Annotated in this window: 108 protein-coding genes and 1 pseudogene (2 of these 109 only partly in view); 37 read left to right on the forward strand and 72 right to left on the reverse strand. The window is 70.7% G+C overall.

The genetic code is table 11. The annotated features are described in order from the left end of the window. Positions 1-441: the 3' portion of an ankyrin repeat domain-containing protein gene (locus tag AB0M67_RS03660; RefSeq protein WP_365742208.1), read on the forward strand. It extends 1,089 nt beyond the left edge of the window; the window shows 441 of its 1,530 coding nt (coding positions 1,090-1,530); the start codon falls outside the window, past its left edge; its stop codon occupies positions 439-441. A 27-nt stretch (positions 442-468) separates the two neighbouring features. Here the strand turns inward: AB0M67_RS03660 and AB0M67_RS03665 are convergent, their stop codons facing one another. From AB0M67_RS03665 to AB0M67_RS03695, 7 genes are all read right to left on the reverse strand, one after another. Continuing rightward, positions 469-855, reverse strand: a complete 387-nt coding sequence (locus AB0M67_RS03665; RefSeq protein ID WP_365742210.1) for a barstar family protein — start codon at positions 853-855, stop codon at positions 469-471. Positions 856-893: 38 nt separating this feature from the next. Further along, the gene (locus tag AB0M67_RS03670) at positions 894-1,283 is read right to left on the reverse strand and encodes a ribonuclease domain-containing protein (protein ID WP_365742212.1); all 390 of its coding nucleotides are present in this window, start codon (positions 1,281-1,283) and stop codon (positions 894-896) included. A 231-nt stretch (positions 1,284-1,514) separates the two neighbouring features. Continuing rightward, a complete protein-coding gene (locus AB0M67_RS03675) occupies positions 1,515-3,089 on the reverse strand; it encodes a DEAD/DEAH box helicase (protein WP_365742214.1) in 1,575 nt (524 codons plus the stop codon). Between the two features lie 92 nt (positions 3,090-3,181). Continuing rightward, the gene (locus AB0M67_RS03680; RefSeq protein ID WP_015607926.1) at positions 3,182-3,385 is read right to left on the reverse strand and encodes a cold-shock protein; all 204 of its coding nucleotides are present in this window, start codon (positions 3,383-3,385) and stop codon (positions 3,182-3,184) included. 196 nt (positions 3,386-3,581) lie between these two features. Beyond that, positions 3,582-4,085 carry a pyridoxamine 5'-phosphate oxidase family protein gene (locus AB0M67_RS03685; protein WP_365742215.1) on the reverse strand — a complete coding sequence of 168 codons (504 nt, stop codon included), beginning with the start codon at positions 4,083-4,085 and terminating at the stop codon, positions 3,582-3,584. A 51-nt stretch (positions 4,086-4,136) separates the two neighbouring features. Next, positions 4,137-4,562 carry a DUF4180 domain-containing protein gene (locus tag AB0M67_RS03690; protein WP_365742216.1) on the reverse strand — a complete coding sequence of 142 codons (426 nt, stop codon included), beginning with the start codon at positions 4,560-4,562 and terminating at the stop codon, positions 4,137-4,139. Between the two features lie 14 nt (positions 4,563-4,576). Next, positions 4,577-5,026: a helix-turn-helix domain-containing protein gene (locus tag AB0M67_RS03695; RefSeq protein WP_365742218.1), complete on the reverse strand. Its 450-nt coding sequence runs from the start codon at positions 5,024-5,026 to the stop codon at positions 4,577-4,579. A gap of 264 nt (positions 5,027-5,290) precedes the next feature. Between AB0M67_RS03695 and AB0M67_RS03700 the strand changes: the two genes are divergently transcribed. Further along, on the forward strand, positions 5,291-6,532 hold the full coding sequence (locus AB0M67_RS03700) for a Clp protease N-terminal domain-containing protein (RefSeq protein WP_365742220.1): 1,242 nt from the start codon (positions 5,291-5,293) through the stop codon (positions 6,530-6,532). A gap of 124 nt (positions 6,533-6,656) precedes the next feature. Then, the gene (locus tag AB0M67_RS03705; protein ID WP_365742222.1) at positions 6,657-8,132 is read left to right on the forward strand and encodes a histidine kinase; all 1,476 of its coding nucleotides are present in this window, start codon (positions 6,657-6,659) and stop codon (positions 8,130-8,132) included. Positions 8,133-8,197: 65 nt separating this feature from the next. On the opposite strand, the gene AB0M67_RS03710 is transcribed toward AB0M67_RS03705, so the two are convergent. Then, a complete protein-coding gene (locus AB0M67_RS03710; protein WP_365742223.1) occupies positions 8,198-8,791 on the reverse strand; it encodes a TetR/AcrR family transcriptional regulator in 594 nt (197 codons plus the stop codon). A gap of 174 nt (positions 8,792-8,965) precedes the next feature. On the opposite strand from AB0M67_RS03710, the gene AB0M67_RS03715 reads away from it, so the two are divergent. The 3 genes from AB0M67_RS03715 to AB0M67_RS03725 all read left to right on the forward strand — a co-directional run bounded on the left by AB0M67_RS03715 (position 8,966) and on the right by AB0M67_RS03725 (position 11,134). Continuing rightward, positions 8,966-9,487, forward strand: coding sequence for a cupin domain-containing protein (locus tag AB0M67_RS03715; RefSeq protein WP_365742225.1), 522 nt, complete (start codon positions 8,966-8,968; stop codon positions 9,485-9,487). A 61-nt stretch (positions 9,488-9,548) separates the two neighbouring features. Then, on the forward strand, positions 9,549-10,409 hold the full coding sequence (locus AB0M67_RS03720) for an alpha/beta hydrolase (protein WP_365742227.1): 861 nt from the start codon (positions 9,549-9,551) through the stop codon (positions 10,407-10,409). 71 nt (positions 10,410-10,480) lie between these two features. Then, entirely contained in the window at positions 10,481-11,134 is a 654-nt protein-coding gene (locus AB0M67_RS03725; protein WP_365742229.1) for a response regulator transcription factor, read from the forward strand. A 24-nt stretch (positions 11,135-11,158) separates the two neighbouring features. Here the strand turns inward: AB0M67_RS03725 and AB0M67_RS03730 are convergent, their stop codons facing one another. Further along, positions 11,159-11,647 (reverse strand): ATP-binding protein, encoded by a 489-nt coding sequence (locus AB0M67_RS03730; protein WP_365742231.1) that lies wholly within the window; start codon positions 11,645-11,647, stop codon positions 11,159-11,161. Positions 11,648-11,809: 162 nt separating this feature from the next. Here AB0M67_RS03730 and AB0M67_RS03735 point away from each other — a divergent pair, with 162 nt between their 5' ends. Next, complete coding sequence (locus AB0M67_RS03735) at positions 11,810-12,649, forward strand: DUF5753 domain-containing protein (RefSeq protein WP_365742234.1); 840 nt, start codon at positions 11,810-11,812, stop codon at positions 12,647-12,649. Next, a complete protein-coding gene (locus AB0M67_RS03740) occupies positions 12,627-12,848 on the forward strand; it encodes a DUF397 domain-containing protein (protein ID WP_365742236.1) in 222 nt (73 codons plus the stop codon). Before AB0M67_RS03735 ends, AB0M67_RS03740 begins: the two co-directional genes overlap by 23 nt. 24 nt (positions 12,849-12,872) lie before the next feature. On the opposite strand, the gene AB0M67_RS03745 is transcribed toward AB0M67_RS03740, so the two are convergent. Further along, positions 12,873-13,760: a helix-turn-helix transcriptional regulator gene (locus AB0M67_RS03745; RefSeq protein ID WP_365742238.1), complete on the reverse strand. Its 888-nt coding sequence runs from the start codon at positions 13,758-13,760 to the stop codon at positions 12,873-12,875. 78 nt (positions 13,761-13,838) lie between these two features. Between AB0M67_RS03745 and AB0M67_RS03750 the strand changes: the two genes are divergently transcribed. After that, positions 13,839-14,057: a hypothetical protein gene (locus tag AB0M67_RS03750; RefSeq protein ID WP_365742240.1), complete on the forward strand. Its 219-nt coding sequence runs from the start codon at positions 13,839-13,841 to the stop codon at positions 14,055-14,057. On the opposite strand, the gene AB0M67_RS03755 is transcribed toward AB0M67_RS03750, so the two are convergent. The 6 genes and pseudogenes from AB0M67_RS03755 to AB0M67_RS03780 form a co-directional block, all read right to left on the reverse strand. After that, entirely contained in the window at positions 14,009-14,695 is a 687-nt protein-coding gene (locus AB0M67_RS03755; protein ID WP_365742242.1) for a hypothetical protein, read from the reverse strand. The genes AB0M67_RS03750 and AB0M67_RS03755 overlap by 49 nt on opposite strands. Continuing rightward, a complete protein-coding gene (locus tag AB0M67_RS03760; protein ID WP_365742244.1) occupies positions 14,679-15,176 on the reverse strand; it encodes a hypothetical protein in 498 nt (165 codons plus the stop codon). The genes AB0M67_RS03755 and AB0M67_RS03760 overlap by 17 nt, the downstream gene beginning before the upstream one ends. A gap of 166 nt (positions 15,177-15,342) precedes the next feature. Beyond that, positions 15,343-15,882: pseudogene (locus tag AB0M67_RS03765) on the reverse strand (Scr1 family TA system antitoxin-like transcriptional regulator); the annotation flags it as partial. A gap of 12 nt (positions 15,883-15,894) precedes the next feature. Then, on the reverse strand, positions 15,895-16,413 hold the full coding sequence (locus AB0M67_RS03770; protein WP_365742246.1) for a DUF6879 family protein: 519 nt from the start codon (positions 16,411-16,413) through the stop codon (positions 15,895-15,897). A gap of 187 nt (positions 16,414-16,600) precedes the next feature. Then, a complete protein-coding gene (locus tag AB0M67_RS03775; protein WP_365742248.1) occupies positions 16,601-16,882 on the reverse strand; it encodes a hypothetical protein in 282 nt (93 codons plus the stop codon). A 108-nt stretch (positions 16,883-16,990) separates the two neighbouring features. After that, positions 16,991-17,557 (reverse strand): TetR/AcrR family transcriptional regulator, encoded by a 567-nt coding sequence (locus AB0M67_RS03780; RefSeq protein ID WP_365742250.1) that lies wholly within the window; start codon positions 17,555-17,557, stop codon positions 16,991-16,993. A gap of 82 nt (positions 17,558-17,639) precedes the next feature. Between AB0M67_RS03780 and AB0M67_RS03785 the strand changes: the two genes are divergently transcribed. Continuing rightward, positions 17,640-18,560: an SDR family NAD(P)-dependent oxidoreductase gene (locus AB0M67_RS03785; protein ID WP_365742252.1), complete on the forward strand. Its 921-nt coding sequence runs from the start codon at positions 17,640-17,642 to the stop codon at positions 18,558-18,560. A gap of 81 nt (positions 18,561-18,641) precedes the next feature. Here the strand turns inward: AB0M67_RS03785 and AB0M67_RS03790 are convergent, their stop codons facing one another. After that, the gene (locus tag AB0M67_RS03790; RefSeq protein WP_365742254.1) at positions 18,642-19,577 is read right to left on the reverse strand and encodes an SDR family NAD(P)-dependent oxidoreductase; all 936 of its coding nucleotides are present in this window, start codon (positions 19,575-19,577) and stop codon (positions 18,642-18,644) included. Between the two features lie 106 nt (positions 19,578-19,683). On the opposite strand from AB0M67_RS03790, the gene AB0M67_RS03795 reads away from it, so the two are divergent. Continuing rightward, the gene (locus tag AB0M67_RS03795) at positions 19,684-20,343 is read left to right on the forward strand and encodes a TetR/AcrR family transcriptional regulator C-terminal domain-containing protein (protein ID WP_365742256.1); all 660 of its coding nucleotides are present in this window, start codon (positions 19,684-19,686) and stop codon (positions 20,341-20,343) included. 29 nt (positions 20,344-20,372) lie between these two features. Here AB0M67_RS03795 and AB0M67_RS03800 read toward each other — a convergent pair whose 3' ends face one another. From AB0M67_RS03800 to AB0M67_RS03815, 4 genes are all read right to left on the reverse strand, one after another. Then, positions 20,373-21,116 (reverse strand): VWA domain-containing protein, encoded by a 744-nt coding sequence (locus AB0M67_RS03800; RefSeq protein ID WP_365742258.1) that lies wholly within the window; start codon positions 21,114-21,116, stop codon positions 20,373-20,375. Positions 21,117-21,324: 208 nt separating this feature from the next. Next, a complete protein-coding gene (locus tag AB0M67_RS03805; protein WP_365742260.1) occupies positions 21,325-22,785 on the reverse strand; it encodes a glutamate synthase subunit beta in 1,461 nt (486 codons plus the stop codon). Beyond that, positions 22,778-27,337 (reverse strand): glutamate synthase large subunit, encoded by a 4,560-nt coding sequence (gene gltB / locus AB0M67_RS03810; RefSeq protein WP_365742262.1) that lies wholly within the window; start codon positions 27,335-27,337, stop codon positions 22,778-22,780. Before gltB ends, AB0M67_RS03805 begins: the two co-directional genes overlap by 8 nt. Before the next feature lie 450 nt (positions 27,338-27,787). Further along, a complete protein-coding gene (locus AB0M67_RS03815; RefSeq protein ID WP_365742264.1) occupies positions 27,788-28,516 on the reverse strand; it encodes a VIT1/CCC1 transporter family protein in 729 nt (242 codons plus the stop codon). A 252-nt stretch (positions 28,517-28,768) separates the two neighbouring features. Between AB0M67_RS03815 and AB0M67_RS03820 the strand changes: the two genes are divergently transcribed. From AB0M67_RS03820 to AB0M67_RS03845, 6 genes are all read left to right on the forward strand, one after another. Next, entirely contained in the window at positions 28,769-29,851 is a 1,083-nt protein-coding gene (locus AB0M67_RS03820) for an ADP-ribosylglycohydrolase family protein (RefSeq protein ID WP_365742266.1), read from the forward strand. After that, a complete protein-coding gene (locus tag AB0M67_RS03825) occupies positions 29,848-31,101 on the forward strand; it encodes an ADP-ribosylglycohydrolase family protein (RefSeq protein ID WP_365742268.1) in 1,254 nt (417 codons plus the stop codon). The genes AB0M67_RS03820 and AB0M67_RS03825 overlap by 4 nt, the downstream gene beginning before the upstream one ends. Continuing rightward, positions 31,098-32,324, forward strand: coding sequence for an ADP-ribosylglycohydrolase family protein (locus tag AB0M67_RS03830; protein ID WP_365742270.1), 1,227 nt, complete (start codon positions 31,098-31,100; stop codon positions 32,322-32,324). Before AB0M67_RS03825 ends, AB0M67_RS03830 begins: the two co-directional genes overlap by 4 nt. 85 nt (positions 32,325-32,409) lie before the next feature. Next, the gene (gene rbsK / locus AB0M67_RS03835; RefSeq protein WP_365742273.1) at positions 32,410-33,294 is read left to right on the forward strand and encodes a ribokinase; all 885 of its coding nucleotides are present in this window, start codon (positions 32,410-32,412) and stop codon (positions 33,292-33,294) included. Continuing rightward, positions 33,291-34,526 carry a CoA transferase gene (locus AB0M67_RS03840; protein WP_365742275.1) on the forward strand — a complete coding sequence of 412 codons (1,236 nt, stop codon included), beginning with the start codon at positions 33,291-33,293 and terminating at the stop codon, positions 34,524-34,526. The genes rbsK and AB0M67_RS03840 overlap by 4 nt, the downstream gene beginning before the upstream one ends. 11 nt (positions 34,527-34,537) lie before the next feature. Further along, positions 34,538-35,335: an aldolase/citrate lyase family protein gene (locus tag AB0M67_RS03845; protein WP_365742849.1), complete on the forward strand. Its 798-nt coding sequence runs from the start codon at positions 34,538-34,540 to the stop codon at positions 35,333-35,335. A gap of 10 nt (positions 35,336-35,345) precedes the next feature. Here AB0M67_RS03845 and lgt read toward each other — a convergent pair whose 3' ends face one another. The 10 genes from lgt to hisI form a co-directional block, all read right to left on the reverse strand. After that, positions 35,346-36,326: a prolipoprotein diacylglyceryl transferase gene (gene lgt / locus AB0M67_RS03850; RefSeq protein WP_365742277.1), complete on the reverse strand. Its 981-nt coding sequence runs from the start codon at positions 36,324-36,326 to the stop codon at positions 35,346-35,348. A gap of 69 nt (positions 36,327-36,395) precedes the next feature. Beyond that, a complete protein-coding gene (locus AB0M67_RS03855) occupies positions 36,396-37,262 on the reverse strand; it encodes a thioredoxin domain-containing protein (RefSeq protein WP_365742279.1) in 867 nt (288 codons plus the stop codon). A gap of 76 nt (positions 37,263-37,338) precedes the next feature. Further along, complete coding sequence (gene trpA / locus AB0M67_RS03860; RefSeq protein ID WP_365742281.1) at positions 37,339-38,151, reverse strand: tryptophan synthase subunit alpha; 813 nt, start codon at positions 38,149-38,151, stop codon at positions 37,339-37,341. Further along, positions 38,148-39,383: a tryptophan synthase subunit beta gene (trpB, locus tag AB0M67_RS03865; protein ID WP_351407720.1), complete on the reverse strand. Its 1,236-nt coding sequence runs from the start codon at positions 39,381-39,383 to the stop codon at positions 38,148-38,150. The genes trpA and trpB overlap by 4 nt, the downstream gene beginning before the upstream one ends. A 525-nt stretch (positions 39,384-39,908) precedes the next feature. Beyond that, on the reverse strand, positions 39,909-40,718 hold the full coding sequence (trpC, locus tag AB0M67_RS03870; protein WP_030353557.1) for an indole-3-glycerol phosphate synthase TrpC: 810 nt from the start codon (positions 40,716-40,718) through the stop codon (positions 39,909-39,911). A 147-nt stretch (positions 40,719-40,865) separates the two neighbouring features. Beyond that, a complete protein-coding gene (locus tag AB0M67_RS03875) occupies positions 40,866-41,309 on the reverse strand; it encodes a DUF2752 domain-containing protein (RefSeq protein WP_365742284.1) in 444 nt (147 codons plus the stop codon). Positions 41,310-41,503: 194 nt separating this feature from the next. Then, positions 41,504-41,809, reverse strand: a complete 306-nt coding sequence (locus tag AB0M67_RS03880; RefSeq protein WP_365742286.1) for an HGxxPAAW family protein — start codon at positions 41,807-41,809, stop codon at positions 41,504-41,506. Between the two features lie 101 nt (positions 41,810-41,910). Continuing rightward, positions 41,911-42,591 (reverse strand): TIGR02234 family membrane protein, encoded by a 681-nt coding sequence (locus AB0M67_RS03885; RefSeq protein WP_365742288.1) that lies wholly within the window; start codon positions 42,589-42,591, stop codon positions 41,911-41,913. 106 nt (positions 42,592-42,697) lie between these two features. Beyond that, positions 42,698-44,185, reverse strand: coding sequence for an anthranilate synthase component I (locus AB0M67_RS03890; RefSeq protein ID WP_365742290.1), 1,488 nt, complete (start codon positions 44,183-44,185; stop codon positions 42,698-42,700). Positions 44,186-44,337: 152 nt separating this feature from the next. After that, positions 44,338-44,715: a phosphoribosyl-AMP cyclohydrolase gene (hisI, locus tag AB0M67_RS03895; RefSeq protein WP_365742292.1), complete on the reverse strand. Its 378-nt coding sequence runs from the start codon at positions 44,713-44,715 to the stop codon at positions 44,338-44,340. An 83-nt stretch (positions 44,716-44,798) separates the two neighbouring features. Here hisI and AB0M67_RS03900 point away from each other — a divergent pair, with 83 nt between their 5' ends. After that, positions 44,799-45,431, forward strand: coding sequence for a TIGR03085 family metal-binding protein (locus AB0M67_RS03900; RefSeq protein WP_365742294.1), 633 nt, complete (start codon positions 44,799-44,801; stop codon positions 45,429-45,431). A gap of 32 nt (positions 45,432-45,463) precedes the next feature. Here the strand turns inward: AB0M67_RS03900 and AB0M67_RS03905 are convergent, their stop codons facing one another. The 9 genes from AB0M67_RS03905 to hisD all read right to left on the reverse strand — a co-directional run bounded on the left by AB0M67_RS03905 (position 45,464) and on the right by hisD (position 52,558). Then, entirely contained in the window at positions 45,464-46,336 is an 873-nt protein-coding gene (locus tag AB0M67_RS03905) for an alpha/beta hydrolase (RefSeq protein WP_365742296.1), read from the reverse strand. 335 nt (positions 46,337-46,671) lie between these two features. Next, positions 46,672-47,427: an imidazole glycerol phosphate synthase subunit HisF gene (gene hisF, locus AB0M67_RS03910; RefSeq protein ID WP_365742298.1), complete on the reverse strand. Its 756-nt coding sequence runs from the start codon at positions 47,425-47,427 to the stop codon at positions 46,672-46,674. After that, positions 47,424-47,864 (reverse strand): RidA family protein, encoded by a 441-nt coding sequence (locus AB0M67_RS03915; RefSeq protein ID WP_365742300.1) that lies wholly within the window; start codon positions 47,862-47,864, stop codon positions 47,424-47,426. The genes hisF and AB0M67_RS03915 overlap by 4 nt, the downstream gene beginning before the upstream one ends. Then, complete coding sequence (gene priA, locus AB0M67_RS03920) at positions 47,861-48,586, reverse strand: bifunctional 1-(5-phosphoribosyl)-5-((5-phosphoribosylamino)methylideneamino)imidazole-4-carboxamide isomerase/phosphoribosylanthranilate isomerase PriA (protein WP_365742851.1); 726 nt, start codon at positions 48,584-48,586, stop codon at positions 47,861-47,863. The genes AB0M67_RS03915 and priA overlap by 4 nt, the downstream gene beginning before the upstream one ends. Positions 48,587-48,612: 26 nt before the next feature. After that, complete coding sequence (gene hisH / locus AB0M67_RS03925) at positions 48,613-49,248, reverse strand: imidazole glycerol phosphate synthase subunit HisH (protein WP_365742302.1); 636 nt, start codon at positions 49,246-49,248, stop codon at positions 48,613-48,615. Further along, complete coding sequence (locus AB0M67_RS03930; protein WP_351407622.1) at positions 49,245-49,412, reverse strand: hypothetical protein; 168 nt, start codon at positions 49,410-49,412, stop codon at positions 49,245-49,247. Before AB0M67_RS03930 ends, hisH begins: the two co-directional genes overlap by 4 nt. Positions 49,413-49,524: 112 nt before the next feature. After that, positions 49,525-50,118: an imidazoleglycerol-phosphate dehydratase HisB gene (gene hisB, locus AB0M67_RS03935; RefSeq protein WP_365742305.1), complete on the reverse strand. Its 594-nt coding sequence runs from the start codon at positions 50,116-50,118 to the stop codon at positions 49,525-49,527. Beyond that, positions 50,115-51,230 (reverse strand): histidinol-phosphate transaminase, encoded by a 1,116-nt coding sequence (locus AB0M67_RS03940; RefSeq protein WP_365742307.1) that lies wholly within the window; start codon positions 51,228-51,230, stop codon positions 50,115-50,117. Before AB0M67_RS03940 ends, hisB begins: the two co-directional genes overlap by 4 nt. Continuing rightward, positions 51,227-52,558, reverse strand: coding sequence for a histidinol dehydrogenase (gene hisD, locus AB0M67_RS03945; protein WP_365742310.1), 1,332 nt, complete (start codon positions 52,556-52,558; stop codon positions 51,227-51,229). The genes AB0M67_RS03940 and hisD overlap by 4 nt, the downstream gene beginning before the upstream one ends. 207 nt (positions 52,559-52,765) lie before the next feature. Here hisD and AB0M67_RS03950 point away from each other — a divergent pair, with 207 nt between their 5' ends. The 4 genes from AB0M67_RS03950 to ybaK all read left to right on the forward strand — a co-directional run bounded on the left by AB0M67_RS03950 (position 52,766) and on the right by ybaK (position 56,858). After that, positions 52,766-54,367 (forward strand): oxidoreductase, encoded by a 1,602-nt coding sequence (locus AB0M67_RS03950; protein ID WP_365742312.1) that lies wholly within the window; start codon positions 52,766-52,768, stop codon positions 54,365-54,367. A 187-nt stretch (positions 54,368-54,554) separates the two neighbouring features. Continuing rightward, on the forward strand, positions 54,555-55,583 hold the full coding sequence (locus AB0M67_RS03955) for a hypothetical protein (RefSeq protein WP_365742314.1): 1,029 nt from the start codon (positions 54,555-54,557) through the stop codon (positions 55,581-55,583). 5 nt (positions 55,584-55,588) lie between these two features. Then, on the forward strand, positions 55,589-56,326 hold the full coding sequence (locus AB0M67_RS03960; RefSeq protein ID WP_365742317.1) for an LON peptidase substrate-binding domain-containing protein: 738 nt from the start codon (positions 55,589-55,591) through the stop codon (positions 56,324-56,326). A gap of 31 nt (positions 56,327-56,357) precedes the next feature. Beyond that, the gene (gene ybaK / locus AB0M67_RS03965) at positions 56,358-56,858 is read left to right on the forward strand and encodes a Cys-tRNA(Pro) deacylase (RefSeq protein ID WP_365742319.1); all 501 of its coding nucleotides are present in this window, start codon (positions 56,358-56,360) and stop codon (positions 56,856-56,858) included. Positions 56,859-56,883: 25 nt separating this feature from the next. On the opposite strand, the gene AB0M67_RS03970 is transcribed toward ybaK, so the two are convergent. The 4 genes from AB0M67_RS03970 to AB0M67_RS03985 form a co-directional block, all read right to left on the reverse strand. After that, positions 56,884-57,552, reverse strand: a complete 669-nt coding sequence (locus tag AB0M67_RS03970; RefSeq protein WP_365742321.1) for a DUF2567 domain-containing protein — start codon at positions 57,550-57,552, stop codon at positions 56,884-56,886. 34 nt (positions 57,553-57,586) lie between these two features. After that, positions 57,587-58,393: an ABC transporter permease gene (locus AB0M67_RS03975; protein WP_365742852.1), complete on the reverse strand. Its 807-nt coding sequence runs from the start codon at positions 58,391-58,393 to the stop codon at positions 57,587-57,589. A gap of 79 nt (positions 58,394-58,472) precedes the next feature. Then, positions 58,473-59,459 carry an ABC transporter ATP-binding protein gene (locus tag AB0M67_RS03980; RefSeq protein ID WP_365742323.1) on the reverse strand — a complete coding sequence of 329 codons (987 nt, stop codon included), beginning with the start codon at positions 59,457-59,459 and terminating at the stop codon, positions 58,473-58,475. A 511-nt stretch (positions 59,460-59,970) separates the two neighbouring features. Next, positions 59,971-61,299 (reverse strand): NYN domain-containing protein, encoded by a 1,329-nt coding sequence (locus AB0M67_RS03985; RefSeq protein ID WP_365742325.1) that lies wholly within the window; start codon positions 61,297-61,299, stop codon positions 59,971-59,973. 244 nt (positions 61,300-61,543) lie between these two features. Here AB0M67_RS03985 and AB0M67_RS03990 point away from each other — a divergent pair, with 244 nt between their 5' ends. Then, the gene (locus tag AB0M67_RS03990) at positions 61,544-61,732 is read left to right on the forward strand and encodes a hypothetical protein (protein WP_365742327.1); all 189 of its coding nucleotides are present in this window, start codon (positions 61,544-61,546) and stop codon (positions 61,730-61,732) included. A gap of 102 nt (positions 61,733-61,834) precedes the next feature. Here the strand turns inward: AB0M67_RS03990 and dnaE are convergent, their stop codons facing one another. After that, positions 61,835-65,374: a DNA polymerase III subunit alpha gene (gene dnaE / locus AB0M67_RS03995; RefSeq protein ID WP_365742329.1), complete on the reverse strand. Its 3,540-nt coding sequence runs from the start codon at positions 65,372-65,374 to the stop codon at positions 61,835-61,837. A 233-nt stretch (positions 65,375-65,607) separates the two neighbouring features. Between dnaE and AB0M67_RS04000 the strand changes: the two genes are divergently transcribed. The 4 genes from AB0M67_RS04000 (at position 65,608) to AB0M67_RS04015 (ending at position 70,417) form a co-directional block, all read left to right on the forward strand. Continuing rightward, positions 65,608-66,948, forward strand: coding sequence for a DUF2252 domain-containing protein (locus AB0M67_RS04000; protein ID WP_365742331.1), 1,341 nt, complete (start codon positions 65,608-65,610; stop codon positions 66,946-66,948). A gap of 63 nt (positions 66,949-67,011) precedes the next feature. Then, a complete protein-coding gene (locus tag AB0M67_RS04005) occupies positions 67,012-67,695 on the forward strand; it encodes a hypothetical protein (protein ID WP_365742333.1) in 684 nt (227 codons plus the stop codon). Positions 67,696-67,748: 53 nt separating this feature from the next. Next, on the forward strand, positions 67,749-68,564 hold the full coding sequence (locus tag AB0M67_RS04010; protein ID WP_365742335.1) for a DsbA family protein: 816 nt from the start codon (positions 67,749-67,751) through the stop codon (positions 68,562-68,564). A gap of 197 nt (positions 68,565-68,761) precedes the next feature. Then, positions 68,762-70,417: an alkaline phosphatase D family protein gene (locus tag AB0M67_RS04015; protein ID WP_365742337.1), complete on the forward strand. Its 1,656-nt coding sequence runs from the start codon at positions 68,762-68,764 to the stop codon at positions 70,415-70,417. An 80-nt stretch (positions 70,418-70,497) separates the two neighbouring features. Here AB0M67_RS04015 and AB0M67_RS04020 read toward each other — a convergent pair whose 3' ends face one another. Beyond that, a complete protein-coding gene (locus AB0M67_RS04020; protein ID WP_365742339.1) occupies positions 70,498-71,067 on the reverse strand; it encodes a dienelactone hydrolase family protein in 570 nt (189 codons plus the stop codon). Between the two features lie 43 nt (positions 71,068-71,110). Between AB0M67_RS04020 and AB0M67_RS04025 the strand changes: the two genes are divergently transcribed. After that, positions 71,111-72,280, forward strand: coding sequence for a mechanosensitive ion channel domain-containing protein (locus tag AB0M67_RS04025; protein WP_365742854.1), 1,170 nt, complete (start codon positions 71,111-71,113; stop codon positions 72,278-72,280). 29 nt (positions 72,281-72,309) lie between these two features. Here the strand turns inward: AB0M67_RS04025 and AB0M67_RS04030 are convergent, their stop codons facing one another. The 5 genes from AB0M67_RS04030 to AB0M67_RS04050 all read right to left on the reverse strand — a co-directional run bounded on the left by AB0M67_RS04030 (position 72,310) and on the right by AB0M67_RS04050 (position 76,947). Continuing rightward, positions 72,310-73,896: a Na+/H+ antiporter gene (locus AB0M67_RS04030; protein WP_365742341.1), complete on the reverse strand. Its 1,587-nt coding sequence runs from the start codon at positions 73,894-73,896 to the stop codon at positions 72,310-72,312. Positions 73,897-74,022: 126 nt separating this feature from the next. Next, positions 74,023-74,508: a GNAT family N-acetyltransferase gene (locus tag AB0M67_RS04035; protein ID WP_365742343.1), complete on the reverse strand. Its 486-nt coding sequence runs from the start codon at positions 74,506-74,508 to the stop codon at positions 74,023-74,025. Beyond that, positions 74,505-75,446 (reverse strand): RluA family pseudouridine synthase, encoded by a 942-nt coding sequence (locus AB0M67_RS04040; RefSeq protein WP_351407446.1) that lies wholly within the window; start codon positions 75,444-75,446, stop codon positions 74,505-74,507. Before AB0M67_RS04040 ends, AB0M67_RS04035 begins: the two co-directional genes overlap by 4 nt. A 53-nt stretch (positions 75,447-75,499) precedes the next feature. Further along, positions 75,500-76,060: a signal peptidase II gene (lspA, locus tag AB0M67_RS04045; protein WP_365742345.1), complete on the reverse strand. Its 561-nt coding sequence runs from the start codon at positions 76,058-76,060 to the stop codon at positions 75,500-75,502. 62 nt (positions 76,061-76,122) lie between these two features. Next, on the reverse strand, positions 76,123-76,947 hold the full coding sequence (locus AB0M67_RS04050; RefSeq protein WP_365742347.1) for a TraR/DksA C4-type zinc finger protein: 825 nt from the start codon (positions 76,945-76,947) through the stop codon (positions 76,123-76,125). Between the two features lie 569 nt (positions 76,948-77,516). Here AB0M67_RS04050 and ileS point away from each other — a divergent pair. Continuing rightward, the gene (gene ileS, locus AB0M67_RS04055) at positions 77,517-80,666 is read left to right on the forward strand and encodes an isoleucine--tRNA ligase (protein WP_365742856.1); all 3,150 of its coding nucleotides are present in this window, start codon (positions 77,517-77,519) and stop codon (positions 80,664-80,666) included. A gap of 614 nt (positions 80,667-81,280) precedes the next feature. Here the strand turns inward: ileS and AB0M67_RS04060 are convergent. From AB0M67_RS04060 to AB0M67_RS04140, 17 genes are all read right to left on the reverse strand, one after another. Then, complete coding sequence (locus AB0M67_RS04060) at positions 81,281-82,486, reverse strand: DivIVA domain-containing protein (RefSeq protein ID WP_365742348.1); 1,206 nt, start codon at positions 82,484-82,486, stop codon at positions 81,281-81,283. A 49-nt stretch (positions 82,487-82,535) separates the two neighbouring features. Further along, positions 82,536-82,832, reverse strand: coding sequence for a YggT family protein (locus tag AB0M67_RS04065; protein ID WP_129766844.1), 297 nt, complete (start codon positions 82,830-82,832; stop codon positions 82,536-82,538). A gap of 91 nt (positions 82,833-82,923) precedes the next feature. Continuing rightward, positions 82,924-83,535: a cell division protein SepF gene (gene sepF / locus AB0M67_RS04070; RefSeq protein WP_365742350.1), complete on the reverse strand. Its 612-nt coding sequence runs from the start codon at positions 83,533-83,535 to the stop codon at positions 82,924-82,926. A gap of 123 nt (positions 83,536-83,658) precedes the next feature. Next, positions 83,659-84,378 (reverse strand): YggS family pyridoxal phosphate-dependent enzyme, encoded by a 720-nt coding sequence (locus AB0M67_RS04075; RefSeq protein WP_365742352.1) that lies wholly within the window; start codon positions 84,376-84,378, stop codon positions 83,659-83,661. A 7-nt stretch (positions 84,379-84,385) separates the two neighbouring features. Continuing rightward, positions 84,386-85,114: a peptidoglycan editing factor PgeF gene (pgeF, locus tag AB0M67_RS04080; RefSeq protein WP_365742355.1), complete on the reverse strand. Its 729-nt coding sequence runs from the start codon at positions 85,112-85,114 to the stop codon at positions 84,386-84,388. After that, entirely contained in the window at positions 85,111-86,322 is a 1,212-nt protein-coding gene (ftsZ, locus tag AB0M67_RS04085) for a cell division protein FtsZ (protein ID WP_365742356.1), read from the reverse strand. The genes pgeF and ftsZ overlap by 4 nt, the downstream gene beginning before the upstream one ends. A 276-nt stretch (positions 86,323-86,598) precedes the next feature. Beyond that, on the reverse strand, positions 86,599-87,402 hold the full coding sequence (locus tag AB0M67_RS04090; RefSeq protein WP_365742358.1) for an FtsQ-type POTRA domain-containing protein: 804 nt from the start codon (positions 87,400-87,402) through the stop codon (positions 86,599-86,601). Between the two features lie 22 nt (positions 87,403-87,424). Further along, the gene (gene murG, locus AB0M67_RS04095; RefSeq protein ID WP_030353511.1) at positions 87,425-88,519 is read right to left on the reverse strand and encodes an undecaprenyldiphospho-muramoylpentapeptide beta-N-acetylglucosaminyltransferase; all 1,095 of its coding nucleotides are present in this window, start codon (positions 88,517-88,519) and stop codon (positions 87,425-87,427) included. Positions 88,520-88,525: 6 nt separating this feature from the next. Continuing rightward, positions 88,526-90,037 carry a putative lipid II flippase FtsW gene (ftsW, locus tag AB0M67_RS04100; protein ID WP_365742360.1) on the reverse strand — a complete coding sequence of 504 codons (1,512 nt, stop codon included), beginning with the start codon at positions 90,035-90,037 and terminating at the stop codon, positions 88,526-88,528. Between the two features lie 80 nt (positions 90,038-90,117). Then, positions 90,118-91,542 carry a UDP-N-acetylmuramoyl-L-alanine--D-glutamate ligase gene (gene murD / locus AB0M67_RS04105; RefSeq protein WP_365742362.1) on the reverse strand — a complete coding sequence of 475 codons (1,425 nt, stop codon included), beginning with the start codon at positions 91,540-91,542 and terminating at the stop codon, positions 90,118-90,120. Further along, on the reverse strand, positions 91,524-92,594 hold the full coding sequence (gene mraY, locus AB0M67_RS04110; RefSeq protein ID WP_030353508.1) for a phospho-N-acetylmuramoyl-pentapeptide-transferase: 1,071 nt from the start codon (positions 92,592-92,594) through the stop codon (positions 91,524-91,526). The genes murD and mraY overlap by 19 nt, the downstream gene beginning before the upstream one ends. Further along, complete coding sequence (murF, locus tag AB0M67_RS04115; RefSeq protein WP_365742365.1) at positions 92,591-94,021, reverse strand: UDP-N-acetylmuramoyl-tripeptide--D-alanyl-D-alanine ligase; 1,431 nt, start codon at positions 94,019-94,021, stop codon at positions 92,591-92,593. Before murF ends, mraY begins: the two co-directional genes overlap by 4 nt. Before the next feature lie 4 nt (positions 94,022-94,025). Beyond that, the gene (locus tag AB0M67_RS04120) at positions 94,026-95,621 is read right to left on the reverse strand and encodes a UDP-N-acetylmuramoyl-L-alanyl-D-glutamate--2,6-diaminopimelate ligase (protein WP_365742858.1); all 1,596 of its coding nucleotides are present in this window, start codon (positions 95,619-95,621) and stop codon (positions 94,026-94,028) included. A gap of 164 nt (positions 95,622-95,785) precedes the next feature. Continuing rightward, positions 95,786-97,759, reverse strand: coding sequence for a penicillin-binding protein 2 (locus AB0M67_RS04125; protein WP_365742367.1), 1,974 nt, complete (start codon positions 97,757-97,759; stop codon positions 95,786-95,788). Between the two features lie 4 nt (positions 97,760-97,763). After that, complete coding sequence (locus tag AB0M67_RS04130) at positions 97,764-98,348, reverse strand: hypothetical protein (protein ID WP_365742369.1); 585 nt, start codon at positions 98,346-98,348, stop codon at positions 97,764-97,766. After that, positions 98,345-99,301 (reverse strand): 16S rRNA (cytosine(1402)-N(4))-methyltransferase RsmH, encoded by a 957-nt coding sequence (gene rsmH / locus AB0M67_RS04135; RefSeq protein WP_365742371.1) that lies wholly within the window; start codon positions 99,299-99,301, stop codon positions 98,345-98,347. Before rsmH ends, AB0M67_RS04130 begins: the two co-directional genes overlap by 4 nt. Further along, positions 99,298-99,423, reverse strand: a complete 126-nt coding sequence (locus AB0M67_RS04140) for a hypothetical protein (protein ID WP_365742373.1) — start codon at positions 99,421-99,423, stop codon at positions 99,298-99,300. Before AB0M67_RS04140 ends, rsmH begins: the two co-directional genes overlap by 4 nt. Before the next feature lie 401 nt (positions 99,424-99,824). Between AB0M67_RS04140 and AB0M67_RS04145 the strand changes: the two genes are divergently transcribed. From AB0M67_RS04145 to AB0M67_RS04160, 4 genes are all read left to right on the forward strand, one after another. Continuing rightward, positions 99,825-100,388, forward strand: coding sequence for a carbonic anhydrase (locus AB0M67_RS04145; protein ID WP_365742375.1), 564 nt, complete (start codon positions 99,825-99,827; stop codon positions 100,386-100,388). A 210-nt stretch (positions 100,389-100,598) separates the two neighbouring features. Then, positions 100,599-101,642 (forward strand): MoxR family ATPase, encoded by a 1,044-nt coding sequence (locus tag AB0M67_RS04150; protein ID WP_365742377.1) that lies wholly within the window; start codon positions 100,599-100,601, stop codon positions 101,640-101,642. After that, positions 101,642-103,000, forward strand: coding sequence for a DUF58 domain-containing protein (locus tag AB0M67_RS04155; protein ID WP_365742379.1), 1,359 nt, complete (start codon positions 101,642-101,644; stop codon positions 102,998-103,000). Before AB0M67_RS04150 ends, AB0M67_RS04155 begins: the two co-directional genes overlap by 1 nt. Next, positions 102,997-105,420, forward strand: coding sequence for a DUF3488 and transglutaminase-like domain-containing protein (locus AB0M67_RS04160; protein ID WP_365742381.1), 2,424 nt, complete (start codon positions 102,997-102,999; stop codon positions 105,418-105,420). Before AB0M67_RS04155 ends, AB0M67_RS04160 begins: the two co-directional genes overlap by 4 nt. Positions 105,421-105,625: 205 nt before the next feature. Here the strand turns inward: AB0M67_RS04160 and AB0M67_RS04165 are convergent, their stop codons facing one another. The 3 genes from AB0M67_RS04165 to AB0M67_RS04175 all read right to left on the reverse strand — a co-directional run bounded on the left by AB0M67_RS04165 (position 105,626) and on the right by AB0M67_RS04175 (position 107,876). Further along, the gene (locus AB0M67_RS04165) at positions 105,626-106,027 is read right to left on the reverse strand and encodes a DUF3040 domain-containing protein (protein ID WP_365742383.1); all 402 of its coding nucleotides are present in this window, start codon (positions 106,025-106,027) and stop codon (positions 105,626-105,628) included. 430 nt (positions 106,028-106,457) lie between these two features. Further along, complete coding sequence (locus tag AB0M67_RS04170) at positions 106,458-107,243, reverse strand: methyltransferase (RefSeq protein WP_365742385.1); 786 nt, start codon at positions 107,241-107,243, stop codon at positions 106,458-106,460. Positions 107,244-107,336: 93 nt separating this feature from the next. Continuing rightward, complete coding sequence (locus tag AB0M67_RS04175) at positions 107,337-107,876, reverse strand: SAV_6107 family HEPN domain-containing protein (RefSeq protein ID WP_365742387.1); 540 nt, start codon at positions 107,874-107,876, stop codon at positions 107,337-107,339. Between the two features lie 193 nt (positions 107,877-108,069). Here AB0M67_RS04175 and AB0M67_RS04180 point away from each other — a divergent pair, with 193 nt between their 5' ends. The 4 genes from AB0M67_RS04180 to AB0M67_RS04195 all read left to right on the forward strand — a co-directional run bounded on the left by AB0M67_RS04180 (position 108,070) and on the right by AB0M67_RS04195 (position 113,534). Continuing rightward, complete coding sequence (locus tag AB0M67_RS04180) at positions 108,070-108,882, forward strand: ATP-binding cassette domain-containing protein (RefSeq protein WP_365742389.1); 813 nt, start codon at positions 108,070-108,072, stop codon at positions 108,880-108,882. Next, positions 108,854-110,983 (forward strand): YhgE/Pip domain-containing protein, encoded by a 2,130-nt coding sequence (locus tag AB0M67_RS04185; RefSeq protein WP_365742391.1) that lies wholly within the window; start codon positions 108,854-108,856, stop codon positions 110,981-110,983. Before AB0M67_RS04180 ends, AB0M67_RS04185 begins: the two co-directional genes overlap by 29 nt. Positions 110,984-111,012: 29 nt before the next feature. Further along, positions 111,013-111,621, forward strand: a complete 609-nt coding sequence (locus AB0M67_RS04190) for a TetR/AcrR family transcriptional regulator (protein ID WP_365742393.1) — start codon at positions 111,013-111,015, stop codon at positions 111,619-111,621. A gap of 407 nt (positions 111,622-112,028) precedes the next feature. Then, entirely contained in the window at positions 112,029-113,534 is a 1,506-nt protein-coding gene (locus tag AB0M67_RS04195) for an NAD(P)/FAD-dependent oxidoreductase (protein WP_365742395.1), read from the forward strand. Positions 113,535-113,640: 106 nt separating this feature from the next. Here the strand turns inward: AB0M67_RS04195 and AB0M67_RS04200 are convergent, their stop codons facing one another. Then, a protein-coding gene (locus tag AB0M67_RS04200) for a hypothetical protein (protein WP_365742397.1) crosses the window boundary here: on the reverse strand, positions 113,641-114,042 show its 3' end. The gene runs 567 nt beyond the window's last position; the window shows 402 of its 969 coding nt (coding positions 568-969); the start codon falls outside the window, past its right edge; the stop codon is at positions 113,641-113,643.

A 114,042-nucleotide genomic window follows, 5' to 3' on the forward strand; every position in this document is an offset into this window, starting at 1 on the left:
CCGGCCGCGCTCCCGGAGATCCTGCGCCACACCGGCCACCCGGACCCCGGGGTACGACGCAAGGCCGCCCTCGCGCTGACCGGGCTCGTAGCGGGCGACGACCGCGACGCGGTATGGGCGCTGACGCTGCTGAGCAGGGACGCGGAGGCGTCGGTCAGGGACCGCGCGGTGGTGGCGCTGGCGGGCCTGGACGCGGACACACGCGAGCTGCGCGAGGCACTGGCGGCCCGGCTGAACGACCCGGAGGCGAATACGGCCGCCGAGGCGGCCAAGGGGCTGGCGGCCCGCCGCGATCCGCGCGCGGTCGACGCGCTGGCCCGGATCCTCGCCGACGAGGACCCGGAGGGATACGCGCGCAGGACAGCGCTGGAGGCCGTGCGGTACGTACCGCGGGGCCCGGAGCGACGGCGCCTGGAACGAACGCTCCCGCGCCGCCGCTAGGGCATGGCTTCCATGCAGGGGCGCTTTTCAGAGGAGCCGGAGCACCCCGGGCGCCTCTTCCTCGATCAATCGCACCAGTTCGTCGAAGACGGTCGGGCCGTCGCCGGCCCGGACGGCGTCCAACTGCCCTTGGACGGCAGCCCTGTTGGTGGGGTGCGCACGCTCCAGCCGCCGCTGGAGCGTACGCACGGTCTCTTCCCGGCCGAGTGCGCGGCGCGAGAGTTCGTGCCGGCGCCATTCGATGACGAAGTCGCCGTCGTCCGGCGTGCCGTATCCGCCGCGCAGACAGTCGGCGAGCGCGTCGAGATTGCTCCCGAAGTATCCGCCGGGCCCGTTCACGGCCGCGCCGATCACCTGCCAGAAGCGTTCGAGGCCGGTGACCTCCGCCCCGTCGATCACGTATGTCACCGTCATGGGACGGAGGTTACCTTCCGGTTCCGGTCGACGACCGGTCAGCAGCTGTAGTTGACGAGGGAGAACGACGCGTAGTGGTCGGCGGTGTAGTAGTCCTCGTTGTTCCGGTTGCCCGTGACGATGCGGCGCGCGCCACGGGTCGACGAGCCGGGCGTCTTGACGGTGTACTCGTGGTAGTAGCCGTTCGACTGGCTCGGCAGGATGCCTTCCCGGTTCTGGAAGACACCGCCGTCCTGCGGGTACGGGTACGGCCCGCCCCGGTCGATGAGGTCGAGGGTGTCATGGGCCTGGACCGGCAGCCTGGAGTAGCAGATGCTGCCGACCGCGGTGGGGGCGGCGGTGGCGGTGGCGGTGACTCCGCCGACGAGGAGGGTCGAGGCCAGAGCGGCGATGCCACCGAGGGTGGCGATCCGTGGGGGAATTCGCATGCCCCATGATGACGCGCGTAGACGCGTACACGTCAATGGCAACTGTGTGGAGTTTCCGGGAAGTTAACCAACCGGCCCGTCTCCGTAGCGCCCCGTACACCCCGAACTCGGCCCCCGGACGCGCCCCCTGGGCCCGGACACGCGGAAGCCCGGCGGCGCGCCGAGCGCGTCACCGGGCTTCCGTTGTTCCTCGTGCGTAGAACTACGTGCGTGGGACTACGTACGTCCGCGTCAGGCGGCGGTGCGGCGTCCGCCCTCGGCGCCGCGGTCCGGACGGCCGCGCCGGCCGCGGCTGCCGCGCGAGGCCCCACCGCTGCCGCGCGAGGCCCCGCCGAGACGGGCGGCGCCGCCCCCGGTGCCCGAGCTCCCGCCCGCGCCCCCGCCGGTGTTCTTCCTGGCCGGGCGTGACGTGCGCGTCTTCGGCTTCGCCTGGACCGGCTGCTGCTGCGGCACCTCGATGGTGACGGCCACCCCGGAGGGCACCCGTGCGCCGGTGAGCGTCGCCAGCTCCTCGTCCGTGGACTTGATCCGCGCGGAGCGGGGAGCGATACCCGCGTCCGACATCAGCCGGGTCATCTCGCGCCGCTGCTCGGGCAGGACCAGCGTCACGACACTGCCGGACTCCCCCGCCCTGGCGGTGCGTCCGCCGCGGTGCAGATAGTCCTTGTGGTCGACCGGCGGGTCCACGTTCACGACCAGGTCGAGATCGTCGACATGGATACCGCGGGCCGCGACATTCGTCGCGACGAGACAGGTGACCAGACCGGTCTTGAACTGCTCCAGCGTCCGGTTGCGCTGCGGCTGCGAACGGCCGCCGTGCAGCCCCGAGGCCCGTACGCCGCTCGCCAGCAGCCGCTTGACCAGCCGGTCCACCGACCGCTTGGTGTCCAGGAAGAGCAGCACCCGGCCGTCGCGCGCCGCGATCCGGGTGGTGACTTCCTTCTTGTCCGTCTCGTCCAGGACGTAGAGCACATGGTGCTCCATCGTCGTCACCGCGCCCTGCGAAGGGTCGACGGAGTGCACGACCGGATCCGTCAGATACTGCCGTACGAGCCGGTCGATGTTCTTGTCCAGCGTCGCCGAGAACAGCATCCGCTGCCCGTCCGGCTCGACCTGCTTGAGCAACGCGGTGACCTGCGGCATGAAGCCCATGTCGGCCATCTGGTCGGCCTCGTCCAGCACGGTGATCGACACCTGGTCGAGCCGGCAGTCGCCGCGCTCGATGAGGTCCTTCAGCCGCCCGGGGGTCGCGACGAGCACCTCGGCGCCGCGCCGCAGCGAACCCGCCTGCTTGCCGATCGAGAGCCCGCCGACGACCGTCGTCAGCTTCAGATTGACGGCGGTGGCGTACGGGGTGAGCGCGTCGGTCACCTGCTGCGCCAGCTCACGCGTGGGGACGAGCACCAGCGCGAGCGGGGCGCGCGGCTCGGCGCGCCGGCCGGCCGTACGGGCCAGCAGCGCCAGCCCGAAGGCGAGCGTCTTGCCGGAGCCGGTACGTCCACGGCCCAGGATGTCGCGGCCCGCGAGGGAGTTGGGGAGCGTCGCCCCCTGGATGGGGAACGGGGTGGTCACACCCTGGGCGGTGAGTGTCTTGAGCAGTCCTGCGGGCATGTCCAGCTCGTCGAACGCCTCGACGGCCGACAGCGCGGGGGTAAGGGTCTCCGGCAGCGTGAACTCCTGCGGGCGCGCGGCGGGGCGGCGGGCCGCCGGCCTCGCCGAGCCCTTCGCGGGCGCCTTCGCGCGGGAGTTCACCGGGCGCTTGCCGGCGGGGCGGGCAGCGCGAGCCGGGCGTTCGGATCGAGTCATTCGGAAAAAGCCTTCCTGGGCCTGAGAACAGCGCGAGCCGGGACCCGCACCTGCACGGTGCGGGCCCCGGCTGCGAGGTACACGTCCGGAAATTAGGCCGGGACGATGTTCTCCGCCTGCGGGCCCTTCTGGCCCTGCGTGACGTCGAACGAGACCTTCTGGCCCTCCTGGAGCTCACGGAAGCCCTGGGTGGCGATGTTCGAGTAGTGGGCGAAGACGTCGGCGCCGCCGCCGTCCTGCTCAATGAAGCCGAAGCCCTTTTCCGAGTTGAACCACTTCACGGTGCCAGTAGCCATGTCATTCTCCTAAAACAGGTGCAGAGCCGGAAATCCGCACTTTACGGATTCCTCGTCGCCGCATTGAGCCCCATCCGGAGAAGCCGGCAAAAACAATAATGCGCCTGAGGAACATTCCCGTCAGGCGCACATAAAGTTCATGGGTACCAAAACTGCAACGCAGTCAGCCTAGCACGCCCGCGCACCGGTGCGACGATCACCCGTGATCCTCACGCGGCGGGTCCTCGCCGGAACCGCGCCGTACCGTGCGCAGCGGCCGGTTCGGCCGCCAGACCTGTACGACCAGGTCTTCTCCATCGAGTCCGGTCCACACCACCTCGCCGAGATCCACTCGGAAGAGGTGAAACGGAAGCGGAGGCTCGACCTCCGCAGCGAACCGTACGAGCGTTTCCTGGTCCATGACCTCGACCGCCCGTCCGGCGACCCTGACGTCGCCGTCCGCCATCTCGGCGCCCTCGCCCGGATTCGCGTGCACGGCGAAGCGCGGGTCACGCTTCAGGTCCAGCGCCTTACGGGAATTCGGCATCATGCCGAGCCACAACTCCCCGAATCGGAAGGTGACTTCGAGCCCTGTCACGCGCGGTGAGCCGTCCTTGCGGAGGGTGGCCAGGACATGGTGGGTGTGCTTCTCGAAACGCCGCTGAACGGTCTCGGCGAAGCGCGGCTCCGCCGAGACGAAATCGGCCCAGGTGAATGTCATGCGTCCAGCCAACACGGGATACCGGACATCTTCTGTCGCCTTTTACGGCTCTTACGGCTGAGGGCCGAGACGGGTGCTCAGGGCCTCGGTGTCGGGGACGAACCAGAGCTGTGTGCCGCGGTTGCTCTCGCGGACGAAGTCCCGCAGCGCGGTACTCCCGGCGGTGTGCCGCGCGATGTCACCGACGACGGCGACGCGCAGCCGGTAGTTGACGAACTTCTGGACGATGTCACCGGCGACGCGGGTGCTCAGCTGGAAGAAGGCGTCCTCGAACCGGCCGGCCGGTATGACGACCCAGGCGGCGCCGAGGGAGAACGCGTCACCGATGAGGTCGAGCGCCTCACGCTCACCGCGCAGCGGCTCACCGTCGGAGGCACAGAAAAGAACGGGTACGCCATGGATGTGCTGGAGGCCCTGGGGGGCCTGAGGGGTCTGAGGGGTCTGATCGACCTGAGGCGTCTCGGTGGGTTCTCTCATCTCCGGCTTCCTGTTCATTCCGGTTGCCCGATCAGGGCGTTGACGATCTTGAGCAGTTCGGCGGTGCTCTCCAGGCCGCCCAGGATGATGACCTTCAGCACGGCCCGTTCCTCGTCGTAGACGGTCTCCACACGCAGGCGCTCCCCGCCGTCCTGGCCGTGCGCGATGGCGGCCATGACCGTATTCGTCAGACGCATGGCCGCCTCGGGGCCGATCACCTCGATCCGCACGATGACCGATGCCTCGGCATGGCGCCCGCCCCGGCCGACGGAGGAACCGGAGGAAGAGGAGGAAGAGGGCGCCGTACGGCCGGTGAACGCCGCCAGATCCTCGCGCGCGATCCGGTACTGCTTGCCGATACGGGTCGCCTTCAGCCGGCCGTCCCGTACGTAACCGCGCACCGTCCGCACATGGAGATCCAGCAGCTCCGCCACCTGGTCCACCGAGTAGTACTGCTGTGGCACCGCTTCCGCTTCCTTCCGGCTTCCGGATACATCCCTATCACTCCTCAAACTACCATCCAATGGGGAAGCTCAGGGAAGGATAGGGAGGGGCGGTTGAGTGTGTGAGTGTGACGGTGCCGATCGGCTCGCGAGTGTGGCCGGTCGGACGGCGAGCATGGCCGGTCGGCCGATGCACCGGTACGGGGCCGGTACCTAGCATCGTTCACGGATCAGACACCGCACCGGCGTCAGCGCCGGCCACCCGCACCCGAGGGGAACCGCCCGATGGAGAACGACACCGTGCACCCAACGCCCACCGATCCCGAGCGCACCGCCGCCGAAAGCGCTCGGTTCGACACGGAGTTCGGGTTCGACGTCATCGGACTCCTCGTGGAAGTGCTGGCCCGCGCGCTCAAGCACGAATCGCGGACTGTCGGCACGGAGGACCTCCTCTCCGCCCTGGTGATGGGTGACTCGGCGGCCGGCGAGGCGATCGCGCCCGGCATGCGGAACGCCGGCTCACTGAGCGGAATGGTCGCCGGCCGGGCGGGGAGCGGATGGGCGAGCGACGACCACGACGACGAGACGTCGGGCGAACCCGCCGATGAGCACGAGGTCGCCGCCGCCTGGCGGATCGCGCGATGGCAGACCGCACTGCGCCACCGTAAGACGGTCGCGAAGGACGGCCTGGAGTGGCCCGAGCCGTCCGGGGCGCTGAGCGCCTGCCTGTTCCTCGCGCTCGGGCTCGCCCGGCTGGAGGCCGCTCCTGAGGTGTACGCGCGGCATGTGGCCCGTGCCTTGCTGGACCTGCCCGACAGCAGGGCACGGGAAGCGTACGCACTGAGGCGGCTGGACCGGGCCGCCGCGTACACCGCGCTGGACGCACTCGACGCCCGCGACACACCGGCCGCGCCCGAGGCCGACCGGCCACGTACCCCCGCCGTCACCGTCCTGGCCAGGACCGGGCTGCTGGGGGACCGGAGCAACTGGCTGGCGCGCAAGATCATGTCGTGGCCGTCCCAGCAACTCGGCGACGGCTCGCCCGTCCTCTTCGCGGTGTCCGTCGAGTCCCAACGCCAGGCCGTACGGTGGGGACGGAGCACGGCGGAGCCGATCGATCTGCTGCTGGCCATCCTGGGTCTGGACCGCGCGCTGTCCCTCGCCGGACGGTCACTGCCGGAGAAGGTCGCCGCCCCCAACGAGGCCGCGAATCTGCTGCGTTCGCACGGAGTACGACCGGACGCGTCGGCCCTGTCGGCCGAGGCGGCCGAAGCGGCCCTCGCCGTCGACCCGGCCCCCGTATCCGATGAGATACGGTTCTCCGCCGCCGCCGAGCGGACCTTGGCCTCGGCGCGGCTCCTCGCGGCCGAGCACCACGCGTCCTCGGCCGGAACGGTGCACCTCCTGGCCGCCCTCCTCGACAACGCGACGGACGGCGAGGAGACACCGGTCCGCCAGTGGCTGCGCGCCCGGAGCGTGGACATCGTCGCGCTGAAGGCGGATCTGGGTCCGCGACTGACCGCGTGAGGGTCCGCCCCCACGAGGCACCGTGCGGGCCGCCGACGCTACCGTGGCGACGCGGAGATCCGCCGGTCAGGGGCTTGGGCGAAGACCCCGACGAGGGGCGAGGGTACGAGGAGCGAGGGCGGGGATGGACGTGAGGCGGCTGCCGCCCGAGCGCACGCGAGGGGCCTGGGCACGCGCGGGGATCGCGACGGCGCACGCCGCGCGGTCGGTACGGCGCGAGGTGACGGAAGGCTGGGCCGCCGCGCGCCGGGCACCGCGCCGTACCGTCGCCACCGGAACACTGGCGGTGGTGTCGGCGGCGGCCCTCGGGCTGATCCCCTTGCTGCTGTTGCCGCCGGAGCGGCCGGTACTGGCCGTGCTGGAGGCGCTGTTCGCGGGGTGCCTGATACCGCTGCGGCGATACCGGCCGGTGGTGGCGGTCCTGGGCACGGGACCGTTGCTGGTGGGCCCCAACGTCTGGGTGCTGGCGCTGGTACCGCTGATCGTGGTGTCCGCCACCCGCCGGATCACGCCGCCCCGCCGGGCCTGGCTCGCGGCCGGGACCGCCTGCGCGGTAACCCTCGTACTGACGACCGCCGGAAGCCTGATCGTGCCCGGTCCCTGGCTGACGGACGCGGTCGGGAACGCCGTCTCGGCCGTTCTCCTCGTACTGCTCCCCGCGCTCGCCGGGACACTGCTGGGGCGGCGCCGTCCCCTGGTCAGTCTGCTGCGGGAACGCAACGCCTATCTGGAGCAGGCCCGTTCACTGACCGCGGCGGCGGCGCGGATGGAGGAACGTACCCGTATCGCCGGTGAGATGCACGATCTCCTCGGCCACCGGCTGAGCCTGATCTCGGTGCACGCCGGGGCGCTGGAAATGGCCGCCGCGCGCCAGGCGCCACCGCTGGCGGGCCAGGCCGAACTGCTGCGTACCACCGCCGGTACGGCGATGGAGGAACTGCGCGACATCCTGGGCCTGTTGCGGCGCGAGGAGGTGGCATCGGAGCCTGAAGCGGGCCGGGGGACGCGCGAGGACATCAGCGCCCTGGTGGCGGAGTCCCGGCGGGCGGGCGTCGGCGTCGAGCTGGTCTGGTCGGTCCCCGACACGGCTGATCCGAACCCGCGCACCCGTCAGTCGCTGCACCGCGTGGTCCGCGAGGGACTGACGAACGTACTCAAGCACGCGTCCGGGGCGCCCACGCGCGTGGAGGTCATGGAGGTCTCGGGCACAGCCGGCGAGATCGAGGTCTCCGTCACCAACGCGGCGCCGGGCTCGGATCGTCACCCACAGCCGGGAAACCGCAGCGGGCTGGTCGGCCTGGAGGAGCGGATCACCCTGCTCGGGGGTTCGTTCATGGCGGGCCCGCTGCGGGACGGCGGGTTCCGGGTGGCCGCCCGGCTGCCGTCGCGTCCGAACGGAATGCCCCCGCTCGCCGTCCCCCCACCGCCCACGAACGAACCCGCCGACGGCCGGACGGCCCGCACGGGCACCCGCCCTCCCCTGTCGACGGAAGTCCTCACCTGGCCAAGGGTGCTGGGCGCGGGCTGCGCAGCCTCACTCGTCATCCTGCCCACCGCGGCGTTCCTGGTCGTTCTCCTGGCAACGGCCGTCCTGAGATGACGGAGAACCGTCCTGAGATGACGGAGAAGTCGTGTCGTCACGGCTCAGCCGCGCCATCGGAGCTCTCAGACCGCTCCGGTGGGGAAGCACGCCATCATCTGGTCGGCGACACGCCGTAGTTCCTCCCGCGGTGCTCCCGAGGCCGCCTGGACGGCCAGCCCTTGGATGACGGTCATCAGGAGCCCTGCCAGCGCGGAGGGGTCGCAATCCGACGGAAGATCGCCGCTGTCACGGAAAGCTCGCAGCCGGTGGCTCAGTAGATCGAGTTTGTTCCCGCTGACCCGGGCCAGGACCTGCTGGGCGGACCGCGAGCCAGGACCCACGAGAGCACCATGGACGGTCAGACAGCCGTGCGGGGTGTGGTCGCCGGCGACCGTGTCGATGGCGGCGTCCAGGAGGGCGCGTACGAGCGCCGAGGCCGTCGGCTGTTCCAGGGCGGCTTCCACGTACGCGCCGGGCCCGGCGAGGTAGCGCTCCAGGACTCGTCTGAACAGAGTTTCCTTGTCGCCGAAGGCTGCGTAGATGCTGGGGGCGCTCATCCCCATGGCCGCCGTGAGGCCGGACACGGAGGTGCCCTCGTAGCCATGGGTCCAGAACATCAGCATGGCTGCGTCCAAGGCGGCATCGGGGTCGTAGCTGCGCGGACGGCCACCCGGCATGGGGATTCATCACCTTTCAAGAGGTTTCCCAACGACGCTAACACGCCGGCGCGAACCCCAACTGACGTACGTCTCCTGGCGATCCGCTCATCCGCGGGATTGACACGGCAGTGGCCCGTCGATAGTTTCCTAGCGATCGATACAAAACTATCGATCCGCTGAGAAGGAGCATGAGTGAGCCTGATACAGCCCTCCGCCAGTGACCCCCGGTACACCAAGAGAAACGCCGTCTTCGTGCCGCCCGCGGCGGGGAAGAACATCTGGGCCGCCGGTGACACCTACACCGTCAAGGTCGGAGCCGAGGAGACCAACGGATCCCTCACCTTCCTGGAGGCGACCGTGCCGCCCGGCGGAGGACCCGATCCGCATGTGCACAACGACCACGACGAAGCCTTCTACCTCATCTCCGGCGAGCTGGAGTTCCTCAACGGGGACGAGTGGGTCAAGGCGGGCGCCGGAGGGTTCTTCTTCGTTCCGCGCGGCACCAGGCACCGCTTCATCAACCGCGGATACCACGCCGCCCGGATGATCTTCTTCTTCACCCCCGGTGGCATAGAGGAACTCATGGTCGGCTCCTCGGCCCCCGCCAGGCCCGGTGTGAGCCCCTCCGTCGAGGAGGTCAGCATGCCGCCTCTCATTCCCGAGCTCATGGAGCGCTACGGCACCGAGCAACTGCCGGATCTCGGTACGTCCTGAGCGGACCGTCCGCACTCCGGAACCCACACGGACCGCACCGGCAACGAAAGGAAGCAGCGACGTGCCGACCGGAATCAATGGTTTCGAACACGCCTACGCCCATGTCAACGGGGTGACACTGCACTATGTGAGCGGCGGCTCGGGAGATCCGCTGGTGCTGCTGCCGGGCTGGCCCCGCACCTGGTGGCAGTACCGGAAGATGATGCCGGCTCTTTCCGAGCACTTCCGGGTCATCGTCTGCGAATACCGCGGCATGGGCGACTCGGAGAAGCCCGAGACGGGTTACGACAAGGCCACCATGGGCCAGGATGTCTACGAACTCGTCCGGCGTCTCGGCTATGACCAGGTCAACATCGCGGGCGAGGACGTCGGTTCCTGGATCGCCTATTTCTTCGCCGCCAGGCATCCGGACGCCACAGCGAAGCTCGCGCTCTGGGACCCGGGAGCCCCCGACCGGCTTCTGGCCAGTGTTCCGGCCCTGCCCGCGGCGGAAGAGGTCAACGCGTGGCACTTCGGGTTCAACCAGCTCGACGGCCTCCCCGAGCGCCTGCTCACCGGCCGGTACCGCATCATGATCGACTGGTACGCCGACAAGATCTCCGGTGATCCTGAGGCGATCGACGAGGAAAGCCGCGCCATCTACGCCAGGGCGTACGACTCCCCCGAAGCGATCCGAGCGGTCGCCGGCTGGTACCGGACACTCCACCAGGACATCCAGGAAGCGGCCGACTACCCGAAACTCACCATGCCTGTGCTGGTACCGGGCGGACGTTTCATGGAGATGTCCCGCGCATCGAACGAACACCGGGCGAGCGATATCAGGTTCGTCGAGTTTCCCGGAGCGGGACACTACCTGGCGGAGGAGCGTCCGGAGCAGTTGAGCCTGGAACTGATCAACTTCTTCGGCAGGCCGACGGCATGACAGAGGTCGCCCGGGCGTCCGGTGACCGGCCCGGAGCAGGCGGTGGCCCGCTCCCGACCTAAGATGAAGCCGTGATCCGAGTCCTCATAGCCGACGACGAGACGCTGATGCGCGCCGGCATCCGGCTGATCCTGGAGAACGCCGAGGACATCGAGGTCGTGGCCGAGGCGGCGGACGGCCGCGAGGCCGTGGCGGCCTGCCGCGAGCGAAGTATCGACGTGGCGCTCCTCGACGTCCAGATGCCCGGCACGGACGGGATCGCCGCCGCCGAGGAGATCGCCCGTATCTCGCCCGCCACGTACGTGGTGATGCTCACGGCCTTCGGCGAGGAGCAGAGCGTGACGCGCTCCCTGCGGGTCGGCGCGAGCGGCTTCCTGCTCAAGGACACCGGCCCCACGGAGCTGATCCGCTCGGTACGGCTCGCCGCGAACGGCGAACCGGTGCTGGCGCCCCGGATCACCCGGCGGTTGATGGAACAGCACGTACGGTCCACCAAGGACACCCAGGCCGCCCTGCGCCGAACGGAGAATCTGACCGCCGCCGAGAGGGAGGTCCTGCGGTTGGTCGGGACGGGCCTGTCCAACGCGGAGATCGCCGATCAGCTCTATCTGAGCGCCGGTACGGTCAAGGCGCACATCAGCCGCATCCTGACGGCCACGGGCTGCGCCAACCGCGTACAGGCGGCGGTCCTGGCCCACGACGCGGACCTGCTCGCCGACCGCTGAGCCGGGCGGGGCCGGGGGGAGGGTCTACGAGGCCCCCGGCGGGAGCGAGAGATGCGCCCAGACCGTCTTCCCGGGCCCGTGCCGCTCACTGACACCCCAGACATCGGCCAACGCCTCCACGAGGACGAGCCCCCGCCCGTCAGTGGCATCGGGCGCGGGCACCCGTGGCCTCGGCCGCTCGTCCGACGCGTCATGCACCTCGATACGGAGCCCGCCGGGACGCGGCACATACCGGGTCTCGATCTCGCGCCCGGGAGAAACGCGGGCGTGCCGGGCGGCGTTGGTCAGTAACTCGGAAAGAATCAGCACGGCGGAATCCTCCAGCGCGGAAAGCCCCCATCCGGCCAGCGCTTTGCGCAACTCCAGTCGGGCGAGCCCGACACAACTCGGATGACGGGTCCAGCGCAGTACGACGGAGCCGTAGTAGGGGGAGTTGGGATGGCTGGTGTCCGGCCGGCCTTCCATCACCATGGTGAGCACCTTTCCGTTCTGGCCATGCGAAATAGACCCCACGGCATCTATTGAATTCCCAACGGAATAGCCACACTTCGGCGGTTTGAATGTCGGGAAGGGGTGGCCATTACGATCCCCTATAGGGCACACTGGAGACGTATCCGGGCTGTCACCAAATCGCTTCTGTGGACGGCGACTTAGGCGAAAGAAGGTTCGATCGAAGTGGAGTTCAGCAACGAATCAGGCAAGCTCACACCGCGGTTGAGGCTGGGAAGGCGGGTCCGTCGCCTGCGAGAACGGAGAGGCCTGTCGATCCGTCAGCTCTCCGAACAGGTGGGTGGTTACTCGCACAGCTATCTCGGCCGGGTCGAGTTGGGGGATCAGCTACCATCCGAGGCGTTGGTGAACTCGCTGGACGCGTTCTTTGACGCCGATGGGGTGTTGGCCGATCTGTTGGAATTGGCCCACGACAGCTCAATTCCCGACTACGGGAGGGTGGTTGTGAGCAAGGAGGTCGAGGCCGAACGGATCCAGGTTTTCACGAGCAGCCTCATTCCAGGGCTTCTCCAGACCGAAGAGTACGCGCGCGAGTTGTTCCGCACGTCTCTTCCAGGCTCCTCCGAAGAAAGGGTGAACGACCTCGTAGCCGTTCGTATCGGCCGGAAGGGCATCTTCGACCGCGCTGATCCGCTCCTCTATTGGGCGATCATCGATGAAGCGGCCCTGAAGCGCCCAATGAAAGACGCGAAGCTGATGTCGAGGCAGCTCAATCACCTGCTGAAGGCCGCCGAACGCTTCCACTCCACGATTCAAGTGCTCCCGTTCAGCGAGGGGGCGCACCCCATGCTTGGCGGTTGCCTGACCCTGCTCACGCTGCGCGACGGCGGGATGATGGCTTTCGTCGAGAGCTTCAAGACCGGTGAAACAGTAGAGTTGCCGAAGAGAGTAATCGAGCTGACACAGTGCTTCGATGTCGCCCGATCTCTGGCTCTTCCAGAGGACAAGTCCCTCAACCTGATCCGCAGATACCTGAGAGAGTATGAAGATGAAGACGATTCCTGACGCGTCCGCGCTGTCCGCATGGCGCAAGTCGAGCTACAGCAACAACGGTGACGGCGCGTGCGTTGAGGTCTCCGACGGCCACCCCGCCACCGTCCCCGTACGCGACAGCAAGAACCCCCACGGCCCCGCCATCCTCATCCCCACCCACCACTGGTCCACCTTCATCACCGCCGTCAAGCAGGACGAGTTCCCCGCCTGACCAGCGTCACCCGGGGCCGTATCGTCACTCCGGTTCGGAGCGGTGGGTCGGGGCGCGGCGGGACTCTCCGGACCACTGGAGGAGGAAGCCCAGCGCGTCGTGGGACTTCGCGTCGTGCGCGGTGTAGGCGGCCAGAAGTTGATCGGCCTGGGTGTCGACGGAGAGCTGCTGGACGTCCAAGGTCAGGTCGCCGACCGTCGGGTGGTGGAGGAGCTTGGTCAGTTGCCGGGCTCCGGCGACGTGGTAGTCGGCCCACCAGGTACGGAAGTCCGTGGATTTCTCGTTCAGTTCGGCGATCAGGGCGTTGAGGTCCGGGTCGTCGGGGTGCCGGCCGGACTCGTTGCGCAGGACCGCGACGCACTCGCGGGCGACCTTCGGCCATTCGACGTACAGCGACCGGAACGCGTCGTCGAGGAAGGTCAGGCGGATGATGTTGCGCCGGGCCGGGGGCAGCGCGTCGAAGTCGACGAGCAGGGCGACCGCTCCGCGGTTCCAGGCCAGGATGTCCATGCGCCGGTGGATGATCATCGCCGGGACGTCGTGCATGTCGTCCAGGAGCTGCTGGAGGCGCGGTGCCACGTCCGGGAGTCCCGGCGCGCGGGCGGGCTTGGGCGGGGAGATGTCGGCGAGGCCGAAGAGATAGGCGCGCTCGTCCGGCGTCATCTGGAGGGCGTCCGCCAGAGCGTCCAGGACGGCGCGGGAGACCTTGCGGGTACGCCCCTGTTCGAGCCGGACGACATAGTCGAAGCTCACATGGGCGAGTTGCGCCAGCTCCTCCCGGCGCAGGCCCGGCACCCGGCGCAGCCCGCCGTAGTCGGGCAGCCCGGCCCGGCGGGGATCGAGGCCGGCGCGGCGGGTACGCAGGAATTCGCCCAGTTCGTTCGCGTCTCCGGGTTCACCGCGCTGGTTCATACCGCCAGTTTCCTCCGGGACGCGGCGGGGTGCCTGGTACCGGACTCCACAGGGACACTCCACCGGGGCGTCATCCGCGTGGACGGCATCGGCCGGCCGGTCGCCTTCGACGTCCCCGCGCCGGACGACGCGCGGCTGACGCGGGCGATCGACGACGCGTACGGCCACAAGTACGGGGCTCTCGGCGCGATGAGCGACCGGATGCGGGAGGCCACCGTCCGTATCGCGCCGCTGGAGAGCGGGCCGGGTCACGGGACAGGCGTGTCCGGGGAGTCCAACCACACCCGCTCCTCATAGGCGTCCACGGTCAGCCCGAAGCGGTCGAACCCGGGGCGGTCCCGCTCCTCCCACCACCGGAACGCGGTCTCGACCTCGTCCCAGAGCTTCCTGGGGCCGGACTGGTAGACCTCGTACTCGTACCGCCCCTTCTCGTGGTCGGCCGTGGCCCAGCTCGTACCGGCCGTGTCCCGTAGCCACAGGGTGTACGAGCCGTCACCGTACGGCTCCATCCACGGGTACGCGCCGGGCACCCGCGTGCCGATCGCGAACATGACAGGCCACTCGCCCACCTCCTCCGGGGAGAGCGCTGTCATACTTCTGCTGCCGTCCGCCGGCCAGTCGCGGCCCTTGAGGTACGCGCGGACGTGCCTACGGTCGGTTCGCTGGGCCCGCAGGCGCATGAACGCCGACGAGCCGACGAACGGTCCTGACGCGGTCCCGTCGTCGGCCACCCTGAGACGGGCAATCGCTTCCCCTCCGTACGTCGGACCCCAGGGCGTGACGATGATGCCGCCCGGCTCGGTCTGGGCGGTCCATGCGCGCGGGACGCTGCCGACGGAGCAGGTGGCGATGACGCGGTCGTAGGGCGCGGCGTCGGGGAAGCCCCGGGCGCCGTCGCCGATGACTGTCGTCGGGTGGTTACCCGGCCGCCTCAAGGCGCTCGCGCGCGTCGCGCGCGCTCGCTTCGTCGACCTCGACGGTCACCACGTTCTCATCGCCCAGCCGATGGGACAGCAGCGCCGCGTTCCAGCCGGTGCCGGTGCCGATTTCGAGCACGCGGTGACCGGGGGCAACGTCCAGCTCGCGCAGCATGGAGCACACCATGGTGGGCATGGAACTGGAGCTGGAGGGGATCTTGCCCCTGCCGGGGCCGGTGTACGTACCGTCGTCCCACTGCGTAGTGATGGGCGCGTCCCGGTAGACGGCGGTCCACCACGTGCCGGGGTCCTCGGCGCGGATGACGCGGTCGCTCTGCCTGTTCATTCCCGCGCGGCCGGGCCAGATCATGTCCGGTACGAACAGGTGGCACGGTACCCCCTCGAAGGCGGGCAGCCAGTCGCGGCTCAGCGCCCCGTTCTCCGTCAGCGCGGAGGCGAGCCCCTGGGGGCCCGCCTCCTCCTTCTCGTCGGCGCTCACTCAGCTGCCGTCCGCCGGACGCTGACCGTCATTGGTGTTTCCGCCCTCGTCCGAGCCGCCCCCGCCGTGCTTGTTGCCGCTGTCGCTGTCGTCCTGGGGGTTGCCGTCATCTGCCCTCATCAGCCAGCACGTGCGCATGTCGATACCTCCGGAATGTGCGTGTCACGACGTTCGTCAGGTGACACAGCTGCCCGGACATGACTTCCGCGCCACCGATACCCGAGCGCAAGACTGATTCCTCCACGAGGAACGCGAAGCGACGGCCTCCCTTACTGAGCACGCGCTGACGCTCCATACGCGCCGCCGTTGTGTAGGCACGTGTCTGGATCACGCCTGGTACGAGCCAGGAGGAGTAGGACCGGAACCGGCGTGTGCGTTCGTACAGTGGCAAGCGGGCTTCCTGCGCCTGGCGCAGGCCCGCACGTTCCATCCGCCGCCACTCCACGAACATGCCCTCGACAGCCCGCAGGGTGGCAATCAGATCACCGGATCGCCCCTCTGCCCCGCAAGCCCGGCACCACGCTCGGATGTCGTCGGCCGACGGGGGGGTCCGGGCGTTCTCAATGCGGGAGGACTTGGATGCGTGCCATCCGCAGCGCCGGGCGAGCTCACGCCCGGTGAGCCCGGCGTCCCGGCGCAGTTCCGCAAGACGGTCGGCGAGAAGCTGCCGAGCCTGCTGGACACTTGAGGACGCGGATGTGGCCATGGCTGAGGCTCGTCAGACGGGCCGGTACTCCGTGTGGGGAATCGCCCGCTCCCACGCTGCCTCGTACGCCGTCGCGTACTGCTTGGCCAATGCGGGGTCCGGACAGACCTCCATCCCTGGGCCAGTCCACTGCCCCTCACCGCTGAAGTGGTGCAGGATCAAAGTCCGTTCGTCCATGACCCAGCCGTCCAAGGCCGGAAGCAGCAGGTCACGAGCTCGCGGGCGCGGGAGCCAGCGCACGATCTCACCCGCCGCGACGTTGGTGAACGTCCCGTCGTACTCGTACCGCAGATAGTCACTCAGCGGCTCGGAGACGACCCGCAAACGACGCATGACAACGCCTCGGCCGGTCGCCTCCGTCACCACGTCCAACCACGGTCTCCACCAGGACGCTCTGTCGTCCGGATTCTCCCGGTACCCCTCCTGCCAGCGGATGAACGCGGGGTCGTCGAGCATGTAACTGTCCCGCATCTCAAGATGTATCGCTGAGCGCTGAGCTTGTGCCAACGCCTCACGTACCACGGTTGCCACTGCTGACCTCGCTGTCCGGGCGCGGGATGAACTGAAGCATGTTGGCGGGCGGCCGAATCACGGTCTCCTCTGCCGAGCGGACTGCACCACTGCGCACGACTGTCGGCCCTACGTCACAAACCGTCAAGAATGCCTCGGTTGCCGCGCGACCAAAGAGCCCGGACCGTCCGCCGGATAAACACCCGGACTACCTCCCGCCGAGGCCGACGGCACCGCGCCGGCCGCTGTCGGCCCGTACTTCCGTCACGGACACCACGATCGCGGCCAGGATCAAGGGGAACGCGACAGCGTTCGCGACTTGGGGGATGTCGGCGGCGCGCAGCAGGCTGGCCGCGGTGGACAGCAGCACGAGGCCGAGGGGAAGGAATCTGCGCCACGTGGGCAGGTCGCGCAGTCTGGTCACGCGCCACGAGGACCACAGGGCGAATCCCAGTATGGAGATTCCGATGAGGGCGACGACGAACAGCATGAGGTGTCTCCGATGCGGGGCGGTGAGGGGAACTCGGGGGGGTGAGGGGGACTCGGGGGGTGAGGGGAACTCGGGTCTCAGCTGACGCTGCCGACTCCCGTGCCCGGCTCAGTCACGGGAGCCGCGCAGGAGGAGTTGGACGAGGTCGGCGGCGAGGATGTCGGGGTGGTGCGCGGGCGGGAGCGCGTCGCTCGCGGCGAGTGAGGCGATGCCGTGGAGGCCGGCGAGGAGGATGACCGCGAAGCGTTCCGGGTCGGCCACGGGCGTGTCGGTGCCGGCGAAGAGGCCGAGCAGGATCGCCGCGCACGACTCCGAGGCCGCGCGCACCTTGTCCTCCGGGTCGCGGTACTTGCGTGCGTACATCACCTCCAGCAGCGCCGGGTGCCGGGTGGCGAACCCGACGTACGTCAGGGCCACCCTCGTCAGCCGGTCCTCGAACCCGCCGTCGCCCGACGCCGCCTTCTCCAGTTCCGCGCCGAGCCGTTCGAAGCCTTCGACGGCGAGCGCGTCGAGCAGTGCCTGACGGTCGGGGAAGTGCCGGGAGGGTGCCGCGTGCGAGACCCCGAGGTCCCGCGCCAATGAGCGCAGCGAGAGCGCCCCGACGCCGTCCTCGGCGAGGACGGTCTCGGCGCGGGCCAGCATCTCGGCACGCAGGTTTCCGTGGTGATACGCCATGGCGCCCATCCTACAAGGCATGTAGCCGATGCCACCATTGTTGTCATTGACAGCTTTGTTGCCGCCGTCTACATTGGGTTGCATGAACACCCCCAAGTGGACCCTCGCCGACATTCCCGACCAGACCGGACGGACCGCCGTCATTACGGGCGCCAACACCGGCCTCGGCTTCGAGACCGCCGCCGCACTGGCCGCACGCGGCGCGCATGTCGTGCTCGCCGTGCGCAACCTCGACAAGGGCAAGGAGGCCGCCGCCCGGATCACCGCCCGCACCCCGGGCGCGGCCCTCACCCTCCAGCGGCTGGACCTCAGCTCGCTCGACTCCGTCCGCACCGCGGCCGGTGAACTGCGTGCCGGCCATGAGCGCATCGATCTGCTGATCAACAACGCGGGCGTGATGTGGACGCCGAAGGCGGTGACCAAGGACGGGTTCGAGCTCCAGCTCGGCACGAACCACCTCGGCCACTTCGCCCTCACCGGCCTGCTCCTCGATCGCATGCTGCCGGTCCCGGGCTCGCGGATCGTCACCGTCAGCAGCCAGGCCCACCGCCTCAACGCGACGATCGACTTCGACGACCTCCAGTCCGAGCGCCGCTACAGCAGGACCGGCGCGTACGGGCAGTCCAAGCTCGCCAACGTCCTGTTCACCCACGAACTCCAGCGCCGCCTGGCCGGCACGTACGGCACCATCGCGCTGACGGCCCACCCCGGCGGCGCCGCCACCGACCTGGCGCGCGATGCCTACCCGCCCGTACGTCTGCTGTTCGACAAGCTCATCGTCCCCCTCGTGGCCCAGGGCCCCGACATGGGCGCCCTGCCGTCCCTGCGCGCCGCGACGGACCCGGGGGCCACGGGCGGTCAGTTCTACGGGCCCGACGGCCTCTTCACGATGCGCGGCCACCCGAAGGCCGCGAAGTCGAACGCGAAGTCGTACGACCTGACCACGCAGCGCCGGCTCTGGACCGTCTCCGAGGAACTGACCGGCGTCAACTACCCCGTCTGATGTCCGCGCCCGCTCGGTGAGGGCGCCCGCTCGGTGAGCGCGCCGGGCCGCCGCGCCGCCGGACCGCTCAAGCGGCCGGGCTCAGCGCGGATCCGCGGCGGGGGCCGGGTCCGTACCGGTCAGTGCGACGCTCGCCGTCCACAGGCGTCGCGCGGTGTCGATGTCCGCGAATCGCTCGCGCACCGGCTCGAACCGTGGCCTGCCGCGCAGACCGAACACGCGGGGGCCGACCAGCTGCCCCCCGCGCACGGCCGGGTCGAGGACGGCCCGGACCGCCGGCCACGCGCCCGCTTCCTTGCCCTGGAGCAGGAGTCCCAGCGGCAGACCGCGCAGCCGCCGGCCCATGGTGCGCACGTGCAGTGGGGCGCGGGACGGCGTCAGGGTGTCCAGGGCGCCGCCGGGGTGGGACACCACGCTGATGGTCGTGCTGTGCGCCGCGCGCAGCCGGCGGTCGAGTTCGAGGCCGAACAGCGTCTGCGCCAGTTTCGAGCGCCCGTAGGTGCGTTTGGGGCGGTAGTCGCGCGCGCTCTGGAGGTCGTCGAGGTCCAGGCGTTCGCTTCTGGCGGCGAAGCTGCCCGTGGTGACGACCCGCGCGGCGGGGGCGGCGTGGAGCAGTGGGGCGAGACGCGCGGTCAGGGCGAAGTGCCCCAGATGGTTGGTGGCGAACATCAGCTCATGCCCGGCGGCGGTCTCGCGGCGCGGTGGATCGTCCAGCATGACACCGGCGTTCAGGACCACCGCGTCGAGGGCTTCGGTGTCGAGCGCGCACACGCTCCGCTCGATCGAGGCGGGGTCGGCGAGGTCCAGCGGGATATGGCGCACGCGCCCGTCCGGCACGCGCGAGCGGATCGAGGCCGTCGCCGCTTCCGCTTTCGACGCGTCGCGGCCCGCGATGACGACCGTGGCGCCCGTCGTGGCGAGCTGCTCGGCGACGAAGTAACCGATCCCCGCGTTCCCGCCTGTGATCAGGAAGGTCTTGCCCTCGGCACGCGGCAGGCGGTGTACGTCCCAGGTCATGACGAGTCTCCTTCGGAGGGTACGGGCGATACCGGAGTGAACGAACAGTGTTCGTCAACGACAGAGTGCACTTAGCGAACGGTGTTCGTCAAGCTAGGATGAGGTCATGCCCGCCCGCCCCCGGACCCGGTCCGCGAAAACCACCCTGAGCCTCGACGCGATCGTGGCCGCCACCCTCGCCCTGGTGGACGAGCTGGGATGCGAGGCGGTGAGCATGCGGCGGGTCTCCCAGGCCGTACAGACAGGACCCGCCTCGCTGTACGTGTACGTGCCCGACCGGGACGCGTTGATGGCCCTCGCCCACGACCTGGCCGTGGCGGACGTCCAACTGCCCACCGACGCCGACGGGGACTGGCGCGCCCGGCTCGAACTGCTCGTGGACCGTGCGGTGGCCGCGCTGGCCGCCCACAACGACATCGCGAGCGTCGGTATGACGGGCGCCCTGCCCGGCCCGCACACGCTGCGTATCACCGAGGAGTTGCTGCGGCTGCTGCGGACCGGCGGGATCGGTGACGCCGCCTGTGCCTGGGCCGCGGACCTGATCGGCCAGTACATCGCCTCGTCCGCGCTGGAGGAGGGGGAGAAGGCGGAGGAGGCGTTCGCCGCCCGGCTCGACACCCTCTACCGGTCACTGCCCGCCGGGCGCTACCCCACGATCCACGCGCTGGCCCCGCTGCTCACCAGCGGTGACGGGGCGACGCGCGCCGCGTGGAAGATACGCGTGCTCATCGACGGGCTGCTCGCCCCGTCCAGGAGCGGCCCGTAGTCAGAGAGGGCTCAGCGGGAGCCGGGGCCTCAGGTCACGATGCCCAGCTCCCGCGCCCGGCCCAGCCACTGCGGGAACTCGCCGACCAGCCGGTCGTACAGGACCGCGTCCTCGACCCCGCGCGGGTCCTTGCCCGCGTGGAAGAACCCGGCGTTGTCCACGCGCCGTTTCGCCGGGACGGCGAGGTCGTCGAGCTTGCGGAGGAAGTCGAACTGCCGGCTCTCCGGGTCGCCGAAGCCGATGAACTGCCAGAACAGCGGCAGTTCGGCCGCCTTGCAGAGATACCGCTCGGCGGCCGGTTTGCTGATCGGGCCGCCGTCCGTCTGGAAGACCACCAGCGCCGGAGCGGTCGACCCGCTGTCCAGATAGTGGTCGATGACGGCGTCCATGGCCAGGTGGTAGCTGGTCCTGCCCATATGGCCGAGCCCGGCGACGATCGCGTCGATCCGGCCGTGGTGGTCGGCCAGGGAGATGTCCGACTCCGCGTCGATGTCCGTGGAGAAGAGGACGACGGGCACGATGCCGTCGTCGTCCAGATGCGCGGAGAGCCCCAACACCCGGTCGGCCAGGGCCTGGACGCTGCCGTCCTTGTAGTACTCCCGCATCGAGCCCGAATAGTCCAGCACCAGATAGACGGCCGCGCGCTGTCCGCTCAGGCCGTTCTTCGTCAGCGAGACCGCCGCGCTCTTGTAGAGGCTGACCAGCGCCGGGGCCGTCTCCTCCACCTTCCGGAGACTGATGGCGGGTCCGGACACGGCGGGGGCGGTGACCATGCTGGGTCCTCTGTGGTCGACGGGCGGCGAGTCACGCGATTATGCCAGCCGTCACGCACCACGGCGCCTGCCATCGTCCGGTCGGGGACTGGGGCAGGCGCCGCGTCCTGCGGGACGGCCCGGGAGACGCTCCCCGGGCCGACACCGCCCGTACGCCGTTGTACGGGAGTCTTGTTGAGGTGGAGGTTGAGGTGGAGGCGGTGACGTATCAGACCGTCAGCGCACGGTCCGTCGGACGGATCGGGGCCGGCAGATCGCTCGCGCCGGTCAGCATCCGGTCCACACCTCGCGCCGCCGAGCGGCCCTCGGCGATCGCCCACACGATCAGGGACTGGCCGCGGCCCGCGTCCCCGGCGACATACACGCCGGGCACATTGGTCGCGAAGTCCGCGTCACGCGCGATGTTGCCGCGCTCGTCCAGCTCCAGGCCGAACTGCTCGACCAGGCCGTTCTCCTGATCGGTGCCGGTGAAGCCCATGGCGAGCGTGACCAGCTGGGCCGGGATCTTCCGCTCCGTGCCCGGCTTCTGCTCCAGCTTGCCGCCCTTGAACTCCACCTCGATCAGGTTCAGGCTCTGGACGTTGCCGTCCTCGTCGCCCTCGAAGTGGGTGGTGGAGACGGAGTAGACCCGCTCGCCGCCCTCCTCGTGCGCGGAGGTGACCTTGTAGAGCATCGGGAAGGTCGGCCACGGCTGGTGCGCGGCGCGCTCCTCGCCCGGCTTCGGCATGATCTCCAGCTGGGTGACGGAGAGCGCGCCCTGGCGGTGCGCCGTACCGACGCAGTCAGCGCCGGTGTCGCCGCCGCCGATGACCACGACGTGCTTGCCCTCGGCGGAGATCGGGGAGACCGTCAGGTCGCCCTCCTGCACCTTGTTGGAGAGGGGCAGATACTCCATCGCGAAGTGGATGCCGTTCAGCTCACGCCCCGGGACGGGCAGATCGCGCGAGACGGTGGCGCCCGCGGCGATCACGACGGCGTCGTACCGCTTGCGCAGCTTCGCCGCGTCGATGTCCCGGCCGATCTCGATCTCGGTACGGAACTTGGTGCCCTCCGCGCGCATCTGCTCGATACGGCGGTTGATGTGCGACTTCTCCATCTTGAACTCGGGGATGCCGTACCGCAGCAGTCCACCGATCCGGTCGGCACGCTCGTACACCGCGACCGTATGACCGGCCCGGGTCAGCTGCTGGGCGGCGGCCAGTCCGGCCGGTCCCGAGCCGATGACGGCGACGGTCTTGCCGGAGAGCCGCTCCGGCGGCTGCGGGGTGACATCGCCGCTGTCCCACGCCTTGTCGATGATCGAGACCTCGACGTTCTTGATGGTGACGGCGGGCTGGTTGATCGCGAGGACACACGCCGACTCACAGGGGGCCGGGCAGAGCCGCCCGGTGAACTCCGGGAAGTTGTTGGTGGCGTGCAGCCGCTCGCTCGCGGCCGTCCAGTCCTCGCGGTACGCGTAGTCGTTCCACTCGGGGATCAGATTCCCCAGCGGACAGCCGTTGTGGCAGAACGGGATGCCGCAGTCCATGCAGCGTCCGGCCTGCTTGCTGATGATCGGGAGCAGCGAGCCCGGAACGTAGACCTCGTTCCAGTCCTTGACGCGCTCCTCGGCGGGGCGGGTCCTGGCGACTTCGCGCCCGGTGGTGAGAAAGCCCTTCGGGTCAGCCATTGGTCGCCGCCTCCATCATCTTCTCGGTGGTCTCGGTCTCCGAGAGACCGGCCAGCTCGGCGGCGTCCTTGGCGGCGAGCACTGCCTTGTACGTGGTCGGGATGATCTTGCTGAAGCGGTCCACGGCGGTGTCCCACTCGGCGAGCAGCTTCTCCGCGACGGTGGAGCCCGTCTCCTCCTGGTGGCGGCGCACCACATCGTGCAGCCACTGCTTGTCGGTGTCGTCGAGCTGTTCGACGGCGCCCAGGTTTCCGGCGTTGACGTTGTCGGCGTCCAGGTCGATGACGTACGCGACGCCGCCCGACATACCGGCCGCGAAGTTGCGGCCCGTCTCACCGAGGACGACGGCGTGGCCGCCGGTCATGTACTCGCAGCCGTGGTCGCCGACGCCCTCGGAGACGACGGTGGCGCCTGAGTTGCGGACGCAGAAGCGCTCGCCGGTACGGCCGCGCAGGAAGAGTTCGCCGCCGGTGGCGCCGTAGGCGATGGTGTTGCCCGCGATGGTGGAGTACTCCGCGAGGTGGTCGGCGCCCCGGTCGGGCCGTACGACGACCCGGCCGCCGGAGAGGCCCTTGCCGACGTAGTCGTTGGCGTCGCCCTCCAGGCGCAGCGTGACACCGCGCGGCAGGAACGCGCCGAAGGACTGGCCGGCGGAGCCGGTGAAGGTGATGTCGATGGTGTCGTCGGGCAGGCCCGCGCCACCGAACTTCTTGGTCACCTGGTTGCCGAGCATGGTGCCCACGGTCCGGTTGATGTTCCGGATGCCGATCTGGGCGCGTACGGGCTGCGCGGCCTCGGCGCTCTCGGCACCCAGGGCGTCGGCGGCGAGCTTGATCAGCTCGTTGTCGAGCGCCTTCTCCAGGCCGTGGTCCTGGCCGATGGCCTGGTGGCGTACGGCGTTCTCGGGCAGCGCGGGCACATGGAAGAGCGGCTTCAGGTCGAGGCCCTGCGCCTTCCAGTGGTTCACGGCCCGCTCGGTGTCGAGCAGTTCGGCGTGGCCGACGGCCTCTTCGAGCGTACGGAAGCCCAGTTCGGCCAGGAGCTCGCGGACCTCTTCGGCGATGAACTGGAAGAAGTTGACGATGTACTCGGCCTTGCCGGAGAACCGCTCGCGCAGCACCGGGTTCTGGGTGGCGATACCCACCGGGCAGGTGTCCAGATGGCAGACGCGCATCATGACGCAGCCGGAGACGACGAGCGGCGCGGTCGCGAAACCGAACTCCTCGGCACCCAGCAGCGCGGCGATGACGACATCGCGGCCGGTCTTCAGCTGGCCGTCGGTCTGGACGACGATACGGTCGCGCAGGCCGTTGAGCAGCAGGGTCTGCTGGGTCTCGGCGAGACCCAGCTCCCAGGGGCCGCCCGCGTGCTTGAGCGAGGTGAGCGGCGAGGCGCCCGTACCGCCGTCGTGTCCTGAGATCAGTACGACATCGGCGTGCGCCTTGGAGACACCCGCGGCGACGGTGCCGACGCCGACCTCGGAGACCAGCTTCACATGGATGCGCGCCTGCGGGTTGGCGTTCTTGAGGTCGTGGATCAGCTGGGCGAGATCCTCGATGGAGTAGATGTCGTGGTGCGGGGGCGGGGAGATCAGACCGACGCCCGGGGTGGAGTGCCGGGTCTTGGCGACCCACGGGTAGACCTTGTGGCCGGGCAGCTGGCCGCCCTCGCCCGGCTTGGCGCCCTGCGCCATCTTGATCTGGATGTCGTCGGCGTTGACCAGGTACTCGCTGGTGACACCGAAGCGGCCGGAGGCGACCTGCTTGATGGAGGAGCGGCGGGCCGGGTCGTAGAGCCGGTCCGCGTCCTCGCCGCCCTCACCGGTGTTGGACTTGCCGCCGAGCTGGTTCATGGCGATGGCGAGGGTTTCGTGCGCCTCGCGGGAGATCGAGCCGTACGACATGGCGCCGGTGGAGAAGCGCTTGACGATCTCGGAGGCGGGCTCGACCTCGTCCAGCGGGACCGGCGTACGGCCGGCGGCGAAGTTGAACAGGCCGCGCAGCGTCATCAGCCGCTCGGACTGCTCGTTCACCCGGCTGGTGTACTGCTTGAAGATGTCGTAGCTGCGCGAGCGCGTGGCGTGCTGGAGCCGGAAGACGGTCTCCGGGTCGAAGAGATGCGGCTCGCCCTCGCGGCGCCACTGGTACTCGCCGCCGATCTCCAGCTTGCGGTGGCTCGCGGAGATGCCGGAGGCCGGGTAGCCCTTGGCGTGCCGGGCGGCGACCTCCTCGGCGACGACATCGAGACCGGCGCCGCCGATCTTGGTGGCGGTGCCGTTGAAGTACTTGTCGACGAAGGACTGGTCCAGGCCGACGGCCTCGAAGACCTGCGCGCCCCGGTAGGAGGCGACGGTGGAGATGCCCATCTTGGACATCACCTTCAGGACGCCCTTGCCGAGCGCGTGGATCAGGTTCCTGAGCGCCTGCTCGGGCGCCAGGCCCTCGATGAACGTACCGGCGCGGACCAGGTCCTCGACGGACTCCATGGCGAGGTACGGGTTGACGGCTGCGGCGCCGTAGCCGATGAGCAGCGCGACATGGTGCACCTCGCGGACATCGCCGGCCTCGACCAGCAGCCCGACCTGGGTGCGCTGCTTGGTGCGGATGAGGTGGTGGTGGACGGCGGCGGTCAGCAGCAGCGAGGGGATCGGGGCGTGCTCGGCGTCGGAGTGCCGGTCGGAGAGCACGATGATCCGGGCGCCGCTCTCGATCGCGGCGTCGGTCTCGGCGCAGATCTCGTCGATGCGGGTGGCGAGGGCGTCACCGCCGCCACCGACCCGGTAGAGACCGGAGAGCGTGGCGGCCTTCATGCCGGGCATGTCGCCGTCAGCGTTTATATGGACGAGCTTGGCCAGCTCGTCGTTGTCGATCACCGGGAAGGGCAGGGTGACACTGCGGCAGGACGCGGCGGCCGGCTCCAGCAGATTGCCCTGGGGGCCGAGCGAGGAGCGCAGCGAGGTGACCAGCTCCTCGCGGATCGCGTCCAACGGCGGGTTGGTGACCTGCGCGAAGAGCTGGGTGAAGTAGTCGAAGAGGAGCCGCGGCCGGGCGGAGAGCGCGGCGATCGGCGAGTCCGTACCCATGGAGCCGATCGGCTCGGCGCCGGCCCGTGCCATGGGTGCGAGCAGGACGCGCAGCTCCTCCTCGGTGTAGCCGAAGGTCTGCTGGCGGCGGGTGACGGAGGCGTGCGTGTGCACGATGTGCTCGCGCTCGGGCAGGTCCGACAGCTCGATCTCGCCGCTCTCCAGCCACTCCTGGTAGGGCTGCTCGGCGGCGAGGGACGCCTTGATCTCGTCGTCCTCGATGATGCGGTGCTCGGCGGTGTCGACGAGGAACATCCGGCCGGGCTGGAGGCGGCCCTTGCGGACGACCTTGGCCGGGTCGATGTCGAGGACGCCGACCTCGGAGGAGAGCACGACGAGCCCCTCGTCGGTCACCCAGTAACGGCCCGGACGCAGCCCGTTGCGGTCGAGGACCGCGCCGACCTGCGTGCCGTCGGTGAAGGTGACACAGGCGGGGCCGTCCCAGGGCTCCATCATCGTGGCGTGGAACTGGTAGAAGGCGCGCCGGGCCGGGTCCATGGAGTCATGGTTCTCCCATGCCTCGGGGACCATCATCAGCACGGAGTGCGGCAGCGACCGGCCGCCGAGGTGGATCAGCTCAAGGACCTCGTCGAAGGACGCGGAGTCGGAGGCGTCGGGCGTACAGACGGGGAAGATCCGCTCCAGCGCCTCGTCGCCGAAGAGGCCGGACGCGAGCTGGGACTCACGGGCGCGCATCCAGTTGCGGTTGCCCATGACCGTGTTGATCTCGCCGTTGTGCGCGACGAAGCGGTACGGGTGGGCGAGCGGCCAGCTCGGGAAGGTGTTGGTGGAGAACCGCGAGTGGACCAGCGAGATCGCGGTCGCGAAACGGCGGTCGGAGAGGTCCGGGAAGAACGGCTCCAGCTGCCCGGTGGTGAGCATGCCCTTGTAGACGATGGTCCGGGCGGAGAGCGACGGGAAGTAGACCCCGGCCTCGCGCTCGGCGCGCTTGCGCAGCAGGAACGCCTTGCGGTCCAGCGCGATGCCCGAGCTCGTCCCGTCCGCGACGAACAGCTGGCGGAAGGCCGGCATCGTCGAGCGGGCGGTGGCGCCCAGCAGCTCGGGGGCCACGGGGACCTCGCGCCAGCCGAGGACGTTCAGGCCCTCCTCGGCGGCGATCGTCTCGATGCGTGAGACGGCGTCCGTGGCGTCGTCGGCGGGCAGGAACGCGATGCCGACGGCGTACGAGCCGGCCTCGGGCAGTTCGAAACCGGTGACCTCGCGCAGGAAGGCGTCCGGGACCTGGAGGAGGATTCCCGCGCCGTCGCCGGAGTCGGGCTCCGAGCCGGTGGCGCCGCGATGTTCGAGATTGCGCAGTACGGTCAGCGCCTGCTCCACCAGCGCGTGGCTGGCTACACCGGTGAGGGTGGCCACGAACCCGACGCCACAGGCGTCGTGCTCGTTACGGGGGTCGTACATCCCCTGGGGGGCGGGGCGACCATCCATGGGCGACCAGGCGTCGAAACGCATCGGCTCTCCCGTCGTCGTCGTGGCATATGCGAGTACCGAGGGACGACGTTGGCCCTCCAAGAAATTTCGTGCAGGTTACATGATGGGCAGCTTCTCGGGAAGCGGATAGCTTGTTCCAACATGTGGACACCGCTCATAGCGGTGAAGGGGGGCGCAGACGGACAGATCGTCGTCCGGTCGGCTGAGACGGAGCAGGCTTCGTTGCCCGCGGCGCCTACGGCTCATGCCCGGTGATTACCGACTCGAAACCGCTGGGTAACGGCTGCAGGTATGGCGCTGGCAAAGTGTCGCATCCCGGAGGCCGGAACGCGCGGCGACGTACGTTACAGGGCGGGCGTTTCCGCCCGCCCGCCCTCGGGGGCCCTCCCCAGGTTAGAGCCTCGCTCCCGAATTCGGGATATCCCGGACCAGAGGAAAAATCCCCCGAAAGTGCACCCGCTCGGACACGCCCTAGATTGCCGCGCCGAACAGGGCCCCCAGCCCGTACGTGAGCGCCGCCGCCGTTCCACCGAGGACCAGCTGCCGCAGTCCGCTGTACCACCAGTTGCGCGCCGTCACCCGCGCCACCAGCGCGCCGCAGGCGAAGAGCCCGGTCAGCGCGAGCAGCACGGCGGGCCAGAGCGCGGTGGCGCCGAGCAGATACGGCAGTACGGGCAGCAGCGCGCCCAGGGCGAACGAGCCGAACGACGACACGGCGGCGACCAGCGGCGACGGCAGATCGTCCGGGTCGATCCCCAGCTCCTCGCGCGCGTGGATCTCCAGCGCCAGCTCGGGGTCCTTCGAGAGCTGCCGGGCCACCTCGCGGGCCAGCTCCGGCTCCACGCCGCGTGACACATAGAGCGCGGCCAGCTCCTCCATCTCGTCGGCGGGGTGCTTCCTCAGCTCCCGGCGCTCCACCTCCAGTTCGGCCTGGACCAGCTCGCGCTGGGAGGCGACCGAGGTGTACTCGCCCGCGGCCATCGAGAAAGCACCGGCCGCCAGGCCCGCGAGCCCGGTGATCACTATCGTCTGCTGAGAGAGCGCGCCGCCCGCGACACCGGTCATCAGCGCCAGGTTGGAGACCAGCCCGTCCATCGCGCCGAACACCGCGGGACGCAGCCAGCCGCCATTGACATCGCGATGCGTGTGATTGTCGCGGTGGGCCTCGTGGAGCGTTGCCTCGGTCTCGATGATGGACATGCTTCTCCTCTTCTCACGGGGGCGGAACCCGGTCCGCCGGAGACCGGCGCCACCCCTCTCAACACTTCGAAAATACGCACGAAAAATGGCTCCCGCCAGCAAGGAAGGCCGTACTTACCGGCCTTGGGCCGGGCCGCGACGGAGATGTCACCCGGGTGACAGCGGGGTTTCCCGGACTCCCACGGCCCTCCGTGTGGCACAGATGCGGAGACACCGACGCGGTGGCACAGGCTCGCGCGAAAGGGCCACACCATGGAGTCAGTCCGTCGCGACCCCGAGGTTGACGCGGTCGCGGTACAGCCCGAGGCCGACACGGCCCGGGCGCACCCCGAGGCCGACCCGGTCGCGGTGCTCCGGGACCGGGCGCGCGGTGCCCTGCTCGGGCTCGCCGTGGGCGACGCGATCGGCGCCCCGGCGGAGAACATGCGGCCCTCCGAGATCCGCCGCCGGTGGGGCCGTATCGAAGGGTTCGTGGCCGACAGCCCGGCGGGCACCGACGACACCGAGTACACGATCTTCTCCGGGCTGCTGCTCGCCCGGCACGGCTCGGCCCTGACCGTCGCCCATGTCGAGAACGCCTGGCACCACTGGCTCGCGGACCATGACGAGGGCCCCTTCCGCGGGGCCGGTTTCAGCGAACGCGGCACGCTGGAGAATCTGCGGCGCGGGCTCGCCGCGCCCATCACCGCCCAGCACCGGCACGCCTGGAGCGACGGGCTCGCGATGCGCGCGGCGCCCTTCGGCGTCTTCGCCGCGGGCCGCCCCGAGGAGGCCGCGCGGCTGGTCGCCGTCGACGGACGGGTCAGCCACGACGGCGAGGGCATCTACGGCGGCCGGGCGGTGGCGGCCGGGGTCGCCGCCGCGATGGGCGGCGCCGGGGTCATGTCGGTGATCGCCGCCGCGCTCTCCGTGGTTCCGATGGACTCCTGGACGGCCCGCACCCTGCGCCGCGGAGTCGTCGCCGCGCGGCGGGCGTACCCCGACACGCTCACGATGGAGCGCGCCGTCCGCTCCTCGGTGGTCATCGGCGGCTATCCGTGGACCGATCTGGCCCCCGAGGCGGTGGGCCTGGCCTTCGGCGCCTTCGCGGCGGCGCGCGGGGACTTCCGTACGTCGGTCCTGACCGCGGTCAACATGGGCCGGGACGCCGATACCACCGGGGCGGTCGCGGGCGCCCTGGCGGGGGCGATGTCGGGGGCGGCGGCGATTCCCGAGGAGTGGTCCTCCGCCATCGGCCCCGTCCGGGGCAGCTGTCTGCCCTCGATGCGCGGCTACCACGTACTGGACATCGCGGACCTGCTCATGCCGGACTACGACGAAAGGGTGGCGTCATGACAGCGATCGAGGGGGACCGGGCGTACGGCGAGGGGGCGTGGGCCGGCGCACCGCACGCGGCGGCGCCCCCCGGCGACCGGGCCTGGCCGGCCGGACACGGCTCCCCCGCCGCTCCCCTCCGCCGGATCGAGGGGCTGCTCCTCGGGCTCGCCGCCGGGGACGCCGCAGGGTGGCCCGCCGCCCGGCACCGGGCCGCGCGGATGCCGGAGTGGACGCGCCGGCTCACCCGGGAACTGGACACCTTCGCCGAGCAGAACGCGACCACCACCCTCCCCGTGCCCATCGCGCTCAACCAACCCCCGGAACCGCTCAAGCTCGGCCCCTCCGACGACGCCGAGTGGGCCGCCTTCGCCGCCGAGTCCGTGCTCACCGCCGCCGGCGATCACTTCCCCTCCCTCGGCGCCGACCGCCGGACGCGGGGCGCCGTCGATCTCGCGTGGAACTCCCTCGCCGCCGAGATCGCCGCCGCCGCGGCCCGCGCGCCCGAGGTGGAGTCGGCCGTACCGCCCCTGCGTGCGCGGATCTCCGTACGCGCGGGGCTCGGGAATCTCGCCACCGGGCTGCGCCCGCCCGCCACCGGCCATGACAACCCGCACTACTTCGACGACGCCGCGTGCGTACGGGCGTCCGTTCTCGCCGTCGTCCACCCCGGCGATCCGTCCGCCGCCGCCGAACTCGCCGAGTTCGACGCCCGGTACACCCAGGACGGCGACGGGGTGCACGGCGCCCGCGCCATGGCGGCGGCCGTCGCGACCGCGCTCGGCGGCGGGGACACCGAGGCCGCCGTCGAGGCCGCTCTCGACCAGCTGCCCGAGTCCACGGAGATCGGCCGCAACGCCCGCCACGCCGTCAAGCTGGCCCGCGACTTCGCCGACGAACCGGCCGGCGCCTTCGCGCTCGTACCGCTGCTGGAGCATCAGATCGTCGACCACGTCTACAGCTACGGCATCGCCGCGGCCGAGACCGTCCCCGTCGCCCTCGCCCTGACCCTCGCCGCCGGTGGCCGGGTCGCCGGAGCGGTGCCCGCCGCCGCCTGTCTCTCCAGGGTCGCCGACTCCGCGCCCGCCCTGGCCGGCGCGCTGACGGGCGCGCTCGGCGGGGGCGACGCCGTACCGGCCACCTGGCGGGATGCCTGCCGGACCCTGGCGGGGTGTGCGCTCCCCCGGCTCGCGGGGACCGATCTCGTCGAACTCGCCGGACTGCTCGCAGCCACGGAACTGACCACTCCGGGTGGACAATTCCGGACATGACCCCACAGAACGCAGCCCCGACGACCCTCCCCCTCACGGACCGGATCACCGGCTGTCTGATCGGCGCGGCCGTCGGTGACGCGCTCGGCGGTCCGGTCGAGGGGTACTCCCCCGAGCAGATCGTGGAACGCCACGGCGGCCGGGTGTCCGGCATCGTCGGCCCCTGGAACGAGGACTGGCGCACCGCCCGGCCGCTCGCCCCGTACCACAAGGGCGACGGGCACATCACCGACGACACCCTGATGACACACGCGCTGATCCGGGTGTACGAGAAGGTCCGCGACCATCTCGACGCGTACGCGGTCGCCGACCATCTCGTCCCGGACCTGATCTCCAATCCGCGCTGGATCCCGGAGCTGGAGACCGAGGCGCTGCCGCTCCAGCGGATCTTCCTCGCCGAGAAGTGGCTGGTCACCCGGTTGCACTACGGGCATATCGATCCGCGCGAGGCGGGCACCGGAAATATCGTCAACTGCGGTGCGGCGATGTACATGGCGCCCATCGGCCTGGTCAACGCGGCACATCCGGCCGCCGCCTACGCCGAGGCGATCGAGGTGGCGGGCGCGCACCAGTCCTCGTACGGGCGGGAGGCCGCCGGGGTGTTCGCCGCCGCCGTGGCCGCCGCGTGTCTGCCGGACGCCACGCCCGCTTCGGTCGTGGCGACCTGTCTGGACCTGGCGAAGGACGGCACACGCGCGGCGATCGAGGCGGTGTGCGCGGTGGCCGCCCGGCATCGCGACACGGAGTCCTCGTTGCGTGGGCTGCGCGAGGCGGTCGCGCCGTTCGACACGGTGGGCCCGCACTACCGTGCCCCGTCGCTCGGCGCCCGCCGCCCCTCCCGGCTGCACGCCATCGAGGAACTGCCCATCGCGCTCGGCATGTTGCTGATCGGCGCGGGCGACTACCGCCGTACGGTCCTCGGCTCGGTCAACTACGGCCGGGACTGCGACTCGATCGCCACCATGAGCGGCGCGCTCGCCGGGGCGCTGGGCGGCGAGGCGGCCGTTCCCGCCGAGTGGGCGCGGGACGTGGCCGAGGCGAGCCGTCTCGATCTGCACACGCCCGCGCTGGCGCTGACGAAGGTGGCGTACGAGGTGTTCGCCCGCGACACGGAACGCCGCCGCGCGCACGAGGCGGCCTTCATCGAGCTGACGCCGTCCCGGGTGACCGGTCCCGGCGCCCCGCACCTCGCCCCGGCTCAGCAGTCGGCGGGAGCCCGATGACGGATCCGCGTCACCGGGGCTTCGAGACCGTGAAGAAGCCTCCGGGGAAGCCGCAGAAGGAGCCGCGGCGGAAGGCGCGTCGCACATGAGCGGCATCGTGGTGCTCGGCAGCAGCAATATGGATCTCGTCGTGTACGTCGCGCACGCCCCGAAGCACGGGGAGACCGTGACCGGACGGGATTTCCGTACGATCCCCGGTGGCAAGGGCGCCAACCAGGCCGTCGCCGCCGCCCGCGCGGGCGGCGAGGTCGCGATGATCGGCGCGGTCGGCGCGGACGAGTACGGAGAGCTGCTGCGGCACACCCTCGAAGCCTCCGGCGTCGACACGGATCTCCTGCGCACCGACGAGGGCGCCTCGGGCACCGCCCATATCGTCGTCGACGACGAGGGCGGCAACGCGATCGTCGTCATCCCGGGGGCGAACGGTACGGTCAGCGGGCTCGGCCCCGGCGACGAGACCGTGATCGCCGCCGCCGACGCCCTGCTCCTCCAGCTCGAACTTCCGCTGAGCGCCGTGCTGGAGGGCGCGGAGGCGGCGCGCCGGCACTCCGTACGCACCATCCTCACCCCGGCGCCCGCCCAGCCCCTGCCGCCGGAACTCCTCGCCGCCGTCGATCTGCTGGTCCCCAACGAGCACGAGGCGGCCACCCTCACCGGGATCGCCGCCCCGCACGCGGCGGCCGACGCCCTGCTCCTGCGGGTCCCCGAGGTCGTGATCACCATGGGAGCCGCGGGGAGTCTGTACGCGGCCAGGGACACGGCGTCCCTCATGGTGCCCGCGCCCCGGGTGACCGCCGTGGACACGACCGGCGCCGGTGACACCTACGTGGGCGCTCTCGCCGTCGCACTGTGCGAGGGCCGCCCCATGCCCGAGGCGATGCACTGGGCGTCGGCCGCCGCCGCGCTCTGTGTGCAGCGCCCCGGGGCGTCCACCTCCATGCCGTACCGCACCGAGATCGAGGCCCGATGACCGCGCCCGCCCCCAGCAGCCCCGCCCCTCAGCAGCCCGGACCCGGCAGAGGGCCCCTCGCCGGGCTGCGCGTCCTCGACCTCGCGACGCTCTTCGCGGGCCCGCTCGCCGCCACCATGCTCGGTGACTTCGGCGCCGACGTGATCAAGGTCGAGCACCCCCGCCGCCCAGACCCGTCGCGCGGGCACGGTCCCGCGAAGGACGGCGTGGGTCTGTGGTGGAAGCTCCTCGGCCGCAACAAGCGCGCCATCACCCTCGATCTCTCCTCCCCCGGCGGCCGTGATCTGTTGCTCAGGCTCGCCGCCGGAGCGGATGTGATCATCGAGAACTTCCGGCCGGGCACCCTGGAGAAATGGGGGCTCGGCTGGGACGAGCTGTCCACCGCCAACCCCCGGCTCGTCCTCACGCGGGTGACGGGCTTCGGGCAGTTCGGCCCGTACTCCCACCGCCCGGGGTTCGGCACGCTCGCCGAGGCGATGAGCGGGTTCGCCGCCGTCACGGGCGAGCCGGACGGGCCGCCCACGCTGCCGCCGTTCGGCCTGGCCGACTCGATCGCCGCGCTGGCCACGGCGTACGCGGTGATGACGGCGCTCAACGGCCGGGCCGTCACGGGCCGGGGTCAGGTGGTGGATCTGGCGATCATCGAGCCGATCCTCACCGTCCTCGGCCCGGGGCCCCTCTGGTACGACCAGCTCGGCTACGTACAGCCGCGCACTGGCAACCGCTCCCGCAACAACGCCCCGCGCAACACCTACCGCACGGCCGACGGCTCCTGGCTGGCGGTCTCCACATCCGCGCAGTCCATCGCCGAACGCGTGATGTGCCTGGTGGGGCGCCCGGAGCTGATCGAGGAGCCATGGTTCACCACCGGCAGCGGGCGCGCGGACCACGCGGACCTGCTGGACGCCGCCGTCGGCGACTGGATGGCCCGGCACACCCGCGAGGAGGCCATGGCCGCGTTCGAGAAGGCCGAGGCGGCGGTCGCGCCCGTCTACGACATCCGCGACGTCATGGCGGACCCCCAGTACCAGGCGCTGGACACCGTCACGGAGGTCCCCGACCCGGAGCTGGGGCCCCTCAGGATGCAGAACGTCCTCTTCCGGCTCTCCGAGACCCCCGGCTCCATCCGCTGGGCGGGCCGTCCGCACGGCGCGGACACCGACACCGTCCTGGCCGAGCTCGGCCTGTCCCGGCCCGAGATCGCCGCGCTCCGCTCGGCGGGCGCGCTGTGAGCCCGCCGCTCATCCAGCCGGCCCCTCTCACCTGGCTGTATGTGCCCGGGGACCGTCCGGAGACGATGGCGAAGGCGCTGTCCTGCGGCGCGGACGTCGTGATCGTCGACCTGGAGGACGCGGTGGCGCCGGAGCGCAAGGAGTACGCACGCGCCGCCACGACCGAGTTTCTGTCCTCCCCCCACGAGACCCCGGTCCATGTCCGGATCGCCGACGAACGGGATCTGCCGTCGCTGGCGGGTCTGCCGGGGCTCGCCGGGCTGCGCGTCCCGAAGGTCGGCCATGCCTCGGACATCCACCGCGTCGCCTCGCGCGCCCCCGATGTCGGGCTCTACGCGCTGCTCGAATCGGCCCTCGCCGTGGAACACGCCCACGCCATCGCCGCCGCCCACCCGGCGGTCCGTGGCATCGCCCTGGGCGAGGCCGATCTCCGCGCCGATCTGGGGGTACGGGACGACGCGGGCCTCGACTGGTCCCGCAGCCGGGCCGTGGTCGCGGCCCGCGCGGCGGGCCTGCCACCGCCCGCCCAGTCGGTCTACCCCGACGTACACGACCTGGACGGTCTCGCGTCGTCCTGCCGCCGCGGCCGGGCGCTGGGGCTCGTCGGCAGGGCGGCGATCCACCCGCGCCAGCTGCCGGTCATCGAGCGGGCGTATCTGCCGACCGCCCGGGAGATCGTCGAGGCCGAGGAGATCATCGAGGCGGCGGCGGCCGACGCGGGCGCGCACGCGCTGCCCGACGGCCGTTTCGTGGACGCGGCGATCGTGGCGGCGGCCCGCAGAACACTGTCGCTGGCGAGCCGCCGGTGAGCCGGAAGGCTCAGCTTCCGTCCTTGGCCGCCCCGGACACCGGATCCTCCGCCTTCGCGGTGGTCACCGCGACCGGACCTGACTCCTTCTCCGCGGCTTCCCCGGCGTCGGCGTCCTTCGCCGGGACGACGGCGTCCTTGTCGGGCTCCACGGCGTCCTTGTCGGGCTCCACGGCGTCCTTGTCGGGCTCCACGATCTCCTCGCGGCCGGGCCGCAGCTTGCTGGAGACCACGAGATAGACAACGGCGAGCAGGAAGATGATCATCGAGGTCCACAGATTGAGCCGCAGGCCCAGGATGTGGTGCGCCTCGTCGACCCGCATGTACTCGATCCAGCCGCGGCCCGCGCAGTACGCCGCGACATAGAGCGCGAAGACGCGTCCGTGTCCGAGCTTGAAGCGGCGTTCGGCCCAGATGACCAGCGCCGCGACCCCGAGACACCACAGCGACTCGTACAGGAACGTCGGGTGGTAGAGCCCGGCCTCCCGGTTGGGCCCCTCGCTGATCTTCAGCGCCCACGGCAGATCGGTCGACCTGCCGTACAGCTCCTGGTTGAACCAGTTCCCCCAGCGTCCGATGGCCTGGGCCACGGCGAGGGCCGGGGCCAGCGCGTCGGCGTACGGCGGAAGCGCGATCCCCCGGCGGCGGCAGCCGATCCACGCGCCCACGGCGCCCAGCATCACCGCGCCCCAGATGCCGAGGCCGCCTTCCCAGATCTTGAAGGCGTCGACCCAGTCGCGCCCCTCACCGAAGTACAGCTGGTAGTCGGTGATGACGTGGTACAGGCGGCCACCGAGCAGACCGAACGGTACGGCCCAGACGGCGATGTCCGTGGTCGTTCCCGGCTTGCCGCCACGGGCGACCCAACGCCGGTTGACGATCCAGAGGGCGACGAACAGCCCGACGAGAATGGCGAAGGCATAGCCGCGCAACGGGAGCGGTCCGATGTGGAGCACTCCGGTCGACGGGCTGGGAATGTATGCAAGGTCCATGGCAGAACCGACGCTACCGTGCCGGGCGGGATCTACGACAACCCGCCCGGCAACTTCTGCATAACGAGCTCAGGCCGACGGGGTCCCCGCGGGCGTCGATTCGACCGGGATCGAGGAGGGCGCGGACGGCGTGGTCGTACCCGCCTTCTTGCCCTTGTTGGCCTGGGTGACCCACTTCTTCAGATTGTCCGGGGTGATGTTCTCGGCGCCCTTCTTCGGGAACACCGACTCACCGTTGAGCAGCACCGTCGGCGTCCCGGAGAAACCACCCGTCCGGAACGCCTCCGCGGACTTGTTCACCCAGTCGTCGTGCGTGCCGCCGTCCACACACTCCCGGAAGCCGGGCGCGGACTCCAGCCCGTCGACCTTGCCCGCCAGCTCCAGCAGATAGCTGTTCTTGGCGAAGGCGTCGTCCGTCTCCGCCGGCTGGTTCTGGTACAGCACATCGTGGTACGGGGCGAACTTGCCGACGTCCTGCGCGCACGCCGCCGCGTTGGCCGCGCGCAGCGAGCCCGTACCACCCATATTGCCGTCGATGAGCGTGGCGAGGTGGTACTCGACCTTGAGCTCCCCCGCCTTCTCCAGCTGCTGGATCGTGCTCCTGAAGCCGTTCTCGAACTGGGCGCAGGCCGGGCAGCGGAAGTCCTCCCACACCGTGAGCGTGGACGGCGCGTCCGTCGCTCCCACGGGGATCGCCAGATCGTCCTTGCCCGTCAGCCCCGACGGCGCGCTGACCGGGCCCCCCGCGCTGTCGGCCTTGTCCTTGCCGACATTCGCGACGACCAGCCCGACCACCGCGACCAGGCCGAGAACCCCGACCACCGCCGCGGAGACGACCAGGGTCCGCCGGCGCTTCTCCCGCGTCCTGTCCGCCGCACGTTCCTGCTGGAGCCGCTCTCTCGCGCTCCGGTTTGCCTCACGGTTCTTCTCGCTCACGCCCACAGCAACGAACCGGGGAGGCGCCTACGCACCTCCCCGGTCCCAGGTCCACCCGTACGGGTGAGGTCAACCGTCAGCGCTTGCGAACGCCCTCGGCCAGCTCAGCCGCGAGCGCGCGGACCGCGGCCAGCCCCGCCACCTCGTCCTCGGCGTCCAGCATCCGCTTGACGAAGGCGGACCCGACGATCACACCGTCCGCGAATCCGGCGACCTCCGCCGCCTGCTCCGCGTTGGACACCCCGAGCCCGACACAGACCGGCAGCGCGGTCGTGGCGCGCGTACGCCCCACCAGGTTCCTGGCCTCCAGGCCCACCGAGGCACGCGTACCGGTGACACCCATCAGTGACGCCGCGTACACGAAGCCGGTACCGACAGCCGTGATCTTCGCCAGTCGCTCGTCCTTGCTGCTCGGAGCCACCACGAACACGGTCGCCAGCCCGTGCTTCTCGGCGTGCTCACGCCACAGCGCGGACTCCTGCACGGGCAGATCCGGCAGAATGCACCCGGCGCCGCCCGCCTCGGCCAGCTCGGCCGTGAACCGCTCGATGCCGTACCGGTCGATCGGGTTCCAGTACGTCATCACGAGCACCGGCTTCCCGGTCGCCTCGTACGCCTCGCGGACCGTACGCATGACATCCGCGATCTTCACACCGCCCCGCAGCGCGATGTCGTCGGCGGTCTGGATGACGGGTCCGTCGAGCACCGGGTCGCTGTGCGGCAGCCCCACCTCGACCACGTCCGCGCCACCGTCGAAGACGGCCTTCACGGCCTCGATCCCGCCGTCCACCGTCGGGAACCCGGCGGGAAGGTAGGCGATCAGCGCGGCGCGGTTCTCGGCCTTCGCCGCCGCGAGCGTGTCACTCAGCAGCTGGATGTTCCCGCTCACTTGGTGCCCTCCCCGTCGTACAGCCCGAAGTAGCGGGCAGCCGTGTCCATGTCCTTGTCGCCGCGCCCTGACAGATTGACGACGATCAGCCCGTCCTCACCCAGCTCCCGCCCGACCTCCAGCGCGCCGGCCAGCGCGTGCGCGCTCTCAATCGCCGGAATGATGCCCTCCGTACGCGACAGCAGCAGCAGCGCCCGCATCGCGTCGTCATCGGTCACCGCCCGGTACTCCCCGCGCCCGCTGTCCTTGAGATACGCGTGCTCGGGGCCGATGCCGGGGTAGTCGAGACCGGCCGAGATCGAGTACGGCTCGGTGATCTGGCCCTCCTCGTCCTGAAGAACGTACGACCGCGACCCGTGCAGGATGCCGGGCTCGCCCGCGGTCAGGGTGGCGGCGTGCTCCCCCGTCCCGATCCCGTGCCCGGCCGGCTCACAGCCCACCAGCCGTACGCCCGCGTCGGGGATGAACGCGTGGAAGAGCCCGATCGCGTTGGACCCGCCCCCCACACAGGCCACGGCGGCATCGGGCAGCCGCCCGGCCCGCTCCAGGATCTGCCGCCGGGCCTCGACGCCGATGACCCGGTGGAAGTCCCGCACCATCGCGGGGAAGGGATGCGGCCCCGCGACCGTCCCGAACAGATAGTGGGTACGGTCCACATTGGCGACCCAGTCGCGGAACGCCTCGTTGATGGCGTCCTTCAGGGTCCGGCTCCCGGACTTCACGGGCACGACCTCGGCACCGAGCATCCGCATCCGGGCCACGTTCAGGGCCTGGCGCTCGGTGTCGATCTCGCCCATATAGATGGTGCACTCAAGCCCGAACAGCGCACAGGCGGTCGCGGTCGCGACCCCGTGCTGCCCGGCCCCGGTCTCGGCGATGACCCGGGTCTTGCCCATCCGCTTCGTCAGCAATGCCTGCCCCAGAACATTGTTGATCTTGTGGGAGCCGGTGTGATTCAGATCCTCCCGCTTGAGGAACACCCGGGCACCACCGGCGTGCTCGGCGAACCGCGGGACATCGGTCAGCGCGCTGGGGCGCCCGGTGTAGTGGACCAGGAGGTCATCGAGCTCGGCGGCGAAGGCGGGGTCGCCCTTGGCCTTCTCGTACTCGACGGCGACCTCGTCGACGGCGGCGACGAGCGCCTCGGGGATGAACTTGCCGCCGAAGGCACCGAAGTACCCTTCGGCGCTGGGGACATGACCGTCAGGGTCAGGAACAAAGAACTCGGACACGCGAGAACTCCTCAGAAGCAACGGAGACGGAGAGAGAGCACCGTGTTGCGCCAAGGCGAGACGGCCCCGCACCCGGCAAGGGACGCGAGGGGACGGGCCGCAGTGGCCGGTTTCTGGACGTAAAGCGTCGCAACTCGCGCGAAGCGCGGTGACCACGCGGCGGAGCCGCATATGGACACCGCGCAGTCCAGGAACCGGTCACGGAGGCACGGCACCGCACGCACAACGCACAGACACCGCACCCCCGGGCACGGCACCGCACAGCCACCGCACCCACAACGCACCCGCACACGGCGACGGCACCGCACACACAACCCACGGACACCGCACCGCGAAGGCCACGCCTAACGCGCGGCCCCGCGCCATCGCATCCCGTTGACCTGACCCGGCTCATCGCCGATCACGTACCGCACCCGCCGCCCGTGCACCCGCCGCGCCGGCGCACGGCACCCACGCGGCCGGCACCCACGCGCCAGCGGCGCGTGCGGCACTCGCACGGCAACGAAAGTCGTGGACACGGGGAACTCAGTCCCTCCCGTGCCGCAGCGCCGGATGCGCACCCGCCGCCACCAGATCGGCCACCGCCGACTTCGGGTCCCGCCCCGTCACCAACGACTCACCGACCAGCACCGCGTCGGCCCCGGCGTTCGCGTACGCGATCAGGTCGTGCGGCCCGCGCACCCCCGACTCGGCGATCTTCACGATGCCGGCCGGAATCTCGGGGGCGACCCGCTCGAACGTGCTCCGGTCGACCTTCAGCGTCTTCAGATCGCGCGCGTTGACACCGATGATCTTCGCCCCGGCGTCCACGGCCCGCTCGACCTCGTCCTCGTCGTGCACCTCGACGAGCGGGGTGAGCCCGATCGACTCGGCGCGCTCGATGAGGGAGACCAGGGCCGGCTGCTCCAGCGCCGAGACGATCAGCAGCACCAGATCGGCGCCGTACGCCCGCGCCTCCCACAGCTGGTACGAGGTGACGATGAAGTCCTTGCGCAGGACCGGGATGTCGACCCTGGCGCGCACCGCCTCCAGGTCGGCCAGCGAGCCGCCGAAGCGCCGCTGCTCGGTCAGTACGGAGATGACGGCCGCGCCGCCCGCCTCGTAGTCGGCGGCCAGGGCAGCGGGGTCGGCGATCGCGGCGAGCGCGCCCTTCGACGGGCTGGAGCGCTTGACCTCGCAGATCACATGGACGCCCTCACCGCGCAGGGCGGCGACACCGTCCTTGGCCTGGGGCGCCTTCGCCGCACGCTCCTTGAGCTCGTCAAGGCCCACGCGCGCCTGCCGCTCTGCGAGGTCGGCGCGTACGCCTTCGATGATCTCGTCGAGCACACTCACGCGAGCGGCCCCCTTCCGGGACTGGTTCGAATCAAGCTCGGTCGCCGATCAGATCGGCCATTGGATCAGGATCAGCCATATCGATGCTAGCCGGAACTGGCCGGAGGACCCGCATCCGGTGGGCCGAGCATGACACCGCCTGGACCATCATGGCGCGAGCGACGAGCCGAAGGGCAAGTTTCTGACGACGCTGAAGGCCAGGATCACCCCGCCGAGGGCCCACCACCAGACGGGCCGGAGGTCGATCGTCACGGGGAGCGCCTTCCGGGCACGTACGAGCCATACGACCCACAGGACGGCGAAGACCGGGTAGCCGATGGTGGCGAGGGCGTTGTCACCGAGGGCGGCGATCCAGTCGCCGTGCGCGACGGCGTGGGCGCTGCGCAGCCCGCCGCAGCCGAAGCAGAGGACGCCGGTCAGGGCGTACAGCGGGCAGACCGGATAGTGGCCGGTTTCGTTCGGGTCGACCAGCCCGACGTAGGTGAAGGCGGCGGCCACCCCGGCGAGGGTGACGAGCGGCGGCAGCAGCCGCCGCGCCGTCGACGGACGGGCCGACCGGTCGGGCGCGGGCACAGGCAGGGCGTCATCCACTCGGTGATTGTCCCCGCTCATACGGAAAGACGCAGCCCGGCCTCGCCGGACTGCGTCTCGGTGCGTCTCAGTGCGTGTGAAGTCAGTGCGTGTGAAGTCGGTGCGCGTGAAGTCGGCGCCCGCGGAACCCGTGCCCGCGGCACACGCGGAATCCGTGCCCGCGGAGAAGCCACGCGGCGCGCGGACCCGGTCCGTCAGACGGCCTGCGTCTGCGGCGCCTGCGCCTCGGCCCGGACCTGCGTCCCCGCGGTGTTCTCGATCTGCTGCTGCACCGCGGCGGCCCTCGCCTCCGCCATCGCGGCCGACTCCTTCGGCATGCCCAGACCCGCGGCCTTCATCGCGAGGCCGACGACACCACCGAGGAGGACCACGCCGATACCGGCCCAGAACCCGGGCTGATTCGCCGCCACCATGAAGACTCCCGCGATGCAGAAGCCGATGAAGGCGATAGTGACGCCGGTCCAGGCGGCCGGGGTGTGTCCGTGGCTGGTGCCCGCCATGAGTTGCTCCTCGTTGCTGTTGCGCTGGGTGAGTCGGACGCTCAATCCACATTGTCCCGCATGCGGGACCCGTACAGGCCCGTGGGGTCCCCGGGTGTGAGTCAGCTCTCGCGCGTGGGGTCCTCGCCCCGGTCCAGGGCCTTCCACAGGTCCTCGGGACGGTCGGGGTCCACCACGGGAGCCCGGCGGGCCCCGCGTCCGCGCACGGCGGGATCTCCGCCCGGCCGCTCGTAGCGGCCCGACATCCCCGGCCAGCGCCGCCCGTACAGCAGGGCCAGAGCGCCCGCGAGCAGGATCAGCACACCACCGGCCGCGGTCACATAGGGCCACGCGGTATGGGTCAGGGCGTCGACGGTGGCGGAGCTGTCGCCGGTGGTCTTCGCGGCCAGTTCGTCGAGGGCCGTACTGTCCGACGCGCCGAGGAACGCGGCGACGGCCGCCCCCGCGCCGCTCAGCGCGAGCAGCGCCGCGACGAGGACGCGGCCCGCTCCGCGTACGGCGAAGACGGCGACGAGCGCCGCGAGTCCGACGATGCCGAGCGCGGCCGGAACGCCGGTGACATCCCGGCCGTCGGCGTCGAGCGGCACGGAACCGCCGCCGACGGCCGCCGTGCCCTCGGCCCAGATCTGGCCGGAGGCGATCAGCGCGACGGCGGCACCGGCGGCACCGAGCAGCAGCGCCGCGGCGAGGGCGCGACGGCCCCCGCCGCCGCCGCTCCTGGCGGTGGCCGCGGGTCCTGCGGTACGGGGCTGGGGTACGGGTACGGCGCTCACGCACCCCACTATCCCCTACGGCTCCAACCGCCCGGCCGCCCGGGGGTTGAAGGCCGCGCGGGTAGGTGGGGCGGCGCCCAACCCCGGGCGGCTTCCGACCCCCGCACGGCCTCTCTTACCCGGCGTTCAGCCGGTTCGCCGTGTGGACGGCGCGGAGCACGGCGGCGGCCTTGTTCCGGCACTCCGTGTCCTCCGAGACCGGATCGGAGTCGGCGACCACACCCGCTCCGGCCTGCACATACGCCGTGCCCTCGCGCAGCAGGGCGGTACGGATGGCGATGGCGGTGTCGGAGTCCCCGGCGAAGTCGAGATAGCCGACGCACCCGCCGTACAGTCCGCGCCGGGTGGGCTCCAGCTCGTCGATGATCTGCATGGCGCGCGGCTTGGGGGCCCCGGAGAGGGTGCCCGCGGGGAAGCAGGCGGTCAGTACGTCGAAGGCGGTGCGCCCCTCGGCGACCCGTCCGGTCACGGTGGACACGATGTGCATGACGTGCGAGTAGCGCTCGACGGACATGAAGTCGACCACTTCGACGGTGCCGGGCTCACAGACCCGGCCGAGATCGTTGCGCCCGAGGTCCACGAGCATCAGATGCTCGGCGCGCTCCTTGGGGTCGGCGAGCAGCTCGTCGGCGAGTGCCTGGTCCTCCCGCGGCGTGGCGCCGCGCGGCCGGGTGCCGGCGATGGGGTGGACCATCGCCCTGCCGTCCTCGACCTTGACCAGCGCCTCCGGGCTGGAGCCCACGACATCGAAGCCGTCGAAGCGGAAGAGGTACATGTACGGCGACGGATTGGTGGCCCGCAGGACCCGGTAGACATCCAGCGCGCTCGCGGTCACGGGGGTCTCGAAGCGCTGGGAAGGGACGACCTGGAAGGCCTCGCCCGCCCTGATGCGCTCCTTGATGTCCTCGACCGCGTCCTGATAGTCGGGGCCGCCCCAGAGCGCGGTGTAGTCGGGCAGTTCCGAGGCGGGCAGCGCGGTGGGCGCGGACCGTACCGGCGCGGTGAGATCCGCGGCCATGGCGTCGAGCCGGGCGATGGCGTCCGCGTACGCCTCGGCCACCCCGGTGTCGCGGTCGTTGTGGTTGATGGCGTTGGCGATCAGCAGGACCGTGCCGTCCCAGTGGTCGAGTACGGCGAGATCCGAGGTGAGCAGCATGGTCAGCTCGGGGATGCGCAGATCGTCGCGGCCGTGCTCGCCGATCCGCTCCAGCCGCCGGACGATGTCGTAGCCGAGGTAGCCGACCATGCCGCCGGTGAAGGGCGGCATGCCGGAGGAGAGATCGCGGGGGGTGTGCAGCGCCTCCACGGTGGCGCGCAGGGCCGCCAGCGGATCGCCGTCGACGGGGACGCCGACGGGCGGGGTGCCGAGCCAGTGGGTGACGCCGTCGCGCTCGGTGAGGGTGGCGGCGGACCGTACCCCGATGAAGGAGTAGCGGGACCAGGAGCGGCCGTTCTCCGCGGACTCCAGCAGGAAGGTGCCGGGGCGCTCGGCGGCGAGCTTGCGGTACAGGCCGACCGGGGTGTCGCCGTCCGCGAGGAGGCGCCTGCTGACGGGGATGACGCGGCGGTCCACCGCCAGCTTGCGGAAGGTCTCAAGGTCCATGGCCGCTGACCCTACTCGTTGGACGGGAGGCGTTGGGCGCGGAGGGTGGAACGCCCGCTCCGTACGGTCACCACGTGGAGGTCACCCCCGCGGGATCACCCCGTACGGTCGTCGCCGGGACACCCGGACGCCCGTGCGGTGTCGCCCGGACGTCAGCGGCCGAGCGGCAGTACGTCGGCGTCGAAGCAGGTCCGCGCGCCGGTGTGACAGGCGGCGCCCACCTGGTCGACCTGGACCAGAACGGTGTCGGCGTCGCAGTCCAGGGCGACGGACTTGACGTGCTGGACATGGCCCGAGGTGTCGCCCTTGACCCAGTACTCCCGCCGGCTGCGCGACCAGTAGGTGCAACGGCCGGTGGTCAGGGTGCGGTGCAGGGCCTCGTCGTCCATCCACCCGAGCATCAGCACCTCGCCGGTGTCGTACTGCTGGGCGATGGCCGGGACGAGGCCGTCGGCGCTGCGCTTGAGCCGGTCGGCGATGGCGGGGTCGAGTCCGCCTGCCGGACCCGAGGGTGGGGGCGTGCTGGTCATACGGCCATTGTGCCGCGCCCCCGGGGCGGGCGGATGGGGACGTCCACTGGGCGGACGGGACCGGGCCACCGTAGGCTTACGGTATGTCGACCCATGCGAAGCGTGAACGACTTCTGCTCGCCGACCTGTTGGAGGCGGCGGGCCCCGATGCGCCGACGCTCTGCGAAGGCTGGCTGACCCGCGATCTCGCGGCCCATGTCGTGGTCCGCGAGCGCCGCCCCGACGCGGCGGGCGGGACGGTACTGGCCGTGCTCAAGAACCGGCTCGAACGGGTACAGGCGGAGTATCTCGCCAAGCCGTACGAGGAGCTGATCCAGCTGATCCGTACGGGCCCGCCCCGGATGTCCCCGTTCGGCGTCAAGCAGATCGACGAGGCCGCGAACACCGTCGAGTTCTATGTCCATACCGAGGACGTACGACGGGCGCAGCCCGACTGGACGCCCAGGGAGCTGGACAGCGTCTTCGCGAACACGCTGTGGTCGCGGCTGGAGAAGGGCGGCCGGATGATGGGCCGGAAGTCCCCGGTCGGGCTGGTGCTGCGCCGCCCGGACGGCCAGACAGCCGTGGCCCACCGCGGCACACCGGTGGTGACGGTCACCGGCGAGCCGGGTGAGCTGCTGCTCTTCGCGTTCGGCCGGCAGGCGGCGGCGAAGGTGGAGCTGGACGGCGACAAGGACGCGATCGCGCGGCTCCAGGAAGCGAAGCTCGGTATCTGATCGCGGTACCGGGGCGCGTCCGGCAGGAGTCGTCAGGAGTGGTGCGGGCAGTTCCCGCGGTACTCCACGATGGCCGGGCCCGGCTGGGGCAGTGGGCAGAGGAACCGCTCGTAGCGGGTGTCCTCGTCGATGAACCGCTTCAGCCAGGAGACGCTGTACTTCGCGATGGTGGTGTTGGAGACGTTGGGCGCGTTGTGGCCGGCTCCCCTCAGCTCCAGATACGCCTTGTCCAGCGAGTCCGGCAGTGAGGTGTAGAACGGCTCGGAGTGCGACGCGACGGGCGCGACGGTGTCTCCGTCGGCCCCGACCACCAGGGTGGGGGTACGCACCTCGGGCCAGGTCTTGTCCAGGTTCCAGGCCGTCAGCGGGATGGCCGCCTTCAGTGAGGTGCGGCTCTTGGCGGCCTCCAGGGCGCCGCCACCGCCCATCGAGTGCCCCATGACGCCCAGCCGCGCACTGTCGATCCGGTCGCTGACGGCCGAACTTCCCGTCAGATGGTCCAGCGCGGCGAGGAGTTGACGGCCCCGGCTCGCGGGCTGGTCGAGGACGGTGAGGGTGTCGATGGTGAAGACGACGAAGCCCTGGGAGGCGAGCCGGGGTCCGAGCCAGGCGAGGCTCGACTGCGTGCCGGTGAAGCCGGGCGCGACGGCCACGGCGCCGAAGGTGCCGTCCGCGGTGGAGGTCGGGTAGTAGATGGTGCCGCCGCCGAATCCGCTGACGGCGCCCGGAGGGACCGGGGTCTGTGAGACGGCGTACGGGCCGCGGTCGGCCTCGATCGTGGCCACGGTCGGGGCCGGTCCGCGCTCGTACGGATTGTCCGCGGCCTCGGCGGGGCCGGCGGCCCGCGCGCCGGACGCGCCGGGGATCAGCGCGGCGGCCAGGGCGGCGGTCGCGAGCGCGCCCATCCATAACCGCGGGGAGTGGGAGGTGACGGGACGTGGTGGGGGATACGGGTGCACGGCGGGTGCCTCTCGGTCGTGACGGAGCCACACCGAAGCCGCCCGTAGCCGCCCGTAGCCGCTGCGAACCATCGGAGGCCGCGGCGCCGGGGCGCACCGGAGTGGAACCGCGATGATGACTGGCGATTCCACTGTCGCCGCGCGACCGCCGGACAAGCACCGGCGAGTTCACCAGTCTTCACCAGTTCCGGCCGGTTCTCACCGGACCTGACCGGCCTTCACGAACGGAGGCCGGCCCACCGGATCCGCACCGCGTCAACGCGCCGGATCCGCACCGCGCGTCAGCGCACCGGATGCCCCGCCTCGCGCAGCGCGCCCTTGACCTCCGAGATCCGCAGATCACCGAAGTGGAAGACGGAGGCGGCCAGCACGGCGTCGGCGCCCGCCTCGATGGCCGGCGCGAAGTCGGCGAGCCTGCCCGCGCCCCCGGAGGCGATGACGGGCACGGTGACATGCTCGCGTACGGCCGCGATCATCTCCGTGTCGTAGCCGTCCTTCGTACCGTCGGCGTCCATCGAGTTGAGCAGGATCTCCCCCGCGCCCAACTCGGCCGCGCGATGCGCCCATTCGACGGCGTCGATACCGGTGCCCTTGCGTCCGCCGTGCGTCGTCACCTCGAAGGACCCCGACGGCGTGCGCCGCGCGTCGACCGACAGCACCAGCACCTGCCGCCCGAAGCGTTCGGCGATCTCCCGTATGAGGTCGGGGCGCGCGATGGCCGCGGTGTTGACGCCGACCTTGTCCGCGCCCGCCCGCAGCAGCTTGTCGACGTCCTCGGGGGTGCGTACGCCACCGCCGACCGTGAGCGGGATGAAGACCTGCTCGGCGGTGCGGCGCACCACGTCGTACGTTGTCTCGCGGTCGCCGGAGGAGGCGGTGATGTCGAGGAACGTCAGCTCGTCGGCGCCCTCGGCGTCGTACAGCTTGGCCATCTCGACCGGGTCGCCCGCGTCCCGCAGGTTCTGGAAGTTGACCCCCTTCACCACCCGGCCGTTGTCCACGTCCAGGCAGGGAATGACGCGTACGGCGAGGGTCATCCGGCACCTCCCCGGTGCGCCTCGGGCCGGTACGCCTCGACCTCGACCTCGACGACCAGACTCGGGTCGATGAAGCCGGAGACGACGATCATCGACGCGGCGGGGCGTACGGCGTCGAACAGTTCCTTGTGGGCGCGGCCCACGTCGTCGGAGTCCCGTACGTGAGTGATGTACATACGTGTGCGCACCACATGCTCCGCGCCGAGCCCCAGCTCCTCCAGCGCCTTGACGGCGACCCCGAAGGCGACCCTGGCCTGTTCGTAGGGGCCGCCCGCCGAGATCCTGCCGTCGACCATCGCCGTGCACCCGGCCACCAGCACAAGGCCGTTGGGGAGCTCGACCGCGCGGGAGTAGCCGATGGACTCCTCCCACGGACCGCCGGACGAGATCTTCCGTACCTCTCCGGCGCGTGCGCCGTCGCGTACGTCGTCGCTCATCCGGACACCGCCGCCAGCGCCTCTTCCAGGGTGAACGCCTTGGCGTACAGCGCCTTGCCGACGATCGCGCCCTCGACGCCCGCGGGCACCAGCGTGGCGATCGCGCGCAGATCGTCCAGCGAGGAGACCCCGCCGGAGGCGACGACCGGCTTGTCGGTGACGGCGCAGACGTTCTTGAGCAGCTCCAGGTTGGGGCCCTGAAGGGTGCCGTCCTTGGCGATGTCGGTGACGACGTACCGGGCGCAGCCCTCGGAGTCCAGCCGGGCCAGTGTCTCGTAGAGATCACCGCCGTCACGGGTCCAGCCGCGCCCGCGCAGCGTCGTACCGCGTACGTCGAGGCCGACCGCGATCCGGTCGCCGTGCTCAGCGATGATCTTGGCGACCCACTCGGGGGTCTCCAGCGCGGCCGTACCGAGGTTGACTCGCGTACAGCCGGTGGCGAGGGCCGCGGCCAGTGAGGCGTCGTCGCGGATCCCGCCGGACAGTTCGACCTTGATGTCCATGGCTTCGGTGACCTCGGCGATCAGCGCGCGGTTGTCGCCGGTGCCGAACGCCGCGTCGAGGTCGACCAGATGCAGCCATTCGGCGCCCGAACGCTGCCAGGCGAGGGCCGCTTCGAGCGGGGAGCCGTACGACGTCTCCGTACCGGACTCGCCGTGGACCAGCCGGACGGCCTGGCCGTCGCGGACATCGACGGCGGGCAGGAGTTCGAGCTTCGGCACAGAGGGCCCCGTGGGCACAGATGACATCAGAGGGTTCCGATCCAGTTGGTCAGCAGCTGGGCGCCGGCGTCGCCGGACTTCTCGGGGTGGAACTGGGTGGCCCACAGGGCGCCGTTCTCCACGGCGGCGACGAACGGCTCGCCGTGGGTGGCCCAGGTGACCTTGGGGGCGCGGATCTTGGGGTTGGTGACCTCAAGGCCCCACTCGTGCACGGCGTAGGAGTGCACGAAGTAGAAGCGGGCCTCCGGGCCGAGCCCGGCGAACAGTTGGCTGCCCTCGGGCGCCTCGACGGTGTTCCACCCCATGTGCGGCACGATCGGAGCCTTGAGCGGCGAGACCGTACCGGGCCACTCGTCGAGGCCCTCGGTCTCCACGCCGTGCTCGATACCGCGCTCGAAGAGGATCTGCATCCCGACGCAGATCCCCATGACGGGCCGGCCACCGGCGAGCCTGCGGCCGATGATCCACTCGCCGCGGGCGGCGGTGAGCCCCTTCATACACGCGGAGAACGCCCCGACACCGGGGACCAGCAGGCCGTCGGCGTTCATGGCGCGGTCGAAGTCGCGGGTGATCTCGACATCGGCGCCGGCCCTGGCGAGGGCGCGCTCGGCGGAGCGGACATTGCCGAATCCGTAGTCGAAGACGACGACGTTCTTGCTCATCCCCAGATCCCCTGGATACGCAGGACTCCGGCCACCAGGCACAGCACGGAACAGATGCCGAGCAGCACGATCACACCTATGGGCAGCTTCTGCTTGTGGAACGAGTACACACCGCCGGCGAGGAAGAGCCCCACGACGATCAGAATGGTCGACAGACCGGTCACAGCATCTCCTCGTTCGCCCCGCCGCGGCTGCGGCTGATGTCACCGTCGCCCACGCGGCGCAGAGGTGCCGCTATCGTGCCCGCCTGCGGCCCGGCGGCCGCGCGTGCGTCGCTCACAAAGCACCCTTGGTAGAAGGAAGAATCCCAACAGCCCTCGGGTCGCGCTCGGAGGCGTACCGCAGGGCGCGGGCGAGCGCCTTGAACTGGCACTCCACGATGTGGTGCGCGTTGCGACCGTACGGAACGTGTACGTGCAGCGCGATCTGCGCCTGCGCGACGAACGACTCCAGGATGTGCCGGGTCATGGTCGTGTCGTACTCGCCGATCATCGGCGCCATGTTCTCGGGCTCGGTGTGCACGAGATACGGCCGCCCCGACAGGTCCACCGTCACCTGGGCGAGCGACTCGTCCAGCGGGACGGTGCAGTTGCCGAAGCGGTAGATGCCGACCTTGTCGCCGAGGGCCTGCTTGAAGGCGGCGCCGAGGGCCAGCGCGGTGTCCTCGATGGTGTGGTGCGAGTCGATGTGCAGATCGCCCTCGGTCTTCACCGTGAGGTCGAACAGGCCGTGCCTGCCGAGCTGGTCGAGCATGTGGTCGTAGAAGCCGACCCCGGTCGACACATCAACCCTGCCGCTGCCGTCGAGATCGATCTCGACGACGACGGAGGTCTCCTTCGTACTGCGTTCGACACGGCCGATGCGGCTCATGCGCGCTCCTTCTTCAGTTCACGTACCGCGTCGAGGAACGCGTCGTTCTCGGACGGGGTGCCCGCGGTGACCCGCAGCCAGCCCGGTACGCCGTTGTCACGGATGAGGACACCCCGGTCGAGGATCCGCTGCCAGGCCGTGTGGGAGTCCTCGAAACGGCCGAACTGGACGAAGTTCGCGTCCGACTCGGTGACCTCGTAACCGATCGCCCGCAACTCCCCTACCAGCCGGTCCCGCTCGGCCTTGAGCGTCTCGACGTACCCGAGCAGCGTATCCGTGTGCTCCAGCGCGGCGAGGGCGGTGGCCTGCGTGACGGCGGAGAGGTGGTACGGCAGGCGCACCAGCTGTACGGCGTCGACCACGGCGGGGTGCGCGGCGAGATAGCCCAGACGCAGCCCGGCCGCCCCGAACGCCTTGGACATCGTGCGCGACACGACGAGCCGCGACCGGCCCTCGATGAGCGGCAGCAGGGAGTCCCGGTGACTGAATTCGACGTACGCCTCGTCGACCACGACCAGGGACGGCCTGGCGGCCTGGGCGGCCTCGTAGAGCGCGCGGACGGTCCCGGCGTCGACCGCCGTGCCCGTGGGGTTGTTGGGCGAGGTGATGAAGACGACGTCGGGGCGGTGCTCGGCGATGGCCTTCCGCGCCGCCTCGACATCGATGGTGAAGTCCTCGTTGCGCGGCCCCGAGAGCCAGCCGGTGCCGGTGCCGCGGGCGATCAGTCCGTGCATCGAGTACGAGGGTTCGAAGCCGATCGCCGTACGGCCGGGACCGCCGAAGGTCTGCAGCAGCTGCTGGATGACCTCGTTGGAGCCATTGGCGGCCCAGACGTTCGCCGCGGTCAGCGGGTGCTTTCCGGTGCGGGTGAGATACCGGGCCAGCTCGGTGCGCAGCTCGATCGCGTCCCGGTCGGGGTAGCGGTTGAGGCCCCGGGCGGCCTCGCGGACGCGCTCGGTGATCCGCTCGACCAGCGGCTCGGGCAGCGGGTACGGGTTCTCGTTGGTGTTCAGCTGTACGGGGACGTCCAGCTGGGGCGCGCCGTAGGGGGACTTGCCGCGCAGCTCGTCCCGTACGGGCAGCTCATCGAACTCAGGACTACCGAATGTCACTTTCCGGGCACCTTCCACGCGAACCGCGCCTTGATCGCCGCGCCGTGCGCGGGCAGGTCCTCGGCCTCGGCGAGCGTCACCACATGGTGGGCGACCTCGGCGAGCGCCTCCTCGCTGTAGTCCACGATGTGGATACCGCGCAGGAAGGACTGGACGGAGAGTCCCGAGGAGTGGCAGGCGCAGCCGCCGGTCGGCAGGACGTGGTTGGAGCCCGCGCAGTAGTCGCCGAGCGAAACCGGGGCGTATGGACCGACGAAGATCGCGCCGGCGTTGCGCACCCGCGCGGCCACCGCGGCGGCGTCGGCGGTGTGGATCTCCAGGTGTTCGGCGCCGTACGCGTCGACGACCAGCAGGCCGTCCTCGACGGAGTCGACCAGCACGATCGCGGACTGCCGGCCGGAGAGCGCGGGGACCACCCGGTCGTCGATGTGCTTGGTCGCCGCGACCTGTGGCTCCAGCTCCTTCTCGACCGCGTCGGCCAGCTCGGCGGAGTCGGTGACCAGGACGGCGGCGGCGAGCGGGTCGTGCTCGGCCTGGCTGATCAGGTCGGCCGCGACATGCACCGGGTCGGCGGTCGCGTCCGCGAGGATCGCGATCTCGGTCGGGCCCGCCTCGGCGTCGATACCGATCCGGCCGGTGAAGTAGCGCTTGGCGGCGGCGACCCAGACATTGCCGGGGCCCGTGACCATGTTGGCGGGCGCGCAGCCGTCGGGGCCCGGGACGCCGTACGCGAACATCGCGACGGCCGAGGCGCCACCGGCCGCGTACACCTCGTCGATCCCGAGCAGCGCGCACGCGGCCAGGATCGTCGGGTGCGGCAGCCCCCCGAACTCCTTCTGCGCGGGCGAGGCCAGGGCGATCGACTCGACGCCCGCCTCCTGGGCCGGCACCACGTTCATGATCACGGACGACGGGTAGACGGACCGGCCGCCGGGCGCGTAGAGCCCCACCCGTCCGACCGGCACCCACTTCTCGGTGACCGTTCCGCCGGGCACGACCTGAGTGGTGTGGGAGGAGCGCCGCTGTGCGCGGTGGACCAGCCTGGCGCGCCGGATCGACTCCTCCAGCGCGGCCCGTACGGCCGGATCAAGCGCTTCCAAGGCGTCAACAAGGGCCTTTTCCGGCACCCGGACCCGCTCCAGCGTCACTCCGTCGAACTTCTCCGCGGACTCGATCAGTGCCGCCGTGCCCCTATGGCGTACGTCCTCGCAGAGCGGACGCACCTTCTCCAGGGCGGCTTCCACGTCGAACTCGGCTCGGGGCAGCAGGTCACGCAGGTCTCCACCCTCGGGGAGGGTGTCGCCGCGCAGATCGATTCGTGAGATCACGGGGTCAATTCTCTCAGACCGGCTCAGGCCGTCGGTCGCGCGTATCACTGGCTGATACACGCCATGTTCACTACGGGTCACCATTAGCGTTCAGTACGTCACTCAGCGGGAACAACGCATGTACGACCAGCTTTCATCAGTCGCACAGACCATCCGTCATCAGTTGTACGGACTATCCGTACGCACAGGGGAAGCGGAGGCGCGGCCGTGACCGAGCCGCAGAACGACGAATCTCCGGACTGGCTCAGCGCGGCGGAACTCGGCATGTGGCAGTCGTTCCGCAACGGCAGCACGTACGACCTGAGCACTCCGGACGCACTACTGAACGACCCCTTCGCGCCGCGCCCCTGGAGCACGGACCGCAGCGTCCGCGCCAGGGTCATCGCGCTGCTGCTGCTCAACGGCCCCGCGGCACTGCCCGGCCGGGTCGCCGCGCTCAAGCTCCGCGGGGTGCAGATCACCGGCACGCTCAATCTCGCGGGCGGCACCATCTCCCCGTACGTCGAGCTGAACCACTGCCGCTTCGAGAACGAGGTGGTGCTGCCCGAGTCGCGCTTCACCACCCTGCGGATGGTGGGCTGCGCCATTCCCCGGCTGGAGGCCGCCCGGCTGCACACCGAGGGGGATCTCCATCTGCCGCGCTGCCGGGTCGAGCGGGGCATCCGGCTGACCGACGCGCAGATCGGTACGGATCTGCTGATCAGCCAGATCGATGTACGTCCCGACCGGCTGGGCCGGGCGATCACCGCGGACGGAATGTCCGTCGCCCAGGACCTCCAGGCCGATCAGATCGAGACATATGGCGAGGTCAGTCTGCGCGGCGCCAAGATCGGGGTGTCGCTGAGCCTGCGCGGCAGCAGGCTGCGCGCCGCGGAGGAACGGCGCGCGTTCAACGCCCCGCAGCTGACGGTGGAGCGCTCGCTCTATATGACGGGCGCGTGGGTGAGCACGGAGACCGGCGACCCCGGCATGACGCCCCCGCACGGCGTCGGCAGCGTCGCCACGCCGCTTCTGGGCACGCGGTTGCAGCGCTTCGAGTGCCGGGGCGGGGTCCGGCTCGACGACGGCCGCTTCGGCGACGCGGTCGACATGGACCAGGCGCGGTTCTATCTCGCGCCCACGGAGGAGCTGTCGCTGCGCCGGATCAGCACCCCCGAGCTGCGGTTCAAGTGCGAGCGGCTGGAGGACGGCAGGGTCGTCCTGAACGGCGCGAAGATCGTCACGCTGGTCGACATGTCGACCAGCTGGCCGGGCCCAGGCGGGCTCGCCATGGGCGGCTTCGTCTACGAGAACCTCGTCCCGTTCGGCCACTTCCCGCTGCTCAGGCGGCTGGAGTGGGTGGCGGCGGCGACCCCGGAGTACTCCCCCGAGCCGTACGAGAGGCTGGCCCAGGTCCTGCGCAACACCGGCGAGGACGCGGACGCGCGCGAGGTCCTCCTCGCCAAACAGCGCCGGCGCCGGGAAACGCTGCCGCTCGCGGCGAAGCTCTGGGGCTATCTCCAGGACTGGACGGTGGCCTACGGCTACCGGCCCGGCCGGGCCGCGCTGTGGATGGCGGTGCTGTGGGGAGCGAGTACGGTCGCCTTCGCCCGGCACGCCCCGCCGCCGATCAAGGGCGACGGACACCCGGCGTGGAACCCGGCGCTGTTCGCCCTGGATCTGCTGATCCCGGTGATCGACCTGGGCCAGGACGGCCACTGGCTGCTGACGGGCGGCTGGCAGTGGGCGGGGGCGGTGCTGATCATGCTGGGCTGGATCCTGGCGACGACGGTGGCGGCGGGAGCGTCCCGGCTGCTGCGGCGAGGCTGAAAGACGGCAGCCGGAGCGTAGGCGCACCCGAGATGTGCACCTGAGATGTGCACCTGGGATGTGCACCTGGGATGTAACGACATCCAGGGTTTCTTTACCTTGCCTTGACTTTGGGCGCTACAACCTTTTCGCCCGATACGAAAGCTTCACAGCTGCCCCCTGGCGCGTCCGCGACCTGCGGTTTTCAATGGTCCGCACCATGTCATTGCTCCGCGCCCTGATCAGCACCGCGCGTATGGTCCGGCACACCCCGCAGCTCGCCGCCGGGCTGCCGCCGGACGACGCGGTGCTGCTCGACGCTCCCGACGAGCGGCTCGCTCCCGCGCTCGTCGCCGCCGCTCTCGGCGAGTACGAGCCCGCGGCGAAGCTGCTCGCGACAACACGCGAGGCCGCCGAGTGGGAGAACCGCGACCGGTATGTGATGCGGCTGGCCGCGTTCGCGCACGGCCGGGACGGCTGGCTCACGGCCTGGCTGCGCGCGGCGCCCCGCGATCCCGACGCGCTGCTCGTCCGGGCCGAGCTGGTCATCCGCAGGGCCTGGGAGTCACCGGCCCGCGCCGAGCGGCTGCGCGAGACGGGCCCGATGATCGACGCGGCGGCCGACGGCGATCCACGCGATCCGGTGCCCTGGCGGGTCGCGCTCGACCACGCACGCGGTACGCACGCCACCCACACCGCGTTCGAGGCGCTGTGGGAGCAGGCCGTGCGCCGCTCCTCGCACCACTACGGCTGCCATGTCGCGGCCCTGCAGTACCTCTCGGCCGAGTGGTACGGCTCGCACCGCGAGTGCTTCGACTTCGCCGAACAGGCGGCGTACGACGCCCTGCCCGGCTCCCTCGTACGCGCGCTGCCCGTGCGCGCCGCCTTCACCCTGCTGCTGAGCGGCGAGCCCACCTCCGTACAGGCGGACCGGATCGACGCGGCGGCCGATCTCGCCATCGCGGTCTCCGCCGAGTACGCGGCGGGCGACCCATGGCCCGCCGAGGTGCGCAATCTGCTGGTGTACGTACTGGTGGAGCGGGGACGCTGGAGGGAGGCGCTGGAGCAGTTCCGGCTGATCGGGCCGCACGCGACCTCCTTCCCCTGGACCTCGTTCACCGACGATCCACTCGGTCAGTTCCTCGAATCGCGGCACGCGGTACGGATCCAAGTGGCCTCGGCGATGCCTTTGCGGAGCAGGACAGAACGGAGAGGGCCCCGCGGCCACTACGCTTGACCGTTGTGACCACCGCACGCCTCCCTCTCTTCCCGCTGAACGCGGTGCTGTTCCCGGGCCTCGTCCTGCCTCTGAACGTGTTCGAGGAGCGCTACCGCGCGATGATGCGTGAGCTGCTCAAGACCGATGAGTCCGAGCCGCGCCGCTTCGCCGTGGTCGCCATCCGCGACGGACACGAAGTCGCGCCGACGGCGCCCGGGATGCCGGACGGCACCGCCCTGACCCACCGCGGGCCCGCCGCCGGCTTCGACCCCGACCCGATGAAATCCTTCCACCCGGTGGGCTGTGTCGCGGACGCGGCGACGATACGCGAGCGCCCCGACGGGAGCTTCGAGGTGGTGGCCACCGGCACCACCCGGGTCCGGCTGCTCTCGGTCGACGCGAGCGGCCCGTATCTGGCGGCCGAGCTGGAAGAGCTGCCCGAGGAGACGGGCGACGGCGCGGGCGCGCTCGCCGAGGGCGTGCTGCGCGCGTTCCGGAGCTACCAGAAGCGGCTGGCCGGGGCGCGTGAGCGCTCACTCTCCGGCGACGAACTGCCCGACGAGCCCTCGGTGGTGTCCTATCTGGTCGCCGCGGCGGCCGTACTCGACATCCCGTCCAAGCAGCGGCTGCTTGAGGCCCCGGACATCGCGGCCCGGCTGCGTGAGGAGCTGAAGCTCCTGCGGGCCGAGACGGCGGTGATCCGCCATCTCCCCTCGCTGCCCGCCGTGACGCTGACGCACACGCCGTCCAGCCCCAACTGACACAGCTCAACTCACCGGGGGAAGAACCGCCTTGGCGAAGAAGTCCAAGAAGCAGCAGTCCGGTGGCACGCCGGCGACGGTCGCCCTGACGACCGCCGGCACGCCGTACACCCTGCACGCGTACGCGCACGACCCGGCGTCGCCCTCGTACGGCGAGGAGGCGGCCGAGGCCCTTGGTGTCTCTCCCGACCGGGTCTTCAAGACCCTGGTCGCGGACGTCGACGGCGAACTGACCGTGGCCGTCGTGCCGGTCGCCGGATCACTCGATCTGAAGGCTCTCGCGGCGGCGGTCGGCGGCAAACGTGCCTCGATGGCGGACCCGGTGACCGCGGAACGTACGACAGGTTATGTACGCGGTGGGATCTCGCCCCTGGGACAGCGCAAGCGGCTACGCACCGTAGTGGATGCGTCCGCCGAGGCCCATGCGACGATCTGTGTCTCGGCGGGCCGCCGGGGCCTGGAGGTCGAGCTGTCCCCGGCGGATCTGACGTCGCTCACCTCGGCGGTCATGGCACCCATCGGCCGGAGCTGACAGCCAGGTCCTGTCCGGACAGGACCTAGGGCCTGTCCGTCGGGGCATCGTCCGGCGCCGGGCCGTACGCCGCCGGACCCCAGCCGTCCCAGCGCGGCTCCGGATCGCGTGGACCGAACAGCGCCGTCAGGGCCAGATGGACCACCATCGCCGCGATCGGCCACGCCAGCAGCGCGCCCTTCGCGTTCAGTTCGAGCGGCGCGTCGAAGGTGACGCCCTTGCCGACCGCCCTGGCGTGCGCCACCACGTCCGACGTGGGGCCGAACCAGACACCGATCCGCCAGGCGAGCACCGCGCCCAGCAGCCCGCCCAGCGCCAGGCCCACCACCAGCGCGATACCGCCGCGCCTGCGGAAGACGAAGACCAGCACCGCGCTGACCACCCCGAAGGCGAGCGCCAGCAGCAGGAACGTACCGTCCACCGCGATCGCCTCCTCGCCCTCGGTGTCCTTGAGGAAGACCGCCGTCTCGTCCGAGACCAACGGGATACGCGGCGAGAGCCACAGCCACAGCAGTCCGAGCGCCAGACCCGAGACGGCGACCGCCACCGTCACCACGACGGCCTGGCGCAGTTCGGTCGCCATATCGGGCCCCTTCTCCGCTTCGGCCCCGGAATAGGGCGATCCCCCGGCCGGCGGTGTCTGCCAGGGATCGTCGTGCGGCGGTTGGTGGGGCGGCGTCAAAGGTGCGGTCACTGTGCCATCGTGCCAGTCCTGGCCAGGGGGTGCCTCATCGGACCGCCGCCCGCCGGTACGCCCAGGTCGCCACGGCCAGCGAGCAGACACCCACCGCCGCGCACACCGCGAGGTCGAAAGCCACCACCAGCCAGTCGGGACGGGCATCGAACGTACGGGCGAGAGCCTCCACCCCGTACGTGGAAGGCAGCAGATCACGCGCGTACGCGATCGGTCCTGGCAGCCGGTCCGCGGGCAGCACACCCAGCAGCAGCGCCGCCGACATGCCCAGCTGGCCCAGCAGCGTCGCCAGCTCCTGCCGGGGCGCGAGCAGCCCGAGCGCCGCGCCCAGCCCTGCGAGTGCCGCACCCGACAGCGGAATCACGGCGACCAGCACCCAGAGATGGGTGAGCGGCAGTTGGAAGAGCACACTGCCGGTGACGGCCGTGACCGCCGTGCCCGGCACCGTGAACGAGGCATAGGCACCGGCCGCGCCGAGCACCACCGCCGCGGGCGGCACGGGCAGGGTGGCGTAGTGGTCGAGCCCCCCGCTCGCACGCAGCTGACCGAAGTACTGGGCGAGCAGATTGAGCGCCACGAACGCGACGACGAGCACACTCGACCCGGCGACCACCGCCCGCGCCTCGTCCCCGCCGTCCACCACGCCCCGCATCAGGATCATGATCCCGACCGACTGGAAGGTCGCGACGAAGAGCAGCGGGATCCGCGCGACCCGGGCCCGGGAGAGCTGGGCGCGGTACACGGCGGCGAGCGAGGGCAGCAGCCGCGCCCGAGGCGCGAGCGGCGCGGGCGCGCCGTCCGCCGGCTCGTTCACGGTCGCGGTCCTGACTCTCCCGGACACGGCCTCCGCGGGCACGATGCTCACGTGGTGCTGCTCCTGTTCGGTACGGGCGTACGTGCGTCGCTCGCGAAACGGCTGCTCACGCCTTGACCAGCCCCTTCGCCCGGCCGCCGAGCGCCAGATAGACATCTTCCAGACTCGGCGTCGCCAGCGTGAAATCGTCCAGCGCCGCGAAGGCGGCGCCGCCGGTCACCGCGGCGACCGCCGCGCGCGCCTCGTCCGGTGCGAGCCGCAGCACCCAGCGGCGCCCCGACTCCTGCGCCGAGTCCCGCAGCGCCGCGACCTCGGGAACATCGAGCGGCGCGCGCTCGCGCCACACCAGCTCCACCCGCACCTCACCGGCGACCTGTTCCTTGAGCCCGGACGGGGTGTCACAGGCGATGACCTTGCCCCGCTCCAGCACGGCGACGCGGTCCAGCACGGTCTCGGCCTCGATGACGTTGTGGGTGACGAGCAGTACGGTCACACCGTGCTCGGCCCGCCGCCGGTCCACGGCGGCCCACACCGCGCGCCGCGCGACCGGGTCCATTCCGGTGGTCGGCTCATCAAGAACCAGCACGGGCCGCTCCCCCACCAGCGCGGCGGCGAAACAGGCCAGCCGCCGCTGGCCCCCCGACAGCTTCTTCAGGGGCCGCCCGGCGATCTCGGTGAGTCCCAGCTCCGCCAGCACCTCGTCCCGCGCGGCCCGCGCGACCCGCAGCGACAGCCCACGCAGCCGGCCGGTGGTCTCCGCCGCGAGCGCGACGGTCAGTTCGTCCAGCGCGGTCGACTCCTGGCCGAGATAGCCGATGAGCCGGGAGGCACGCTCGGGATACCGCACCAGATCGTGCCCGAGGACCTCGACCTCACCGGAGTCGGGCCGCATCAAGCCCGTGAGCTGGCGTACGAGAGTGGACTTGCCCGCGCCGTTGGGCCCGAGCAGACCGAAGATCTCACCGCGCCGCACATCGAGGGAGACCCCATCGGTGGCCCGCACCGCCGGCGTCCCGGGAACGCCGCGTCTGCCGCGCGCGGCGGGGTACGTCTTGACCACATCGCGCACCACACACACCGTACTCACGAGCATGGACCTTACGTTGTAGGGGTTCGGCGGTCTTTGGCCGGGGCGGGTTTTCGTGTGCGGGTCCGCGGTGGTGCCGGGTGCCTGGGCCTCCGGAGGTCCGTGTCCGGACTGCGCTGCGTTCGATATGCGACTCCGTCGCGTGGTCACCGTGCTTCGCACGAGCTGCGACGCTTACGTCCGGACACGCGCCTCCTCCGACCCCGACCCCCTCCCGCCACGACCCACGCGGCCGTGCCCGAGGACGGGCGGACCGTCCCGCACTCGCCCCCAGCACCCCGGCCGGGCAGAGCCTGGAGGGTGACCACCGGGGGAGGGGGTCGGGGTCGTAGGAGGTGCGTGTCCGGACACTAAAGCGTGATTTGTGGCGCGCGGACGCCCGAACCAACGACTGGGCGGAGTCGCGCCGTAAATCATGCCGTCCGGACATGTACCTCCGGAGGCCCCGGCCCCCGGCACCACGACCACGCAACCGCACCCCGCACCGCACCCTCGCCGGAGGCGTACCCCCGCACCCCTACGGCGAAGCCGTATCCGCCGCCGCCCGCACATCGATCTCCCGCCAGAACCCCGCCCGAATCGCATACCGGTCATGCTCATCGATCTGGTCGTCCTTGTGCGCCAGCAGCCCGAACCGCGCCGCATACCGCAGCAGCTCCCCATCGATACGGTGCGGAACCCGCGGATACATCACGGACAGCTTCTGCACATGCCCCGCGTCCGGCAGCCGTTCCATCCACCGGCGCGCGAACACCTGCCCCACCTCGAAGGGGTCACCCCCCACCGTCGTGATGTCCTCCTCCCGGTCCGCCCAGCGCTGCTCCGCGCTGGTCAGCTGGGCCAGGGTCGGCAGCGAGGCCGTCTCCGGCGGTTCGCCCGCCGTACCGCTGCCCGGCCGCTCGACCCACCCCTTGTCGGAGGACCACCGCAGCGTCGCCCCCGCCGGATGCTGCGCGGACTGCTGACCGGTCTGCGGCCCGGACGGACCCGGGGCCGCGGCACCGGGGCCGCGCAGGCCCGCCAGGTCCTTGGGCGTCGGGACGCCCTTGCTGCCCGTGCCCGCAGGATGGGGTTCCGTGCCGGGCCCCCCGGGGGCTGCCGCCGACGACGAGCCGTTCCGCCCGGCTCCGGCGGCAGCGACAGCGGCGGCCGCCGCGGCGCCGCCCCCCGCCTCCGCCTCCGCCGCCCGCTCCGCCGACGCGGCCAGCGCCGATTCGGGCAGCGGCGCCGAGAGAATCGCCGCGATCTCGGGCCGCGGCGCGGGCGGTGGCGCGCAGACACCGCCCAGGTCCTTGGCCCGTACCGCCTTGGTGATCCAGGCCCGGTCGAGCACCCGCCGCTCATCGGCCTCGGCGACCAGGTCCTCGGACTGGTTGTAGTCGCCGTCGGCGGCCTGCACGGCCCAGAGATGGACCGCGACGCCATGCTCCTTCGCCGACATCAGACCGGGTAGCAGATCCCCGTCCCCGGTCACCAGCACCACATCCGAGCAAGCACGATTTCTGGCCAGCTCGGTCAGCTCCGCGTGCATCGCCGCGTCCACCCCCTTCTGCGCCCAGCGCCCGTCGCTGCGGGTGAGGGCGCCGAGCCGGACGGTGACGCGTGACATGACCCGCAGCCGACGGTGCTCGGGCTGTGGGACCCGGTCGGGGGCGCCGTCGAACCAGTAGATACGGAGCAGCGGCTGTTCCGTATCGGCCTCGGCCCGTTCTCGCAGGCCCTGGATGAGGGCGGCGTGGTCGACGGTGATGCGGGAACGGGCCGGTTCTCCGGCGAGGAGACTCGCGGCGGCGCCCAGCAGATAGCCGGCGTCCACCAGGACGACGCAGCGGTCCACGTGTTCCACCCTCTTTCGGGAACCTCGGGATCGTGAGATCAGGAGTTACTGCGGGTTTCCTTCGAGTCTGCCCGACGGCAAGAGGGTTAACGTCCGGAACTCGATCATCGGCGTGGCGTATCGATGCCCCGGAAGCCGATCAAGCCGCTGACAAGGGACCACTACACACGGCAATGATCCAAAATGCGCCGATTGGCGGCTTATGTGAGGCTGAACCCGGCCTGGCATCCAAACCCCGGCAGGAGGCAGCACCATGGCCAAGAACAAGAACCGGGATCGCAGCAACAAGCAGCACGCGCAGCACACCCGCTCGGACGCCGAGCGAGGCACCGAAGAGTCGAAGTCCTCGTCGATGGAGGACCGGTCGGAGCAGGTGCAGTCGAGGATCACGCCGACGGATGTAGCCCACAAGGGCAAGCAGAAGCGTTTCGGCCACAACTGACCCCACCACCCGCTGTCCGCAACCGTATGAGGGGCACCCCCTGCGCTGGGGTGCCCCTCATACGCGTCCGTCGTACCGAGGCGCGGCTATCCGGCCAGGCGGCTATCCGGCCAGACAGGCCGGGCCGAGCAGGACCTTCAGATCGCCGAAGAGCGCCGGGTCGGGCTGCACGCGGTGCCGGTCGAGCCGGAGCACCGTGGTCTTCCTGGCCCCCTGGAGCTTGATCCTGACCTCGGAGTTGCCCCGGTGATGGCTGAGGATCTCACCGAGCCTGCTGACCATCGGCGGGGTGAGCTTCACTGTCGGGATGGTGATGGTGACAGGAGCGTCGGTGCCCGCCGACGACACGTCCGGGACCTGGAGTTCCATGGCGACGAGGCGGGGGATGTCCTCGCGCTTGTCGAGCCGGCCCTTGACGAAGACGACGGTGTCCTCGACCAGTTGGGTGGAGACCAGCTGATAGGTCGCGGGGAAGAACATGCACTCGATGGAGCCGGCCAGATCCTCGACCGTCGCGATCGCCCACGCGTTGCCCTGCTTGGTCATCTTGCGCTGGAGGCCGGAGATGATGCCGCCGATGGTGACCACCGCGCCGTCCGCGTGCTCACCGCCGGTCAGTTGGGAGATCGCGGCGTCGGACTTGTCGGACAGGACATGCTCGATGCCGAAGAGCGGGTGGTCGGAGACGTACAGCCCGAGCATCTCCCGCTCCTGGGCGAGCAGATACGACTTGTCCCACTCGACATCCGAGAACTCGACGTCGAGTCCGAAGCCGGGCTCGCTGGTCTCCTCCTCGCCCATGCCGCCGAAGAGGTCGAACTGCCCCTCGGCCTCCTTGCGCTTGACCTGCACCACGTTGTCGATCATCGGCTCGTGATGGGCGACCAGTCCCTTGCGGGTATGGCCCATCTCGTCGAAGGCACCGGCCTTGATCAGCGACTCGACGGTCCGCTTGTTGCAGACGACGGCCTCGACCTTGTCGAGGAAGTCGGGGAACGTCGCGTACTTCCCCTTCGCCTTACGGCATCGGATGATCGAATCCACCACGTTCTGCCCAACGTTCCTGACCGCCGTCAGACCGAACAGGATCACATCGTCACCCTGCGCGGCGAAGTTCGACTGCGACTCATTCACATTGGGCGGCAGCACCTTGATGCCCATGCGCCGGCACTCATTGAGATAGACGGCCGACTTGTCCTTGTCGTCCTTCACGGAGGTCAGGAGCGCCGCCATGTACTCGGCGGGGTAGTTGGCCTTGAGATACGCGGTCCAGTAGGTGACCAGTCCGTACGCGGAGGAGTGCGCCTTGTTGAACGCGTATCCGGCGAACGGCACCAGAACGTCCCACAGCGCCTTGATCGCCTCGTCCGAGAAGCCGTTCTTCTTGGCGCCCGCCTCGAAGAGGACGAAGTTCTTCGCCAGTTCGTCGGCCTTCTTCTTGCCCATCACGCGGCGCAGGATGTCGGCCTCGCCGAGCGAGTACCCCGCGACGATCTGGGCGGCCTTCTGTACCTGCTCCTGGTAGACGATCAGACCGTAGGTGAGCCCGAGCACCTCCTTGAGGGGCTCCTCCAGCTCCGGGTGGATCGGGGTGATCTCCTGGCGGGCGTTCTTGCGCTCCGCGTAGTTCGTGTGCGAGTTCATGCCCATCGGGCCCGGCCGGTAGAGGGCCGAGACGGCGGAAATGTCCTCGAAGTTGTCGGGCTGCATCTGGCGCAGCAAGGAGCGCATGGGGCCGCCGTCGAACTGGAAGACACCGAGCGTGTCGCCGCGGCAGAGCAGTTCGTACGTCTTCGGGTCATCGAGCGGCAGCGAGAGCAGGTCAAGGTCGACGCCCTTGTTGGACTTCACCATCTTGACGGCGTCGTCCATGATGGTCAGGTTGCGCAGGCCGAGGAAGTCCATCTTCAGCAGGCCGAGCGACTCGCACTGCGGGTAGTCCCACTGCGTGATCGTCACACCGTCGGTGTGCCGGACCCAGACGGGGACGTGGTCGGTGATCGTCTCACTGGACATGATCACGCCGGCCGCGTGGACACCCATCTGCCGGACCAGGCCCTCCACACCCTTCGCGGTGTCGATGACCTTCTTCACATCCGGCTCGTTCTCGTACATCCCCCGGATCTCCCCCGCCTCGCCGTAGCGGGGGTGCTTGGGGTCGGTGATGCCGTTGAGGTCGATGCCCTTGCCGAGGACGTCGGCGGGCATCGCTTTCGTGAGCCGGTCGCCCATCGCGTACGGGTAACCCAGCACCCGCGCCGAGTCCTTGATCGCGTTCTTCGCCTTGATCTTGCCGTACGTGCCGATCATGGCGACCTTGTCGGCGCCGTACTTCTCGGTCACGTAGCGGATGACCTCACCGCGCCGGCGCTCGTCGAAGTCGATGTCGACATCGGGCATGGAGATGCGCTCGGGGTTGAGGAACCGCTCGAAGATCAGGCCGTGCTCGATCGGGTCGAGGTCGGTGATGCCCATGGCGTACGACACGATCGAACCGGCGGCGGAGCCACGGCCGGGGCCGACCGCGATGCCGTTGTTCTTCGCCCACATGATGAAGTCGGCGACCACGAGGAAGTACCCCGGGAAGCCCATGTCGATGATGATGCCCATCTCGTACTCGACCTGGCGCATGCGGTCTTCCGGGATGCCGTTCGGGAAGCGGCGGGCCATGCCGCGCATGGTCTCCTCGCGGAACCAGGAGACTTCGGTGAAGCCCTCGGGCACCTCGAACTTCGGCATCAGGTTCCGCTCCTGGAACCAGCCCTCGGTGTCGATCTGCTCGGCGACCAGGCGGGTGTTGGCGCATCCCTCCTGCCAGGCGTCGGACAGGTCCACCGCGTACATCTCGTCGGTCGACTTGAGGTAGTAGCCGGTGCCGTCGAACCGGAAGCGGTCCGGGTCGGAGAGGTTCTTGCCGGTCTGGATGCAGAGCAGCGCGTCGTGGGCGGTGGCCTCGTTCGCGTACGTGTAGTGGGAGTCGTTGGTGACCAGCGGCGGGATGCCCAGCTTCTTGCCGACCTCCAGCAGCCCGTCCCGCACCCGGCGTTCGATCTCGATGCCGTGGTCCATCAGCTCCAGGAAATAACGGTCCTTGCCGAAGATGTCCTGGTACTCGGAGGCCGCCTTCAGCGCCTCGTCGAACTGGCCGAGGCGCAGCCGCGTCTGGAGCTCCCCCGAGGGGCAGCCCGTCGAGGCGATCAGCCCCTCCGACCACTTCGCGATGGTCTCCTTGTCCATCCGGGGCCACTTCTGGAGCCAGCCCTCCTTGTACGCGTCCGAGGAGAGCCGGAAGAGGTTGTGCAGCCCGGTCCGGTTCGCCGCCCAGATCGTCTTGTGCGTGTAACCACCGGAACCGGACACGTCGTCCCGCTTCTGGTGCGGCTGGCCCCACTGCACCTTCCGCTTCAGCCGCCGGGATTCGGGCGCCACGTACGCCTCGATCCCGATGATCGGCGTCACCCCCGCCTTCTTCGCCTGATGGAAGAAGTCGTAGGCGCCATGCAGATTGCCATGGTCCGTCATCGCGATATGGGACATGCCCATCTCTTTGCAGGCGTTGAACATGTCCCCCAGCCGCGCGGCACCGTCCAGCAACGAGTACTGGGTGTGGACATGCAGGTGCGTGAACGGCGGCTTGGTCACGGCGAGGGCCTCCAGTGAGCGGACGACACGGTGTGGTTTCCAGGAGTGAACCTGTTGTTTCCAGGGCTGAACCCCGGGCCCCACAGCGCTGCGGACAGTCTGGGGGGACAGCCTCGAAGTCTACGTCTCGGGACTGACAGCGGCGGGCACTCGCGAGTAGCGTCACGCGTTGCCCACTCCGAGGGGCGGCCACGCCCCTCACTCCACTGTCAGGCACCAGGAGGCACCCCGCGATGTCCGTACCGCGACCCGTTGAAACAGCTGATGAGCAGCGCGGCGAGGAGATCCTCGCCGTTTTCGACACCGCGTTCGGTGAGCTCCTGGCGGCCGATCCCGCCGCTTTCCGGGTGAAGTTCCGGAAGATGGCGGCCTCCGCGTTCGCCTTCTACCGGGGCACGGCGTGCCTCTTCTACCACGACCTGGAGCGGGAGCGCGGGGCGAGCGCGGCCACCGGCTCGTTCCTCGACGAGCGCACGGGCCGGGTGTGGATCCACGGCGATCTGCACGCCGAGAACTTCGGCACGTACATGGACGCCAACGGCCGGCTGATCTTCAATGTCAATGACTTCGACGAGGCGTACGTCGGCCCCTTCACCTGGGACCTGAAGCGCTTCGCCGCCTCCCTCGCCCTGATCGGCTACACCAAGGCACTCAGTGACGGGCAGATCACCGAACTGGTGGAGATCTACGCGGGCGCCTACCGCGAGCGGATCCACGCGCTGGCCACCGGCGCCAAGAACGACGAGGTCCCGCCCTTCACCCTGGACACGGCGCAGGGCCCGCTGCTCGCCGCCCTGCGCTCGGCCCGCTCGCTGACCCGCTTCGGGCTGCTCGACTCGATGACCGAGATCAGGGAGTACGAGCGCCGCTTCGCGCCGGGCGGTGGCTCCATCGAGCTGGACGCCGCCACCCGCTACAAGATCCTCGCGGCCTTCGACGGCTATCTGGAGACCCTCCCCGAGTCCAGCCTGGCCCGCCCCGACTCGTACCGCGTGAAGGACGTCGTCGGGCGGCGCGGCATCGGCATCGGCTCCGCCGGGCTGCCCTCGTACAACATCCTGCTGGAGGGCAACAGCGACGCCCTGGAGAACGACGTCGTGATCTATATGAAGCAGGCGCAGACCCCGGCGGTCTCCCGGCACATCACCGACCGGGCCGTACGGGAGTACTTCCAGCACGAGGGCCACCGCACGGTGATCTCGCAGCGGGCGCTCCAGGCCCACGCCGACCCGTGGCTGGGCTGGACCGAGCTGGCCGGTACGGGACAGCTGGTGGCGGAGGTCTCGCCGTACGCCGTGGATCTTGACTGGTCGGATCTGGACGACCCCGAGGAGATCGCGGCGGTCGTCGCCGACCTCGGCCGCGCGACGGCCACGATGCACGCGGCGGCGGACAACGAGAGCGGCCACTCACTGGTGCCGTTCTCCACGGAGCGCTCCATCGACGCGGCGATCGCGGCCGACGAGGAGGGCTTCGGCGCGCTGCTGGTGGACTTCGCGCACACGTACGGTGCCCGGGCCAGGGCCGACCACCAGATCTTCGTCGACCTGTTCCGCAACGGCAGGCTGGGCTGAGCCCCGGCCCCCGGACGGATCCTTAAGGACCGCTTACAGGGACGCATGGCACACTCGGCGACAATGGACATATCGGGGACGCGGCTCAGGGCGGCGCGGGCAGCACTGTTCACGGCACTGGTCGTGACGCTGTCCGCGGGCTCGCATGTGCTGCTGTCGCAGGCCCCGCTGCCCCTGACGGTCGTCGCCGTGCTCAGCGTCGTGGTGTTCCTGGTCGCCTACGCGGCGGCGGGCCGCGAGCGGGGCTTCTGGCGGATCGCGGCCCTGCTGGTCCCGCTCGAACTGGCCGCGGACACCGTCTTCACCAGCGGTCAGCACGCCTGTTACGGACCGGCCGGCGGCCCCGTCGCGGGGTCGCTGCGCTCGGTCGGCTTCGATGCCCTGTGCGGGGGCGTCTTCGGTACTCAGCTGCCCGGTGTGGTCTCCCCCGAGGGCGCCGCGGCCACGCTGCTGAACTCCCCCGACCCGGCTCTGCCCTGGCTGCTGCTTGCCGCCCATGTCTCGATCGGGCTGCTCGCCGCGTACTGGCTGCGGCACGGCGAGTCCGCGCTGTCCCGGCTGGTCAGGGCCGCGGGCGTCCGCGCCTTCCGCCCGCTGCTGATCGCCGTCGCGGCGGCGGGCACGGTCCGTGGGACCGTACGGCGCGGGCCGCGCCCGGCGGACCGCCCGCGGCCGTCCCGTACCCGCCTTCTCGTGCACTCCGTAGGACGGCGGGGGCCACCGCGCCTCGCGCTCAGCGCTGTCTGAGCCCGCGCCCGTCCCCCCGTAGTAGTCATGTCATCACACGGAGTGAATTCATCATGAGCGCACGCAACAACAAGGCCAACAAGGCGGCAGCCCGCGAGCGACTGCGCGAGGAGCGCGAGCGCCAGGCGCGGAAGGACAAGGTCCGCCGGCAGTTCGTCGTCCTCGGCTCGGCCGTCGTGGTCCTCGCGATAGCCGGCGGCGTGGGCTTCGCCGTCGTTCAGGCCAACAAGCCCTCGCACTGGGAGGCGATGAAGGACGAGACGTCCGTCGTCGCCCCGAAGAACACCGAGGGCACGGACGGTACGACCGTCGTCATCGGCAAGGCCGACGCCAAGAACACGCTGGAGCTGTACGAGGACTCCCGCTGCCCGGTCTGCGCGACCTTCGAGCAGACGGTCGGCGAGACCGTCCAGAACGGTGTCGACTCCGGCAAGTTCAAGATCAAGTATGTCGGCGCGACCTTTATCGACAACTCCGACAACGGCACCGGCTCGAAGAACGCCCTGTCGGCGCTGGGCGCGGCGCTCAATGTGAGCCCCGAGGCGTTCCTCCAGTACAAGACCGCGCTCTACTCGGCGGAGTTCCACCCCGAGGAGACCAACGACAAGTTCGCCAAGGACAGTTATCTGATCCAGGTGGCGGACTCGGTGAGCGCGCTCAAGGGCAACAAGGCGTTCCAGAAGGACGTCACGGACGGTACGTACGACGCCTGGGCGATGAAGATGTCCGCCGCCTTCGACAAGAGCGGGGTGGGCGGCACCCCGACGCTGAAGCTGGACGGCAAGAAGCTCACCACCGAGGGCACCGAGAACCCGCCCATGACGGTGGCGGAGTTCAACGCGGCGGTCACCAAGGCCCTCAAGGGCTGAGGCCCCGGAGAGGGGCCCTCGGTCCGGAGACGGGACCCCCGGCCCCGCAGACGGGATCCCCACCCCGTAGGCGGGCCCCCCGGCCCGGAGGCGGAACCCTCCGGACCGTGACCGCCGGGCAGCCGGTGTTCGACGGGCAGGCGAATTTTCCCGATTCGCCTGCCCCGTCGCCGTACCGGTCAGTAATCTGCTCGTCCGTGACCAGTCTCCCGGCTCCTTCGCCGCGTCGCCGCACGGTCGTCAAGGCCGCTGCCGCCACCGCCACCGCCGCCGCTCTCGCCGCCCCGGTCGTTCTCGGCGGCACTGCCACCGCCACCGCCGCCGAGGCGCCCGCCTTCCTCCACGGTGTCGCCTCCGGCGATCCGCTCCCCGATGGTGTCCTGCTGTGGACCCGTGTCACCCCCTCGCCCGACGCCGTACCCGGCTCGGGCAAGGGAGCGGACACCGAAGTGCTCTGGGAGGTCGCCGAGGACCAGCGGTTCGCGTCCGTCGTCGCCCGGGGCACCACCACCGCGCGCGCCGCGTCGGACCACACGGTCAAGGTCGATGTCAGGGGTCTGCGCGGGGCGACCGTCCACTACTTCCGGTTCACCGCGGGCGGCACGGTCTCCCCCACCGGCCGTACGCGCACGACGTCCGCGCCCGACGCCGCCACTCCCGGTGTGCGCTTCGGCGTGGTCTCCTGTGCCAACTGGGAGGCCGGCTACTTCTCCGCGTACCGGCATCTGGCCGCCCGCGCCGACCTCGACGCCGTCCTCCATCTCGGCGACTACCTCTACGAGTACGCGACCGGCGGCTTCCCGGGGACGGATGGTGTCGTACGGCAGCACGAACCGACGCACGAGATCATCAGCCTCGCCGACTACCGCGCGCGCCACGGCCGCTACAAGTCCGATGCCGACCTGCGGGCGCTGCACGCCGCCCACCCCGTGATCGCCATCTGGGACGACCACGAGTTCGCCAATGACGCCTGGTCGGGCGGCGCGCAGAACCATACGCCCGGCACGGAGGGCACCTGGGCCGACCGGGCGGCGGCCGCCAGGCAGGCGTACTTCGAGTGGATGCCCGTCCGCGCCTCCACCGAGGGAACCGTCTACCGCAGGCTGCGCTTCGGCGCGCTCGCCGACCTCCATCTGCTGGATCTGCGGTCGTTCCGCTCCCAGCAGACGACGATCGGCGACGGCGCGGTGGACGATCCGGACCGTACGATCACCGGCCGCGCCCAGCTCGACTGGCTGAAGGCGGGGCTGGCGGGATCGGACGCCGCCTGGAAGCTGGTCGGCACATCGGTGATGATCTCGCCGGTCGCCTTCGGCTCGCTGCCCGCCCATCTGCTGGGCCCGATAGCCGAGTTGCTCGGCCTGCCCAAGGAGGGCCTCGCCGTCAATGTCGACCAGTGGGACGGCTATACGGACGACCGCAAGGAGTTGCTCGCGCATCTGACCGGGCGCGGGATCGAGAACACGGTCTTCCTGACCGGTGACATCCATATGGCGTGGGCCAACGATGTGCCGGTCACGGCGGCCACCTATCCGTTCTCCCGCTCCGCCGCCACGGAGTTCGTGGTCACGTCGGTCACCTCCGACAACCTCGACGACCTGCTGCAAGTGCCGGCCGGGACGCTCTCGGTGATCGCGTCGGCCGCGGTCAGGGCCGCCAACCGCCATGTGAAGTGGGTGGACATGGACCACCACGGCTATGGCGTGCTCGATGTCACCACCGAGCGGACGCAGATGGACTACTACACGATCTCCGACCGGACCGATCCCGCCGCGACCACCGCCTGGGCCCGCTCGTACCGCACCGCGTCGGGCTCACAGCGGGTGGAACGGGCCGATCAGCCCGTCCGCTGACCGGCGCCGACCGGCGCTGACCGCCGCGTGTGCCGCACGGCCACGCGCGCCTCGGCGCCCCCCGGCCCGGCGCGCGGGCCTCAGAGCGAGTCGATGAAGGCGAGCCCGGTCCGCCAGGTCTCCTCGGCGGCCGACTCGTCGTAGTCCGGCAGATCGGGGTCGGTGTAGAGATGCCCTGCCCCCGGGTAGCGGTAGATCTCCACATCGGCCCCGGCCTGCCGCATCCTCAGATACCAGGCGGTCAGCCAGTCGTGCGGCTCGAACGGGTCCGGGTCCGCGACATGCAGTTGTACGGGCAGATCGTCCACGGACGCGTTCTCCGCGATGTCGGACGTACCGTGCATCAGCAGCAGCCCGCGCGCCTTGGTGTCGCCGAGCGCCAGCGTCTGCGCGATCGAGCCGCCGAGCGAGAACCCCGCGTACACCAGACCGCGTTCCGAATACGGCGCGGCGGCCAGCACCGCGCGGCGCAGCAGTTCGTCCTTGCCGATCTTGTCCTTCAGGGCCCTGCCCTCCTCCACGGTGGTCGCGGTTTGGCCCTCGAAGAGGTCGGGCACGCGCACCTGGTGCCCGGCGGCACGCAGCCGGTCCGCGGCGGCGTGCACGGCAGGGCGCAGACCGTGGACGGAATGGAAGAGGATGATGTCCATCAGGCCATCCTGCCAGCCCGTATCCGAACCCGACGAGGGAGCCATGGAGAACGTACTGCGCCCACTTCTCGTACTCGGCGGCTCGGTGCTGCTGACGCTCGCGCTCGGCTGGATCGTCGATCTGGTGCTGCGCCGCGCGGACGCCCGGCACTCCGAGACCCCGCTGTGGGGGCTGCTGCGGCGCTGCCGGCTGCCGCTCCAGGTGGTCGTACTCACGGCCCTGCTGCGCGGCACGTTCCGGGAGACCCGGTGGCCGGTCATCGAGAGCCATCACGACGGGATCGGCCGGGCGCTCTCGCTGGTGCTCATCGGCGCCGGTGCCTGGCTGGTGGTACGGATCGTGTCGGCGGCGGTGGAGTCCACGTACGCGCGCTACGCGGCCTCGACCCGGGACGCTGCCCGGGTCCGGCGGGTCCGTACGCAGGTGACGTTGATCATGCGGATCGTGACGGCGGTCGTCGTGGTGGTCGCGGTGGCGGCGATCCTGCTCACCTTCCCCGATATGCGGGCCGTCGGCACCTCGATCCTGGCCTCCGCGGGCATCATCGGCATCGTCGCCGGTGTGGCCGCGCAGTCCACGCTCGGCAATCTCTTCGCGGGCTTCCAGATCGCGTTCGGGGACATGGTGCGGATCGGCGACACGGTGGTGGTGGACGGCGAGTGGGGCGTGGTCGAGGAGGTCACGCTCACCTTCCTCGCCGTGAGGACCTGGGACGAGCGGCGCATCACGATGCCGGTGTCGTACTTCACCAGCAAGCCCTTCGAGAACTGGTCGCGCGGCGGGGTCCAGATGACCGGCACCGTCTTCTTCCAGCTGGATCACTCGGCGCCGATGGGGCCGATGCGCGAGAAGCTCCACGAGATCCTGCTGGCCTGCCCGGCCTGGGACGGCAGGGCCTGGAATCTGGCGGTCACCGACACCGCCACGACCACGATGGAGGTACGCGCCGTGGTCACGGCCAAGGACGCGGACGACATCTGGACGGTGCGCTGCGCGGTACGGGAGGAGCTGATCGGCTGGCTGGTGGAGAACCATCCGTACGCGCTGCCCAGGATCTCGACGGATCTCGCCCATGGACTTCTCCCGCGCGGCCGGAGCCCGCTGCCCACGGAGCGGACCGAGCGCGAGACCGGCGAGCGGCGGGACCGCGAGGACACCGAGAACACCGAGAACACCGACGACACCGACCGTCCCCGCACAGGCCGGGGCTGAGAGCCCGCCCCCGGCTCGGCACGCCCGGCTCAGCGCATGCTGCGCACATCCAGGTGGCGCAGGACTCGGTCCACGATCTCGGGGTCGGAGCCCGGCTCGTTACGGGCCGACAGCACCTCATGGCGGGCCGCCGACATCATCTCGCGCTGGATGCGCTGGACGGTCTTCACGCGCTCCACCCGCTTGGTGAACCACTCACGCCGCTCGTCGTCGATCAGATCGGGGCTGATCCGCACACCGATGTCACCGGCGCCCCGCTGGAGCCGTTCGCTGACCTCCTCCGGCAGGTCCTCGACGTCCTCGATTTCCCTGAGCCGGCGCTTGGCCGCCTTCGCGGCGCGGATCGCGAGCGAGTGTTCCAGCTCGCGTTCCGCGTTCGCGTCCGCCCGTACGCCGAGCCTCCGCACCAGCCAGGGCAGGGTCAGCCCTTGGATGACCAGCGTCGCCATGATGACCGCGAACGCGATGAAGATGATCTCCTCGCGGCCGGGGAACGGCTCGCCGCTGTCGGTCTTCAGCGGGATCGCCAGCGCCAGGGCGACCGAGGCCACCCCGCGCATCCCGGCCCACCACATGATCACGGTCTCGCGCCAGCTGGTCGGGATCTCCTCGTCGTAGTCGCGGAGCTTGTGCATCCGCTTGGCCAGCCAGGTCGCGGGAAGCAGCCACAGCAGCCGTACGAACACGACGACCCCGATGACCGCCCCGCCCCAGCCGAGCATCTCGTACGCGTGGCCGCCGGCCGCGCCGAAGGCGTTGTGGAGCTCCAGGCCGATCAGCCCGAAGGCGACCCCGGTCACCAGGGTGTCGACGATCTGCCAGAAGGAGTTGCCGGCCAGCCGCCCCATCACGTCGTCGGCGTCCGCCGTGTGCGTGGCCAGGAAGAGCGCGGTGGTCAGGACGGCGAGCACACCCGAGCCATGCAGCTCCTCCGCCAGCACATAGCTGACGAACGGCACCAGCAGCGAGAGCCCGATCTGCAGCGTCGCATCTCCGAGCACCGACATCAGCTTGTTGGAGATCCAGCCGAGGACGAGCCCCACCGCCACGGCCACCACCGCCGACAGGACGAGGGAACCGACCGCGCCCGGCCAGGAGAACGTTCCGCTGACGACCGCGGCGATCGCCGCGTGGTAGAGCACGATCGCGGTGACATCGTTGAAGAGGCCCTCGCCCTCCAGGATCGAGACCAGCCGCCGGGGCAGTCCGAGGGAGCCCGCGACGGCGGTCGCGGCCACCGGGTCGGGCGGCGCGACGAGCGCCCCGAGCGCGACCGCGGCGGCGATCGGCAGTCCGGGCACGATGGAGTTGGCCACCACCGCGACGGCCGCCGTCGTCACGAAGACCAGGGCGACCGCGAGCAGCAGGATAGGGCGCACATTCGCGGTGAACTGCCGCCAGGAGGTGCGCTGCACGGCGGCGTACAGCAGAGGCGGCAAGAGAAGCGGAAGGATGAAATCCGGCGGCACATGCACATTCGGTACGAACGGCAGCAGCGCCAGGACGATCCCCACCAGGGTCATCAGCACCGGCGAGGGCAGCCCCAGCCGCTCCCCGAGCGGCACCGTGACCACCGCCCCCAGCAACAGCACGAGCAGCAGCGCCAACTGGTCCACGGTGGGCCCTCCGGTGATCGAAAGCCTTACGGCAGACATCGGTGATCAGGGGCTCCACCCTGTCACGCAGTCTGTCCGAATCTCCCCAGGGGGTGGCCGGAAGACGCTACGGAGGGGCCCTGCCCGCTACGAGAGCGTCCGGCGCATCGACCGGTGCGCGATGCCCGCGTCCTGGAACTCGGGGCCGTACGCCGTGTATCCCAGCCGCTCATAGAAGCCCAGCGCGTGTGACTGCGCGTGCAGGTCCACCACCGTGAGGCCGCGCTCGCGGGCCGCTTCCTCGACGGCCCGTACCAGCGCCACGCCGATACCGAGTCCACGGGCCGACGCGACGACCGCCAGCCGTCCCAGCGAGCCGACGGCCGGGTCCCCGCCGGTACGGTCGGCGGCCTCGGGCCCGTACAGCAGCCGCGCGGTACCCAGCGGCGTCCCGTCCTCGTGGAGGGCGAGCAACTGGAGCGCCCGCCCGTCACGGCCGTCGTACTCGATGTCCTCGGCGACCCGCTGCTCGACGACGAAGACCTCCTTGCGGACCGCGAAGCACGCCTCGATGTCCGCCGGTCCGGTCGCGATCCGCACCAGGAATCCGGAACCGTCACCGCCCGGGGTCATCCGTTGCTCTCCGCCCTGACCTTGTCCAGCGCGCCCTGGAGATCGTCGGGGTAGCCGCTGGAGTACTCCACCCACCGGCCGTCCGACGGGTGCTCGAAGCCGAGCCGTACGGCGTGCAGCCACTGCCGGGTCAGCCCCAGCCGCTTGGCCAGCGTCGGATCGGCGCCATAGGTCAGATCGCCCACGCACGGATGGCGGTGGGCGGACATATGCACCCGGATCTGGTGCGTACGGCCCGTCTCCAGCTTGATGTCCAGCAGCGAGGCCGACCGGAACGCCTCGATCAGGTCGTAGTGCGTCACCGACGGCTTGCCCTCCGCGGTGACCGCCCACTTGTAGTCGTGGTTCGGATGGCGGCCGATGGGGGCGTCGATGGTGCCGCTCATCGGGTCCGGGTGGCCCTGCACCAGCGCGTGATAGCGCTTGTCGACGACCCGCTCCTTGAACTGCGCCTTGAGCAGGGTGTACGCGCGCTCCGACTTGGCCACCACCATCAGCCCTGAGGTACCGACGTCCAGCCGGTGCACGATGCCCTGCCGCTCGGCCGCCCCCGAGGTGGAGATGCGGTAGCCGGCGGCGGCCAGACCGCCGATGACGGTCGTACCGCTCCAGCCCGGGCTGGGGTGCGCGGCCACACCGACCGGCTTGACGATCACCACGATGTCGTCGTCGTCGTGCACGATCTCCATGCCCTCGACGGGCTCGGCCACGATCTGTACGGGGACGGCGGCCCCCGGCATCTCGACCTCCAGCCACGCCCCGCCGTTCACACGCTCGGACTTCCCGACGACGGAGCCGTCGACCTGCACCTTCCCGGAGGCGGCCAGCTCGGCCGCCTTCGTACGGGAGAACCCGAACATACGGGCGATGGCGGCGTCGACGCGCTCGCCCTCCAGGCCATCGGGCACGGGCAGCGTTCTGATCTCGGGAAAGCTCACCTGTCGAGTATGCCTTGTGGTGACAGGGCACCGGACCGCGCGCCCGGGGACCCTCAGTCCTTGTGAACGGTCCCGTCGGGGTCGAGGCCCCGGAACGACAGCAGCACGATGAGGATGCCACCGCAGACGATCGCCGAGTCGGCGAGGTTGAAGACCGCGAAGTGCGCGGGCGCGATGAAGTCGACCACGGCGCCCTGGAAGACACCCGGTGCACGGAAGATCCGGTCGGTGAGATTGCCCAGCGCGCCACCGAGCAGCAGCCCCAGCGCGATCGCCCAGGGCAGGCTGTAGAGCTTGCGGGCCAGCCGCGCGATCACCACGATCACGGCCGTCGCGATACACGTGAAGATCACCGTGAACGCCTCGCCGATACCGAAGGCCGCACCCGGGTTCCTGATCGCCTCGAACTTCAGCAGATCGCCGATCACCTCGATCGGCTCGTGGTGCTCCAGCTTGGCCACCACGAGCATCTTGCTGCCGAGGTCCAGCAGATAAGCCACCAGGGCGACGGCGAAGAGGGCGGCGATCCTGCGCTTCCCTCTGGGCCGCTCGGCGGCAGCCGCGGCCTCGTCGTCAACCTCCGGCGTACCGATGCTGCGCTCCGCCTCTGCCACGTAAGTTCCTCAACCCTCTAGGTACCTGACTGAGGACGAGCGTACGGCACACGCGTACGCGTTCAGCCTCGACGTTCCTGTTTCTGCTTGTCCTCCACACAGAGTGTGGCCCGGGGGAACGCCTGCATCCTTGCCTTGCCGATCGGCTTTCCGCAGATCTCGCAGAGCCCGTACGTACCGGCGTCGAGCCGCTGGAGCGCGCGCTCGGTCTGCTCCAGCATCTCGCGGGCGTTGGCGGCGAGCGACATCTCGTGCTCCCGCGTGATGTTCTTCGTGCCGGTGTCCGCGTCGTCGTCACCGGCGCCGTCCCCGGAGTCCCGCATCAGCCCGGCCAGCGCGGTCTCGGACGAGGTGATCTCGGCGCGCAGTCTGGCCGCCTCGCTCTCCAGCACGGCACGGGCCGCCGCGACCTCCTCCGGCGTCCAGGGATCCTCGCCCGGCCGTACGGCCAGCTCCTGCGGGGGTGTGGCGGCGGCGCGCGCGGTGGGGAGCGCCGTCGCGGCCCCCGATCCACGCCGGCCGGCCGCCGTGCCCCCGCCGTCCGCGGTCTTCTTCGCTCCCACCGTGCTGGCTCCCGTCTGTTCCGCGGCCTGGGCCGCCCCCTCGGCCGCGGGCGCGGCCTTCTTCGCGGTCTCGTCGGCGCCCGCCCGGCCGGGCGGCGCCTTCTTGGCCGCGGACTTCCTCGCGGCCGTCTTCTTCGCCGGTGCCTTCTTGGTCGCCTTCTTCGCCGCGGACTTCTTCGCCGGTGCCTTCTTGGCCGCCGCCTTCTTGGCCGGTGTCTTCTTCGCCGCCGACTTCGCTGTGGCCTTCGCCGTGGTCCTGGCCGCGCTCTCGGTCGCCGGTTTCGCCGCGGTCGTCTTCTTCGCGGCGGTCTTCTTCGCCACCATGGCCGCGGCCCCTTCACATAGGGTGATCTTGCTCGCGAATCGTGCTGGGACGATAAATCGACCCCAGCCCCGCGGCAACGGGGCACGCCGCCGGATCGACCCTCCCCACGTCTGCGACAAGACCAGCCTGCATCCGTTGTGCCCAGCTCGCCGCCCGGTAATCCGCCGAGGTGCCGCGGCCGAGCCCTCCGGGGCCGGTATAACCATTCGGGTCATACGCTCGGCCGTACGGCGCTCCCCGCGAAATCCGGTCGGCCGCGTCCCGCCCCGCCCCGTACACTGGGGCCAGCGAAAGGCGTGGATGGGGACGAGTAGCGTCGTACGCGGCCATGAGCGACCCGGGGACGGTGAGAGCCCGGGGGCAGAGCGCGAGGTGAAGCATCACCCCGGAGCCGCCGGAAGAAAGCCCCGGTCCCACCGGAGCGAGTAGAACCGGCAGCGCGACCCCAATGAGGGGGCCGCGGGCGGCGCACGCCCGGGGCCAAGGAGGGTGGTACCGCGGGAGCAGTGCTCTCGTCCCTCCGACGGAGATGCCGCAGTTCCGCCGGAGGAAGCGCCCCATGACACCAGTGACCCCGCCCCAGTACCGCCAGGTGCCCGCCCAGGTCGACCTGCCCGCGCTGGAGCACGCCGTGCTCGATTTCTGGCGCGAGAGCAAGGTCTTCGACAAGACCCTCGAACAGTCCGAGGGCCGCCCCGAGTGGGTCTTCTACGAGGGCCCGCCCACCGCCAACGGCATGCCCGGCGCGCACCACATCGAGGCCCGTGTCTTCAAGGACGTCTTCCCGCGCTTCCGCACCATGCGCGGCTACCACGTCGCCCGCAAGGCCGGCTGGGACTGTCACGGCCTGCCCGTGGAGCTGGCCGTCGAGAAGGAGCTGGGCTTCACCGGCAAGAAGGACATCGAGGCGTACGGCATCGCGGAGTTCAACGCCAAGTGCCGCGAGTCCGTCACCCGGCACACCGACGCCTTCGCCGAGCTGACGACCCGCATGGGGTACTGGGTCGATCTGGACGACGCGTACCGGACGATGGACCCGGAGTACATCGAGTCCGTCTGGTGGTCGCTGAAGGAGATCTTCAACAAGGGCCTGCTGGTCCAGGACTACCGCGTCGCGCCCTGGTGTCCGCGCGACCAGACGGGCCTGTCCGACCATGAGCTGGCGCAGGGGTACGAGACGGTCGTCGACCCCTCCGTCTTCGTACGCTTCCCGCTCACCTCGGGCCCCCTCGCGGGCGAGGCGGCGCTGCTGGTCTGGACGACCACCCCCTGGACCCTGGTCTCGAACACCGCCGTCGCCGCGCACCCCGACGTGACGTACGTCGTCGCGACGAACGGCGAGGAGAAGCTCGTCGTCGCCCGGCCGCTGCTGGAGAAGGCGCTGGGCGAGGGATGGGAGACCACCGGCGAGTCGTTCACCGGCCGCGAGATGGAGCGCTGGACATACGACCGCCCCTTCACGCTGATCGACTTCCCGGACGGGACCGAGGCGCACTACGTCGTCAACGCCGAGTACGTCACGACCGAGGACGGTACGGGTCTGGTCCACCAGTCCCCGGCCTTCGGCGAGGACGACCTCAAGGTCTGCCGCGCGTACGGCCTTCCGGTCGTGAACCCGGTCCGTCCCGACGGCACGTTCGAGGAGCACGTCCCGCTGGTCGGCGGGGTCTTCTTCAAGAAGGCGGACGAAGCGCTCACCGAGGACCTGCGCGAGCGCGGCCTGCTGCTGCGCCATGTGCCCTACGAGCACAGCTATCCGCACTGCTGGCGCTGCCACACCGCGCTCCTCTACTACGCGCAGCCGTCCTGGTACATCCGTACGACGGCCATCAAGGACCGGCTGCTGGAGGAGAACGAGAAGACCAACTGGTTCCCGGACTCGGTCAAGCACGGCCGGTACGGGGACTGGCTGAACAACAACGTCGACTGGGCGCTGTCCCGTAACCGCTACTGGGGCACCCCGCTGCCCATCTGGCGCTGCGAGGACAACCATCTGACGTGCGTGGGCTCGCGCGCGGAGCTGAGCGAGCTGACGGGCACCGACCAGTCGGCGCTGGATCCGCACCGCCCGTTCATCGACGCGGTCACGTTCGGCTGCCCCACCGAGGGCTGTTCACTGGAGGCCGTCCGGGTCCCGGAGGTCATCGACGCCTGGTACGACTCGGGTTCGATGCCGTTCGCGCAGTGGGGCTACCCGTACAAGAACAAGGACCTCTTCGAGAAGCGCTACCCGGCGCAGTTCATCTCGGAGGCGATCGACCAGACGCGCGGCTGGTTCTACACGCTGATGGCCGTCGGCACGCTGGTCTTCGACAAGTCGTCGTACGAGAACGTGGTCTGCCTCGGCCATATCCTCGCCGAGGACGGCCGCAAGATGTCCAAGCACCTGGGCAATATCCTCCAGCCGATCCCGCTGATGGACCAGCACGGCGCGGACGCGGTCCGCTGGTTCATGGCGGCCGGCGGCTCCCCGTGGGCGGCCCGCCGCGTCGGCAACGGAACGATCCAGGAGGTTGTCCGCAAGACGCTGCTCACGTACTGGAACACGGTCGCCTTCCAGGCCCTGTACGCGCGCACCGCCAACTGGGCGCCGAGCGAGGCCGATCCGGCGCCGGCGGACCGCCCGCTGCTCGACCGCTGGCTGCTGAGCGAGCTGCACGCGCTGGTCGACCAGACCACCCAGGCCATGGAGGCGTACGACACCCAGCGCACCGGCAAGCTGCTCTCGGCCTTCGTCGACGATCTCTCCAACTGGTACGTACGCCGCTCGCGTCGCCGCTTCTGGGGGGCCGACAAGGCGGCGCTGCGCACGCTGCACGAGGTGATCGACACGGTCACGCGGCTGCTGGCCCCGCTGACCCCGTTCATCACCGAGCGGGTCTGGCAGGACATGATCGCGCCGGTGACGGCCGAGGCGGAGGAGTCGGTCCATCTGGCGAGCTGGCCGGAGGCCGACCTCACGGCGATCGATCCGGCGCTCTCGCGGCAGATGACGCTGGTGCGCAGGCTGGTCGAGCTGGGCCGCGCGACGCGCGCCGAGTCGGGCGTGAAGACCCGCCAACCGCTGTCCCGCGCGCTGATCGCGGCGACGGGCTTCGAGGACCTCTCCGCCGAGCTGCGCGCCCAGATCACCGAGGAGCTGAACGTCTCCTCACTGGCGACGCTCGCCGAGGTGGGCGGCTCGCTGGTCGACACCACGGCCAAGGCGAACTTCCGCGCGCTGGGCAAGCGCTTCGGCAAGGGCGTCCAGGCGGTGGCCAAGGCCGTCGCCGAAGCGGACGCGGCGGCCCTCTCCGCCGCCCTGCGCGACGGTACGGCCACGGTGACCGTGGACGGCGAGACGATCTCGCTCGCCCCCGACGAGGTGATCATCACCGAGACCCCGCGCGAGGGCTGGTCGGTCGCCTCTGACTCCGGCGCGACGGTCGCCCTGGATCTGGAGATCACCCCGGAACTGCGCCTCGCGGGCCTGGCCCGTGACGCGATCCGCCTCATCCAGGAGGCCCGCAAGAACAGCGGCCTCGACGTGGCCGACCGCATCGCGGTCCGCTGGACGGCGTCGTCCCCGGCCACCACGGAGGCCCTGACGGCCCACGCCCCGCTGATCTCCGAGGAGGTCCTGGCGGGCGACTTCGCCACGGGCGAAGCGGACGAGGCGTACGGCACGGCCTTCACGGACGAGGGCCTGTCCCTCACGTTCCACCTGCGCAAGATCTGACGCACCCCTTGAACGGCCCGGCCCGGCATCCCCGGTCCGGGCCGTTCGGCGACCGGATACCGAAGCCCCAGCCGCGAAGCCGACGCACCCGGGGACGCGGGATCCCGCCCGCCGTCGGCAACGCCGCGAAGCCGACGCACCCAGGACGCGGACCCCGCCCTGCCGTCCGCAACGCCGCGCCCCACGAACGCGAGAGCTCGCGCCGCGAAGCCGGCGCACCCAGGACGCGGACCTCGCCCTGCCGTCCGCAACGCCGCGCCCCACGAGCGCGGAGGGCTTGCGCCACGAACCTGGCGCACCCGGGACGCGGGGTCCCGCCCCACCGTCCGCACCCCACGGGCCCGGGGCTGGCGCCGCGAAGCCGGCGCACTCGGGACGCGGGCCCCGCCCGCTGTCCGCGCCCCACCGGAACGGTGGGACCGGGGTCCGGGGCAGCGCCCCGGTTTCGGGAAGGGGCGGGTCAGGGGAGAGCCCCGCGCAGCGGCCAGCACCCGCACCAGCCACCGCACCCACACCCACCCCCCGCCCACAAAAAGGGCTGGGCCCGAGGTAAAAACCCCGGGCCCAGCCCCCAGCCTGCCGACGGCTACGCGCTGCTCACGCGCAAACCGCCCTCAGTTGTCGTCCTCGTCGATCAGAAAGCCCCGCATCGGCGACGGCGCCTGCTGCATCGGCTGCGGCGCCTGCGGCCGCACCGGTGCCATCGGCTGGGTCATCGCCGGCGACATCTGCTGCTGACCGCCGTACGACGGGCCCGGCGAGGGCGTGTGGCCGCCCATGGAACCGCCCATGGACGGGTTGCCACCCATGCTGTGTCCCATCGCGCCCGCACCGGCCGGGGCCATGGACGGCGACGGCGGCAGCGACGCGGTCGCCGGGGTCCTCGGCGGGGCCAGCGAGTCGTCGGCCTGGGTCTCCAGTTGGCGCAGCTGGCTCTCCAGGTAGGACTTCAGCCGCGTACGGTACTCGCGCTCGAAGCCGCGCAGGTCCTCGACCTTGCGCTCCAGCGTCGCGCGCGCGGACTCCAGGGAGCCCATCGCCACGCGGTGCTTCTCCTGCGCGTCCCGCTCCAGCGCGTCCGCCTTGGCGCGTGCGTCCCGCTCAAGACCCTCGGCACGGCTGCGCGCCTCGCCGACGATCTTGTTGGCCTCGGAGCGCGCCTCGGCGATCGCCTGGTCGGCGGTCTGCTGGGCGAGCGAGAGGACCCGCGCGGCGCTGTCGCCGCCGGGGCCCTGACCGGGCTGCCCCATCTGCGGGCCGTGGCCGCCCATGGGGCCGCCCATCGGTCCACCCATGGGACCGCCCTGCTGCATCGGGCCGCCCTGGCCCATCGGACCGCCCTGCATGGGACCGCCCTGCAACGGGCCACCCTGCATGGGGCCGCCCTGCTGCATGGGACCGCCCTGACCCATCGGTCCGGGGCCGTGCTGGCCCCGCGGGTCATGACCGCCAGGACCGGGGCCGTGACCGTGCCCACTCGGACCCGCGGGCAGCTGCGGAGCACCACCGGGCAGCTGGGGCGGACCCATCTGCGGGGGCTGCTGCTGCTGCGGCGGTCCGGATATGGCGGCGGGCACCGGGGCACCCGGCCGTTCCTGCTGTTCAGGAGGCTTCCGCATACCCTGCTGCTGTTGATTCTGCGCGGCGGCACGCGTGGCGGCGGCCAGCTTGGCGCGCAGGTCCTCGTTCTCGCGGAGCAAGCGGGTCAGTTCCGCCTCGACCTCGTCGAGAAAGGCATCGACCTCGTCCTCGTCGTAGCCTTCTCGGAGGCGGACGGTCGTGAACTGCTTGTTCCGCACGTCCTCAGGGGTCAACGGCATCTCTACTTCACCTCTACGTAGTCGTCGGCAGTCGGCAAGACCGTATCGTTCACAATCCCCTCGCCAGGTTGCTCACAAGCGTGATCAGGATGTAAACGATGATCATCAGAACGAAGAAGGACAGGTCGAGTGCCACGCCCCCGAGACGCAACGGCGGGATGAACCGCCGCAGAAGCTTGAGCGGTGGATCCGTGACAGTGTAGGTGGCCTCCAGAACGACCACCATCGCCTTGCCGGGCTGCCATGAGCGGGCGAACTGGAAGACGTAGTCCATGACCAACCGGAAAATAAGCACGATGAGGAAGCACATCAGCGCGATGTAAACCACCTGTAGTGCGACGCCCATCCCGCTGCTTCCCTCTCCCCTGGCTCACTCTGGTCCGGCCGTCCGCCGGGTCTTTCCCGCCGTTCGACCGGGTCGTTCCCGGTGCTGCTTCCTAGCTCTGGTTGAAGAACCCGCCCTCTGCGATGCGGGCCTTGTCCTCCGCCGTGACATCGACGTTAGCAGGAGACAGCAGGAACACCTTCTGGGTCACTCGCTCAATGCTGCCATGGAGACCGAAGACAAGTCCCGCGGCAAAGTCGACAAGTCGCTTCGCATCGGTGTCGTCCATCTCGGTCAGATTCATGATCACCGGGGTGCCCTCACGGAAGTGTTCCCCGATAGTACGGGCCTCGTTGTAGGTCCTCGGGTGCAGTGTGGTGATGCGGTAGGGCTCCCGCTCGGACACAACCTTGGGCATGATCACCGGTGCGTTCTTCTCCAGGCTCGGACGTTCAGGTGTGATGGACGCCACGGGGGCGATTCGGGCGGGACGTCCGCTTTCTGCCGCTAGCGACACCGGCTCGCGCTCGCGCTGCGCGGGCGGCGCGGGCACCCGCACCGGCTCTTCCCGCTCCTGCTGACGCACGGGCTGGTGACGCCGGTGATCCCGTTCGGGTTCCGGCTCGGGTTCGAAATCATCGTCGGGGTCGAAGCCCCGGCCGTCGTACCCATCGTCCTCCACGAGGCCGAGGTAGACCGCCATCTTGCGCATCGCGCCGGCCATGCTCTGAGTCCTCCGCTCTGTGGTGGATCGGCCTCGTCACCAAGTGCCCGCGATCCACTAGGTCTGTCCGCTTTTTGGCGAAATGACCATATTTTCTGCTGTGGTCCGACTTGCTTCGCGACGTTACCCGAGGCTGGGTCGGACTCCGAGTACCGCCGTACCGACGCGTACATGTGTCGCACCGGCCTTCACGGCGTCCTCAAGGTCCGCACTCATCCCTGCTGAGACCATGTTCGCAGCCGGATGGTCCACGCGCAGGCGGGATGAGAATTCCAGCAGCCGCCCGAACGCCGCTTGTTGCCGTCCCGCGTACGGTCCGGCGAGCGGCGCCACGGTCATCAGACCGCCGAGCCGCAGTCCTGGTGCACCGGCCACCGCTGTGGCCAACTCCTCAATTCCGTCGGGTGCCGTGCCACCCCGCTCACCGCGTTCGCCGGACTCGGCGTCGAGGGCGACCTGAATCAGACAGATCAGCTCACGCTCCGCGCGCACCGCGGCGGCGGAGAGCGCGGAAACCAGCTTGATCCGGTCGACAGACTGCACGACTTCGGCGTAACTGGCTACGGAACGGGCTTTGTTCGTCTGCAATTGACCAACAAAGTGCCAGGTCAGCGACAAATCCGCACAGGCAGCGGCCTTGGGGGCGGCATCCTGATCCCGGTTCTCGGCGACGTGCCGTACGCCGAGTTCATGGAGCAGCCGGACATCGCTCGCGGGGTAGGTCTTGGTGACCACGATCAGGGTCACGTCCTCCCGCGGACGCCCGGCGGCGGCGCAGGCGGAGGAGATACGTTCCTCCACCATCGCCAGATTCTCGGCGAGTTCGGTCTTCCGATCCTTCATGTGCTTATCAGTCCAGCCAGACATAGCCGGCGAGCCGTCCGGTGGTGCGGTCGCGGCGGTACGAATAGTGGTCGTCCGACTCCAGTGTGCAGACCGCCGAGCGCTGCCGGTCCCGGACCCCGAGCGCGTCGAGCTGGGCGTGGACCCCGGCGACGACATCCACGGCCGGGGTGGACCAACTGGTCTCGGCGTGCGCCTCCGGTACGACGGCGGCGACCTCGTCGCGCATCCGCTCGGGGACCTCGTAGCAGCGACCGCAGACCGCCGGTCCGGTACGGGCGGTGATCCGGGACGGTTCGGCGCCGAGTGTGATCATCGCCTCGACGGCGGCCGGTACGATCCCCGCGACCAGACCGGGCCGGCCGGCATGGGCGGCGGCCACGATCCCGGCGACCGGGTCGGCCAGCAGCAGCGGAACGCAGTCCGCGGTGAGTACGGCGAGTGCCAGTCCGTGCCGCTGAGTGACGATCGCGTCGACGGCCGGAATGTCCGCGCTCGCCCAGGGGCCTTCGACCACGGCCACTTCGCGGCCGTGCACCTGATTCATCCAGACGACCCGCGCGGGGTCGAGCGCCAGGGACTTCGCGGCGAGTTCGCGGTTGGCGCGTACGGCTCCGGGGTCGTCGCCGACCGCGCCGCCGAGATTGAGCTGATCATACGGAGCGGCGCTCACCCCGCCCCACCTGTCGGTGAAGGCGAAGTGCGCGCCGCTCCGTGTTTCGTGCTGTCGTATCACTTCAAGAAGTCCGGGACGTCCAGCTCCTCGGCCTGGCTGTCCTGGTAAGGACGGGCCGGGGGAACCTGCGGCGGGTTCACCGGGGAGAGCGGCTTCTCGTTGACCGTCGGAATGGGCTCGGGCTTGACCGGGCCGTCCTCGCGCGGCGGTACGGTGCCCAGTCCGCCGGAGCGGCCGGAGTCCGAGGACCGGGAGGGCGCCGGCTGTTCGTCGCGCTTCGTGGAGCCCGCGCCGAGTACGGTCTCGCGCCGGGTCGGCGGCTGTCCGCCGTCGAAGCCGGCCGCGATCACGGTGACCCGGACCTCGTCGCCCAGGGCGTCGTCGATGACGGCGCCGAAGATGATGTTGGCCTCCGGGTGGGCCGCCTCACTGACCAGCTGCGCCGCCTCGTTGATCTCGAAGAGACCGAGGTCGCTGCCGCCGGAGATGGAGAGCAGGACACCGCGGGCGCCGTCGATGGACGCTTCGAGGAGCGGCGAGGAGATCGCCATCTCGGCGGCGGCCACCGCGCGGTCGTCGCCGCGGGCCGAGCCGATACCCATGAGCGCGGAGCCCGCCTCGGACATCACGGACTTGACGTCGGCGAAGTCGAGGTTGATCAGGCCGGGGGTGGTGATGAGGTCGGTGATGCCCTGGACACCCGACAGCAGCACCTGGTCCGCGGACTTGAACGCGTCGAGGACACTGACCTGGCGGTCCGAGATGGACAGCAGCCGGTCGTTGGGGATGACGATGAGGGTGTCGACCTCTTCGCGGAGTTCGGCGATGCCGTCCTCCGCCTGGTTCGCGCGACGGCGGCCCTCGAAGGTGAACGGGCGGGTGACCACACCGATCGTGAGGGCGCCCAGCGAGCGGGCGATATTGGCGACGACGGGCGCGCCGCCGGTGCCGGTGCCGCCGCCCTCGCCGGCGGTGACGAAGACCATGTCGGCCCCCTTGAGGACCTCCTCGATCTCCTCGCGGTGGTCCTCTGCCGCCTTGCGGCCGACTGCCGGGTTCGCTCCGGCGCCGAGGCCGCGGGTGAGTTCACGGCCGACGTCGAGCTTGACGTCGGCGTCGCTCATCAACAGGGCTTGTGCGTCGGTGTTGATCGCGATGAACTCGACGCCCTTGAGGCCGACCTCGATCATTCGGTTGATGGCATTGACACCACCGCCGCCGACACCGATGACCTTGATGACTGCGAGGTAGTTCTGCGGTGCTGCCACGTCGAAGGCCTCTCGCCTCGAGTTACGTGTCGTCGCTTCGCTGATGTGGCGCCGCGACGACTGATGCCGATGGGACGGTCCGAAACGCCGACCCAAACCCTCACGTTGAAGTTCAGGGTTACCAGTGTGTCCGCTTCTTGGACTCTTCCGAACAGGACACTAAGTCGACAAGTGGCGCACGTTCAACGAACACGCCGAACCTCCCGTTTTTCTTTTCACCCTATGTGATCACCCATAGCGCTGACCAACCAGGGTGCTGGCCAGCACATATGCGCGTCAACTCCCTGACGCCGCAGGCGCGGTGGGTGCGCTCACATCGAAGTGCCCCGCCGTGGGGACCGCTTTCATGAGAGCGGTGAGCGCACGCGCCTTGGCCGTACCGTCCTCTCCGCTTCCCCACATCACCGTACGGCCGCCGGTCAGCTCCAGGGAGATCGAGTCGTACGAACGGACGCGTACGACCCTGATGTCCCTGGCCGCTTTCGCCGGCAGTTCGGCGTGGACCCGTACCGCTTCACGCGTGAGCCGTTCTGTTCCGAAGCGTCGCGTCGCGGCTGACCGGTCCACCGCCAATTCAAGGAGGGGGACATCCTTGGGCGCCTTCTCGACCGTGGCGAAACGCACACCCTCGGCGTCCACTTCGATGAACTTTGCTCCATTTTTGAGAAGCAACGCGGGCTTTCGCTCGATCACTTTCAGCCCGATGCCGTTCGGCCATGAACGGACCGCCTCGACCGAGTCGATACGCGGCAGCTTCTGACGGAGCCGCGCCTCAATCCCGTCCGTGTCGACGGAAATCAGCGGAGCCCCGACCGGCACGGCGGCGGCGGCCACGACCTCGGCGTGGGTGAGCGCGTCGGTGCCCGAGGTGTTCACCTTCTCGATCCGCAGCCACGAGGAGCCGTACAGCGCCCAGACGCCGCCCGCGACCAGCAGGGCCGCGGCGAAGAAAACGATCAACACACGGGAGGAGAAACGGAGGCGGGGGAGCCCGAACCGGCGGCCCGGCGGCCCCTCATCGGGGCGGCCGGACTCCGACCGCGGTCGGGCGCCACGCTCGGCGGTCGTCGGTCCGGCCACGCTCCCCTGCCTCCCTGCGCCGCTACGCCTGGCGGCGTGCGGCGATCGCCTCGTACACCATTCCTACGAGCAGATCATCAGCGTCCCGACGGCCGAACTCGGAGGCCGCGCGGGACATCTCGTACAGCCGGTGCGGATCGGCGAGCACCGGGAGCACATGGCTCTGGACCCACTCGGGGGTCAGTTCGGCGTCGTCGACCAGCAGTCCACCGCCGGCCTTCACCACCGGCTGGGCGTTGAGCCGCTGTTCACCGTTGCCGATCGGCAGCGGTACATAGGCGGCCGGCAGTCCGACGGCGGAGAGTTCGGCGACGGTCATCGCGCCCGCGCGGCAGAGCATCATGTCGGCCGCGGCGTACGCGAGGTCCATCCGGTCCACATACGGTACCGGGATATAAGGCGGCATTCCGGGCATGTTGTCCACGCGCGGCATTTCATTCTTCGGACCGACCGCGTGCAGGATCTGGATTCCGGAGCGCTGGAGCACCGGCGCGATCTGCTGGATCACCTCGTTGAGCCGGCGCGCGCCCTGGGAGCCGCCGGAGACGAGCAGCGTCGGCAGATTGGGGTCGAGCCCGAACGCCGCGCGCGCCTCGGGGCGAACCCGGGCCCGGTCGAGGGTGGCGATGGTGCGGCGCAGCGGGATGCCGATGTAGCGGGCGCCGCGCAGCTTGCTGTCCGGGGTGGAGACGGCCACACCGGCCGCGTACCGCGAACCGATCTTGTTGGCCAGCCCGGGCCTGGCGTTGGCCTCATGGACGATGATCGGCACTCCGAGCCGTTTGGCGGCCAGATAGCCGGGCAGCGCGACATAGCCGCCGAAGCCGACCACACAGTCCGCCTTGGTCCGCTCCAGGATCTGCTCGGCGGCCTTGATCGTGCCGCGCAGCCGCCCGGGGACGGTGATCAGTTCGGGCGTGGGTTTGCGCGGCAGCGGTACGGCGGGGATCAGCCCCAGTTCGTACCCCCGCTCCGGTACGAGCCTGGTCTCCAGTCCGCGCTCCGTGCCGAGGGCCGTGATCCCCACGGTGGGGTCCTGCCTGCGCAGGGCGTCCGCGAGGGCGAGCGCGGGCTCGATGTGGCCGGCGGTCCCCCCACCGGCGAGTACGACATGCACCGAAATTCACCGCTCTCCGGACGGACGCTTCTTGACGCGCCGTCTCATCGTCTTCCATCTCACCCCGGGCCGTCGCATGGCCAGGGCCGCTTTCGCGGCGGGATCCTCTCGCGCGAACGCGATCAGCAGCCCGATAGCGAACATGGTCGGCAGCAGGGCCGACCCTCCGTAGGAGAACAGCGGGAGCGGGACTCCGGCGATCGGCAGCAGGCCGAGCACCGCACCAATGTTGATCACGGCCTGCACCGTGATCCAGGTGGTCACACCTCCCGCGGCGTACCTCACGAAGGGATCCTCCGTGCGTCCGGCCACGCGGATACCCGCATAGCCTAGAGCCGCGAACAGTGCGAGTACCGACAGCGTCCCCGCCAGACCCAGTTCCTCCCCGGTGATGGCGAAAATGAAGTCGGTGTGCGGTTCGGGCAGTTGACCCCACTTTTCCACACTCGCGCCGAGGCCGGAACCGAACCATCCGCCGGACGCCAGCGCGTAGATCCCGTGGACCGCCTGCCAGCACTCCCCGTCCGGGCCCAGATCGATCGCGCCGACGCAGGAGAACCGCGACAGCCTGTTCTCGCTGGTCTTGATCAGCGCGAAGCTGATCACCCCGGCGACCGCCAGCACACCGGCGAAGAGCCGGGTGGGGGCGCCCGCCAGCCAGAGCAGTCCGAAGAGGATCGCCGTGAGAATGATCGCGGTCCCCATGTCGCCGCCGAGCATGATCAGTCCGAGCAGCATCAGGGCGACCGGTACGAACGGCACCAGCAGATGTTTCCACTGGGTCAATAGCCGCTTGTCGTGTTTACGGGCAAGCAGATCAGCACCCCAGAGGATCAGCGCCAACTTGCCGAACTCGCTGGGCTGGAGCTGGAACGGGCCGCCCAGATAGATCCAGTTCTGGTTGCCGTTGACGGACCGCCCTATCCCCGGGACTTGGACGAGCACCATCAGAAAGACCGTCCCGACCAGGACCGGGTACGAGAGCGCGCGGTTGAGCTTGATCGGCATCCGGGAGGCGAGCAGCAGCAGTCCGGCGCCGAGGACCACCGCGAGGAACTGCTTGCGGAAGAAGTACGTGGAGGGCAGCGACAGCTGGAGCGCGTAGATCATCGACGCGGAGTACACCATCACCAGACCGAGCACGGTGATCAGCAGACCGCTGCCGAGGATCAGGTAGTACGCGGTGAGCGGCCGGTCCCAGGCACGGCGCATCCGCTCGAAGAAGCGCCGGGGGCCGCCGCGCGGCCGGCGGGGGGCGCCGCTCCTGCCGCCTCCGCGCCGGGCGGTGGGCGGTTGCCCTACGGCGGCTCCGCCCGCCCGGCCGCGCAGCACAAGCCCGGTCAGACGCCCCGCGCGGGCGTCCGCACCGGCGTGCGCGCTCTCCTCGGGGGTGTTCACACCACCTGGCGCCCCCGCGAGAGCGGGGGCGCCCGGAAATGCCTCCAGGTAGCCCCAGCCGCGCCGGACAGGCCCCGGCGCGGGCCGCGGATCTCGGTCCCCGGTGTCGTCGGCCGGCATCGTCGCTGTCCCCTCCAGTCGTGCCTGGCGCGGCTGGCGCGGGTGGTCAGTGGGCTGCGGCCTGCTGCTGCGACACCGGGTCAGGCGTGCTCGGCGGCGAGGGCGTGTACCGCGTCCGCGAACGCCTCGCCCCGCTTGTTGTAGTTGACGAACATGTCCATCGAGGCGCAGGCCGGGGCCATCAGAACCGTGTCCCCCGGCTGCGCGAGCCGTGCCGCTTCGCGGACCGCGGCCGACATCGCCCCAGTGTCGGTCCGGTCGAGGTCCACGACCGGGACTTCGGGGGCGTGTCGCGCGAGGGCTTCCCGGATGAGCGCCCGGTCCTTGCCGATCAGGACCACACCGCGCAGCCGCTTCGCGGACGCCCCGACGAGTTCGTCGAAGGTCGCGCCCTTGGCGAGACCGCCCGCGATCCAGACGATCGGGTCGTACGCGGCGAGCGATGCCTCGGCGGCATGGGTGTTGGTGGCCTTGGAGTCGTCGATGTACGTGACGCCCGCGACCTCCGCGACGCGCTCGATCCGGTGCGGGTCGGGGCGGAAGGCGCGCAGTCCGTCACGTACGGCGGCCGGCTCGACACCGTACGCGCGCGCCAGCGCGGCGGCGGCGAGCGCGTTGGCGATGTTGTGCGGGACGGGCGGGTTGACGTCGGAGACGTGGGCGAGCTCCTGGGCCTGCTCCCGGCGGTTCTCGACGAAGGCGCGGTCGACCAGGATGCCGTCCACGACGCCGAGTTGGGACGGTCCGGGGGTGCCGAGGGTGAAGCCGATCGCGCGGCAGCCCTCCTCAACGTCGGCCGCGCGCACCAGGTCCTCGGTGGCCGGGTCGGCCACGTTGTAGACACAGGCGACGCTGTTGCCCTCGTAGATCCGGCCCTTGTCGGCGGCGTACGCCGCCATGGAGCCGTGCCAGTCCAGATGGTCGGGCGCGAGGTTGAGCACGGCGCCTGAGTGGGCGCGCGGACTCGGCGCCCAGTGCAGCTGGTAGCTGGACAGCTCCACGGCGAGTACGTCGTAGGTCTCCTCGCCGGTGACCGCGTCCAGCAGCGAGACGCCGATATTGCCGACGGCGGCCGTACGCAGCCCCGCGGCGGCCAGGATCGAGGCGAGCATCCTGACCGTCGTCGTCTTGCCGTTGGTGCCGGTGACGGCGAGCCAGGGGGCCGCGCCGGGCTCGCGCAGCCGCCAGGCCAGCTCGACATCGCCCCAGATCTCCACCCCGGCCGCCTCGGCGGCCAGGAAGAGCGGCTTGTCCGGCTTCCAGCCGGGGGCCGTGACGACGAGTTCGGTGGCCTCGGGCAGCGTCGCCCCGTCGCCGAGGCGGACGGTGACGCCCAGCTTCTCCAACTCGGCGGCCTGGGCGCGGGCCCGCTCGTCATCGCCGTCGTTGACGACGGTGACCTCCGCGCCCAGTCCGTGCAGCACCCGGGCCGCCGGGATCCCGGAGACCCCGAGACCCGCGACGGTGACCCGCTTGCCCTGCCAGTTCACTTCTCGGCCGCCCACCCTGCGTAGAAGAGCCCCAGACCCACAATGACGCACATGCCCTGAATGATCCAGAACCGGACCACCACAAGGACTTCGGACCACCCCTTGAGTTCGAAGTGGTGCTGGAGTGGCGCCATCCGGAAGACGCGCTTGCCGGTCATCTTGAACGAACCGACCTGGATGACCACGGACATGGTGATCATCACGAAGAGGCCGCCGAGGATGGCCATCAGGAACTCCGTACGGGAGCAGATCGCCAGCCCCGCGAGCGCGCCGCCGAGCGCGAGCGAACCGGTGTCCCCCATGAAGATCTTGGCCGGTGAGGTGTTCCACCACAGGAAGCCGAAGCAGGAGCCCATCAGCGCCGAGGCGACGACCGCGAGGTCCAGCGGATCCCGTACCTCGAAACAGGCGTTGGGGTTGGTCAGGGTCGTCGCGTTGGCACAGGACTCCTGGAACTGCCACAGACCGATGAAGGTGTACGCGCCGAAGACCATCACCGAGGCGCCGGTGGCGAGACCGTCGAGACCGTCCGTCAGGTTCACACCGTTGGACATCGCGAGAATCATGAACAGCGCCCAGACCACGAACAGCACCGGGCCGATCGACCAGCCGAAGTCCGTGACGAACGACAGCTTGGTGGAGGCGGGGGTGTTGCCGCGGTAGTCGGCGAACTGGAGCGACAGCACCGCGAAGGCGATACCGACGATCAGCTGGCCGGCCATCTTCGCCTTGGCCCGCAGGCCGAGCGACCGCTGCTTCACGATCTTGATGTAGTCGTCGAGGAACCCGACGAGCCCCATCCCGGCCATCAGGAACAGCACCAGCACACCCGAGAAGGTCGGGTCCTCACCGGTGATCACCTTCGCCAGGGCGTACGCGATGAGCGTGGCCAGGATGAAGGCGATGCCGCCCATGGTGGGCGTGCCCTTCTTGCTGCCGTGCGTGCGCGGGCCGTCGTCCCGGATGAACTGCCCGTATCCCTTGCGGGCCAGGAGCTTGATCAGCAGCGGGGTGCCGATCAGGGTCAGGAAGAGCCCGATGGCTCCCGCGAAGAGGATCTGCCTCATCGGCCGGCGACCTCGCCCTCGGTGGCGTTCTCAAGCAGTGCCAGGGCGACTCGCTCGAGACCGACCGACCTCGAAGCCTTCACCAGCACGACGTCTCCCGGACGCAGTTCACTGCGCAACAGGTCGACCGCCGCCTGCGCGTCGGACACGTGCACCGACTCCTCACCCCACGAACCCTCGTTGTAAGCGCCCAATTGCAGCCAGGACGCTTCCCTGCCCCCGACTGCCACGAGCTTGCTGACGTTGAGCCGGACGGCGAGCCGTCCGACCGCGTCGTGCTCGGCGAGCGATTCGTCACCCAGCTCGGCCATCAAGCCGAGCACCGCCCACGTGCGGCCCCCCGTGGCCCGTGAGGCACCACCCATGGCGACCAGCGCGCGGAGCGCCGCTCTCATGGATTCGGGGTTCGCGTTGTAGGCGTCGTTGACGATCGTCACGCCGTCCGAGCGCTCGGTGACCTCCATACGCCAGCGGGAGAGGGTTCCCGCCTCGGAGAGCGCCACGGCGATCTCGTCGACGGACATGCCCAACTCATGGGCGACGGCGGCCGCGGCGAGCGCGTTCGACACGTGGTGCTCACCGTACAGCCGCAGCGTCACGTCGCTGCACCCGGAGGGTGTTCGAAGCCGGAAAGCGGGCTGTCCGGTCTCGGTGAGGCGGACGTTCTCTGCCCGTACGTCTGCTTCGTCTGACTCTCCGAACAGAACGGTACGGGCCTTGGTGCGGGTGACCATCGCGCGGACGAGCGGGTCGTCGGCGTTGAGCACCGCCACCCCGCCATCGGCCGCGGACGGCAGGGACTCGACCATCTCCCCCTTGGCCTGGGCGATCTGCTCCCGGCCGCCGAACTCGCCGATGTGGGCGGTGCCGACGTTCAGCACGAGGCCGATCCGGGGCGGGACGAGTCCGGTGAGGTAGCGGATGTCGCCGATGTAGCGCGCGCCCATTTCGAGCACGAGGTAGCGGGTGTCCTCGACGGCCCGCAGGGCGGTCACCGGCAGGCCGATCTCATTGTTGAGATTGCCCTCCGGCCAGATCGTGGGCCCGCTGCGCTGGAGCAGCTGGGCGATGAGGTCCTTGGTGCTGGTCTTGCCGGCCGAGCCGGTCAGCGCGACGGTGGTGGCGCCGAGGCGCTCCACGACGGTACGGGCGAGGGCGCCGAGGGCGCGTACGACGTCGTCCACGACGATCGCGGGCACACCGACGGGGCGGGTGGCCAGTACGGCCACCGCGCCCGCCTCGACGGCACCCCGCGCGTAGTCGTGGCCGTCGACGCGCTCTCCGGCGAAGGCGGCGAACAGGCTGCCGGTCTCCACCGCGCGGGAGTCGTAGACGACGGATCCGGTGACACGGACGGCCGGATCCGGTATGTCGTGCGGCTGCCCGCCGACGATGGCGGCGATCTCGGCGAGAGAGAGGGCGATCACTGGGTCATCCCTGACTGTTGTTCTCGTGACGGTGCTCATGGCCGGGCTCACGGCCCGGCCGATGGCGGAGGGAGCGCTCGATGGCCTCGCGCAGGACCTGACGGTCGTCGAAGGCGCGTACCACCCCGGCGATGTCCTGGCCCTGCTCATGGCCCTTGCCGGCGACCAGTACGGTGTCGTCGTCCTGGGCCAGGGCCACCGCGGCGGCGATGGCGGAGGCCCGGTCGGCGTCGACCAGGACATCCCCGCGCTCGTGGACCGGCACCTCCGCGGCGCCCGCGAGCATGGCGGCGAGGATCGCGAGCGGGTCCTCGCCACGCGGGTTGTCGGAGGTCAGTACGGCGGTGTCGGCGAGCCGGGCCGCCGCCGCGCCCATCGGGCCGCGCTTGTTCTTGTCGCGGTCGCCGCCGCAGCCGAGGACGATATGCACCTTGCCCTTGGTGACCTTGCGCAGGGAGCGCAGGACCGATTCGACGGCGTCCGTCTTGTGGGCGTAGTCGACGACGGCGAGATACGGCTGGCCCGCCTCCACCCGCTCCAGCCGGCCCGGCACCCCGGGCACGGCGGCGATCCCGTCGGCGGCGGTGTGCGGGTCGATCCCGGCGACGGCGAGGGTGACGATCGCGGCCAGGGTGTTGGCGACATTGAACGGTCCCGGCAGCGGAGCCTCGGCCCGTACCCGCTCGCCCTTGGGGCCGATCGCGGTGAAGGTGGAGCCGTGCGAGCCGACCTCGACGTCCTCGGCGCGCCAGTCGGCGTCCGGGTGGCCCTCCGCGGAGAAGGTGGTGACCGGGACGGTCGCCTCCGCGACGAGCCGGCGGCCGTACTCGTCGTCGAAGTTCACGACGCCGGTCTTGCTGCGCTCCGGGGTGAAGAGCCGCGCCTTCGCCTGGAAGTAGTCCTCCATGCCGGAGTGGAACTCCATGTGCTCCGGGCTGAGGTTGTTGAAGACGGCGACATCGAACACACAGCCGTCGACCCGGCCGAGCACCAGAGCGTGGCTGGAGACCTCCATCGCGACGGATTCGACGCCGCGCTCGCGCATGACGGCGAAGAGCGCCTGGAGGTCGGTGGCCTCGGGGGTGGTGCGCTCCGACTTGATGCGCTCGTCGCCTATGCGCGTCTCGACGGTGCCGATCAGGCCGGTACGGTGGCCGGCGCCGCGCAGTCCGCCCTCGATGAGATACGCCGTGGTGGTCTTGCCCGAGGTGCCGGTGATCCCGATCTGGAGCAGCTCCCGGCCGGGGTGCCCGTAGATCTCGGCGGCGAGCTGACCCATACGGCCGCGCGGGTCCTGGACGATCAGGACCGGCAGGCCGGTGGCCGCGGCGCGCTCGGCGCCCGCCGGGTCCGTCAGGATCGCGGCGGCCCCGAGGTCGGCGGCCTGGGCGGCGAAGTCGGCGCCGTGGAAGCGGGCGCCGGGGAGGGCGGCGTACACGTCCCCTGGGCGTACGGCCCGTGAGTCGTGGGTGATGCCGGTCGCTTCCCCGGGGCCCCTCACCTCCCCCGGGTCCGGTGCCTCGGCGCCCAGCCGGGCCGCCAGCTCCGCGAGGGAGGTCGGGCGTACCCGGTCCGGACGGGGCGTCCCCGGATGGTTCACAGGGGCGTCCTTCGGGGTGGTTCGGTACTGATCAGCTTGTGGCACGGCGGTGAGCGTACCGGGCTCCGCGGGCCGTGAGCCACGTGAGGGGGACTGGTGCGCGGGGGGTTCCGGGTGGTTCCCGGAATCGGGGGTGATGGTTGTCACTGGGGCTTTCCCTGGGGTCACTCGCCGGGTTTGAAGGTGACCGGCAGCCGGGCGGGTTTACTGCCGGTCGGTTCGACCTGCAGGGTCTTGAGAGCGAACTCCATGACCTTCTTGTAGATGGGGCCGCAGATCTGTCCGCCGAAGTAGCTGCCCTTGGTGGGGTTCTGAATGGCGCAGTAGACGGTGATCTGCGGGTCGTCGGCGGGCGCGAAGCCGGCGAAGGAGGCGGTGTAGCCCTTGTAGACGCCGAGCTTCGGGTCGACCCGGTTGGCCGTACCCGTCTTGCCCGCGACGCGGTAGCCGGGGATGGCGGCCTTGGTGCCGGTCCCCTCCTCGTTGCCGACGACCGACTCCAGCATGGTGGCGACCGTCTTGGCGGTCCGCTCGCTCACCACGCGGGTCTTCTTGGGCGCGGGGGCGGCGGTGAAGCGGCCGTCGGGGCCCTGCGTGCCACGGATCAGGGTGGGTTCGATCCGTACGCCGTCGTTGGCGATGGTCGAGTAGACCGAGGCGGCCTGCATCGCGTTGAGGGAGAGGCCCTGGCCGAAGGGGATCGTGTACTGCTGCGAGGTGGACCAGTCCTGCGGCTCGGCCAGGATGCCCTGGGTCTCGCCGGGATAGCCGAGACCGGTGGGCCGGCCGATCCCGAACTTGCTCAGATAGGAGTGGAGGACCTTGTTGGCCTCCGGTTGTGTCCTGCCGAGCTGGCCGGTGGCCAGGATGGTGCCGATATTGCTGGACTTGGCGAGGACGCCGTTGAGGGTGAGGTTCCAGGTGGGGTGGTCGATGTCGTCCTTGAAGAGCCGGTCCCCGCGGTGCAGCCGGTTCGGGACGACCACATGGGTGGCGGGGGTGGCGGCCTTCTCCTCCAGTACGGCGGCCATCGACATGACCTTGCTGGTGGAGCCGGGTTCGTAGACGTCCTGGAGGGCCGCGTTGCCCATGGCGGCGGCGTTGGCCGCGGAGACGTCGTTGGGGTCGAAGCCGGGGGCGTTGGCCATGGCGAGCACTTCGCCCGTCCGGGTGTTCTGGACCACCACATAGCCGCGGTCCGCCTTGGACTCCTTCACCTGGTCGGTGATGGCCTGCTGGGCGGCCCACTGGATGTCCCGGTCGATGGTCAGCTCGATGTCGGAGCCGGGCACGGCGGGGGTCTCATGGGAGCTGGCGGTGGGGACGCGGCGGCCTCCCGACTGGGCGTAGGTGACCTTTCCGTCCTCGCCGGCCAGCTGCTTGTCCAGCATGGATTCGACACCGCCCGCGCCGCGGCCCGCGGCGTTGACGTACCCCAGTATCCCGGCGGCGAGATCGCCGTTGGGGTACACGCGCTTGCTGCTGGCCTCCTGGAGCACGCCCGACAGCACACTGACGACGGTGGCCTTCCCCTTGGCGGCCCTGCTCGCCTTGCTCGCCTTCTCGGCGAGTACGCGCTTGAGGTCCTTGATCTGGTTCCAGACCTGCGGGGTCTGGCGCCGCGCCAGCACGGTGTAGCGGGGGGAGTCGGGGTTCCTGAGCTTCTTCACGATGTCGGCGCTCTGCGCCCCCAGGATCGGGGCGAGCAGCGCGGCGGCCTGTTCCGGGGCGTCCGGGACCTTGGTGAAGTCGGCGGTGAACATCGACGGGTCGGCGGTGATGTCGTACGCGTCGACGCTGGTGGCGAGGGCGATCCCGGAGCGGTCGGTGATCTTCCCGCGCTCGGCCGCGATCGTGTGGCTGAGATAGCGGCTCTTCTCCGCCTTGGCGGCGTACGCGCTGGCGTCGATCGCCTGCACCTGGAGGAGCCGGACGACGAACGCCAGCATGACGAGGGTCAGTCCGAGGCTGACCAGCCGCAGCCGTGGGCGGGGGCTGGTCAGTCTGATCTGCCGCGAGGAACGGGACCCGGGCGGCGGGCGGCGCACGGCGGGCCGGGACGCGGGGCGGGACCGTCCGTCGTTCCCGGAGCGCGCGGGCTTGGGCACCCGGCGGCGCGGGGGTTCCTGGGAGGGCACTGGGTCACCTGCCGGGGGTCGTCGGGGCCGGCGTGCCGGATGCCGGTGCGGGGACCCGCTCGGGGGTCTCGCGCGCGGTGCTGGTGAGGGAGGGGAACGGAGACGGGTACGGGGACGCCGTGGCGGAGGACGCGGGGGACAGCGGCGTAACCGCCGAGGGCGGGGCCTCCTCCATGGGGGAGGGCCGTCCCTGCGACTGGGCGGACGGCTGGCCGGAGGGCGACGCCCCGGCGCCTGGTACGCCGCGGACCGTACCGTCCGGATTGAGGAAGGCGGGGCTGCCGCCGGGCACCATGCCCAGCTCACGGGCCCGCCGCTCCAGGGCGTTCGGCGCGGAGCGGTCGTCCACGTCCCGTTGCAGGGCCTGCTCCTCGTCGGTGAGGTCGGTCGTCCGCTTCTTGAGTTCGCTCAGCTGGAACGAGCCCTCGTTGAGGGAGGAGTTCAGCAGCAGCAGGGTGATCAGACCCCCGCCGAGGAGCAGCACGACCAGCAGGACGAAGGGGGTGCGCGCCGCCGAACTGGATCCGGAGGGCATCAGCTGGGCGAGCCGCGCGGCCCGCCCCCTCAACTGCTTGGCCGGTCCGCTCACAGAGCGTCCTCCCGGATCCGCTGCGCCCCCCGCAGCCGCGCCGGAGCCGCGCGGCGGTTCTCCGCGATCTCTTCCTCGGAGGGGAGTTCGGCGCCTCGGGTGAGGAGCCTCAGCCGGGGCTGATAGCGCTCGGGTACGACGGGCAGGCCGGGCGGCGCGGTGTTGGTGGCCCCGGCCGCGAAGACCTGCTTGACGAGGCGGTCCTCCAGCGAGTGGTACGAGAGGACGGCGATCCGGCCGCCGACGGCGAGGGATGTCACGGCGGCCGGGATGGCCCGCTCCAGGACGGACAGTTCGCCGTTGACCTCGATACGCAGGGCCTGGAAGGTGCGCTTGGCGGGGTTGCCGCCGGTGCGCTTGGCGGCCTGCGGGAGGGCGTCGCGGATCAGCTCGACCAGCCGGGCGCTGTGCGAGAAGGGCTCCTTCTCGCGCTCCCTGACCACCGCGGAGACGATCCGCTTGGCCTGCTTCTCCTCGCCGTAGGCGCGCAGGATCCGGACCAGCTCGCCCGGCGGGTAGGTGTTGAGGACCTCGGCGGCGCTGACGCCTGACGACTGGTCCATGCGCATGTCGAGGGGGGAGTCCTGGGCGTAGGCGAAACCGCGCTCCGCCTCGTCCAGTTGCATCGAGGAGACGCCGAGGTCGAAGAGCACGCCCTGGACGCGGGGGATCCCCAGCCGGGCGAGCACGTCGGGCAGTTCGTCGTAGACCGCGTGGACGAGGGTGGCGCGGTGGCCGAACGGGGCGAGGCGTTCGCCGGAGAGCCGCAGTGCCTCCTGGTCGCGGTCGAGCGCGACCAGCCGTGCGGCGGGGAAGGTGGAGAGCAGTGCCTCGCTGTGTCCGCCGAGACCGAGGGTGCAGTCGACGACGACCGCGCCGGGCTCGGCGAGGGCGGGGGCCAGCAGGTCGAGGCACCGCTGGAGCATCACGGGAACATGCCGGACCTGATTCACACGGACCCCTCGCGGCGGGCGCGCCCCTCACGCAGGCCGTCGGCCTGTGGGGTGCGGGGGGCGTCCGTACGGCGTTCCGCGGGCGCGCGGCTCTCCATGATTCGCTCGCTGCGCTCGCTCATGCGCCCTCTCAGATCCGGCGCGGCCGTACGTACCGCCGGGTCCCCGCCCGCTCAGAAGGGGAGGTGGTCCGCCGGCGCCGGAAGAGGCGTCGGCCGACCGCCGAGCGGGAGGAGGCCGAGCCGCACGTACGCCGCGACATGCGGGAATATTGTGGTGGGTTCGGAATGTGTTCGGGATGTGTCCGTGAACTTCGCGTCACTTTAGTCCACTCGCCCTTCCGGTCAATCAACCGGTCAGCGCGTCGCGAGGGTCACTCACCACAAGACCATAAACAGCACAATTCACCCTCCTGGCCCCGCCGGACTCACCCATGTGGGTTAGCTCACACCGGGCCACGTTGACGTTCTTTGTCCCCTCCCACAGCAGGCTTCACGGCGCGGCGACGACTACCGTCATAGGTATGTCGACTTCCGCACACCTCCCCGCAGAGCCCGTCCCGGCTCCCGCCGGCGCGGCCCGCACCGGCGGGACGGTCACCGACCGGCTCATCGACGCCAACCTCCTCTACGCCGCCGGGTTCGACGACCCCGGCATGGACGCCCGCCCCGTACTGCGGGTCGCCGTGGTCGCCTGCATGGACGCCAGGCTCGACCTGCACGACGCGCTCGGGCTCTCCCTGGGCGACTGCCACACCATCCGCAACGCGGGCGGCGTCGTCACCGACGACGTCATCCGCTCCCTGACCATCAGCCAGCGGGCGCTGGGCACGCGCAGCGTCGTACTGATCCATCACACCGGCTGCGGCCTGGAAAGCCTGACCGAGGAGTTCCGGCACGAGCTGGAGATGGAAGTAGGGCAGCGGCCCGCCTGGGCCGTCGAGGCCTTCCGTGATGTCGATCAGGACGTACGGCAGTCGATGCGGCGAATCAGGACCTCACCCTTCCTGCCGCACACCGACGACGTCCGCGGCTTCGTCTTCGACGTGAAGACGGGCCTGCTGCGGGAGATCGACACCGACGCCTGAGCGCCACCGTCGGACAAGTCATCGTGAGATAACCAGCAAACCCGACATATCGCACCCACTTATCCACAGGCGGATGACACGAAGCGGTAACGGCAACAACAATGCGTGTGGGACACCGTTCCGGAGCCATCCGGAAACGGTGTCCGTGTTTCGGGGTGGGCCGGGCCGTCTGATGAGCATCGGCCCGAGGAAAGGGCCGAGGAGGGCCGGGTGACGACCTATGACGATCGAGCGAGCCTCACAGATCTGACCACCACAGCGGAGCGGGTGCGCGCGTCGGTGGAGGGTGTGATCGAGGGCAAGCCGGAGGTCGTACGGCTTTCGCTGACCGTGCTGCTCGCCGAGGGGCATCTTCTGATCGAGGATGTCCCCGGCGTGGGCAAGACCATGCTGGCCAAAGCGCTCGCGCGCTCCATCGACTGTTCGGTGCGGCGTATTCAGTTCACCCCCGACCTGCTGCCTTCGGATATCACCGGAGTGTCGATCTTCGACCAGCAGCGGCGGGACTTCGAGTTCAAACCGGGCGCGATCTTCGCCCAGATCGTGATCGGCGACGAGATCAACCGCGCCTCGCCCAAGACCCAGTCGGCGCTGCTGGAGTCCATGGAGGAGCGCCAGGTCACCATCGACGGGCAGACCTATGAACTGCCCGACCCCTTCATGGTGGTGGCCACCCAGAACCCGGTGGAGATGGAGGGGACGTATCCCCTGCCCGAGGCACAGCGCGACCGCTTCATGGCCCGGGTCTCGATCGGCTATCCGAGCGCGGAGGCCGAGTTGCAGATGCTGGACGTGCACGGCGGGATATCCCCGCTGGACGACCTCCAGCCGGTGGCGCACGCGCACGACATCGTGAAGCTGATCGACGCGGTGCGTACGGTCCATGTCGCCGAGGCCGTGCGGCGGTACGCGGTCGAGCTGGTCGGGGCGACCCGTAACCACCCCGACCTCAGACTCGGCGCCTCGCCCCGGGCGACGCTCCATCTGCTGCGCGCCGCGAAGGCCGCGGCGGCGCTGAGCGGACGGGACTACGCGCTGCCGGACGATGTGCAGTCCCTGGCGACGGCGGTGCTCGCGCACCGGCTGCTGCCCACGGCCCAGGCGCAGCTGAACCGCCGTACCGCCGAGCAGGTCGTGCTGGAGATCCTGCAGCGCGTCCCGGTGCCGACGGCGGGCGGTGGCCAGGGCCCCGGGCGCCAGGCGCCGGGCGCCGGACCGCTCTACGGCCAGCAGCCCGGCGTACGGCGCCTGTGATGGCACCCGGGGGGCCGGTGGCCGAGAGCGGCGAGGAGAAGGGCGGGCCGCGGGCCGCGCTGTCCGGACTGACCACGCGCGGCCGGTCGTTCCTCGCGGCCGGGATCGCGGCGGCCGTCTGCGCCTATGTCCTGGGCCAGTCGGATCTGCTGCGCGTGGGGCTTCTGCTCGCCGTGCTGCCGCTGCTCTGCGTGGCGGTCCTCTACCGCACGCGCTACCGGGTCGCGGGCAGCCGGCGGCTGTCGCCCTCCCGGGTCCCCGCGGGCTCCGAGGCGCGGGTGCAGCTGCGGATGGACAACGTCACGCGGATGCCCACCGGGCTGCTGATGCTCCAGGACCATGTGCCGTACGTGCTCGGCCCGCGCCCCCGGTTCGTGCTCGACCGGGTCGAGCCGGGCGGTCGCCGCGAGGTGTCGTACCGGGTGCGCTCCGATCTGCGCGGGCGGTATCCGCTCGGACCGCTCCAGCTGCGGCTGAGCGACCCCTTCGGGATGTGCGAGCTGACCCGCTCGTTCAGCGCGTACGACACCCTGACGGTCGTCCCGCGCACCGAACCGCTGCCACCGGTACGGCTCGGGGGCGAGGCGTCGGGATACGGCGAGGGGCGGCAGCGCTCGCTGTCGCTGGCCGGCGAGGACGATGTGATCCCCCGCGGCTACCGGCACGGCGACGATCTGCGCCGGGTGCACTGGCGCTCCACGGCCCGCTACGGCGAACTGATGGTGCGCCGTGAGGAGCAGCCGCAGCGGGCCAGATGCACGGTGCTGCTGGACACCCGGCGAACCGCCTACCAGGGCGCCGGCCCCGACTCCGCCTTCGAATGGGCGGTCTCGGGCGCGGCCTCCGCCCTGGTGCATCTGCTCGAACGCGGCTTCGCGGTACGGCTGTTGACGGACACCGGCAGCTCGATGCCCGGCGAGGGCGCCGACGGCTTCGCGGGGGCGACCCAGGAGTCCGCCGACTCCGCCGGACTCATGATGGACACCCTCGCGGTGGTCGAGCACTCCGACAGCGCGGACCTCTCCCCCGCGTACGCGGTCCTGCGCGGCGGCACCGAAGGACTGCTGGTCGCGTTCTTCGGCGATCTGGACGAGGCACAGACGGCGGTGGCGGCCCGAATGCGGCAGCGCAGCGCCGTGGCCATCGCCTTCGTACTGAACAGCACCGGCTGGACGCAGGGCGCCGGACCCGCCGGACCCGTCGAGGACCGGCTGCGGCAGCTGCGCGAGGCCGGGTGGACGGCGCTCGCCGTGCCCTCGGGGGCCGCGCTGCCCGAGCTGTGGCAGCAGGCCGCGCGGCAGCGATCGGAGTCGGCCGTCACGGGCGGCACGACAGGCTTCTCCGGAGGATGGTCATGAGCGGTAGCGGAAGGCTGGCGCTGTGCGCTTTCGCCGCCACGCTGATGGCGGCGGGCGCACTGCTGCCGCTGGTCCAGTCGGCCGTCTGGCTGCTGCACGCCGGGATCATGCTGGCGGTCGTCGGCGGGCTCGGCGCGCTGACCCGGCGGGTGCCGCTGGCCCGGCCCCTGACGGTGGCGCTCCAGGGCCTCGCCGCCCTGCTGATGCTCACGGTGGTCTTCGCCCCGGACCAGGCGCTGCTCGGCATCGTGCCGACCCCCGAGGTGTTCGCGCAGTTCGGCCGGCTGCTCACCGAAGGCGGCGACGACGTCGGGCGGTACGCGATACCGGCGCCCGCGACCGACGGCATCAGACTGATGCTGATCGGCGGTGTGCTGATCATCGGACTCGCGGTGGACGCGATCGCGGTGACCTTCCGCGGCGCGGCCCCGGCGGGTCTGCCGCTGCTGGCGCTCTACTCGGTCGCGGCGGGGCTCTCCGGCGGCGCCGGGGGCTGGCTGTGGTTCCTGCTCGCGGCCGGCGGCTACCTCCTGCTGCTCCTGGCGGAGGGCCGGGACCGGCTGTCGCAGTGGGGCCGAGTGTTCGGTGGGGCGCCGCGTGCGCCGGGCCGGTTCTCGTCCGGCTCCGACGCCTCGGGCGGGCGCGCCCCGGTCCGTACCGGACGCCGGATCGGTGTGGTGGCGCTGGGTGTCGCGCTGGTGGTCCCGGCGGCCCTGCCCGCGCTGGACGGCGGCCTGCTGGCCGGTACCGGCGCCGGGAACGGCTCGGGGGTGGGCGGCGGAGGCACGATCTCCGCGGTCAACCCGCTGGTCTCGCTCCAGGACAATCTGAACCAGCCGGAGGACCGCGAGGCGCTGCGTTACCGGACGAACGCGCCTGACACCCAGAACATGTATCTGCGGATCATGGCGCTGGACAAGTTCGACGGCACGTCCTGGCGGTTCTCGCAGCGCAAGGTCGAGGACGTGCCCGACCGGCTGCCCGGCTCCCCCGGGCTGGGCCCCGGGGTCAGCACGACCGAGATCAGGACCAATATCTCCGCCGCCGGCTGGTACCGGCAGAACTATCTGCCGATGCCCTACCCGGCGACCCAGGTGGACATCGAGGGGCGCTGGCGCTTCGAGCCCGCGGGCAGGACGCTGGTGGGCGACCGCGGGCAGTCGACGCGCGGCGCGCGGTACGAGGTCGCCAGCCTGCTGGTGAACCCGACCCGGGAGCAGCTCGCCGCGGCGCCGCCTGCGCCGTCGTCCCTGCGCCGTGAGTACACCGAGGTCCCGGCGATCCTGCCGGACGTGGTGAAGGCGACGGCGCTCGATGTCACCGAGGGCGCGGCCAACGACTACGAGAGGGCCGTCAGGCTCCAGGACTGGTTCGCGCTGGACGGCGGCTTCACGTACAACACCGAGGTGGACTCGGGCACCGGCGTCACGGCGATCACGCGGTTCCTCAGGAACAAGGAAGGCTTCTGCGTCCACTTCTCCTTCGCGATGGCGGCGATGGCCCGCACGCTGGGCATCCCCGCGAGGGTCGCGGTGGGCTTCACACCGGGCACCCAGCAGCCGGACGGCAGCATGTCCGTGGGGCTGCGTGACGCGCACGCCTGGCCCGAGCTCTATTTCGAGGGCGTCGGGTGGACCCGGTTCGAGCCGACGCCGAGCCGGGGCAGCGCGCCCGACTACACCCGCGAGGACGTGCCGTCGGACGGGCCGAGTGACGTGGCCCGTCCGGACACAAGCGCCTCGGCCGCCCCGTCCGCGGAGCCGTCCGCCTCGGACAGCTGCCAGGCGCAGGCGGCCCAGCCGGGCGAGTGCGGACCGGTCACTCCCGGCGCCGCCCTGCCGCCGACGGACTCGGGGTTCCCCCTGAAGACCGTGGCGTGGATCGTCCTGGGCGGGCTGGCTGTGGTGGCGCTGCCACTGCTGCCGCTGCTCTGGCGGACCAGAATCCGGGCCCGGCGGCTCGGCTCCGGCGGGCGCTCCCCGGCGGACGCGACGGCGCGGACGCTGATGGCCTGGCGGGAGATCACCGATACGGCCTGGGACCACGGGGTCCCGCCCGACGAATCACGGACGCCGCGGAAGGCGGCGGAGCGCATCGTGCGACTGGGCCGGCTGGAGGGAGCGGCGGCCGAGGCGGTGCACCGCGTGGCCGGTTCCGTGGAGCAGGTGCTGTACGCGCCCGAGCCACGGCCGGGTACGGGCCTCGCCGACGATGCCCGGCGGGTCCGGGAGGGGCTGGGAGCCTCGGTCGGCCGCTGGACCCGGCTGCGCGCACTCCTCGCGCCGCGCTCGTCCGTACGGGTGGTCTGGGCCGCGTCGGAGCGCTGGACGTCCCTGACGGCCCGCTGGAGCCCTCAGCGGCTCTCGGCGGCCACCAGAGCGGTCACCACGCGCTGGCGCCCCTCGCGTCAGCGGGGCTGAGCCGTAGCGCCGCCCACACGGCCCCACGGCGCCGAAGAGGACGCCGTGGGGCCGTGCGGGCCGCTTCGGGAGCCGTACGGGCCGCGCGTACGGGAAACGCGTACGGGAAAGGGCTGAGGGGCGTGGGCCCGGCCCGGGAAACGGCTGAGGGGCGAACGCCTCTGCGTTCGCCCCTCAGTCGTACCGTTCAACGACCCTGATCGTCTCACTGGCCCTGTTCGTCGCGGCGGCGTTGCCACCGCTGCTCGATGCGGTTCATCATTGAGCGGCGCTGTCTCGATTGTGCGGGCGCGGGGCCGCCGGATGCGCTGCCCGCCGCCTGCTGCTGACCTGGTTTGGGCGCTTTGCGCCAGCCGGTGACCGCCAGGACCGCACATCCCAGCATGACGAGGAACCCCACCACGCTGATCCAGATCTGCTGGGCGACCATTCCGGCCATGAGGAGCGCGATACCCACCAGGAAGCCTGCGACCGCCTGGTAGACCCGTCGCCGGGTGTACGTACGCAGCCCGCTTCCCTCAAGCGCTGTCGCGAACTTGGGATCTTCGGCGTACAGCGCTCGCTCCATTTGCTCGAGCATTCGCTGCTCGTGCTCCGAGAGCGGCACGGAGTCCTCCTAGTCGTCGGTCGCGGGGGGCGACCGGTATGCGGCTCCTTCAAGGATAGGCAGGGAATCGCCCCCGTGAAACCCGCCCTCAACGCCAATTCGCCATTCCGGGCCGCCATGTCGACTCGGCCGCTGAGGCGTTGATTCCCCAACCGTCGATCCGTCATGCCGGATGTCGTACCCCGATCATACGGCGCTCCGGGCCCCACTGGGGGGCCTGTGGCGTACTCCATGTACCGCTGCGTTGCTGATCAGCAAGGCGATCAGCGTCCCGGAGGTGCTCCGAAGGGGCTCCGGACGGCCCAGGACGGCTCCGGGACGGCCGGGAGAAGGCTCGGAGAAGACCCCGGAACGGCTCGGGGAAGGGATGGAGAAGACCCCGGAACGGCCCGGAGAAGACTCGGGGAAGACTCCGTGACCAGGGGGCGCGTCAGTCCCGCTTCTCGCCCAGGACATGCAGCTGAGTGGCGATGGAGTGGAAGGCGGGCAGCTCGGCCGCCGCCGCTTCCAGCTGGAGCAGCGCGTCCAGGGCGCCCGGCTGGGTGTCCACCAGCCCGCCGGGGACCAGATCCGCGAAGACCCGTACACCGTGCACGGCGCTGACCCGGAGGCCGGCTCCGGCGGCCAGCTCCGTCAGCTGCTCGGCGGTGAAGCGCCGGGGCACCGGGTCGCCCTGCCCCCAGCGGCCCGCCGGGTCGGTGAGCGCCTGCCTGGCCTCGGTGAAGTGCCCGGCGAGCGCCCTGGCGAGCACGGCGCCGCCGAGACCCGCGGCGAGCAGGCTGAGCGCCCCGGCCGGGCGCAGGGCGTCCACGGCATTCCGCACGTCCTCCGCCGGATCGTCCACGTACTCCAGGACGCCATGGCAGAGCACCGCGTCGAAGCCGCCGCGGTCGACCACGTCGAAGAGACCGTGGATGTCCCCCTGCACCCCGCGGACCCGCTCGGCCACCCCGGCCTCGGCCGCCCGGCGCTCAAGCGCGAAGAGCGCGTTCGGACTGGGGTCCACCACGGTCACGCGATGCCCCAGACGGGCGACGGGCACCGCGAAGCTGCCCGTACCCCCTCCGGTGTCGAGCACGTCCAGAACGTCACTCCCGGCCGCCTTGGCGCGGCGGCCGAGGGCGTCCTTCAGGACCTCCCACACCACGGCGGTACGCAGGGAGCCGCGGGGGCGGGAGGGCGTCTCCCCACCGGTAACAGGGGAACGGTCCGACACGGCAGTTGACTCCTCGGCGCGGTGCCGCCCTTGGCGGCAGGGCGTGAACGGTGCGGGCTCCGCCCACCCTATTGCCTCGGCCGCACGTCCTGGTCACCCAGCGGCATCGCCCTGCCGGGGGTGTTCGGCACGGGGCTGGGGCAGCACCGGATCGAGCACGAGCAGCCGCTCGACCAGGCGCAGGAACATGCCGGCGTCGCGCAGCAGATCGTCCGCGTCACGACCGGTGGCCGCGCCGGGTATGCCCGCCTCGGCGCGCGCCCTGCGCGGGGCGCCCGAGGCGAAGAGGGCGCTCCACTCCGACAGCTCGGGGGCTATCTCGGGCAGGACCTCCCAGGCGCTCCTGATACGACGCCGCCGCTGCGGGGTGGTCTCCGGGCGGCCACGGGCGGCGAGCACCGCGGCGGCGGTCCGCAGGGCGGCGAGATGGGCGGTGGCGTAGCGCTCGTTCGGAGCGTCCAGCGCGGCGGCCTCCCCCAGGCCCGTACGCGCCTGGGCGAGGAGATCGAGGGCCGCGGGCGGGGCCGTGGCCCTGCGCGGGACGGGGTGGACATCGCTCGGCGGACCGGTCAGGGCGGGGGCAGGGCCGTCTGTACGGCGCCGACGTGCGGCACCGGCGTAGGAGCTGGCCATGACGGAACCTCCTGTCGTCGTGTGACGGTGCTGTAGCCGTATGTGTCCATAGTGAGGGGCACCACTGACAATCGGCGCTGACCTGCGACTTTGCCTCGCACAACGGTTCGGGGTAGCTTTTGAACTGACCAGTCAGTACAAAGAAATCGAGGCACCCGTGGCGAGCCGGAAACGCGTGGACAGCGAGGAACGCGTGGACAGCCGACAGGACGGCCCGCACGGCGCCGCCGTCATCGCCGAGGACTTCGGACTCAAGGGCGCGCGCGGCTGGGCGTTCCGCCATGTCCGCGTCGACGCCGCGCCCGGCACGGTCGTCGCGATCGAGGGCCCCTCGGGCTCGGGGCGCACCTGTCTGCTGCTCGCGCTCACCGGCCGGATGCGCCCCACCGAGGGCCGCGCCGAGATCGCCGGCCTGCCCCTGCCCCGCGCCATGGCGGCCGTACGCCGTATCAGCGGCCTCGGCCATGTCCCGGGCGTCAGCGATCTCGATCCGGCGCTGACCGTCGCCGAGCATCTGCGCGAACGCGCGCTGCTCCAGCGCCGGTTCGGCGGATCCCCGTGGGCCCTACGACCCCGCGCCCAGCGGGCGGCCGAGGCCCGGGGCCGTATCGATGCCGCGCTGACGGCCGCCGGGCTCGACATATCCGCCCTGCCGAAGGGCGAGCGCACGTCGGTGCGCGATCTGGAACGGCTGGAGGCGCTGCGTCTGTCGGTCGCCCTCGCGCTGATCGGCCGGCCCCGGCTACTGGCGGTGGACGATCTGGACCTCAAGCTCTCCGACGCCGACCGCGCGGAGGCCTGGCGGCTGCTGCGGTCCGTCGCCGAGGACGGCACGACCGTGGCCGCGGTATGCGGCCAGGCCCCCGAACCCCCCGGAACCCCCGGAGCCGCCGGAGCCCCCGAAAACGCGGACACCGTCATCCGGGGCGGCGGGCCGGCCACCGTCATCATCCGTACGAACGAGGAGGGAGCGGCCGATGCGCTCGCCGAAACTGGCCGCGCTTGAGCTGACGCGGTTCGGCAGGGGAAAGCTGCCGCGCGCCGCGCTCGTCGCGATCCTGCTGCTGCCGCTGCTGTACGGCGCGCTGTATCTGTGGTCGTTCTGGGATCCGTACGGACGGCTCGACCGGCTCCCCGTCGCACTCGTCAACGACGACAAGGGCGCCACCGCCGCGGGCCGGAAGATCACGGCCGGTGACGAGATCACCCGGGGCCTGCGCGACAGCAAGGTCTTCGCCTGGCACGAGGTGAGCGCGGCCGAGGCGCGCGAAGGCGTGGAGGACGGTTCGTACTATCTCTCGCTGACCATGCCGGCCGACCTCAGCGAGCGGATCGCGTCCAGTTCCGGTGACGCCCCCGAGACCGGTGCGCTCCAGGTGCGTACGAACGACGCGAACAACTACATCGTCGGGCAGATCTCCAGGACCGTGTTCTCCGAGGTGCGGACCGCCGCCTCGACCAACGCCTCCCGCTCCTTCCTCGACCGGATCTTCATCTCCTTCTCCGACATCCATGACGCCACCGCGCGGGCCGCCAAGGGCGCCGACGAGCTCAAGGGCGGTATCGGAAAGGCCCAGAAGGGTTCGAAGGACCTCGTGGACGGGCTGAGGACCGCCAAGGAGGGCAGCGGTGACCTGGCGGGCGGGCTGAAGAAGCTCGGTACGGGCGCGAGTGATCTGGACACCGGCGCCCAACAGGTCGCCGCCGGAACCCAGTCGCTCGCCGACAAGATCAACGCGATGGCCGGGACCGTCCGTCCGTACCTCAAGGACAACGGGAGGACGATCGGTGATTCGGCCCGGCTCGTGGCGGACTCCGCCCAGTCGATACGGGACAACCTCGGGCTGCTCGTGAAGGCCGCGCCCAGCGCCGCGACAGAGGCCCGCCGGGCCTCCGACGAGCTGAACTCCCTCTACACGGAACGCTGCGAGAACGCTCCGGCGGCCCCCGACCCCGACCCCGCCCCCAGCGCCGCCGCCGGCGGTACGGACGCCGACGCCTGCCCGCCCCTCAAGCGCGCCAGGGCCGCCGCCGCGGACGTGGCCGCCGTCGCCGATGACGCCAACACCCTGGTGAAGAACAGCAGCGGCGCCCTGAAGGAGCTGGACGGCCGGCTCGCCACCCTCCAGAAGCAGGCGAAGGCGCTCGCCGAGCACGCGCCGAAGCTGGACGAGGACCTGGAGACCGCCGTCACGAAGATCAACGCTCTCAACAGCGGCGCCCGGAAGGTCGCCGAGGGAGCGGGCCGGCTGCACACCGGACTGACCGATGCCAAGAAGGGCTCCGCGAGCCTCGACTCCGGTGTCGGCAAGCTCGGTACCGGCGCGAACACCCTCGACGGCGGACTCTTCAAGCTCACCGACGGATCGACCGAGCTGGCAGAAGGGCTCAACGAGGGCGTCGGAAAGATCCCCGACTACGACAAGACCGACCGGGACCGGCGGACGGAAGTGATGGCCGACCCCGTCCAGCTCGCCTCGCGCTCGCTGCACGCCGCGCCCAACTACGGCACCGGCTTCGCCCCGTACTTCATCCCGCTCTCCCTCTGGGTCGGCGCGATGGTGGCGTACATGCTCATCCAGCCGCTGAACCGGCGCGCGCTGGCCGCCGGCGCCTCGGCCTGGCGTATCGCGCTCGCGGGCTGGCTGCCGGTCGCCGCGATCGGACTGCTCCAGGTCGGCGCGCTGATCTCCGTACTGCACTGGGCCGTCGGCCTGGAGATGGCGCGCGCCGCCGGAACGGTCGGCTTCCTGGCGCTGGTCACCTGCTGCTTCACCGCGATCGTCCAGTGGCTCAACGCCCGCTTCGGACCCGCGGGCCGGATCCTCGTGCTCGCCCTGCTGATGCTCCAGCTGACCTCGGCGGGCGGCACCTATCCCGTCCAGACCAGTCCGGGCTTCTTCGGCGCCATCCACCCGTTCCTGCCGATGAGTTACGTGGTCGACGCGTTGCGCCGACTCATCTCGGGCGGCGGGCTCGGCCCCGTATGGCAGGCCTGTGCCGTGCTCGCCGCCTTCACCGCGGGCGCGCTGGCGCTGACCGCCCTGTCGGCGCGGCGCAAGCAGGTGTGGACGCTCGACCGGCTCCACCCCGAGCTGAGTCTGTGAGCACGGGGCGACCTGTGACAATCGTCGCCATGGACAGCAGCAGCACCCGCCGCCAGGCCACTCGGCAGAAGCTCTACGAGGCCGCGGTGACCCTCATCGCCGAACAGGGCTTCTCGGCGACGACCGTGGACGAGATCGCCGAACGCGCCGGGGTCGCCAAGGGCACGGTCTACTACAACTTCAAGAGCAAGACGGAGCTTTTCGAGGAGTTGCTGCGGCACGGCGTGGGGCTGCTCGCCTCGTCCCTGCGGACCGCGGCCGACTCCACGGCAGAGCGCGGCGGCAGCAAGATCGAGGCGCTGGACGCGATGATCGGGGCCGGACTGGTCTTCATCGACCGCTATCCCGCCTTCACCCAGCTGTACGTCGCCGAGCTGTGGCGGACCAACCGGGCCTGGCAGTCGACGCTGTTGGTGGTACGCCAGGAGGCCGTCGCGGTCGTCGAGAGCGTGCTCCGGCAGGCCGTGGAGGGCGGTGAGCTGAGCGACGAGATCGACGTTCCGCTGACGGCGGCGGCGCTGGTCGGGATGGTGCTCGTGGCGGCGCTCGACTGGCAGGCGTTCCAGCCGGAGCGGTCGATGGACGAGGTGCACGCGGCGCTCTCGCGGCTGCTGCACGGCCGGGTCGGCGGACGCTGAAGCCGGTACGCGGGCACGGGCACGGGCACGTGGAGACGAGTGCGCCGGTCCGGTGAGGCTCCATCCCCCTGAGCCTCACCGGACCGGCGCGTTTCCCCCGTACCCCGTTTCCCCGTACCCCGTACCCCCGTTCCCGGCGATGCCGGAGAGCCCGCTTCCCCGTGATCCCCCGTGACCCCCGTGGTCGCTGGGCTCTCCGTCCGCACCCCCGTTACGGCAGGGGAGCCGCGCCGTTCCGCCACCCCGTGTCGGCGGTGCCGGCGCCGCGCCCCTTCCGTGGTCCCCACTCTTTCGTCCGCGCAGGTCGGAGCCCATCCGCGTGCCTACTCATCTCCCCCACTAGGTACCGGTACTCAGGCCTGCGTACTCCGGCCCAGCGCGGGCGCGGCCTGGCTAAAATCACTCCCATGGCACGGATTGCGGTGATCGGCGCCGGGATGGGCGCCATGGCGGCGGCTGCCCGGCTGGCGGTGGCGGGACAGCGGGTGACGGTGTACGAACGCGCCGCGACCTACGGCGGCTCGGTGGGCCGGTTCGAGCGGGACGGGTTCGTCTTCGACACCGGGCCCGGTCTGCTGCATCTGCCGGCCGTCTACCGCGATCTGTTCGTCAAGACCGGTAAGGAGCCGCTGGAGAGCCTCGTCCGGCTCGGCCAGGTGGATCCGGCGAGCCGGCATGTCTTCGCCGACGGTACCGACGTACGGCTGCCCAACGCGTCGCGCGGCGGGGTGGTCTCCGCCCTGGACGCGGCGCTGGGCGCGGGCGCCGGGGAGCGCTGGGGGGAGTTCCTCGGCCGCGCCCGGGACGCCTGGGACCGCTCGCGCCGTCCACTGCTGGAGGAGCCGCTGTGGGCGGACTGGCGGGTGCTCGGCCGGGATCCGTACCCAGCCGTACGACAGCGCCGGCTGCTCCGCGGCGCCCGGCAGGCCACGACGGTCGCGGAGATCGGCGCCTGGGAGCTGGCAGATCCGCGACTGGCGGCGCTGCTGGACGGTTATGCCCTGTCGTACGGGCTCGACCCGCGGCACGCCCCGGCGAGCGCCGCCCTGCTGCCGTATCTGGAGCAGACCTTCGGCAGCTGGTATGTCGGCGGCGGGATGCGGGAGTTGGCCCGCGCGGTGTACGAACGGTGCCTGGCCCGCCGGGTGGAGTTCGTCTTCGGCGCCGAGGTGGCCCGGATCGTCGAGAAGGACGGCGCGGCGACAGGGATCGAGCTGGCGGACGGCACGGTCGTGGAGGCCGACCATGTGGTGGCGGGCATCGCGCCCGGCCCTCTCGTGGAATGGCGGCTCGACGGGGACGGTGACGTACGGCCTTCGGGCACGGAGACCACGCCGCCCGCGCGGCTCACCGTGCTGCTGGCGCTGCGCGGCGCCCGTGAACCCGGCGCCGCGCACCGGACGGTGGTGCACTCCCCGGACGGGAGCGCCGAGGCCGCCGAGATCTTCGCGGGCCGGACCGCGACGCGGCCCACGGTCACGGTGCTGCGGCCCGACGACCCGGCGACGCGCCCCGACGACGGCCATGAGGCGGTCACCCTCACCGCGACAGTGGCCCCGCAGGGCCCGGTCGACTGGTCCGACGCGGCGCCGCGCGAGCGGTACGCCGATGCGCTGGTGGCGGCGGCGGGGGCGGCCGTGCCGGAGCTCGCGGAGCGGATCCTCTGGCGCGAAGTGCGTACCCCCGCCGATACGGCGGTGTGGACGGGAGCCGCGGGCGGTGCCGTACCGGCGCCCGCGCTGGCCGGGGCCGAGGGCCGGACGCTGCTTCCCGCGAACTCCACCCGGCTGTCCGGGCTGTACCGCGCGGGGGGCTGGGCACATCCGGGCGGCGGGCTCGCGCACGCCGGGATGTCGGGAGCGCTGGTCGCCGGACTGATCGTCGAGGGGGCGGACTTCCGCGGCTCCCAGTGAGCCACGGGCACCGCTACGGGCACCGCCGCGGGAACCGCCACCGCGCCCGCTCCGTCGACAAGCGCGCTGCCGGGCACTCCTGACGGGTCGTCAGCGCCCGTCGGTCTCAGTACCGGTACTGCTGCTCGTTGTAGTCGGGGTCCTGGTAGCCCTGCCGGTGCGGCTCCTGCTGGGGTGACGGCGGGAACTGCTCCCCGTCGCGGTCGCGCTGCTGCGGGACCCACACACCGCCGGGCGGGGTCTCGCCGCCGTACTGCTGCTGGCCGCCGTACGGGTCGGCGTACTGCTGCTGACCACCGAAGCTGTCGTACGAGCCGTACTGCTGGCCGCTGTCGGCCGAGCCGGGGTACGGGTCGGTGTACGCGGCGTACTGCTGCTGCCCGGCGTCGTAGCCGTACTGCTGCGCGTAGGCGTCCTGACCGGGATACATGTCCTGGCCGGAGTGGTAGGCGTCCTGGGGTACGTGGCCGTCGTGGCCCGTCGGCTGCTGCTGCCCGTACTCCGGATA

The organism is Streptomyces sp. NPDC051662, from assembly GCF_040681655.1.
Taxonomy (GTDB): domain Bacteria; phylum Actinomycetota; class Actinomycetes; order Streptomycetales; family Streptomycetaceae; genus Streptomyces.

What these genes read in the sequence shown, in the direction of transcription:
- AB0M67_RS03665 (WP_365742210.1), bottom strand. Translation starts at nt 855, where the DNA reads ATGACGGTGACATACGTGATCGACGGGGCGGAGGTCACCGGCCTCGAA.
- AB0M67_RS03670 (WP_365742212.1), bottom strand. Translation starts at nt 1,283, where the DNA reads ATGCGAATTCCCCCACGGATCGCCACCCTCGGTGGCATCGCCGCTCTG.
- AB0M67_RS03675 (WP_365742214.1), bottom strand. Translation starts at nt 3,089, where the DNA reads ATGACTCGATCCGAACGCCCGGCTCGCGCTGCCCGCCCCGCCGGCAAG.
- AB0M67_RS03680 (WP_015607926.1), bottom strand. Translation starts at nt 3,385, where the DNA reads ATGGCTACTGGCACCGTGAAGTGGTTCAACTCGGAAAAGGGCTTCGGC.
- AB0M67_RS03685 (WP_365742215.1), bottom strand. Translation starts at nt 4,085, where the DNA reads ATGACATTCACCTGGGCCGATTTCGTCTCGGCGGAGCCGCGCTTCGCC.
- AB0M67_RS03690 (WP_365742216.1), bottom strand. Translation starts at nt 4,562, where the DNA reads ATGAGAGAACCCACCGAGACGCCTCAGGTCGATCAGACCCCTCAGACC.
- AB0M67_RS03700 (WP_365742220.1), top strand. Translation starts at nt 5,291, where the DNA reads ATGGAGAACGACACCGTGCACCCAACGCCCACCGATCCCGAGCGCACC.
- AB0M67_RS03705 (WP_365742222.1), top strand. Translation starts at nt 6,657, where the DNA reads ATGGACGTGAGGCGGCTGCCGCCCGAGCGCACGCGAGGGGCCTGGGCA.
- AB0M67_RS03710 (WP_365742223.1), bottom strand. Translation starts at nt 8,791, where the DNA reads ATGCCGGGTGGCCGTCCGCGCAGCTACGACCCCGATGCCGCCTTGGAC.
- AB0M67_RS03740 (WP_365742236.1), top strand. Translation starts at nt 12,627, where the DNA reads ATGAAGATGAAGACGATTCCTGACGCGTCCGCGCTGTCCGCATGGCGC.
- AB0M67_RS03745 (WP_365742238.1), bottom strand. Translation starts at nt 13,760, where the DNA reads ATGAACCAGCGCGGTGAACCCGGAGACGCGAACGAACTGGGCGAATTC.
- AB0M67_RS03775 (WP_365742248.1), bottom strand. Translation starts at nt 16,882, where the DNA reads ATGCTGTTCGTCGTCGCCCTCATCGGAATCTCCATACTGGGATTCGCC.
- AB0M67_RS03780 (WP_365742250.1), bottom strand. Translation starts at nt 17,557, where the DNA reads ATGGCGTATCACCACGGAAACCTGCGTGCCGAGATGCTGGCCCGCGCC.
- AB0M67_RS03785 (WP_365742252.1), top strand. Translation starts at nt 17,640, where the DNA reads ATGAACACCCCCAAGTGGACCCTCGCCGACATTCCCGACCAGACCGGA.
- AB0M67_RS03790 (WP_365742254.1), bottom strand. Translation starts at nt 19,577, where the DNA reads ATGACCTGGGACGTACACCGCCTGCCGCGTGCCGAGGGCAAGACCTTC.
- AB0M67_RS03795 (WP_365742256.1), top strand. Translation starts at nt 19,684, where the DNA reads ATGCCCGCCCGCCCCCGGACCCGGTCCGCGAAAACCACCCTGAGCCTC.
- AB0M67_RS03800 (WP_365742258.1), bottom strand. Translation starts at nt 21,116, where the DNA reads ATGGTCACCGCCCCCGCCGTGTCCGGACCCGCCATCAGTCTCCGGAAG.
- AB0M67_RS03805 (WP_365742260.1), bottom strand. Translation starts at nt 22,785, where the DNA reads ATGGCTGACCCGAAGGGCTTTCTCACCACCGGGCGCGAAGTCGCCAGG.
- gltB (WP_365742262.1), bottom strand. Translation starts at nt 27,337, where the DNA reads ATGCGTTTCGACGCCTGGTCGCCCATGGATGGTCGCCCCGCCCCCCAG.
- AB0M67_RS03815 (WP_365742264.1), bottom strand. Translation starts at nt 28,516, where the DNA reads ATGTCCATCATCGAGACCGAGGCAACGCTCCACGAGGCCCACCGCGAC.
- AB0M67_RS03820 (WP_365742266.1), top strand. Translation starts at nt 28,769, where the DNA reads ATGGAGTCAGTCCGTCGCGACCCCGAGGTTGACGCGGTCGCGGTACAG.
- AB0M67_RS03825 (WP_365742268.1), top strand. Translation starts at nt 29,848, where the DNA reads ATGACAGCGATCGAGGGGGACCGGGCGTACGGCGAGGGGGCGTGGGCC.
- AB0M67_RS03830 (WP_365742270.1), top strand. Translation starts at nt 31,098, where the DNA reads ATGACCCCACAGAACGCAGCCCCGACGACCCTCCCCCTCACGGACCGG.
- rbsK (WP_365742273.1), top strand. Translation starts at nt 32,410, where the DNA reads ATGAGCGGCATCGTGGTGCTCGGCAGCAGCAATATGGATCTCGTCGTG.
- AB0M67_RS03840 (WP_365742275.1), top strand. Translation starts at nt 33,291, where the DNA reads ATGACCGCGCCCGCCCCCAGCAGCCCCGCCCCTCAGCAGCCCGGACCC.
- lgt (WP_365742277.1), bottom strand. Translation starts at nt 36,326, where the DNA reads ATGGACCTTGCATACATTCCCAGCCCGTCGACCGGAGTGCTCCACATC.
- AB0M67_RS03880 (WP_365742286.1), bottom strand. Translation starts at nt 41,809, where the DNA reads ATGGCGGGCACCAGCCACGGACACACCCCGGCCGCCTGGACCGGCGTC.
- AB0M67_RS03890 (WP_365742290.1), bottom strand. Translation starts at nt 44,185, where the DNA reads ATGGACCTTGAGACCTTCCGCAAGCTGGCGGTGGACCGCCGCGTCATC.
- hisI (WP_365742292.1), bottom strand. Translation starts at nt 44,715, where the DNA reads ATGACCAGCACGCCCCCACCCTCGGGTCCGGCAGGCGGACTCGACCCC.
- AB0M67_RS03900 (WP_365742294.1), top strand. Translation starts at nt 44,799, where the DNA reads ATGTCGACCCATGCGAAGCGTGAACGACTTCTGCTCGCCGACCTGTTG.
- AB0M67_RS03905 (WP_365742296.1), bottom strand. Translation starts at nt 46,336, where the DNA reads ATGGGCGCGCTCGCGACCGCCGCCCTGGCCGCCGCGCTGATCCCCGGC.
- hisF (WP_365742298.1), bottom strand. Translation starts at nt 47,427, where the DNA reads ATGACCCTCGCCGTACGCGTCATTCCCTGCCTGGACGTGGACAACGGC.
- AB0M67_RS03915 (WP_365742300.1), bottom strand. Translation starts at nt 47,864, where the DNA reads ATGAGCGACGACGTACGCGACGGCGCACGCGCCGGAGAGGTACGGAAG.
- hisH (WP_365742302.1), bottom strand. Translation starts at nt 49,248, where the DNA reads ATGAGCAAGAACGTCGTCGTCTTCGACTACGGATTCGGCAATGTCCGC.
- hisB (WP_365742305.1), bottom strand. Translation starts at nt 50,118, where the DNA reads ATGAGCCGCATCGGCCGTGTCGAACGCAGTACGAAGGAGACCTCCGTC.
- AB0M67_RS03955 (WP_365742314.1), top strand. Translation starts at nt 54,555, where the DNA reads ATGGTCCGCACCATGTCATTGCTCCGCGCCCTGATCAGCACCGCGCGT.
- AB0M67_RS03980 (WP_365742323.1), bottom strand. Translation starts at nt 59,459, where the DNA reads ATGCTCGTGAGTACGGTGTGTGTGGTGCGCGATGTGGTCAAGACGTAC.
- AB0M67_RS03990 (WP_365742327.1), top strand. Translation starts at nt 61,544, where the DNA reads ATGGCCAAGAACAAGAACCGGGATCGCAGCAACAAGCAGCACGCGCAG.
- AB0M67_RS04000 (WP_365742331.1), top strand. Translation starts at nt 65,608, where the DNA reads ATGTCCGTACCGCGACCCGTTGAAACAGCTGATGAGCAGCGCGGCGAG.
- AB0M67_RS04005 (WP_365742333.1), top strand. Translation starts at nt 67,012, where the DNA reads ATGGACATATCGGGGACGCGGCTCAGGGCGGCGCGGGCAGCACTGTTC.
- AB0M67_RS04010 (WP_365742335.1), top strand. Translation starts at nt 67,749, where the DNA reads ATGAGCGCACGCAACAACAAGGCCAACAAGGCGGCAGCCCGCGAGCGA.
- AB0M67_RS04020 (WP_365742339.1), bottom strand. Translation starts at nt 71,067, where the DNA reads ATGGACATCATCCTCTTCCATTCCGTCCACGGTCTGCGCCCTGCCGTG.
- AB0M67_RS04025 (WP_365742854.1), top strand. Translation starts at nt 71,111, where the DNA reads ATGGAGAACGTACTGCGCCCACTTCTCGTACTCGGCGGCTCGGTGCTG.
- AB0M67_RS04035 (WP_365742343.1), bottom strand. Translation starts at nt 74,508, where the DNA reads ATGACCCCGGGCGGTGACGGTTCCGGATTCCTGGTGCGGATCGCGACC.
- AB0M67_RS04050 (WP_365742347.1), bottom strand. Translation starts at nt 76,947, where the DNA reads ATGGTGGCGAAGAAGACCGCCGCGAAGAAGACGACCGCGGCGAAACCG.
- AB0M67_RS04060 (WP_365742348.1), bottom strand. Translation starts at nt 82,486, where the DNA reads ATGCCGTTGACCCCTGAGGACGTGCGGAACAAGCAGTTCACGACCGTC.
- AB0M67_RS04065 (WP_129766844.1), bottom strand. Translation starts at nt 82,832, where the DNA reads ATGGGCGTCGCACTACAGGTGGTTTACATCGCGCTGATGTGCTTCCTC.
- sepF (WP_365742350.1), bottom strand. Translation starts at nt 83,535, where the DNA reads ATGGCCGGCGCGATGCGCAAGATGGCGGTCTACCTCGGCCTCGTGGAG.
- AB0M67_RS04075 (WP_365742352.1), bottom strand. Translation starts at nt 84,378, where the DNA reads ATGAAGGATCGGAAGACCGAACTCGCCGAGAATCTGGCGATGGTGGAG.
- ftsW (WP_365742360.1), bottom strand. Translation starts at nt 90,037, where the DNA reads ATGCCGGCCGACGACACCGGGGACCGAGATCCGCGGCCCGCGCCGGGG.
- mraY (WP_030353508.1), bottom strand. Translation starts at nt 92,594, where the DNA reads ATGAGGCAGATCCTCTTCGCGGGAGCCATCGGGCTCTTCCTGACCCTG.
- AB0M67_RS04140 (WP_365742373.1), bottom strand. Translation starts at nt 99,423, where the DNA reads ATGAGCGAGCGCAGCGAGCGAATCATGGAGAGCCGCGCGCCCGCGGAA.
- AB0M67_RS04145 (WP_365742375.1), top strand. Translation starts at nt 99,825, where the DNA reads ATGTCGACTTCCGCACACCTCCCCGCAGAGCCCGTCCCGGCTCCCGCC.
- AB0M67_RS04155 (WP_365742379.1), top strand. Translation starts at nt 101,642, where the DNA reads ATGGCACCCGGGGGGCCGGTGGCCGAGAGCGGCGAGGAGAAGGGCGGG.
- AB0M67_RS04160 (WP_365742381.1), top strand. Translation starts at nt 102,997, where the DNA reads ATGAGCGGTAGCGGAAGGCTGGCGCTGTGCGCTTTCGCCGCCACGCTG.
- AB0M67_RS04175 (WP_365742387.1), bottom strand. Translation starts at nt 107,876, where the DNA reads ATGGCCAGCTCCTACGCCGGTGCCGCACGTCGGCGCCGTACAGACGGC.
- AB0M67_RS04185 (WP_365742391.1), top strand. Translation starts at nt 108,854, where the DNA reads ATGCGCTCGCCGAAACTGGCCGCGCTTGAGCTGACGCGGTTCGGCAGG.
- AB0M67_RS04190 (WP_365742393.1), top strand. Translation starts at nt 111,013, where the DNA reads ATGGACAGCAGCAGCACCCGCCGCCAGGCCACTCGGCAGAAGCTCTAC.
- AB0M67_RS04195 (WP_365742395.1), top strand. Translation starts at nt 112,029, where the DNA reads ATGGCACGGATTGCGGTGATCGGCGCCGGGATGGGCGCCATGGCGGCG.